This is a genomic window from Longispora sp. NPDC051575 (assembly GCF_040681875.1).
Taxonomy (GTDB): domain Bacteria; phylum Actinomycetota; class Actinomycetes; order Mycobacteriales; family Micromonosporaceae; genus Longispora.
In genome coordinates this window covers 1-113287 of sequence record NZ_JBFAZP010000010.1, presented here as the reverse complement: position 1 = coordinate 113287, position 113287 = coordinate 1, and the positions used below count along the sequence as shown (strand labels likewise).

Annotated in this window: 111 protein-coding genes, 4 tRNA genes and 2 pseudogenes (1 of these 117 cut by a window edge); 73 read left to right on the top strand and 44 right to left on the bottom strand. The window is 70.8% G+C overall.

Features of this window, described 5'->3' with window-relative positions; genetic code table 11:
* Together AB0M43_RS29630 and AB0M43_RS29625 are read left to right on the top strand one after the other, a co-directional pair.
* Positions 1-904: the 3' portion of a hypothetical protein gene (locus tag AB0M43_RS29630; protein ID WP_363729073.1), read on the top strand. The gene continues 617 nt to the left of window position 1, outside the view; only the last 904 of its 1521 coding nucleotides appear in the window; its start codon lies beyond the left edge, outside the window; the stop codon is at positions 902-904.
* Positions 897-3119 carry a hypothetical protein gene (locus AB0M43_RS29625; protein ID WP_363729072.1) on the top strand — a complete coding sequence of 741 codons (2223 nt, stop codon included), beginning with the start codon at positions 897-899 and terminating at the stop codon, positions 3117-3119. The genes AB0M43_RS29630 and AB0M43_RS29625 overlap by 8 nt, the downstream gene beginning before the upstream one ends.
* A gap of 204 nt (positions 3120-3323) precedes the next feature.
* On the opposite strand, the gene add is transcribed toward AB0M43_RS29625, so the two are convergent.
* Positions 3324-4259 carry an adenosine deaminase gene (add, locus tag AB0M43_RS29620; protein ID WP_363729071.1) on the bottom strand — a complete coding sequence of 312 codons (936 nt, stop codon included), beginning with the start codon at positions 4257-4259 and terminating at the stop codon, positions 3324-3326.
* Positions 4256-4738 (bottom strand): hypothetical protein, encoded by a 483-nt coding sequence (locus tag AB0M43_RS29615; RefSeq protein ID WP_363729070.1) that lies wholly within the window; start codon positions 4736-4738, stop codon positions 4256-4258. The genes add and AB0M43_RS29615 overlap by 4 nt, the downstream gene beginning before the upstream one ends.
* Before the next feature lie 101 nt (positions 4739-4839).
* Here AB0M43_RS29615 and AB0M43_RS29610 point away from each other — a divergent pair, with 101 nt between their 5' ends.
* Both AB0M43_RS29610 and AB0M43_RS29605 read left to right on the top strand, forming a co-directional pair.
* Complete coding sequence (locus tag AB0M43_RS29610) at positions 4840-5580, top strand: hypothetical protein (RefSeq protein WP_363729069.1); 741 nt, start codon at positions 4840-4842, stop codon at positions 5578-5580.
* Between the two features lie 371 nt (positions 5581-5951).
* Entirely contained in the window at positions 5952-6236 is a 285-nt protein-coding gene (locus AB0M43_RS29605) for a hypothetical protein (RefSeq protein WP_363729068.1), read from the top strand.
* A gap of 4 nt (positions 6237-6240) precedes the next feature.
* Here AB0M43_RS29605 and AB0M43_RS29600 read toward each other — a convergent pair whose 3' ends face one another.
* Positions 6241-6510: a GlsB/YeaQ/YmgE family stress response membrane protein gene (locus tag AB0M43_RS29600; RefSeq protein ID WP_363729067.1), complete on the bottom strand. Its 270-nt coding sequence runs from the start codon at positions 6508-6510 to the stop codon at positions 6241-6243.
* A gap of 175 nt (positions 6511-6685) precedes the next feature.
* Between AB0M43_RS29600 and AB0M43_RS29595 the strand changes: the two genes are divergently transcribed.
* The 4 genes from AB0M43_RS29595 to AB0M43_RS29580 all read left to right on the top strand — a co-directional run bounded on the left by AB0M43_RS29595 (position 6686) and on the right by AB0M43_RS29580 (position 10354).
* Complete coding sequence (locus AB0M43_RS29595; protein WP_363729066.1) at positions 6686-7504, top strand: hypothetical protein; 819 nt, start codon at positions 6686-6688, stop codon at positions 7502-7504.
* A gap of 68 nt (positions 7505-7572) precedes the next feature.
* A complete protein-coding gene (locus AB0M43_RS29590) occupies positions 7573-8487 on the top strand; it encodes a GNAT family N-acetyltransferase (protein WP_363729065.1) in 915 nt (304 codons plus the stop codon).
* Positions 8487-9401 carry a GNAT family N-acetyltransferase gene (locus AB0M43_RS29585; protein ID WP_363729064.1) on the top strand — a complete coding sequence of 305 codons (915 nt, stop codon included), beginning with the start codon at positions 8487-8489 and terminating at the stop codon, positions 9399-9401. Before AB0M43_RS29590 ends, AB0M43_RS29585 begins: the two co-directional genes overlap by 1 nt.
* Complete coding sequence (locus AB0M43_RS29580; RefSeq protein WP_363729063.1) at positions 9398-10354, top strand: GNAT family N-acetyltransferase; 957 nt, start codon at positions 9398-9400, stop codon at positions 10352-10354. Before AB0M43_RS29585 ends, AB0M43_RS29580 begins: the two co-directional genes overlap by 4 nt.
* A 186-nt stretch (positions 10355-10540) precedes the next feature.
* On the opposite strand, the gene AB0M43_RS29575 is transcribed toward AB0M43_RS29580, so the two are convergent.
* Positions 10541-12085 (bottom strand): AMP-binding protein, encoded by a 1545-nt coding sequence (locus tag AB0M43_RS29575; protein ID WP_363729062.1) that lies wholly within the window; start codon positions 12083-12085, stop codon positions 10541-10543.
* 61 nt (positions 12086-12146) lie between these two features.
* Between AB0M43_RS29575 and AB0M43_RS29570 the strand changes: the two genes are divergently transcribed.
* The 4 genes from AB0M43_RS29570 to AB0M43_RS29555 all read left to right on the top strand — a co-directional run bounded on the left by AB0M43_RS29570 (position 12147) and on the right by AB0M43_RS29555 (position 14628).
* A complete protein-coding gene (locus tag AB0M43_RS29570) occupies positions 12147-12905 on the top strand; it encodes a PaaX family transcriptional regulator C-terminal domain-containing protein (protein WP_363729061.1) in 759 nt (252 codons plus the stop codon).
* Between the two features lie 9 nt (positions 12906-12914).
* On the top strand, positions 12915-13889 hold the full coding sequence (gene moaA, locus AB0M43_RS29565) for a GTP 3',8-cyclase MoaA (protein WP_363729060.1): 975 nt from the start codon (positions 12915-12917) through the stop codon (positions 13887-13889).
* Positions 13890-13891: 2 nt separating this feature from the next.
* A complete protein-coding gene (locus AB0M43_RS29560; RefSeq protein ID WP_363729059.1) occupies positions 13892-14137 on the top strand; it encodes a MoaD/ThiS family protein in 246 nt (81 codons plus the stop codon).
* Positions 14138-14319: 182 nt separating this feature from the next.
* Positions 14320-14628, top strand: coding sequence for a putative quinol monooxygenase (locus AB0M43_RS29555; RefSeq protein WP_363729058.1), 309 nt, complete (start codon positions 14320-14322; stop codon positions 14626-14628).
* 77 nt (positions 14629-14705) lie between these two features.
* On the opposite strand, the gene AB0M43_RS29550 is transcribed toward AB0M43_RS29555, so the two are convergent.
* The 7 genes from AB0M43_RS29550 to AB0M43_RS29520 all read right to left on the bottom strand — a co-directional run bounded on the left by AB0M43_RS29550 (position 14706) and on the right by AB0M43_RS29520 (position 23365).
* Positions 14706-15149, bottom strand: a complete 444-nt coding sequence (locus AB0M43_RS29550; protein WP_363729057.1) for a PIN domain-containing protein — start codon at positions 15147-15149, stop codon at positions 14706-14708.
* The gene (locus AB0M43_RS29545) at positions 15146-15382 is read right to left on the bottom strand and encodes a type II toxin-antitoxin system VapB family antitoxin (protein WP_363729056.1); all 237 of its coding nucleotides are present in this window, start codon (positions 15380-15382) and stop codon (positions 15146-15148) included. Before AB0M43_RS29545 ends, AB0M43_RS29550 begins: the two co-directional genes overlap by 4 nt.
* 97 nt (positions 15383-15479) lie before the next feature.
* Positions 15480-17912 carry a discoidin domain-containing protein gene (locus AB0M43_RS29540; protein WP_363729307.1) on the bottom strand — a complete coding sequence of 811 codons (2433 nt, stop codon included), beginning with the start codon at positions 17910-17912 and terminating at the stop codon, positions 15480-15482.
* Between the two features lie 17 nt (positions 17913-17929).
* Positions 17930-18760 carry a carbohydrate ABC transporter permease gene (locus AB0M43_RS29535; RefSeq protein ID WP_363729055.1) on the bottom strand — a complete coding sequence of 277 codons (831 nt, stop codon included), beginning with the start codon at positions 18758-18760 and terminating at the stop codon, positions 17930-17932.
* The gene (locus AB0M43_RS29530) at positions 18757-19680 is read right to left on the bottom strand and encodes a sugar ABC transporter permease (protein WP_363729054.1); all 924 of its coding nucleotides are present in this window, start codon (positions 19678-19680) and stop codon (positions 18757-18759) included. Before AB0M43_RS29530 ends, AB0M43_RS29535 begins: the two co-directional genes overlap by 4 nt.
* Positions 19680-20987 (bottom strand): sugar ABC transporter substrate-binding protein, encoded by a 1308-nt coding sequence (locus AB0M43_RS29525; protein WP_363729053.1) that lies wholly within the window; start codon positions 20985-20987, stop codon positions 19680-19682. The genes AB0M43_RS29530 and AB0M43_RS29525 overlap by 1 nt, the downstream gene beginning before the upstream one ends.
* Positions 20988-21325: 338 nt before the next feature.
* Complete coding sequence (locus AB0M43_RS29520; protein ID WP_363729052.1) at positions 21326-23365, bottom strand: cellulase family glycosylhydrolase; 2040 nt, start codon at positions 23363-23365, stop codon at positions 21326-21328.
* 84 nt (positions 23366-23449) lie between these two features.
* Here AB0M43_RS29520 and AB0M43_RS29515 point away from each other — a divergent pair, with 84 nt between their 5' ends.
* The gene (locus AB0M43_RS29515) at positions 23450-24595 is read left to right on the top strand and encodes a LacI family DNA-binding transcriptional regulator (protein WP_363729051.1); all 1146 of its coding nucleotides are present in this window, start codon (positions 23450-23452) and stop codon (positions 24593-24595) included.
* 148 nt (positions 24596-24743) lie between these two features.
* On the opposite strand, the gene AB0M43_RS29510 is transcribed toward AB0M43_RS29515, so the two are convergent.
* The gene (locus tag AB0M43_RS29510) at positions 24744-25022 is read right to left on the bottom strand and encodes a hypothetical protein (RefSeq protein WP_363729050.1); all 279 of its coding nucleotides are present in this window, start codon (positions 25020-25022) and stop codon (positions 24744-24746) included.
* On the bottom strand, positions 25015-25548 hold the full coding sequence (locus AB0M43_RS29505; RefSeq protein WP_363729049.1) for a sigma-70 family RNA polymerase sigma factor: 534 nt from the start codon (positions 25546-25548) through the stop codon (positions 25015-25017). The genes AB0M43_RS29510 and AB0M43_RS29505 overlap by 8 nt, the downstream gene beginning before the upstream one ends.
* A gap of 274 nt (positions 25549-25822) precedes the next feature.
* Between AB0M43_RS29505 and AB0M43_RS29500 the strand changes: the two genes are divergently transcribed.
* The 4 genes from AB0M43_RS29500 (at position 25823) to AB0M43_RS29485 (ending at position 29634) form a co-directional block, all read left to right on the top strand.
* A complete protein-coding gene (locus AB0M43_RS29500; RefSeq protein WP_363729048.1) occupies positions 25823-26401 on the top strand; it encodes a GNAT family N-acetyltransferase in 579 nt (192 codons plus the stop codon).
* Positions 26402-26624: 223 nt separating this feature from the next.
* Entirely contained in the window at positions 26625-27290 is a 666-nt protein-coding gene (locus AB0M43_RS29495; protein ID WP_363729047.1) for a hypothetical protein, read from the top strand.
* Positions 27291-27347: 57 nt separating this feature from the next.
* Positions 27348-28109, top strand: a complete 762-nt coding sequence (locus tag AB0M43_RS29490; RefSeq protein WP_363729046.1) for a MerR family transcriptional regulator — start codon at positions 27348-27350, stop codon at positions 28107-28109.
* Positions 28110-28269: 160 nt separating this feature from the next.
* On the top strand, positions 28270-29634 hold the full coding sequence (locus tag AB0M43_RS29485; protein WP_363729045.1) for a DNRLRE domain-containing protein: 1365 nt from the start codon (positions 28270-28272) through the stop codon (positions 29632-29634).
* A gap of 164 nt (positions 29635-29798) precedes the next feature.
* Here AB0M43_RS29485 and AB0M43_RS29480 read toward each other — a convergent pair.
* Positions 29799-29884: transfer RNA gene (locus AB0M43_RS29480), tRNA-Leu, on the bottom strand.
* Positions 29885-30057: 173 nt separating this feature from the next.
* Here AB0M43_RS29480 and AB0M43_RS29475 point away from each other — a divergent pair.
* From AB0M43_RS29475 to pknB, 7 genes are all read left to right on the top strand, one after another.
* A complete protein-coding gene (locus AB0M43_RS29475; RefSeq protein ID WP_363729306.1) occupies positions 30058-30879 on the top strand; it encodes a DUF3662 and FHA domain-containing protein in 822 nt (273 codons plus the stop codon).
* Positions 30880-30884: 5 nt separating this feature from the next.
* A complete protein-coding gene (locus AB0M43_RS29470) occupies positions 30885-31370 on the top strand; it encodes an FHA domain-containing protein (protein WP_363729044.1) in 486 nt (161 codons plus the stop codon).
* Positions 31367-32785 (top strand): protein phosphatase 2C domain-containing protein, encoded by a 1419-nt coding sequence (locus tag AB0M43_RS29465; RefSeq protein WP_363729043.1) that lies wholly within the window; start codon positions 31367-31369, stop codon positions 32783-32785. Before AB0M43_RS29470 ends, AB0M43_RS29465 begins: the two co-directional genes overlap by 4 nt.
* Before the next feature lie 90 nt (positions 32786-32875).
* Positions 32876-34243, top strand: coding sequence for an FtsW/RodA/SpoVE family cell cycle protein (locus AB0M43_RS29460; RefSeq protein WP_363729042.1), 1368 nt, complete (start codon positions 32876-32878; stop codon positions 34241-34243).
* Positions 34240-35682 (top strand): penicillin-binding transpeptidase domain-containing protein, encoded by a 1443-nt coding sequence (locus AB0M43_RS29455; protein ID WP_363729041.1) that lies wholly within the window; start codon positions 34240-34242, stop codon positions 35680-35682. Before AB0M43_RS29460 ends, AB0M43_RS29455 begins: the two co-directional genes overlap by 4 nt.
* A gap of 15 nt (positions 35683-35697) precedes the next feature.
* Positions 35698-37242 carry a protein kinase gene (locus AB0M43_RS29450; RefSeq protein WP_363729040.1) on the top strand — a complete coding sequence of 515 codons (1545 nt, stop codon included), beginning with the start codon at positions 35698-35700 and terminating at the stop codon, positions 37240-37242.
* Positions 37239-38936: a Stk1 family PASTA domain-containing Ser/Thr kinase gene (gene pknB / locus AB0M43_RS29445; RefSeq protein WP_363729039.1), complete on the top strand. Its 1698-nt coding sequence runs from the start codon at positions 37239-37241 to the stop codon at positions 38934-38936. The genes AB0M43_RS29450 and pknB overlap by 4 nt, the downstream gene beginning before the upstream one ends.
* An 81-nt stretch (positions 38937-39017) precedes the next feature.
* Here pknB and AB0M43_RS29440 read toward each other — a convergent pair whose 3' ends face one another.
* From AB0M43_RS29440 to AB0M43_RS29425, 4 genes are read right to left on the bottom strand one after another with little or no spacing between them, the layout of a single operon-like run.
* Positions 39018-39662: an aminodeoxychorismate/anthranilate synthase component II gene (locus AB0M43_RS29440; protein ID WP_363729038.1), complete on the bottom strand. Its 645-nt coding sequence runs from the start codon at positions 39660-39662 to the stop codon at positions 39018-39020.
* Positions 39659-39817: a hypothetical protein gene (locus AB0M43_RS29435; protein WP_363729321.1), complete on the bottom strand. Its 159-nt coding sequence runs from the start codon at positions 39815-39817 to the stop codon at positions 39659-39661. The genes AB0M43_RS29440 and AB0M43_RS29435 overlap by 4 nt, the downstream gene beginning before the upstream one ends.
* 3 nt (positions 39818-39820) lie before the next feature.
* Positions 39821-40879: a class E sortase gene (locus AB0M43_RS29430; protein WP_363729037.1), complete on the bottom strand. Its 1059-nt coding sequence runs from the start codon at positions 40877-40879 to the stop codon at positions 39821-39823.
* Positions 40876-41712, bottom strand: coding sequence for a DUF881 domain-containing protein (locus tag AB0M43_RS29425; protein WP_363729036.1), 837 nt, complete (start codon positions 41710-41712; stop codon positions 40876-40878). Before AB0M43_RS29425 ends, AB0M43_RS29430 begins: the two co-directional genes overlap by 4 nt.
* A gap of 67 nt (positions 41713-41779) precedes the next feature.
* Between AB0M43_RS29425 and AB0M43_RS29420 the strand changes: the two genes are divergently transcribed.
* Together AB0M43_RS29420 and AB0M43_RS29415 are read left to right on the top strand one after the other, a co-directional pair.
* Positions 41780-42049: a cell division protein CrgA gene (locus AB0M43_RS29420; RefSeq protein ID WP_363729035.1), complete on the top strand. Its 270-nt coding sequence runs from the start codon at positions 41780-41782 to the stop codon at positions 42047-42049.
* A gap of 127 nt (positions 42050-42176) precedes the next feature.
* A complete protein-coding gene (locus AB0M43_RS29415; RefSeq protein WP_363729305.1) occupies positions 42177-42626 on the top strand; it encodes a PH domain-containing protein in 450 nt (149 codons plus the stop codon).
* Positions 42627-42651: 25 nt separating this feature from the next.
* Here AB0M43_RS29415 and AB0M43_RS29410 read toward each other — a convergent pair whose 3' ends face one another.
* Together AB0M43_RS29410 and AB0M43_RS29405 are read right to left on the bottom strand one after the other, a co-directional pair.
* A complete protein-coding gene (locus AB0M43_RS29410) occupies positions 42652-43584 on the bottom strand; it encodes a rhomboid family intramembrane serine protease (protein ID WP_363729034.1) in 933 nt (310 codons plus the stop codon).
* A gap of 20 nt (positions 43585-43604) precedes the next feature.
* Positions 43605-44120, bottom strand: a complete 516-nt coding sequence (locus AB0M43_RS29405) for a peptidylprolyl isomerase (RefSeq protein ID WP_363729304.1) — start codon at positions 44118-44120, stop codon at positions 43605-43607.
* Positions 44121-44284: 164 nt separating this feature from the next.
* On the opposite strand from AB0M43_RS29405, the gene AB0M43_RS29400 reads away from it, so the two are divergent.
* Positions 44285-44827, top strand: a complete 543-nt coding sequence (locus AB0M43_RS29400; protein WP_363729033.1) for a hypothetical protein — start codon at positions 44285-44287, stop codon at positions 44825-44827.
* Between the two features lie 148 nt (positions 44828-44975).
* On the opposite strand, the gene corA is transcribed toward AB0M43_RS29400, so the two are convergent.
* Together corA and AB0M43_RS29390 are read right to left on the bottom strand one after the other, a co-directional pair.
* Complete coding sequence (gene corA / locus AB0M43_RS29395) at positions 44976-46082, bottom strand: magnesium/cobalt transporter CorA (RefSeq protein ID WP_363729032.1); 1107 nt, start codon at positions 46080-46082, stop codon at positions 44976-44978.
* Positions 46083-46316: 234 nt separating this feature from the next.
* Positions 46317-47408 carry a PLP-dependent aminotransferase family protein gene (locus AB0M43_RS29390; protein WP_363729031.1) on the bottom strand — a complete coding sequence of 364 codons (1092 nt, stop codon included), beginning with the start codon at positions 47406-47408 and terminating at the stop codon, positions 46317-46319.
* 24 nt (positions 47409-47432) lie between these two features.
* Here AB0M43_RS29390 and AB0M43_RS29385 point away from each other — a divergent pair, with 24 nt between their 5' ends.
* On the top strand, positions 47433-48308 hold the full coding sequence (locus AB0M43_RS29385; RefSeq protein ID WP_363729030.1) for a serine hydrolase: 876 nt from the start codon (positions 47433-47435) through the stop codon (positions 48306-48308).
* Here AB0M43_RS29385 and AB0M43_RS29380 read toward each other — a convergent pair.
* Entirely contained in the window at positions 48274-48660 is a 387-nt protein-coding gene (locus tag AB0M43_RS29380) for a CBS domain-containing protein (RefSeq protein ID WP_363729029.1), read from the bottom strand. The genes AB0M43_RS29385 and AB0M43_RS29380 overlap by 35 nt on opposite strands.
* A 90-nt stretch (positions 48661-48750) precedes the next feature.
* On the opposite strand from AB0M43_RS29380, the gene AB0M43_RS29375 reads away from it, so the two are divergent.
* The 4 genes from AB0M43_RS29375 to AB0M43_RS29360 are packed head-to-tail and all read left to right on the top strand — an operon-like array spanning position 48751 to position 52940.
* Positions 48751-49440 carry a phosphocholine cytidylyltransferase family protein gene (locus AB0M43_RS29375; RefSeq protein ID WP_363729028.1) on the top strand — a complete coding sequence of 230 codons (690 nt, stop codon included), beginning with the start codon at positions 48751-48753 and terminating at the stop codon, positions 49438-49440.
* Positions 49437-50147, top strand: a complete 711-nt coding sequence (locus tag AB0M43_RS29370) for a CDP-alcohol phosphatidyltransferase family protein (RefSeq protein WP_363729027.1) — start codon at positions 49437-49439, stop codon at positions 50145-50147. The genes AB0M43_RS29375 and AB0M43_RS29370 overlap by 4 nt, the downstream gene beginning before the upstream one ends.
* Complete coding sequence (locus AB0M43_RS29365; RefSeq protein WP_363729026.1) at positions 50144-51514, top strand: hypothetical protein; 1371 nt, start codon at positions 50144-50146, stop codon at positions 51512-51514. Before AB0M43_RS29370 ends, AB0M43_RS29365 begins: the two co-directional genes overlap by 4 nt.
* 4 nt (positions 51515-51518) lie before the next feature.
* A complete protein-coding gene (locus AB0M43_RS29360; protein ID WP_363729025.1) occupies positions 51519-52940 on the top strand; it encodes an O-antigen ligase family protein in 1422 nt (473 codons plus the stop codon).
* 56 nt (positions 52941-52996) lie between these two features.
* Here AB0M43_RS29360 and AB0M43_RS29355 read toward each other — a convergent pair whose 3' ends face one another.
* Genes AB0M43_RS29355 through AB0M43_RS29345 form a run of 3 tightly spaced genes read right to left on the bottom strand, consistent with a single transcriptional unit; the run spans position 52997 to position 55526 of the window.
* Positions 52997-53470: an RICIN domain-containing protein gene (locus tag AB0M43_RS29355; RefSeq protein WP_363729024.1), complete on the bottom strand. Its 474-nt coding sequence runs from the start codon at positions 53468-53470 to the stop codon at positions 52997-52999.
* Between the two features lie 50 nt (positions 53471-53520).
* A complete protein-coding gene (locus AB0M43_RS29350) occupies positions 53521-54669 on the bottom strand; it encodes a glycosyltransferase family 4 protein (RefSeq protein WP_363729023.1) in 1149 nt (382 codons plus the stop codon).
* 5 nt (positions 54670-54674) lie between these two features.
* On the bottom strand, positions 54675-55526 hold the full coding sequence (locus AB0M43_RS29345; protein ID WP_363729022.1) for a DNA-formamidopyrimidine glycosylase family protein: 852 nt from the start codon (positions 55524-55526) through the stop codon (positions 54675-54677).
* 69 nt (positions 55527-55595) lie between these two features.
* Between AB0M43_RS29345 and AB0M43_RS29340 the strand changes: the two genes are divergently transcribed.
* Positions 55596-57065: a DUF2142 domain-containing protein gene (locus AB0M43_RS29340; RefSeq protein ID WP_363729021.1), complete on the top strand. Its 1470-nt coding sequence runs from the start codon at positions 55596-55598 to the stop codon at positions 57063-57065.
* A 138-nt stretch (positions 57066-57203) separates the two neighbouring features.
* Positions 57204-58673 (top strand): sugar transferase, encoded by a 1470-nt coding sequence (locus tag AB0M43_RS29335; protein ID WP_363729020.1) that lies wholly within the window; start codon positions 57204-57206, stop codon positions 58671-58673.
* A gap of 77 nt (positions 58674-58750) precedes the next feature.
* On the opposite strand, the gene AB0M43_RS29330 is transcribed toward AB0M43_RS29335, so the two are convergent.
* From AB0M43_RS29330 to AB0M43_RS29310, 5 genes are all read right to left on the bottom strand, one after another.
* Complete coding sequence (locus AB0M43_RS29330; RefSeq protein WP_363729019.1) at positions 58751-59197, bottom strand: DUF3761 domain-containing protein; 447 nt, start codon at positions 59195-59197, stop codon at positions 58751-58753.
* Between the two features lie 189 nt (positions 59198-59386).
* Positions 59387-60874 (bottom strand): cation acetate symporter, encoded by a 1488-nt coding sequence (locus AB0M43_RS29325; RefSeq protein ID WP_363729018.1) that lies wholly within the window; start codon positions 60872-60874, stop codon positions 59387-59389.
* Between the two features lie 10 nt (positions 60875-60884).
* The gene (locus AB0M43_RS29320) at positions 60885-61253 is read right to left on the bottom strand and encodes a hypothetical protein (protein WP_363729017.1); all 369 of its coding nucleotides are present in this window, start codon (positions 61251-61253) and stop codon (positions 60885-60887) included.
* Complete coding sequence (locus tag AB0M43_RS29315; RefSeq protein WP_363729016.1) at positions 61253-61990, bottom strand: LytTR family DNA-binding domain-containing protein; 738 nt, start codon at positions 61988-61990, stop codon at positions 61253-61255. Before AB0M43_RS29315 ends, AB0M43_RS29320 begins: the two co-directional genes overlap by 1 nt.
* Entirely contained in the window at positions 61987-63147 is a 1161-nt protein-coding gene (locus AB0M43_RS29310) for a histidine kinase (protein ID WP_363729015.1), read from the bottom strand. The genes AB0M43_RS29315 and AB0M43_RS29310 overlap by 4 nt, the downstream gene beginning before the upstream one ends.
* Positions 63148-63374: 227 nt before the next feature.
* Between AB0M43_RS29310 and AB0M43_RS29305 the strand changes: the two genes are divergently transcribed.
* The 5 genes from AB0M43_RS29305 to AB0M43_RS29285 all read left to right on the top strand — a co-directional run bounded on the left by AB0M43_RS29305 (position 63375) and on the right by AB0M43_RS29285 (position 68380).
* The gene (locus tag AB0M43_RS29305; protein WP_363729014.1) at positions 63375-64298 is read left to right on the top strand and encodes an RIO1 family regulatory kinase/ATPase; all 924 of its coding nucleotides are present in this window, start codon (positions 63375-63377) and stop codon (positions 64296-64298) included.
* Positions 64299-64373: 75 nt separating this feature from the next.
* Positions 64374-65381, top strand: a complete 1008-nt coding sequence (locus tag AB0M43_RS29300; RefSeq protein ID WP_363729013.1) for an FHA domain-containing protein — start codon at positions 64374-64376, stop codon at positions 65379-65381.
* A 106-nt stretch (positions 65382-65487) separates the two neighbouring features.
* Positions 65488-66243 carry an ABC transporter ATP-binding protein gene (locus AB0M43_RS29295; protein WP_363729012.1) on the top strand — a complete coding sequence of 252 codons (756 nt, stop codon included), beginning with the start codon at positions 65488-65490 and terminating at the stop codon, positions 66241-66243.
* The gene (locus tag AB0M43_RS29290; protein WP_363729011.1) at positions 66231-67856 is read left to right on the top strand and encodes an ABC transporter permease; all 1626 of its coding nucleotides are present in this window, start codon (positions 66231-66233) and stop codon (positions 67854-67856) included. Before AB0M43_RS29295 ends, AB0M43_RS29290 begins: the two co-directional genes overlap by 13 nt.
* Positions 67857-67864: 8 nt before the next feature.
* Positions 67865-68380, top strand: coding sequence for a flavin reductase family protein (locus AB0M43_RS29285; protein WP_363729010.1), 516 nt, complete (start codon positions 67865-67867; stop codon positions 68378-68380).
* Here the strand turns inward: AB0M43_RS29285 and AB0M43_RS29280 are convergent.
* Positions 68370-69281, bottom strand: a complete 912-nt coding sequence (locus tag AB0M43_RS29280) for a hypothetical protein (RefSeq protein WP_363729009.1) — start codon at positions 69279-69281, stop codon at positions 68370-68372. The genes AB0M43_RS29285 and AB0M43_RS29280 overlap by 11 nt on opposite strands.
* Positions 69282-69498: 217 nt before the next feature.
* Between AB0M43_RS29280 and AB0M43_RS29275 the strand changes: the two genes are divergently transcribed.
* The 8 genes and pseudogenes from AB0M43_RS29275 to AB0M43_RS29240 all read left to right on the top strand — a co-directional run bounded on the left by AB0M43_RS29275 (position 69499) and on the right by AB0M43_RS29240 (position 76847).
* Complete coding sequence (locus AB0M43_RS29275) at positions 69499-69822, top strand: DUF485 domain-containing protein (RefSeq protein WP_363729008.1); 324 nt, start codon at positions 69499-69501, stop codon at positions 69820-69822.
* Positions 69809-70981, top strand: a pseudogene (locus tag AB0M43_RS29270) (cation acetate symporter); the annotation flags it as partial. The gene AB0M43_RS29275 and the pseudogene AB0M43_RS29270, both read left to right, overlap by 14 nt.
* 210 nt (positions 70982-71191) lie before the next feature.
* Positions 71192-71719 (top strand): annotated as a pseudogene (locus AB0M43_RS29265) (cation acetate symporter); the annotation flags it as partial.
* Positions 71720-71775: 56 nt separating this feature from the next.
* Positions 71776-73017 (top strand): LCP family protein, encoded by a 1242-nt coding sequence (locus AB0M43_RS29260; protein ID WP_363729007.1) that lies wholly within the window; start codon positions 71776-71778, stop codon positions 73015-73017.
* 213 nt (positions 73018-73230) lie between these two features.
* Positions 73231-74229 carry an LCP family protein gene (locus AB0M43_RS29255; protein WP_363729006.1) on the top strand — a complete coding sequence of 333 codons (999 nt, stop codon included), beginning with the start codon at positions 73231-73233 and terminating at the stop codon, positions 74227-74229.
* A 4-nt stretch (positions 74230-74233) separates the two neighbouring features.
* Entirely contained in the window at positions 74234-75295 is a 1062-nt protein-coding gene (locus AB0M43_RS29250) for an LCP family protein (RefSeq protein WP_363729005.1), read from the top strand.
* A 39-nt stretch (positions 75296-75334) separates the two neighbouring features.
* Complete coding sequence (locus AB0M43_RS29245) at positions 75335-76360, top strand: LCP family protein (RefSeq protein WP_363729004.1); 1026 nt, start codon at positions 75335-75337, stop codon at positions 76358-76360.
* Positions 76361-76511: 151 nt separating this feature from the next.
* Positions 76512-76847 carry a rhodanese-like domain-containing protein gene (locus AB0M43_RS29240; RefSeq protein WP_363729003.1) on the top strand — a complete coding sequence of 112 codons (336 nt, stop codon included), beginning with the start codon at positions 76512-76514 and terminating at the stop codon, positions 76845-76847.
* Positions 76848-76891: 44 nt separating this feature from the next.
* Here AB0M43_RS29240 and AB0M43_RS29235 read toward each other — a convergent pair whose 3' ends face one another.
* Positions 76892-77518 (bottom strand): 2'-5' RNA ligase family protein, encoded by a 627-nt coding sequence (locus AB0M43_RS29235; RefSeq protein ID WP_363729002.1) that lies wholly within the window; start codon positions 77516-77518, stop codon positions 76892-76894.
* A 170-nt stretch (positions 77519-77688) separates the two neighbouring features.
* Between AB0M43_RS29235 and AB0M43_RS29230 the strand changes: the two genes are divergently transcribed.
* The 3 genes from AB0M43_RS29230 to AB0M43_RS29220 all read left to right on the top strand — a co-directional run bounded on the left by AB0M43_RS29230 (position 77689) and on the right by AB0M43_RS29220 (position 79706).
* Positions 77689-78057 carry an ATP-binding protein gene (locus AB0M43_RS29230; RefSeq protein ID WP_363729001.1) on the top strand — a complete coding sequence of 123 codons (369 nt, stop codon included), beginning with the start codon at positions 77689-77691 and terminating at the stop codon, positions 78055-78057.
* A 113-nt stretch (positions 78058-78170) separates the two neighbouring features.
* A complete protein-coding gene (locus AB0M43_RS29225) occupies positions 78171-79031 on the top strand; it encodes a DUF5926 family protein (RefSeq protein ID WP_363729000.1) in 861 nt (286 codons plus the stop codon).
* 93 nt (positions 79032-79124) lie between these two features.
* Positions 79125-79706: a nuclease-related domain-containing protein gene (locus AB0M43_RS29220; RefSeq protein WP_363728999.1), complete on the top strand. Its 582-nt coding sequence runs from the start codon at positions 79125-79127 to the stop codon at positions 79704-79706.
* A 15-nt stretch (positions 79707-79721) separates the two neighbouring features.
* Here the strand turns inward: AB0M43_RS29220 and AB0M43_RS29215 are convergent, their stop codons facing one another.
* A complete protein-coding gene (locus AB0M43_RS29215) occupies positions 79722-80309 on the bottom strand; it encodes a TMEM165/GDT1 family protein (RefSeq protein ID WP_363728998.1) in 588 nt (195 codons plus the stop codon).
* Positions 80310-80388: 79 nt separating this feature from the next.
* On the opposite strand from AB0M43_RS29215, the gene AB0M43_RS29210 reads away from it, so the two are divergent.
* The 6 genes from AB0M43_RS29210 (at position 80389) to AB0M43_RS29185 (ending at position 84494) form a co-directional block, all read left to right on the top strand.
* Positions 80389-80802, top strand: a complete 414-nt coding sequence (locus AB0M43_RS29210) for an ACT domain-containing protein (RefSeq protein ID WP_363728997.1) — start codon at positions 80389-80391, stop codon at positions 80800-80802.
* A gap of 4 nt (positions 80803-80806) precedes the next feature.
* Positions 80807-81613: a prephenate dehydratase gene (pheA, locus tag AB0M43_RS29205; RefSeq protein WP_363728996.1), complete on the top strand. Its 807-nt coding sequence runs from the start codon at positions 80807-80809 to the stop codon at positions 81611-81613.
* 4 nt (positions 81614-81617) lie between these two features.
* Entirely contained in the window at positions 81618-81971 is a 354-nt protein-coding gene (locus AB0M43_RS29200) for a metallopeptidase family protein (RefSeq protein WP_363728995.1), read from the top strand.
* Positions 81972-82060: 89 nt separating this feature from the next.
* Entirely contained in the window at positions 82061-82408 is a 348-nt protein-coding gene (locus AB0M43_RS29195; RefSeq protein WP_363728994.1) for a hypothetical protein, read from the top strand.
* An 11-nt stretch (positions 82409-82419) separates the two neighbouring features.
* The gene (gene serS / locus AB0M43_RS29190) at positions 82420-83658 is read left to right on the top strand and encodes a serine--tRNA ligase (RefSeq protein WP_363728993.1); all 1239 of its coding nucleotides are present in this window, start codon (positions 82420-82422) and stop codon (positions 83656-83658) included.
* On the top strand, positions 83655-84494 hold the full coding sequence (locus AB0M43_RS29185; RefSeq protein ID WP_363728992.1) for an HAD family hydrolase: 840 nt from the start codon (positions 83655-83657) through the stop codon (positions 84492-84494). The genes serS and AB0M43_RS29185 overlap by 4 nt, the downstream gene beginning before the upstream one ends.
* Here the strand turns inward: AB0M43_RS29185 and AB0M43_RS29180 are convergent.
* Entirely contained in the window at positions 84477-85271 is a 795-nt protein-coding gene (locus AB0M43_RS29180; protein WP_363728991.1) for an HAD family hydrolase, read from the bottom strand. The genes AB0M43_RS29185 and AB0M43_RS29180 overlap by 18 nt on opposite strands.
* Positions 85272-85380: 109 nt before the next feature.
* Here AB0M43_RS29180 and AB0M43_RS29175 point away from each other — a divergent pair, with 109 nt between their 5' ends.
* Positions 85381-85875, top strand: a complete 495-nt coding sequence (locus tag AB0M43_RS29175) for a bacterial proteasome activator family protein (RefSeq protein ID WP_363728990.1) — start codon at positions 85381-85383, stop codon at positions 85873-85875.
* Positions 85876-85938: 63 nt separating this feature from the next.
* Here AB0M43_RS29175 and AB0M43_RS29170 read toward each other — a convergent pair whose 3' ends face one another.
* On the bottom strand, positions 85939-86733 hold the full coding sequence (locus AB0M43_RS29170; protein ID WP_363728989.1) for an enoyl-CoA hydratase-related protein: 795 nt from the start codon (positions 86731-86733) through the stop codon (positions 85939-85941).
* Between the two features lie 16 nt (positions 86734-86749).
* On the opposite strand from AB0M43_RS29170, the gene AB0M43_RS29165 reads away from it, so the two are divergent.
* The 4 genes from AB0M43_RS29165 to AB0M43_RS29150 all read left to right on the top strand — a co-directional run bounded on the left by AB0M43_RS29165 (position 86750) and on the right by AB0M43_RS29150 (position 92796).
* Positions 86750-87457: an alpha/beta hydrolase gene (locus tag AB0M43_RS29165; RefSeq protein WP_363729303.1), complete on the top strand. Its 708-nt coding sequence runs from the start codon at positions 86750-86752 to the stop codon at positions 87455-87457.
* Positions 87458-87489: 32 nt separating this feature from the next.
* Positions 87490-89802, top strand: coding sequence for an acetate--CoA ligase family protein (locus AB0M43_RS29160; protein ID WP_363728988.1), 2313 nt, complete (start codon positions 87490-87492; stop codon positions 89800-89802).
* 1 nt (position 89803) lies between these two features.
* Positions 89804-91237, top strand: a complete 1434-nt coding sequence (locus AB0M43_RS29155; RefSeq protein WP_363728987.1) for an AMP-binding protein — start codon at positions 89804-89806, stop codon at positions 91235-91237.
* Between the two features lie 74 nt (positions 91238-91311).
* Positions 91312-92796 (top strand): methylmalonyl-CoA mutase family protein, encoded by a 1485-nt coding sequence (locus tag AB0M43_RS29150; RefSeq protein WP_363728986.1) that lies wholly within the window; start codon positions 91312-91314, stop codon positions 92794-92796.
* A 72-nt stretch (positions 92797-92868) separates the two neighbouring features.
* Here AB0M43_RS29150 and AB0M43_RS29145 read toward each other — a convergent pair whose 3' ends face one another.
* Complete coding sequence (locus AB0M43_RS29145) at positions 92869-93618, bottom strand: methyltransferase domain-containing protein (RefSeq protein ID WP_363728985.1); 750 nt, start codon at positions 93616-93618, stop codon at positions 92869-92871.
* A gap of 137 nt (positions 93619-93755) precedes the next feature.
* On the opposite strand from AB0M43_RS29145, the gene AB0M43_RS29140 reads away from it, so the two are divergent.
* Complete coding sequence (locus tag AB0M43_RS29140) at positions 93756-94451, top strand: glycosyltransferase family 2 protein (RefSeq protein WP_363728984.1); 696 nt, start codon at positions 93756-93758, stop codon at positions 94449-94451.
* A 98-nt stretch (positions 94452-94549) separates the two neighbouring features.
* Positions 94550-95479: a hypothetical protein gene (locus tag AB0M43_RS29135; protein WP_363728983.1), complete on the top strand. Its 930-nt coding sequence runs from the start codon at positions 94550-94552 to the stop codon at positions 95477-95479.
* Positions 95480-95519: 40 nt separating this feature from the next.
* On the opposite strand, the gene AB0M43_RS29130 is transcribed toward AB0M43_RS29135, so the two are convergent.
* Complete coding sequence (locus AB0M43_RS29130; protein WP_363728982.1) at positions 95520-96383, bottom strand: transketolase; 864 nt, start codon at positions 96381-96383, stop codon at positions 95520-95522.
* The gene (locus AB0M43_RS29125; protein WP_363729302.1) at positions 96376-96975 is read right to left on the bottom strand and encodes a transketolase; all 600 of its coding nucleotides are present in this window, start codon (positions 96973-96975) and stop codon (positions 96376-96378) included. Before AB0M43_RS29125 ends, AB0M43_RS29130 begins: the two co-directional genes overlap by 8 nt.
* A 116-nt stretch (positions 96976-97091) precedes the next feature.
* Here AB0M43_RS29125 and soxR point away from each other — a divergent pair, with 116 nt between their 5' ends.
* Entirely contained in the window at positions 97092-97529 is a 438-nt protein-coding gene (gene soxR, locus AB0M43_RS29120; RefSeq protein ID WP_363728981.1) for a redox-sensitive transcriptional activator SoxR, read from the top strand.
* 77 nt (positions 97530-97606) lie between these two features.
* On the opposite strand, the gene AB0M43_RS29115 is transcribed toward soxR, so the two are convergent.
* Positions 97607-98566, bottom strand: coding sequence for an NAD(P)H-quinone oxidoreductase (locus AB0M43_RS29115; protein ID WP_363728980.1), 960 nt, complete (start codon positions 98564-98566; stop codon positions 97607-97609).
* A 95-nt stretch (positions 98567-98661) separates the two neighbouring features.
* Here AB0M43_RS29115 and AB0M43_RS29110 point away from each other — a divergent pair.
* Positions 98662-98744: transfer RNA gene (locus tag AB0M43_RS29110), tRNA-Ser, on the top strand.
* A 30-nt stretch (positions 98745-98774) separates the two neighbouring features.
* On the opposite strand, the gene AB0M43_RS29105 is transcribed toward AB0M43_RS29110, so the two are convergent.
* Complete coding sequence (locus AB0M43_RS29105) at positions 98775-99584, bottom strand: ferric iron reductase (protein WP_363728979.1); 810 nt, start codon at positions 99582-99584, stop codon at positions 98775-98777.
* A 220-nt stretch (positions 99585-99804) separates the two neighbouring features.
* Here AB0M43_RS29105 and AB0M43_RS29100 point away from each other — a divergent pair, with 220 nt between their 5' ends.
* Positions 99805-100410 carry an NAD(P)-binding domain-containing protein gene (locus AB0M43_RS29100; protein WP_363728978.1) on the top strand — a complete coding sequence of 202 codons (606 nt, stop codon included), beginning with the start codon at positions 99805-99807 and terminating at the stop codon, positions 100408-100410.
* Between the two features lie 39 nt (positions 100411-100449).
* Here the strand turns inward: AB0M43_RS29100 and AB0M43_RS29095 are convergent, their stop codons facing one another.
* Complete coding sequence (locus AB0M43_RS29095) at positions 100450-101562, bottom strand: globin domain-containing protein (RefSeq protein WP_363728977.1); 1113 nt, start codon at positions 101560-101562, stop codon at positions 100450-100452.
* Positions 101563-101762: 200 nt separating this feature from the next.
* Between AB0M43_RS29095 and AB0M43_RS29090 the strand changes: the two genes are divergently transcribed.
* Positions 101763-104633, top strand: a complete 2871-nt coding sequence (locus tag AB0M43_RS29090) for a S8 family peptidase (protein WP_363728976.1) — start codon at positions 101763-101765, stop codon at positions 104631-104633.
* Between the two features lie 53 nt (positions 104634-104686).
* Here AB0M43_RS29090 and AB0M43_RS29085 read toward each other — a convergent pair whose 3' ends face one another.
* Both AB0M43_RS29085 and AB0M43_RS29080 read right to left on the bottom strand, forming a co-directional pair.
* Entirely contained in the window at positions 104687-105862 is a 1176-nt protein-coding gene (locus AB0M43_RS29085) for a hypothetical protein (RefSeq protein WP_363728975.1), read from the bottom strand.
* On the bottom strand, positions 105859-106362 hold the full coding sequence (locus AB0M43_RS29080; protein WP_363728974.1) for a SigE family RNA polymerase sigma factor: 504 nt from the start codon (positions 106360-106362) through the stop codon (positions 105859-105861). The genes AB0M43_RS29085 and AB0M43_RS29080 overlap by 4 nt, the downstream gene beginning before the upstream one ends.
* Before the next feature lie 70 nt (positions 106363-106432).
* Here AB0M43_RS29080 and AB0M43_RS29075 point away from each other — a divergent pair, with 70 nt between their 5' ends.
* From AB0M43_RS29075 to AB0M43_RS29050, 6 genes are all read left to right on the top strand, one after another.
* Positions 106433-107179, top strand: a complete 747-nt coding sequence (locus tag AB0M43_RS29075; RefSeq protein ID WP_363728973.1) for a CPBP family intramembrane glutamic endopeptidase — start codon at positions 106433-106435, stop codon at positions 107177-107179.
* Between the two features lie 164 nt (positions 107180-107343).
* Positions 107344-110370 carry a S8 family peptidase gene (locus tag AB0M43_RS29070; RefSeq protein ID WP_363728972.1) on the top strand — a complete coding sequence of 1009 codons (3027 nt, stop codon included), beginning with the start codon at positions 107344-107346 and terminating at the stop codon, positions 110368-110370.
* A gap of 482 nt (positions 110371-110852) precedes the next feature.
* A tRNA-Ser gene (locus tag AB0M43_RS29065) sits at positions 110853-110942 on the top strand.
* Between the two features lie 46 nt (positions 110943-110988).
* Positions 110989-111061 (top strand) — tRNA-Arg (locus tag AB0M43_RS29060).
* Positions 111062-111721: 660 nt separating this feature from the next.
* Complete coding sequence (locus AB0M43_RS29055) at positions 111722-112750, top strand: DUF4238 domain-containing protein (RefSeq protein WP_363728971.1); 1029 nt, start codon at positions 111722-111724, stop codon at positions 112748-112750.
* A 237-nt stretch (positions 112751-112987) separates the two neighbouring features.
* Positions 112988-113122, top strand: a complete 135-nt coding sequence (locus AB0M43_RS29050) for a hypothetical protein (RefSeq protein WP_363728970.1) — start codon at positions 112988-112990, stop codon at positions 113120-113122.
* Positions 113123-113287 lie beyond the last annotated feature (165 nt).

Below are 113287 nucleotides of genomic sequence, written 5' to 3'. Positions count from 1 at the left end.
CGCGCCCCGCGCCGTCCAGAAGCACGCGCTGTACCGCGACGGCCTGCTGCTGGAGGACGACGGCGCCGACCTGCTGCCCGAGTGGGCGTTCTTCGCCCGGTGCGTCCTCGACGCCGGCGCGCTGCCCGCCGACCGTGCCGAGGCGCGCACCCAGCTCGGCCAGACCCTGCGCAGCTGGCTGCTGCTGCTGTCCGCGCGCCAGCCGCGCCGGCTCACCCAGTTCGTGAACACCCACCACCTGGCGCTGAAGATCCACGCGGCCCAGGACCCCGAGCTGGCCAGGATCATCACCCGCTGGCTGCCGTTCGAGACCAGCGCGGGGCGGCTCACGCTCACCGAGCTGCTCGGCCGGACCCGGCACGTGCGGTACGCGACGACCCGGGACGTGTTCCGGCAGCTCGCCCCGATCGCCGGCCGCAACACGCCCTTCGTGAACGCCGGCCACCTGCACGACGTGAAACTCCTCGAACAGCTCCCGGAGCTCTACGACGACGTCACCGTGGAGCGGGTCGAGGTGTCCGACATCATGGCCGACCTCGACGACCCGCCGCTCTCGGACCGGGTCGCCCAGCTCAGGCTGCGTAAGGTGGCGGACTCGGCGCTGGCCGCCACGGGCTGCGCGACGGTGGTCAAGTCGTTCGAACCCGCCAGTCTGCCCGTGCTCTACCTGGGCGATCCCGCTACTTTGTGCCTAAATCATCGCAGCCCGATCATTCAGCATCTGGCGCGACTATCCGATCAGACCGTACTGTCACGTACTGTGCAGCTCCTTCACGCCCAGGCCCGTCTCCACGGCCACCTGCCGCTGCGCGGTGTCGACACCGAACTTCTGAGTGGCGCGTTGCTCGACCTCGTACAGCTCGCGGCACTCGAAGAAGACCTGAGTGGGCTGGACCATGGCTGACTGCCCCCGCTGCGCCGCCGCCGCCGAACTCGACGACGCGCAGCTCCTGGAGACCTACCTCGGCCAGGAGGACGAGCACGCCCTCGCGCTGCTCCTCCTGCCGTTCCTGCACGCCGGCCAGTTCGGCGAGGCGCGGCGCGCCCACCTGCGCGGGTACCGGATCCTGAAGGACCCCGCCGGGCACCCCGCGCTCGTCGCCCAGCACCTGCTGTTCTGCGCCCTGACCGGCAACCTCGACCGGGCCGTCGCGCTCGCCGAGAAGCACATCGGCGACCTGATGAGCGAGCTGGCCGCGCTCAACGTGGTCCTCGGCCGTGCCGTCGACGCCGGGCACGGCGCCGCCCCGCTCCGGGTCCCGATCGACGTCGCGTTCACCCTCGGCCTGTCCGGCCCGCCGACCATCGCCAGCGTGTCCGCCGCCATCGGGGAGACCCGCAGCGAGCTGCGCGCCGAGCACTACGACGTGGCGCTGTCCACTCTGCCCAGCGCCCGGCTGTCCGCCCCGCCGATGGACTTCGGCCTGCCCGCGACCGCCGAGGGCTGGCTGGACCGGTGCGACGAACTGGCCGAACTGCACGAGTACGAGTCGGCGTACCACGCGGCGGGCAACGCGCTCGCCCTCAACCCGGGCCCCGAGGTCCGCGCCGAGGTCCTCGGCTACCGGGTCCGGCTGCTGTCCGAGCTGGAGCGGCGCGAGGAGATCCCGCCGATCATCGCCGAGCGGGCCGCCCTGCTGCGCGGGCTCGGCGAGGACGCGCACGCCGGCTGGCTGGAGCGCTCCGCCGAGCTGGCCGTGCAGCCGCTGACCGGCGACGAGGTGGCGCTCGCGGAGACCCTGGTCAGCGAGTACGACCGGGAGGAGCTGCCGCTCCGGGTCCGCGCCATGCCGCGCCTGCTCCTCGGCCACGTCCTGCTGTACGCGCTGCGCGCCGAGGAGGCCGTCTCCGAACTCCAGACCGGCGTCGAGCACGCGCGGGCCGGCGGGGCGCACCGGATGGCCGACAGCGCCGTGTACGCCCTGGCGCACGCCCTGACCATCACCGGCGAGTACGCGGCGGCGGAGCACGTGCTGCGCGCCACCCTGTCCCGCCCCGAGCTGCGCCCGGCCACCCGGCCGCGCCTCCAGCTCCTGCTCTCCCAGATCCTCGCCGTGTCCGGCCAGCTCGCGAGCGCCGCGGAGACCGCCGCCGAGGCCACCGAGCACTTCGCCACCCTGCCCGGCTCCTCCGGCTGGGTGGGCCACGCGTCCACCCTGGAGGTCACCTACCTCGCGGAGATGGGCGACCCGGTGGCCGCCGCCGAGCGGCTGCGCTGGACCATCGAGCGCACCCAGCACGCCGAGTGGGACGCGACGGCCCGCTGGTCGCTGCGCTGCAAGCTCGGCTCGCTGCTGATCGCCGGGCACCGGATCGACGAGGCCGTCGAGGTGCTCCGCCGGATCACCGAGGAACTCGACGTGGCCGCCGACGGGGTCGCCGGCTCCGAGGACGATGTCGCCGACCTGGCCGAACTCGCCGGCGAGGTCTGGTACTGGCTGGGCGTCGCCATCCGGCAGCGCGGCGACAAGCGCGGCGCGCTGGCCTGCTGGAACAAGGCCCTCGAAGTGCTCAAGGACTCGCCGAACTCCCAGGCCGAGCCCGCGCGGATCCACTTCACCATCGCCGAGCTGTGGCACCAGGACGAGAAGTTCCCGCCGGCCATCGCCGCGTACCTCGAATCGCTCGTCCACATCGAGCAGACCCGGGATCCGATCGCGGTCGCCCAGGTCCGCCGGTCGCTCGGGCTGGCCCGGTGCGAGAGCGGCGACCCGTTGGGGCTCAACGACCTCGCCGAGGCCCGCGAGGAGGCCGAACGGCTGGGCGAGCCCATGCTGCTCGCCGAGCTGGCCGACGTCACGGCGCGCTCCCTGGCCGTGCTCAAGCGGTACTCGGAGGCCGTGGCCCCCGCGTTGCAGGCCGCCGACGCGTACCGGGAGGCCGGCGACGACGTACGCGCCGGGCTCGCCGAGCTGATGGCCGCGCGGATCGTCGCGAAGCAGGGCCAGACCGTCGAGGCGATCGCGCTGCTGCGGGCCGCGATCGAGGCGACCATCGCGTCCGGGGCCGGGGCGCACACGATCGACTCGTTCCTGCTGCTCGCGGAGCTGCTGGACGCGCAGGGCAACCATGCGGAGGCGGTCGAGGTGCGGCTCGAGGCCGAGGTCAGAGGGCTCTAGCTCGCAGCGTGCGGCGTGCCTGTGGGGCGTCGCCATCGAAGTGCCGATGCGCCTGGTGGAGTGGCGCGGCGTAACCAGATGATGCTCTCGCGGGTTTGATCTGGTCGGGTGGCCGGTGAGCGCCGAGCGCCGGCCGGGCGCGGTGTCGACCGGTTGCCGGGCTGGCCGGACGGCGACGGATCGCCGCCGCCCGGGGCCGGGCCGTCACACCGGCGTGAAGTCCAGCGCCCCCGCCACGCCCGCCGCGTAGGCCTGCTCCGCCGTGTAGCCCAGCGAGGCCGCCGCCGCGTAGTCGCGCGCCAGGTCCGTGTCGAACATCGCCGGGTCGTCGGTGCTGATCGAGCACTGGATGCCCGCCGCGACGAGCTGCGGCAACGGGTGCTCCTCCAGGTTCCGCACGACCTTGGTGCGCAGGTTCGAGATCGGGCACACGTCCAGCACGATGCCCCGGTCGGCGATCTCCTTGAGTACGGCCGGGTCCTCCACGGCGCGGATGCCGTGCCGGATCCGGTGCGGGTCGAGGGCCAGCGCCTCGATGATCGACTCCGGACCCGCGCCCTCCCCGGCGTGCGGCACGAAGCCCAGGCCGGCCTCCTGGACGATCTCGGCGGCGCGGCGGAACGGCAGCAGCGAATAGCCCTGCTCCTTGCCGCCGACGCCCATGCCGACGATGCCGTACTCGGCGTACCGGACGCACTGGCGCGCGCACTCCTCGGCCAGCTCGAAGTCGGTCATGCTCCGGTACAGGTCAGGCGTGAACCGGATCTCGATCCCGAAGCGCTCCCGCGCCTCGACCGCGCCCTCGGTGTACCCGATGAACATCTCCGACCAGCGGATCCCGCTGTTGACCCGCTCGGCGGGCGAGAAGATGCCCTCCATGTAGACGACGCCGTGCGACGCCGCCTCCTGCGCGTAGTCCACGACGATCTGGCGGAAGTCCTCCGCGCGGCGCAGGCAGTTGGTGGTCAGCATCCAGGTGCGGATGAAGTGTTCGAAGTCGGTGAACTCGTACAGCGAGGCCAGGCCCTCGACCGTGTCGGCCGGCAGCGGCTGGTCGTTGCGGCGGGCGATGTCCAGGAGCGTCTGCGCGCGGACGGTGCCCTCGAGGTGGACGTGCAGTTCGATCTTCGGGGTCGTCATGCTCCTATTTTGTACGACCCCTGGCTGTACAGCAGGTCCAGGATCGAGCGGGTCGCCTCGAACCACCGGTCGAGCCACTCGACGTTCGGCGGCTGGCCCCCGCGCGGCGGGAGTTCCTGGAGCAGGCCGCGCAGCAGCGGGTGGTCGGCGAGGTTCTCGGGGCCGAAGTGCAGCTCCGGGTCGAAGGTCGGTTCGGCGTAGACCGGCTCGATCAGCGGCGGCAGTTCGCGGGGGCCGGGCAGGTGGCCGACGGGTTCCGCCCCGTTGTGCTGCGCCATCTGGTGGGCCAGCTCGTGGCGCAGGCCGAGGGTGCGGTCGGGGCCGCGCTCGGGGCCCCGCTCGGGGGCTCTGTCCGCGGCGCGGTCGGACTCGGGCGGGCCGGGCTGCGGCCCCGGGGACTGGCGGACCTGGCCGCGGAACTGGGGCGGATCCTCGACCGTCCCGCGCGAGTTACCGAAGCTATCCGTGGGATGATTCATTATATTTAGCCTTACTTGTACGAATAGTTGGCGTCTGGTCTCCCGGGGTTCACCGGTACAACGAATGGCGCCCTCACCGGCGACGCCCATGAGAGGCCACCGTGCACGAGTTCGGAAACGCGACCGCCCCGCAGCTCACGACAAGTCCGCAGCTCACCCTGCTGCCCGGCGGGGCCGAGCCCGTGCCGCCGCCCGGGTCCGGCGCCGGCTCCGGGGGCGACGAACGGCTGCTCTGGCGGCAGGTCGCCACCGGCGAGAGCACCCGGGCGCTCGCCCCGCCCGCCCCGGACCCCGACCTGCTCGCCCGCGCCCGGCTCGCCGCCAACGAGGCCGCCGCCGCCGAGGAACGCCTCGCCCGGCACATCGAGTCCGTGACCGACCAGCTCGACTCCGCGTTCAGCTGGCTCCAGCCGACCCGCCGGCACGCGCTGGCCCGCCAGCTCCGGGTCGACCGGGGACACCACGCGATCCTGCGGGCCCGGGCCGGCAAGGCCGTCGCCGCGCGGGACGTGCTGGAGGAGCAGCTCAGCCGGCACCGGACGTACCTGGATGATCACCGGCCCGCGTTGGAGACCGCGAAGACGGCGCGCGCCGAGCTCGACCGCAGAATCGACGAACTCATCGGGTGGTACGCGGCCCAGCAGGCCCAACCGCCGTGGTTCAAGTACGGCCTGGGCTTCCCGCCCGAACCGTCGGGGTACGCGGTCTGGCTGGGCCGGGCCCGCGCGGCCGTCGGCTACCGGCTCCGGTTCCGGGTCGACCACCCGCTGGAGCCGCTGGGGTCCGAGCCCGGTGAGCGCAGCCGGCAGCATCCGCACTGGGTCGCGGCGCGCAACGCCTGACCGGCTCCGCACCGGCGGCCCGCAGCGCCGGAGGGCGGTCCCGCGCTGGCGGCCCGTCCATGCCTGGCGGGCATCGGCACCGGCGGCTCGAAACGCCTGATAAACGGGTCTCTGTGGACGTAACCTGAGGTGGAGCTGAAACCCGGTGGCATCGCCCCTTTGGAGGGGTCCAGATGGTGGCTGGACGGTACTCGGGTCGACTGGCGGTCAGCGTCGGCATTGCCGGCGCGGTTCTCTTCCTGGCCGCACCGGTCGCGGCGCAGCCAGCCCCTTCTCCGGTCGTCGTGAGCCCCGGCCCGAGCGCCACGCCGAGCCCCGTCCCGTCCGCCGCGCTCGCGCCCCAGCCGGCGGTGCCCTCACAATTCCCGAACATGATCGGGCAGCCGGCCCAGGTCCCGCAGCCTGCCCAGAGCCCCCAGGGCCAGGCCGGGCCGGAGCCGGACGCCGTCGAGCAGACCCCCGACTCCCGGGTGTACAGAGCAGAACCCGAGCCGCTCCCCGAACCGACCGCCGCACCGGACGGCGTCCCGGTCTCGGGTACGCAGCGTGACGCCCGGCTCCCCGACCCGAAGTTGCTGATCGTGGCCGGGGCGACCGGGCTCGCGTTCTCGACGGTGGGTGTCGCCGTCGTCTGGTACCGCAGAAGAAGCTTCTAGCTCGTCAGGCCTTCTTGCCACCGGCCGCCACGATGCCCACGCCGATGACGCCCAGTGCGATCTGGATCGCCCACTGCCACCAGTCGATGCCCGAGGTGGAGTCCACCTTGAAGAGCAGCGCGATCACGCCGCCGATGAACGCGGCCGCGATGCCGACGCCGATGGTCTTGAGGACGGTGATGTTCTGCCGGCCGGGAATCAGCAGCCGGGCGATCACCCCGATGATCGGCCCAATGATGATCGAGGCCAGCAGCATGCCGAAAATGCGTCCCATCGTGCTCTCCTTTTGTCCACAGCCTGTACGGGCATCATCACTGATCTCTGCCCCTGAAAGTCCCGTTTAAGAAGATCAACGTAAAAAGCCTGTCGGATACCTACCGCAACCATGGACGAGAGCCGACTGCGAGCACAGGATCTTCTGGTACCAACGACAGAACGGGAGGACTGCGTTGCCCGATCTGGCGCCCGACAGGGAGCGCACCGTCTCGCTCACCCACACGGAAGCCTGCTCGCTCCTGGAGCTGGGCAGAATCTCCGAGGCCGTGGCGATCGGCAGACAACTACGGGACTGGGGCTGGCGCAGCCGCTACCCGGCCGGCCGTGGCTACGGCCTACATATCGAGGCGCTCGCCGCTTCCGCCCAGGGCAGGACCCGCCGCGCCGCCGAGCTGCTCGAAGCCGCCGTGGCGCTGACCCGTGGGCAGGACCCGTGCGGGATGCTGCCCTGGCAGCTCGCCGAGCTGGCCGCTGCGAAGGCCACCATGGGCGCGCTGTCCGTCGACCGGCTGCTCGCCGAGGCGGAGGACGCCGAGGACCCGGTCCGGCACCCGCGCAGGGCGTCCCGGCTGCTCGCCGAGGCGTACGCGCTGGCGTGCCTCGGGCGGGTCGAGGAGGCCCGGGTCCGGCTCGTGGCCCTCGCCGACGAGTGCCTCGCCAACGACGCGCCGGCCCGCCGGATCGACGCGCTGACCATGCTCGCCCGGCTCGGCGTGTGCCACGACGTGACCGGGCACGGCTGGGACTCGCCTGTCACCGCCGTCCGGGTCGCGCACATCCGCGCCCTCGTGGAGCCCGATCCCAGCGAACTCCTGGTCGTCAGCGACGGGTACGCGCAGCTCCAGCACTGGCACCTGGCCGCCGAGCTGGCCGACGCCGCCGTGAAGGCCAGTTTCCGGCGCGGCGACACCGGCGGGCAGCGGGCGACCGCGCGGCGGGACGAGCTGCTGGTGGAGTGCGAGGCCGGGCCGCTGCCCTGGTGGTCGGGCTGACGGGTCCCCGGATCCTCCTCGGGCCTGATGCCCGGAAAATGACTGGCGCCTGCTGCTAGACAGGAGGCATGTCAGGCGAAGTGATCATCCGGCCGACGACGGTCGAGGACCTGCCCGCGATCGCGGCGCTCCGCCTCGCGGAGTACCCGTATCTGGTGCGCAGCGTCGAGGCGTACCGGCGGAACCTCGCCACCGTGCCCGCCCGGGCCCGCAAACGGGACCTGGTGGCCGTCGCCGACGGCGCCGTGGTCGGCAGGGTCACCGCCGAGCTGGACATCTTCACCGCGGAGCCGGGCGCGGCGGCCGTGGACCTCCTCGTCCGCCCCGACCACCGGGGCCAGGGCGTCGGCACGGCGCTGTTCGGCGAGGCGGAGCTGCACCTGGGCGAGATCGGCGCCCGCCGGGTGCGCGCCTGGGTCCCCGGCGAACCGGCCCTGCTCGACTGGGCCCGCCGGTTCGACTTCGAGCCGAGCCGCCCGGTGTCCTACTCCGTGGCAGACCCGAAGGTCCTGCCGCCGATGCCGGACCTCCCGCCCGGCGTCACCCTCCGCTCGGCGGCGGAGATCGGCCCCGAGGCGATGTACGAACTGGACCGGGTCACCGTCACCGACGAGCCCGGCGACATCGCGATCGAGATGGTGCCCTACGACGAGTGGCTGACCCTCGACTGGGACGACCCCGACCGGCAGCACGAGCTGAGCGTGCTCGCCGTCGTGGACGGGAAGCCCGTGGCGCACACCAACGTGCAGGCCGACCTGTCCACGGGTCGCAGCTGGTCGGGCGGCACGGGCGTCCTGCGGGAGTACCGGGGGCGGGGCCTGGCGAAGCTGGTCAAGTCCGAGTCGCTGCGCCGGGTGGCGGCGGCCGGGATCACGGCGGCGTACACCGCGAACGACGAACAGAACACGCCCATGCTGGCGGTCAACAACTGGCTCGGCTACCGGGTCACCGCGACCCAGTGGTCCTGTATGAGGACACTGTGATGACGGAATTCACCATCCGGCCGGCGACGGTCGACGATGTCGAACACTTCGCCCGGATCCGCGCCGTGGTCACGCCGTGGCTGGGCGCGAGCATCGCCGCCCAGCGCAGCTGGTACCTGAGCGCCCCGGCGAGGGCGCGGGGCATCCGGCTGTGCGCGGAGGTGGAAGGGCAGGTCGTCGGCTTCGCCACCGGCGGGCTCAACGTCACGACCAGCCAGGTCGGCGCCTCCGCCCTGACGCTGCTCGTGCACCCCGGGTTCCGGGAGCGCGGGATCGGCACGGCGCTGCTGACCGCCGCCGAGGAGCACCTGCGCTCGGTCGGCGCCACCCAGCTCCAGTGTGGGACGAACGACGACCCGAAGACCCTGGCCTGGGCGGAGCGGCACGGCTTCCGGCAGGGGGCCAGCGAACGGTACTCGGTGATCGACCCCCGGGTGCTGCCCCCGCAGCCGCCCACGCCGGACGGCGTCACGGTGGTCAGCCTGGCCGAGGTGACCCCGGAGGCCGTGCACGAACTCGACACGATCGCGTTCGCCGACGAACCCGGGGACGTGCCCTACGACGGCATCCCGTTCGAGGAGTTCGTGGTCAAGTTCTGGGACGCCCCCGACCTCGACAGGTACTCGAGTGTCGTGGCTATCGTGGACGGCGTGGCTGTCTCCTCGGTACTCCTCGACGTCAACTCCGAGACCGGCTGGGCGATGTCCGGCGGCACGTGCACCCTGCCCGCCTACCGTGGCCGGGGCCTGGCGAAGCTGCTCAAGTCCGTGTCGCTGCGCAGGGCCGCCGAGGTCGGGGTGACCGCCGCGTACACGAGCAACGACTACACGAACCTGCCGATGCTCGCGGTGAACGACTGGCTCGGCTACCGGGTGACCGACCGGCAGTGGTCGTACCTGAAGGACCTGACGTGAGCCGCGACGAGGCCGCCGGGGGCCGTGACGTACCCACCGGTGCCCACCTGGTCCGCGACGTCGCCGACGGTGACATCGCCGAGATCAACCTCCTGCGGGCCGAGGTGATCCCGTTCATCGTGTCGAGCGTCGAGGGCACCCGGGCCGCCCTCGCCGCCACGCCCGAGTGGGTGAAGCTGCGCTGGCAGGTGGCGGAGGTCGATGGCCGGATCGTCGGGTGGACCCGCGCGGGCCTGAGCATGTTCACCTCAGAGCCCGGCGCGGCCGACATCGGGGTCGTCGTGCGGCCGGAGTACCGGCGGCGCGGCATCGGCACCGACCTGCTCACCCGGGGTCTGGCGCACCTGGCCGACATCGGCGCGGTGACGGCGCGCGGCCGGGTGTTCGACGAGCCCGAGGTCCTCGCGTGGACCATCCGGCACGGTTTCGGGTCCGGCCCTGGCCACTCGGCCCAGATCTCGATCGTCGACCCGCGCGAGGTGACCCGGGTGGCGGCGTGCCCCGGGCACATCCGGCTGGTGTCGTTCGACGACGTCGACCCCCGCGCGGTGTACGACCTGGAGGCCGCCACCGGCCCGGACATCCCGACCAACGTGCAGATCGCCCCGATCCCGTACGAGGACTGGCTGCGCGTCGTGTGGGGCAACCCGGACCTGTTCCGGGCGGGCAGCGTGGTCGCGCTCGACGGGGAGCGGGCGGTGGCGTACACGCTGACGATCGCGGACCCGGAGACCGGCCGGTCCTGGACGAACATGACCGGCACGCTGCGGTCGCACCGGGGGCTGGGGCTGGCGAAGATCGTGAAGGTGGAGGCGTTGCGGCGGGCGGCGGCGGCCGGGATCAGCCGGGCGTACACCGGGAACGACAGCACCAACGGGCCGATGCTCGCGGTCAACGACTGGTTGGGGTACCGGAAGGCGATGGCGCAGGTGACGGTGGTCAGGAAGCTCTGAACCTCCGGCCCCGGGTCGCACCGGCCTCCCAGCCAGGCCCGGGCCCGAAGCCGAGCCCCGGGCCCGAAGCCGAGCCCCGGGCCCGAAGCCGAGCCCCGGGCCCGAAGCCGAGCCCCGGTCCCGAGCTGAGCGGCTCCCGGCAGGCCTCTCCGGTTCCCCGGCGGGGCCCGCCGGGGAACCGGAAGCTCAGGCGTCCCGCAGCCGGTACCTCTGCACCTTGCCCGTGGACGTCCGCGGCAGCGCGGCGAGGAACTCGACCACCCGCGGCATCTTGTACGGCGCGATCTCCCGCCGGCAGTGTTCCCGCAGCTCATCGGCCTTCGCCGCGTCCCCGGTCACCCCGGGCGCCAGCACCACGTAGGCCGCGACGACCATCGTGCGCTCGTCGTCGGGCAGCCCGACCACCGCGCATTCGAGCACGTCCGGGTGGCTGAGCAGCGCCCACTCCACCTCGGGCGGGGCGATGTTGATGCCCGCCGAGATGATCATGTCGTCGCTGCGCGCCTGGTACCAGAAATAGCCGTGTTCGTCGCGCAGGTAGGTGTCGCCGGTGAGGTTCCAGCCGTTCTGCACGTAGACGGCCTGCCGGTCGTCGGCCAGGTAACGGCACCCGGTCGGGCCCTTCACCGCGAGCCGGCCGACCACGTCGGGCCCGACCTCGTTGCCGTCCTCGTCCAGCACCGTCGCCACGAAACCCGGCACCGGCTTCCCGGTCGAGCCCGGCCGGATGTCGTCGCCGGTCGCCGAGATGAAGATGTGCAGCAGTTCGGTGGCCCCGATGCCGTCGATCATCTTGATCCCGGTCGCGTCGTGCCAGGCTTCCCAGGTCGCCTTGGGCAGCGGTTCACCAGCGGAAACACACTTCTTCAGGTACGGGAGCTCGGGCAGTGCGGCCAGCATCGCCCGGTACGCCGTCGGCGCCGTGCACAGGATCGTCACCCTGTGCTCGACGACGGCCGGCAGCAGCACGTCGGGCGTGCCCTTCTCCAGCAGCACCGTCGAGGCCCCGGCCCGCATCGGGAAGATCACGAGTGAGCCGAGCCCGAAGGTGAAGCCGAGCGGGGGCGAGCCGGCGAACACGTCGTCGGCGTCGGGCCGCAGTACCTGTGTCGAGAAGGTGTCCGCGATGGCGAGCACGTCGCGGTGGAAGTGCATGGTGGCCTTGGGCCGGCCGGTGGTGCCCGAGGTGAACGCGAGCAGGGCCACGTCGTCGGCGGCCGTCGCCACGTTCGCGAACTGTTCGGGCTTCTTGGTGGCCGCCGCGATCAGGTCGCCGAACAGCACGACGTTGTCCAGCCCGCACGGGAACCGGTCGTCCACGAGGGACAGGTTCACCGCCGCGATCTCCTCGATCACCTCCAGCTCGTGGTCGCGGAGCAGCGCCATGGTGGTGACCGCGATGCCGCCGGCCTTGAGCACGGCGAACCAGCAGGCCACCAGCCAGGCGTTGTTCGGCGCGCGGAGCAGCACCCGGTTGCCGGGCACCAGGCCGAGGTCGTCGACCAGCACGTGGGCGACCTGGTTGGCGCGGGCGAGCAGTTCCGCGTAGGTCCAGGTCTCCGACGGGGTGATCAGGCACGGTCGACCGAGGTCGGGTGCCATGTCGAGCAGCTCGACGGCGCAGTTGAGCCGGTCGGGGTAGTCGAGGAGCAGAAGTTCGGGCCACTGTTCCACCGGCGGTAGGTGGTCGCGGGCGAACGTGTCGACGTGGGCGGTCGGCGACAGATCCATATCTCGAAGTATTCCGTTCTTGTGACGGGAGTCAAGGCCACACGACATATATCGTGGGTCCGTGAGCCCCCGCGCCTTGATCGTGACCGTCTATGGCCTCTACGCCCGGGAAACCGGCGGTTGGCTCTCGATTGCCGCCCTGATCCGGATCCTCGCCGAACTCGGGGTGGACGAACCCGCCGTCCGCTCGGCGATCTCCCGGCTCAAGCGGCGCGGCCTGCTGGAGCCCCGCAAGGTCGCCGGCGCCGCCGGGTACGCGCTGACCCCCGAGGCCGGCCAGCTCCTCCGCGAGGGCGACGAGCGGATCTTCCACCCGCGCCCGGCGAAACTCGACGACGGCTGGGTGCTGGTCATCTTCTCCGTGCCCGAGACCGAGCGGCAGCGCCGGCACACCCTGCGCTCCCAGCTCACCCGGCTCGGGTTCGGCACCGCCGCGCCGGGGGTGTGGGTCGCGCCGGCCCACCGGTACGCGACCGTGCGCGAGATGCTCGACCGGATGGATCTGTCACAGTATGTAACGCTTTTCGTGGGCAGTACCCCGATGGAACCGGACATCCAGACCTGGTGGGACCTCCCGGAACTCCGGGCCCTCTACGAGGACTTCCTCGGCGTCTACGGCACGGTCGGCGGCGACAATCCCCTGGCCGACTGGGTCCGCGCGCTCACCGCCTGGCGCCGCCTGCCGTACCTCGATCCCGGACTTCCGGTCGAACTCCTCCCCGCCGACTGGCCCGGCACGGCCGCCGCCGAGCTGCTGCACGACCTGGAGGCCAAGCTGGCCCGGCCCGCGCATGAGCAGGCGGCGCGGCTGGTGAGCTAGCTTTAGGGCATGCTCCAGGACCAGTACGGTCGGGTCGCCACGGACCTGCGCGTCTCTCTCACGGACCGCTGCAGCCTCCGGTGCACCTACTGCATGCCCCCCGAGGGCCTGCCGTGGCTGCCGTCCGCCGACATCCTGACCGACGCCGAGATCATCCGGCTGGTGGGCATCGCGTCCTCCCTGCTGGGAATCACCGAGGTGCGCTACACCGGCGGCGAGCCCCTGCTCCGCCCCGGCCTGGTCGAGATCGTCCGCAACACCCCGGTGCACACCTCCCTGACCACGAACGCGATCGGCCTGACCCGCCTGGCGGCCCCGCTCGTCGAGGCCGGCCTGAACCGGGTGAACGTCTCCCTCGACACCCTCGACCGCGAGACCTTCAAGAAGCTCGCCTTCCGCGACCGGCTCGCCGACACCCTCGACGGGATCGCCGCCGCTGCCGCCGCCGGCCTGCGCCCCGTGAAGATCAATACGGTGCTGCTCCGCGACCAGAACGCCCACGAGGCCCCCGACCTGCTGGCGTTTGCCCTGGAGCACGGCTACGAGCTGCGCTTCATCGAACAGATGCCCCTCGACGCCCAGCACGGCTGGCACCGCGAGAACATGATCACCGGCGACGAGATCCTGGCGTCCCTCGCGACCCGGTTCACGCTCACCCCCGACCTGGCCACCGTCCGGGGCTCCAACCCGGCCGAGACCTGGCTGGTCGACGGCGGCCCCGCGAAGGTCGGCGTCATCGCGAGCGTCACCCGCCCCTTCTGCGGCGACTGCGACCGGACCCGGCTCACCGCCGACGGCCAGGTCCGCAACTGCCTGTTCGCCCGGGGCGAGACGGACCTGCGCGGGCCGCTGCGGGCCGGGGCGGCCGACGAGGACATCGCGGAGCTGTGGCGCAAGGCGATGTGGGGAAAGCTGCCGGGGCACGGGATCGACGATCCGACGTTCCTGCAACCGGACCGGCCGATGTCGGCGATCGGAGGATAAGGGTGCCGAGTGTGACCGTGCGCTACTTCGCCGGGGCGCGTGCCGCCTCGGGGACGACGGCCGAACCCGCCGTGGCCGACAGCCTGGGCGAGCTGCTGGAGCTGCTGGGCCGCCGGCACGGTGAGCCGTTGACGAAGGTGCTGACCTCGGCGTCGTACCTGGTCAACGAGGTGTCCTGCCGCGACCGCGCCGCCCCGCTCCCGGCCGACGCGACCATCGACGTCCTGCCCCCGTTCGCGGGCGGCTGACCAGCCCAAGAACACTTTCCGGGTACGCCACGCGAGCCCGCCTCCCATCCAGCCTGAAGCCCGGCGGGCACCACGCGCGACCGATTCGTTCGGCGGCACCACGCGTTCGTTCAGCCGGCATCGGGCGCGACCCCACTCGTCCAGGCGGCACACTGGTCGGACGCGCCCGAGGAGGTACCCATATGTTCGCGTTGGTGGTCCGGTTCGACTGTCGGGATGAGGCGGCAGCGGCGGAGTTCGACGAGCTGACCACCGGGGCGGTCGCCGAGATCACGGCGAAGGAGCCGGGAACGCTGGTCTACGCCACCCACCGCGTCGAGGGCGAACCCCTGGCCCGCGTCTTCTACGAGGCATACCGAGACCGAGAGGCGTTCCAGGCCCACGAGGACGCCCCACACGTCCGGGAGTTCCACGCGCGGAAGAACCCCCTGCTGGTCGGCGAGCCCCGGGTGGAGTTCCTGACCCCGGCGGACGCAAAGGGCCTCGGCTAGCGGGTCGGTTCAAGGGGCCCCAGCGAGGCGGCGGCGAAGCGTCTCGACAACTGGGGCGATTGACTCCGGTCGGAACCTCAGCGCGCGTCCACCCCGTGCCCCGTGCCACGGGGCAGGATCCAGCGGTGGGGCTGGCCGGTGATGTCAGCGATGCGCGCGAAGTCGTTGTCGTAGTGCAGCAGGGTGTGCGCTTCGAGTTCCGCCACCGCCGCCACGACGAGGTCGATCGGTCCGGCGACCCGGTGCATGCCCTGTTCGGCGAGTTCGAGCTGGCGTTGGAGGGCGAGGGCCAGGGCCTGTTCGGTGGCCCGGACCGGGATGAGCTGCTCGGTCACCCACTCCTCAAGCTCGCGGTAGGCTTTGCTGTCGCGGGCGGAGTAGAGGATCTCCAGGTGGGTCAGTTCCGTGATGCCGAGCAGGCCACGTAGGGCGAGGCCCTCGATCTCGGCGGCGGCACGGCGGGAGTACGTCGCCTGAGCCCAGGCGGAGGTGTCGAGCAGGTACAGCCGAGGTGGGTTCACGCCGCCGAGTCCGTGTCGCTGACCGGTGTCTCCCAGTCTTCGGGGTGCTGGTCGGAGGCTTCGGTGTAGGTGATGTCGCCGGCGGCGATGGCCTCGAAGACCCGCCGGGTCTTGTCACGGCCGGCGATGATCCGCAGCGCCTCGTTCACCGTGTCGACCTTGGTCTTGGTGCCGAGCTCGGCCATGGCCTTGCGGAGCAGTTCGTCGTCCAGGTCGATGATCGTTCTCGCCATCCCGGCCTCCTTGATACCTCAGTAGCGCCGCCAGTATATCTCCGCCGGGCGGCGCGCAGGAGGGTTGCCGCAACGGGGCAACCCTCCCAGGTGCCAACTACGTGCCCCAGGCCTCGAACTCGTAGATCCGGGCCGCCGGATCGGTGTTCTGGGTAGGCGTGGTCACATTGAGCCGGACGTACCGCGCGCTCACCGTCACCGGATGCGTCGAGGTACTGGCCGTGTTGGCCGACACCGTCACCGCCGTGGACCACGGATCACTCGCGGAGGCCCGGGTCTGGATCGTGAACGCCTTCGTGTTCCACGACGTCGACTCCCCACCGGCCCCCGCGTGCTTCACCACGAACTGGGTCAAAGCCCGCGAGGACCCCAGATCCACCTCCAACCACTTCGTCCCCGAGGCGAGCGCACACCACTTGTCGGTGTTGCCCCCGTTCACGGTTCCGTTGACGGCCTTCGCGGGCCCCTCGTTGGCGTTGCAGGAGCTGGAGGCGGTGGCGGGCCGGTTCAGTGCCAGGTTCGACGAGGTGGGGGTCCCGGTCCACGACACGGTGGTGGTCGCGGCGACGGACCGGCCGAGGGTCGCCGACACCGCCTCCACCTCGATGGTCGTGGCGGTCTCGGTGCCGACCCGGTCCAGGCGGGGCACGTAGTACACGTCGTTGCCCGTGCCGCCCAGGTAGGTGCGGGTGCTGTCCGGGTTGCGGCGGTAGACGTTGTAGCGGGGGGCCGTGCCCGACCAGGACAGGCGCAGGGCCTTGGTGGTCGAGGACACGTCGGTCGTCCCGGTCACCGACAGCGAGACCGGGGCGGAGGGGGTGGCGGCGGAGTCGTACACCGAAAGTTGGCCGACCCGGATCGAGTAGTTGGTGACGGAGCCGCCGACCGAGAGGCCGAGCTGCGCGATGGTCCTGCCGGCGTAGCCGGACAGGTCCAGTTCCCGGGTCTCCCAGCCGGTGCCCGACGTCGAGCCGAGCGGCAGGGTGACGAAGGAGGTCGGCGCGTCGGTGAACGCCACGGCGGCGGACAGGTTCGTCGCCCCGGCCGCGGGGGTCTTCACGGTGAGCGCCAGTTTGGTGGACGCCGACACGGGGAGTTGTGCCTGGTAGAGCCGGATGGTGTTGGTGGCGTTCAGGGTGCCGGAGATCAGGAGCGAGGAGCCTCCGTTGTACGCGTCCGCGAAGTCCAGCGCCGGCGTCAGCTTCGCCCCGGTGGAGGACACGAGCCACCGGTAGGTCGGCAGCACGTCCTGGAGCGCGAGGTTGTTCCAGCCGCCGGTGGCGAGCCGGGTCCCGTCGACGGCGTAGCTGGTGCCCTGTCCGGTGTTGAAGCTGGTCGTGAACGGCAGCGAGGTGACAGGGGTGGACTCGGCGACATAGTTGGCGAGGCCCTTCCACGCCGAGCTGGTGGTGGTGTTGGACGGGTCGTTGTTGGCCCCGATCCAGTACCGGGCGTCGCGGGTCATGAAGTCGGCCCGGCCGGTCGAGGACTTCCAGGTCCACTCCGGACGGTAGATGCCCAGGGAGGTGGTGTGCGCGGCCCCGGCCGGGAACAGGTTGCCCCAGCCGACCGAGCTGTTGTAGCCGTTGGCCTCGGTGTCGATGCCGGCGTAGAGGTCGTACCTGCTGCGACCGAGGGTGCCGGCGTAGGAGCCGGAGGTCGGCAGGGTCGAGCCCCAGTTGAAGTTGAGGAACATCGAGTCGGAGACCCGGGTCGAGCCCTCCTGGAGGAAGGAGTCGTTGGACGAGTTCAGCGCGTCCTGCCAGGAGATGGAGCCCGATTCGACCATCGAGTCGTACCACATGAACTGGGTCGGGAAGGTCCGGCCGTACTTCATGAAGGACCGGATCGACGTGGCCAGCGCGGCGTCGCCCCCGCCGGTCTCCTGGTTGATGAACCAGCCGTCGAAGCCGTAGTACTGGGCGACCTGGTTGAGCTTGTCGGCCACGGGATACGTCGAGCCGGACTTGACCACGAAGTCGCGGACCCACTGGAGCTGGCCGCCGTACGCGGTCGGGGGGAAGAACACGGTGCCGTACACCTTGACGCCGTTGCGGTGCGCGGCGTCGATGACGGTCGGGTTCGGGGCGAGGATCAGGCCCTCGCCGGCCGAGCCGCCCCAGAAGACCAGGGTGTCGATGTACTGCCAGTACCCGAAGGCGTAGTAGTTCTCGTCCAGGGCCCCGGCCGACGGGTTGCCGGACGTGGGCGCGAACGCCGCGAGGGAGGCGATCCGGCCCTCCCCGGCGCGGGCGTTGGCGTTGGCCTTGAGCGCGGCGTTCTGCGTCCTCGGCTTGAGCGGGACCTTCGAGCGGTTGAACTTCGCGTCCGGGTCGGTGGCGGGGTCCCAGTTCAGGATGGTGCTGGGGTGCCAGTAGGAAGCGTAGGGCTGGACGGCGGCAGCCACGGCCGGAGCCACGGCCCCGGGCCCAGCCGTCGCCGGCGGTGCGGCCCCGACAAGAGCGGGCGGTGCGGCCCCGACCAGGGCCGCCCCGGCGACGGTGACCACAGCCACCATCAGTCTCGACAGTTTCATGCAGCGAACTCCTATCCCTTGAGAGCGCCCTCCCCAAGGCCACGGAAGAAGTACTTCTGGAGCGAGAAGAACAGGGCCAGCAACGGCAGGACGGAGATCATCGTCCCGGCGGCCACGAGCCTTTGGTCGTTGGAGAACGTCCCCGACAGGTACTGCAACCCGACCGTCAGTGTGTACTTGTCCGGGTCCGAAAGGATGATCAGCGGCCAGAGGAAGTCGTCCCACGCGGCCATGAAACTGAGCAGCGCCACCACCGCGAGGGTCCCCTTCACGCTGGGCAGCGCGATCCGCCGGAACCGTTGCCACGCGTTGGCCCCGTCCATCACCCCGGCCTCCTCGACCTCCCGGGGCAGCGCCAGGAACGCGTTGCGCAGCAGGAGCACGTTGATCGCGCCCGCGCAGCCGGGCAGCCACACCCCGGCGAGCGTGTCGGCGAGCCCCATGCCGCGCACGGTGAGGAACACCGAGATGAGCACGGCCTCGCCGGGAATGAGCAGCGTGGACAGGAACAGCAGGGTCGCGAGCCGCCGGCCACGGAACCGGAACCGGGCCAGCGCGTAGCCGCCCATGCCCGCGAACAGGCAGTTGCTGACCACGGAGGCGATCCCGACCATGAGCGAGTTGAGCGCGTACCGCCAGACGGGGATGACCTCGCCGACCTTCGCGTAGTTCTCCAGCGTCGGGTCGGAGGGCAGGAAGTGCGGCGGGTAGGTGTAGATGTCCTCGGTGGGCGCCTTGAGCGAGGTGGACAGCTGCCAGAGGAAGGGCCCGATCGAGAGCAGGAAAACCAGGACCAGCAGGGTGTACCGGAGCGCCAGCTCGCCCTTCGACGTCTTGTTCACGCCCGGTCCTCCGCCCGGTTGACGCGCATCAGCGCGATGGCGAAGCCGAGGGTGATCACGAACAGGACCAGCGACAACGCGCTCGCGTACCCGACGCTGCCGTCGAGGCCCCGGCCGACCATCTGGATCAGGAACACGATCGTGATGGACTGTTGCCCGGGGCCGCCGGAGCCGTTGGACATCACGTAGATCTCGGTGAAGACCCGGAACGCCGAGATCGCCGACAGGGTGCCGATCAGCACCATCGTGGGGCGCAGCATGGGGATGGTGATGCTCCGGAACCGGCGGAGCGCGCCCGCGCCGTCCAGGGCGGCGGCCTCGTGCAGTTCGGTGGGGGAGTTCGCGAGGGCGGCCAGGTAGATGACCATGTAGTAGCCGAGGCCCTTCCACACGGTCACGGCCATCGTGGAGAACAGCAGCAGCTGGCTGTCGGTGAGGAACCCGATCGGCGCGTTGATCCACTCCAGGCCCTCCAGGACCCCGTTGACCAGGCCCTGGGTGCCCAGCGCCCAGCTCCACACCAGTCCGACGACGACGCCGGAGGCCACGACCGGGGTGTAGAACGCCGCCCGGAACGCCGCGATGCCCGGGATCTGCTTCACCACCAGCATCGCGAGGAAGAGCGGCAGGACCACCATGAGGGGTACGACGACGACCATGAACAGGGTGCTGTTCTGCAACGCGATCCAGAACTGGCCGTCCCCGACCATCTCGCGGTAGTTGTCCGCGCCGACGAACCGGCCGCCACCGAGCGGGGTCGCGTCGGTGAAGGACAGCACGATCGTGTTCAGGAACGGGAACAGCGAGAACATGACCGTGGTGAAGAGCGGGACCGCGAGGAACACCCACGGGGTGAACCAGAGGTTGCGGCGGACGCCGGGCCGGGCGGCCCGACGTCCGACGGTGGTCTGTGCGGCCACTAGGAGCCTGCGGTCAGCAACTGGTTGCAGTCGGCCACGGCGGTGTCGAGGGCGTCCTTGGCGGACTTGGTACCCATCATCGCCAGTCCGACCTCGCGCTCGAACACCTTGCTCATCCGGTCGGAGAACTGCGCCGGCGTGTAGGCCACCGCGTCCTTGATCTGCTTGCCCATCTCGATCCGGTACTTCTCCTCGTCCGCGTTCTTGTCGGCGCGCGGGGTGGAGAAGAACGGGTCGTCGTACGACTTCGGGCTGCTCGGGAAGATGGTGACGATCTTCGCGAACTTCGTCTGGTTCTCGGGGTTGGTCACGAAGTGCGCGAGCTCCAGGGCGGTGCGCTTGTTCTTGGACTTCGCGGACACCGACAGCCCGAGGATGTACATGTTGCTGTGCCCGGTGTTGGTGAGCTGCGGCGCGATGGCCACGTTCGGGTACAGCGTCGGCGCGTTCTGCTTGATCTCGGTCAGGAAGCTCGCCGAGCCGGGGACCAGCGCGATCTTGCCGGCGAGGAAGTCGGTGTTGGACTTCGCGCCGTCGCGGGTGAGCGCGTCCGGCGGCATGGCCCCGGCCTTGAACAGGTCCACGTAGTCCTGGAGGGCCTGCACGCCCTCGGGGGTGTTGAAGGTGAACTTCGTGCCGTCGGCGTTCATCACCTGCACCCCGTGCAGCGCGAGGTCGACGAGCCCGGGCTTGGCGGACAGCGCCCACACCTTGCCGTCGCTGGCCTTGGCGATCTTCATCCCGAAGTCCTTGAACTCGCCGAAGGTCTTCGGGGTCTGGTTCGGGTCGACGCCGGCCTGCTGGAGGAGCGACCGGTTGATGAAGTTCCCGCCGGTGGTCAGGTACCAGGGGAAGCCGTAGTTGCCGCCCTTGCCCGGGATCTCGTAGGCCTTCCAGGAGCCGGGGGTGTAGTCGTTCTTCGCGCCGGGCAGCGCCGTCTCGTTGTTGAGTAGCAGGCCCTGCTTGCTCATGGGGAGCGCGTTGTCGGCGCCGATGTTGACGACGTCGGGCATGGTGCCGGCGGCGGCGTCGGCGAGGATCTTCTGCTGGTAGCCGTCCGGCGGCAGGTCGATCCACTTGACCGTCGTCCCGGGGTACTTCTTCTGGAAGTCGTCGATCATTCCCTGGATGTAGTCGGTGAACTTCGGCTTGAGCGACAGGGTGAGGAAGCTGACCTCGCCCTTGACCTCGCCGGTCACCGCCCCGTCCGTGGCGCCCTTGTCGTCGCTGCCGCCGAGGCCGCACCCGGTCGCGGCGAGTGCCACGGCGGCGAGGGCCGCGACGAGGCGGATCTGAACCCGGAACATGTCTCTCCCCACTCTGGACTGGTCGTGGGCGGAACCGTATTCCTCGAATGACAACGATGTCAAGACCGCGACGCGAGGTTGTCACCCCTAAGAAACTTCGATGGGTACGCGCCCGCGCAGGCTCGCTGGTCAGCGAATTTGTGGGGATTCGCCGCTGCTAGGTGGCCGGAATGTCACGGCTTGCGCGGCTGAGGAATCACGGGTCACGGTGGACGCCGGGGCGGCGCGGAAAACGTGCTGGCCCGGCCCCGTGGTAGACACCGCTACCACTGGACCGGGCCACATATCCCCCTGAAAAATCCCCACGGCCCCGCCGCCGTGAAGACCCCTCCGTGGACTCAGAGCCTGACCACTCCGACTCCACATGAAGGAAGAGTCACTTCACCCCCGATGGGTTCCCCACTGAGAGTGACGCTGGACACAGTCCCCCGGAACCGGGCCGTAACGGACTCCCGGCCGGGATTCACCAGCCACGCGTACCGGGCGCCCGACGAGTGCTCGATCGTGTCCACCAGGACGCGCGGATCGTCCACCGACACCTCCACGGTGACCCCGGCGACGGCGGCCAGCGCGCGGTACAGACGCCAGGTCGGGTCGGGGTTCGCGTTCGGCCGGTACGCCGCGAACGCCTCCACCGGGATCGTCGACAACACCATCCGGCCGGCGCCGACCTCGGTGACCAGCAGCGCCGGGTGCCCGTCGGAGTCCCGGGCGACGACGGTGGCCAGGCCGGGGCTGACCGGCAGCCGGGACCTGGTGTGCTCGGAACCGCCGACCGGGAACGCCAGCGTGCTGCCGGCGGGGATGTCCCCGAAGTCCCGCTCGAACGTCCACAGCACCACGGGCGTGCCCTCGGCCGGCTCGGCGGCTCCGGCGAGGGGCGGCCGGACCGGATCCGTCCCGGAAGCGCCGGCTGAACCCGCGACGTCCACGCCCGAGCCGGTCGCCGCACCCGGGGCCGGGACCGTCACCACCGGGTCGATCTGCCCGTAGAACAGCTCCGACTCCACGCCGAACACCTCGTCCGGCCGCCACCACGGCCCGCGCTGGTGGATGTCCACCCCGGCGAAGTAGCTGGCGTACACGGTCGCCCCGGCCTCGGCGCGGGCCCGCAACGCCCCCCACGTGGGCAGCTGCAACGCCTTGGCGCACGGCACGAGCCACAGCTTCGCCGACTGGTCCCCCAGCTCCCGCTCCCGGACCACGGCCGGCGAAAGGTCGGCGGCCCGCGCGGAGATCCAGGACTGGAAACCACACTCCCCGACGGGTACGGAGTCCTCCTGCACCGTCATCGGCAGGTCCTCGTCGAGGTACGAGCTGATCAGCAGCCCGACCTCCGACGGCACCCGGGAGCACCCGGCGAAGTCCACCGCGTCGAGCAGCTCCCGGAACCGCTTCAGCTCGCCGAGGGCCGGTTTGGGCACACCGTCGGGGGTGGTGAGGCCGAAGCCCACCTCGTACCCCCTGAAGGTGTACGGCCTTTGATCCGGCAACGCGAAGTCGGTGTTGTTCCAGGCGATCCAGCCGGACGCGCCGGCGAGCAGGGAGGTGGCGAGCACGACCCGGTACACGTCGGCGACGTGCTTGTCCGCGCTGAACGTGGACGTCGCGCCGAACTCCTCCAGGATCACGGGCAGCCCAGCCGTCTGGGAGAGCTCGCAGGCCCACGCGTGTCGGAGCAGGAGGCGGGTGACGTCGTCGCCCATCGGGTACACGTGCGGGCCGGCGAAGTCGATGGTCTCGCGCAGTTCCCGGAGCCGGTAGCCGTTGTCGCGGCCGGACACCTCCAGGCCCCAGGCGCCGTCGCCGAGGCTGACCGGCTGGGTCGCGCCGGCCGCGCGGACGGCCTGGGTGCAGATCCGGGCCCAGGCGAGCACGTCGGCGTGGTCGGGCGGCCCGACCCGGAACTCGTCGGCGTACTGCGGCATCTCGTTGGAGATCAGCCAGCCGACGATGTTGGGCTCGTCCTTGAGCGCCTTGGTGACGGTGTTGATGTAGTACGCCTGCTGGCCGAGCATCCAGCCATCGGTGTACAGATCGCGACCATTACGCCACGGTACGTCATAATTCTGGCCGGACATGTGGCCCACGAGGAAGGTCGGCACCACCCCGATGTCGTACTCGGCCGCGATCCCGGCGAACCGGACCTGGAGGGCGAGCCCGTCGGGGTCGACGAAGTCCGGCCGGGGCATCAGATCCGGCCAGAAGCAGAAGTTGCGCACCGTGTCGAGGCCGTGATCAGCCAGAACGGCGAGTTCGCGGCGCACGGTGGCCTCGTCGAACGCGCGCCACATGAACGGGCCCCCGGCGGCGGACCAGTAGTTCGCGCCGAGCCACACGCGGTCGCCGGGCAGCCGGAGTAAGGATCGTTTCAGCACTCTGTGATCAGACAACGTTGTCTCTGGCGCTGTCAACTACGCTTAGCACTCATGACAGCCGTCACTCCTCCCAGGCGCCCCACCATGAAAGACGTGGCGGCGCAGGCCGGCGTCGCCCTGAAGACCGTCTCCCGCGTCGTCAACGGCGAACCGGGGGTCGGTCCGGGCACCCTGGCCCGCGTCGAACAGGCGATCGTCGAGCTCGGATACCGCCGCAACGAGAGCGCCCGCCAGCTCCGCAGCGGCCGGGCCGGCACCCTCGCCATGGTCGTCCGGGACATCGCCGACCCGTTCTTCGCCGCCATCGGCCGCGCCGTCGAGATGACCGCGCACCGCGACGGCCAGGTCGTCATGATCGGGTCGACCCACGAGGACCCCAAGCGCGAACGCGAGGTCGCCCTGGCCTTCTGCGCCCGCCGCCCCGACGCCCTGATCCTCGCCCCGATCGCCGACTCCCAGGACTACCTGCACCCCGAGGTCGAGGCCGGCCTGCCCGTCGTCGCCATCGACCGCCCGGCGCACGGCATCCTCGCCGACACCGTGCTGTCCGACAACGTCGGCGGGATCCGGGCGGCCGTCGACCACCTGGTCGGCCACGGCCACCGCGTGATCGGGTACCTGGGCGACGACCCCGTCGTGTACACCGCCCGCGAGCGGGTCGACGCGTTCCGGGCGGCGCTCGCCCGGCACGGGATCGTCCCCGACGAGTCCCTGATCCGGCTCGCGGCGCCTACGCCGGAGGGGATCGCGCGGTCGTTGGGGGAGCTGCTGGGCGCGGGACCCGGAGCGGCCGGCGCGGTGCCGGGCGCGGGACCCGGCGTGCCGGGCGCGCTGCACGGAACCGGCCACGGGTCTGCCGCGCTGTCCGGTGCGGGTCTCGCGTCAGGTGAGCCGACCGGCCCCATGTCGGGAGCCGGAACCGAGGCGCCGGCCGGAGTCGCCCCGGTGCCCGCCGGCCCCGTCACCGCCCTGCTCACCGCCAACAACCGGATCACCGCCGAGGTGCTCCGCCAGCTCCCGGGCATGCCGCACCGCCCGGCCCTGATCGGCTTCGACGACCTGGAACTCGCGGACCTGATCACCCCGGGCCTGACCGTCATCGCCCAGGACGCGGAGGGCATCGGCCGCGCCGCGATGGAACTCCTCGACACCCGGCTGGCGGATCCGCGGCTCCCGGCCCGCGAGGTCCGGATTCCGACCCGCCTGATCGTCCGGGGCTCGGCCGAGTAACCCGAGGCCGGACAACCCCGGGCCGCACCACCGGGGACAACCCCGGGCCGCACCACCGGGACCGGGGCGCGACCGAGCACAGCAGCGGCCGCGCCCAAGCCCGGTCCTCACCTGCCCGGCACCCTCCAGGGCCGGACAATGCTGGTGATCACCCCGGACCCGGGCGCCCTCCCCGGTCGGGCACGTGCAGTTCGCAGCGGCCGGCCACGCACCGGCGTTCCAGGCGACCCTTCGAGATCGTCTGGACCAGCCCGATGGTCCAACACGTCGGACACCCCCGCAGCGCGACCAGCCCGACCGGCGCGAGCAGCAGGCTGACCGGCCCCACCGCCGGCATGAGCGCGATCGCCCCGACGAGGGCGCCGAACCCGACCGTCCCCCGGGCGAGGTGCCGCAGCACCGAGGTACTCGCGAAACCGCTATCCATCGGCCGGTTCCAGGTTCTGCCGGACCAGCAGCCGCGCCCGGTGCAGCCGGGACTTCATCGCGGCCGTGCTCAGCCCGAGCGCGTCCGCGACCGTCCGGCCCGGGTGGCCCTGGATGTCCCGCATGATCAGCACCTGGCGGAGCTCGCCCGGCAGCGCGGCCACCGCCGCCGCCACGCGTTCGGCCTCCAGGCGGCGGAGGATGTCGTCCTCCAGGTGCTCCGTGGCGCTCTCGGCGGGCTCGCGGAACCGGAACGCCGTCCGCGTCCGCCGCAGGCACTCGTTGCGCACGATCCGGAACATCCACGAGCCGAGCGCGGCGGTCGCCCGCAGCATGCCGATCTTGCGGTACAGGATGATCAGCGCCTCCTGCGCGGCGTCCTCCGCGTCGTGCGGCGACGCGCACAGCGAATGGGCGAAACGCATCACATGGGGGTACGACCCGGACACGAGCGCCGCGATCGAGTCGACGTCGCCGCGCTGGGCGGCCAGGACCAGGTGCTCGCCGGGCCAGCGGGTCTCAGCCACGACGCCGCTTCCGGATCAGGACGACGGTGCACACGCACACGAGGATCGCACCGCAGGCGATGAGGGCGGTAGTCATGCCAACCTCCAGGTCAGGGCCGACGGGGCTGTCGGCGTACCCATAAGAGGTGTCCGGTCCCGGAAAGGATTCGCCGCCGGGCCGTTACCAGTCAAGATCAAGAGCTGGTGATGGTTACGCCGCGTTTCCGGACCGGCGCGCGGCGGCACGTCGGAGGCGAGGCCCCGGGAACCCGGTACCGGTCAGACAATGGTTTCCATGCCGCTCCTCACCGATCCCGTCCTCGCCTCCGGCACCCTCGCCAACCTGCCGCACCCGGTCCTGACCGGCGACGGCCTCACCCTCCGCCCCTGGCTGCCCGCCGACGCCCCCGCCGTCCGCGCGGCCTACGCCGACCCGGGCATCCAGCGCTGGCACGCCCGCTCGATGACCGCCCCCGAGGCCAGGGCCTGGATCACCTCCTGGCCGGCGCGGTGGGCGCAGGAGAGCGGGGCGGGCTGGGCGGTCACGGACGACTCGGGCCTCCTGGGCCAGATCAGCCTCCGCCGCCTGCACCTCGCCGAGGCCTTCGCGGAGATCTCCTACTGGGTACTCCCCGCCGCGCGCGGTCGCCGGGTCGCCACCCGCGCGCTGGCCACCCTCACCGCGTGGTGCTTCGACGAACTCGGCATGCACCGGCTGGAGATCGAGCACTCGACCCTGAACGCGGCGTCCTGCGGGGTGGCCGTGGCCGCCGGGTTCCCGGTCGAGGGCACCAAGCGCGGCGGGGCGCTGCACGCGGACGGCTGGCACGACATGCACCTGCACGCCCGCCTGGCCGGCGACGTCCCGAAGTAGCCGGAGAAACCTGCCCACCCGGCACCGGCACCGTCCACGCGCCGGGGCGAGCCGACACCGACCCGGCGCGGTGACCACCCACACCTGCCCAGGGCCCGCTCCCGCGCCTTGCGACCCCGGTCCACGCGCCGAGGGCTGCTCCCGCGCCTTGCGAGCCACCCCCAACCCACCCGAATCCGCCGCCCGCCCATCCCCACCCGACCGCGCGCCTAGAATTCCGCAAATGGAGCAGAACGAGTGGGTCTTTGGCGACGGCGGAAAGATTGTCAGCAAGGAGGAGATGATCGCGGCGCTCGGTCCGGGCGCGCAGCCGCCGACGTTCACCGCGTTCGGCGGACCGCAGGCCGAGTGGTGCGCGGAGACCTGGCAGAGCGCGAAGGAGCCGTACGCCTACGGGGTGTACGCCGACGGCCCGGTCCCCTTCGCGGTACTCCTGGAGGACTGCCCCGACCTGGAGTCCGCGCAGGTGGCGAGCAGCGAGGTGCTGGCCCGGATCATCCTGACCTGCGTCGGCGAGGGCAACGCCAAGCCGGCCCTGCACTGGCGGCGGGACACGGGTGACGAGGTGGCCGTGGTGCCCACCGCGGACACCGAGAACGGCGAGATCGAGTGGTACGGGGTGACGTGCCTCGGCGGGCAGCACTGGCAGTACAACAGCGGGAACGACCTGAACGGCGCGCGCCGCACGGTCGCCGAGGCGGTGCTGTCCTACGGCCTGATCGACGAGGAGGACGAGGACATGCTGCCCCAGGACCGGCGCGACCTGAAGAGCATCCTCGCCCTGGAGGCGTGGGCCACCCACGTGCTCGCCGAGGACACCCGGCAGCGCGCCCAGGGCGTGCACGGCTTCCTGATCGGGGCCGAGGAGGTCCGCGAGATCCTGAAATAGCCGCTTGACCCTCACGCCACGGGAGGCCGCAGGCTGGTTCTCGACAGAGGGGGAACGATGGGTTACTCGGTGGGTCAGGTGGCGAAGTTCGCCGGCGTGACGGTGCGGACGCTGCACCACTACGACGAGATCGGGCTGCTGTCGCCGAGCGGGCGCACGCGGGCCGGCTACCGGCGGTACGACGACGCGGACCTCGAACGGCTGCAGAGCCTGCTGTTCTACCGGGAACTCGGGTTCCCCCTGGAGGAGATCGCCGCCATCCTCGGCGATCCGGACGTCGACGCGACCGCGCACCTGCGGCGTCAGCGGGAGCTGCTGCTCCACCGGATCGGCCGGCTACAGGACATGGTGGCGGCGGTCGAGTTCGCGATGGAGGCGAGACAGGTGGGTGTCCAGATGACCCCGGAGGAGCGGTTCGAGGTGTTCGGGGAGCACGACCCGGCCCGGTACGAGGACGAGGTGCGCGAGCGGTGGGGCGACACCGACGCGTACAGGGAGAGTGAGCGGCGGACGAGGTCGTACACCAAGGAGGACTGGCTGGTCATCAAGGGCCAGGCCGCCAGCATCAACCAGCGGCTGGCCCTGGCGATGACCAGCGGGATCCCGGCCGGGGACCCGCAGGCGATGGACCTCGCGGAGGAGCACCGCCAGCACATCACGCGGTGGTACTACGACTGCACCTACGAGATCCACCGTGGACTGGCCGAGATGTACGTCGCCGACCCCCGCTTCACGGCCACCATCGACGCGGACGGCGCGGGCCTGTCGGTCTACGTGCGCGCGGCGATCCTGGCCAACGCGGAGCGCGCCGAGCGGTAGTACCGCGTCGGTTGTACACCCCGGGCGGAGTACCACCCGGGGTGTACTGCTTGTTCAACTCCGTGCTGGATGCCCCGACACCAGGCGATCCGTAACCTTCGACGCGCCCCGGACTGACCGGTCCACCGTTCGGTCAGCTCCGGACGCGAAGGGAGCCTCGATGTCGGAAGACGGTCGGCCGTGTCCGGAGAATCCGGGTACGCCCGAGGAGTTCGTCGACGCGCTGCGCCGGCTCAAGGACTGGCACGGGCTGTCGTTCCGCGAGTTGGAGAAACGGGCCGCCGCGCGGGGGGACGTCCTGCCCAGGGCGACCCTGACGACGGCGTTGGGCCGCAGCACCCTGCCGCGCGAGGAGCTGGTCGCGGCGTTCGTGCGGGCGTGCTGCGCGGACGAGGAGCAGGTCCAGCGGTGGGCGGGGGCCCGGCGCCGGCTCGCGGCCGGGGAACCGACGGAGCCCGCCGTGCGGGTGGCCCCGGTGCCGCACGGCCTGACCGGTGCGGTCTCGGCCGGTTCCGCCGGGGACGACGACGCCGAGCGGCCGGCCGCCGGTCCCGCAGGGCCTGACGCTGTCGAGCCCGCCGCAGGGCGCACGGCCACCCAGCCCGCCGTCGCGGTCGTCCCGCCGGAGCTCGCCGCCGGGGTGCTGACCGTGGCCTGGCGCCGCACCAGCTTCCCGGTCCGGGTGCTGACCGCCCTCGTCCTCCTTCTTGTGGCAACTGTCACAACCGCCGCCGTGGTCCGGGCGGTCCGGGACTTCGGCGGCGGCAACCAGGCCATGTCCCAGGACGACGACACCCCGGACGAGACGGGTACGCCGGGCGACGAGCCCTCCGCGTCCCCGCAGAGTTCCCCCACCCCGGGCGAGGACTCCGGAACCGGCCCGGACGGCGGAGACGGAGGCACCGGCGGCCCGGGAGGCACCGGAGGCTCCGGCGGCCCGGGCGGCATCGGCGGAGCCGCAGGTGGCGAGCCCACCGCCGGCCCCTCCCCGGCCAGCCCCGGCCAGGCCACCACCCCCGCCAACCCCCCGGTCACCGCCACCTACGCCGCCACCGACGACACCACCATCTGGCGCGGCGCCCCCGACGCGACCGGCTTCGGCACCCAGGACGACGCGTCCACCTGCGGCGAGCCGTGCGCGAACTCCTCCACCCCGGGCTTCCAACGTCAGGTTCTGGTCAAGTTCGACGCGCACGACCTGCCGGCGGACCGGTGCGCCTCGGCCGTGCACCTGCGGCTGTGGGCGAAGAACGCGCCCGGGGCGGTCCGGGTGCACAAGCTCGGCACGAACTGGTCGGAGAGCTCCGCGACCTGGAACAAGCGCCCGGCGCGCGGGCCGGAACTGACCAGGTCCCGCAGCGGCGGCAGTACCGGCTGGATCGTCTACAGCCTGCCGTCGGGCCAGCTCGCCCCCGGCGCCTACGCCTACGAGCTGGAGGGGCTGGACAGCCAGACGGCGGGCTTCGGGACCCGGGAGAGCGGCCAGGCCGCGCAGTTGGTGATCACGCACAAGAGGTGCGGGTAGAACTCGCCGAAATTGTCTGCGAGACCGGGATTGTGGTGTCCGTCATCCGTCACCCCCGTGTTTCCACGACCGTCCCGGCGGGCGTTTGTCGGAGTTGGTGAGGGGTAACTCTCGACAAACGCGATCAGGCCCGATCGCAAGACCGGGCCTGATCACATAACCGCTGGTGGGGATGGAGGGAGTTGAACCCTCACACCCTTTCGAGTACACGGACCTGAACCGTGCGCGTCTGCCATTCCGCCACATCCCCGCTGCGCGTAGGGGATCTTACTAGTGAGCCCCAAACGTGCGACACTTCGGCGGCAAACTCCGAAGCGACCTGAGGAGCCTACCCCATACCGGGGTTTCTCCTGCATGCGGTGGGAACTCTAGCATGTCTCTGGGAGACGACCCGTCCTCAGGTAGCCCCGTCCGGATACCATCATCACGTCGGGACCCAAGGAGGAGCCGGTGAGCGTTCTGCAACGCTTCGAGAAGAGGTTGGAAGGCCTGGTGGAAGGGGCCTTCGCGAAGGTCTTCAAGGGGGTAGTACACCCCGTGGAGATCCTCAACGCCATGCAACGCGAGGCGGAGGCACACAAGGCCATACTCGCGGGAGGCCGCACTCTCGTACCGAACAGGTATGTGATCGATCTCTCGCAGTACGACCATGGGCGACTCGCCCCCTATGCCGCCGCTCTGGCCCAGGAGCTGGCCCAGTCGCAGGCCGAGTTCATCGGCGAGCAGGGCTGGACGGTGTACGGCGACGTGATCGTCGAGGTCGAGCGTGGCGAAGGTCTGGACACGGGCATGTTCCGGGTCACGGCCGAGGTCTACACGGGTGGTGAGGTCGCGCCGCAACCGGCGTACAGCGCCCCCCAGCCCGGGTACGACCAGGGTGGTGGCTACCCGCCGCCCCCCGCGCCCGGCGGCTTCGACCAGGGTGGTGGCTATCAGCCCCCGCCGCCCGCCGGTGGAGGGGCACGCACGCCGCGCCTGGTCTCCAACGACGGCCGGCAGTACTCGGTGGCGATCGGTTCCACGATCATCGGCCGGGGCGAGCAGGCGCAGCTCCGGCTGCCCGACGTCGGGATCTCCCGCCGGCACGCCCGGCTGGACTTCGACGGCGCCCAGGTGGTGCTCACCGATCTGGGGTCCACGAACGGCACGCTGGTCAACAGCCAGCGGGTGTCGGCGGTGGCCCTCAACCCGGGTGACGTCATCCAGATCGGTACGACCTCACTGACGCTCCGCGTGGACGGTTAGCCACCTTGCCGGACCTCGTCCTCGCCGTAGCACGTTTCGGCTTCCTCGTCCTGCTGTGGATCTTCGTGTTCGCCGTGGTCGGGGTCGTCCGTCGTGATCTGTTCATCGGGGCACGCGCCGGCCGGCTCGTGGCCGCCCCACGGGGGGTGGGCGCGGGTGCGGTCGGCCTTCCGCGTCCGCCGAAGGGCAAGAAGGGCAGGGCGGCCCACCTGCTGGTGGTGACCGAGGGGTCGCTGGCGGGCACCAGGATCACGCTCGCCGAGTCACCGATCACGATCGGCCGGGCGGAGGACTCGACGTTGGTCATCACCGACGACTTCGCGTCCGCCCGGCACGCCCGGCTCGTGCCGCGCGGTGGTCAGTGGTTCGTGGAGGATCTCGGTTCCACTAACGGCACGTACCTCGATCGCGCTAAAGTCTCCGGACTGACCCCCGTCCCCCTGGGCGTGCCGATTCGTATCGGCCGCACGTCACTAGAGCTACGGCCATGACATTGACATTGCGCTTCGCGGCTCGCAGTGACCGCGGTCTGATTCGCAGCGGGAACGAAGACTCCGTCTACGCTGGACCGCGCCTGCTGGCTGTCTCCGACGGCATGGGCGGCATGGCCGCTGGTGACGTGGCGAGCAACATCGTGATCGGCACCCTGGCGCCGCTCGACGAGGACGTGCCCGGCATCGACGTGGTCGAGCCGCTACGCCGCGCCGTGGACCTGGCCAACCAGCGGCTGCGCGGCATCGTGGACGCCAATCCCCAGTTCGAGGGGATGGGCGCGACCCTGACGGGGATGCTGTTCTCCGGCAGTCGGTTCGGCATGGTCCACGTCGGCGACTCGCGGGCCTATCTCCTGCGCGGCGGCGAGTTCGCCCAGATCACCAAGGACGACACGTACGTCCAGATGCTGGTGGACGAGGGTCGGATCACGCTCGAGGAGGCCAGTAGCCACCCGCAGCGGTCGCTGATCACCCAGGCGATGGGCACGCTCGACGTCCACCCGGAGTACTCGATCCTGGAGGCCCGTTCCGGCGACCGTCTCCTGCTGTGCAGCGACGGGCTGTCCGCCGTGGTCAGCTTCGAGACCATCGGCGAGACGCTGCGGACCCTCGCGGATCCGGGCCAGTGCGTGGAGCGGCTGATCCAGCTCGCCCTGCGCGGCGGCGGCCCGGACAACATCACCGTGATCATCGCGGACGTCACCGACGGCGACATCGTCGAGGGCACGCCGATCGTGGACGGCGCGGCCGCGCAGAACCGCGACAACAACCGGCCCGTCGACCTGACCAGCTCGGCCGGCCGGGCGGCCGCTCTCCAGCCGCCGCGTCCCGCCGCGCCCGAGGGGCCGGTCGTCAACATCGAGGACGAGGACCGCCCGAAGGGGCACCCGGTCCGCAACTCGCTGCTGGTCGTCGTGATCCTGCTGGTGCTGGCCGGCGCGGGTGCCGGCGCGTGGTTCTACACCCAGACGCAGTACTACGTGGGTGCCACCGACAACGGCGAGGTGGCCATCTTCAAGGGCGTACCGGGCTCGGTGGCCGGCATCGACCTGTCCAAGGTGGACGTCGTGAGCCCCCGGCAGGTCTCGGACCTGACCCCGGTGGCCCAGGAGAAGGTCCGCAAGGGCATCCAGGTCGGCGACCTCGCGAAGGCGCAGGCGCTGCTGGCGACCCTGACCGACGACCGGGTCGACAACGACAACCTGCTCCCGCTGTGTGCCAGCCCGAGTCCGAGCGCGTCGCCGTCGCCCAGCCCGCAGGGCAGCCTGGTGCCGAGCCCCACCCCGAGTTCCTCGGCCTCCGCGACCCCGACGACGACGCCGTCGCCGACCCCGGGCGCCACGCCCAGCGCGAGCCCGAGCGCCTCGTCCCCCACCCCCGAGCCCTCGACGGCCTGTCGAACCCGAAAGTAGTCGGCCTTGACCGCGCCCGTCGCAGCACCAGTCCCCTCCTCTCCGGCGGGGACCGCTTCGCGTGTTCCGACCCGGCGCAACGCGGAGCTGATGCTGCTGTTGGCGGCGATCGGCATCGTGTTCGCGTTCAGCGCGGCGGCCGAGGCGGGGGCGGTCCAGAAGATCACCGGCGATTTCTGGGTACTGCCGGCGATGATCAGCGCCGTGCTCCTCCTGGCGCACGTGGTGGTCCGGTTCGTCGCGCCGTACGCGGACCCGGCGATCCTGCCGTGCGTCGCCCTGCTCAACGGGCTCGGCGTGGTGTTCATCCGCCGGCTCGACCTGGGCGAGGTCAAGCTCCGGCAGCGGCCCGACTTTCCCGTGTTCTCGGGGCAGAGCGTCCGCCAGGTGGTCTGGACCCTCGTCGCGGTGGGACTGTTCACGGCGCTGCTGATCCTGGTGCGCGACCACAAGGCGATCTCGCGGTACGCGTACACCCTGGGGCTCGTGGGTCTGGTGCTCGTGGCCCTTCCGGCCGTGCTGCCGGCGAGCATCTCCGAGGTCAACGGCGCGAAGCTGTGGATCAAGCTGGGGCCGGTGTCGTTCCAACCCGGCGAGTTCGCGAAGGTGGCCCTGCTGGTCTTCTTCGCCTACTACCTGGTCCGCAAGCGCGAGGTGCTGTCCCTGGCCAGCCGCCGGTTCGTCGGCATCGACTTCCCCCGGGGCCGCGACCTCGGGCCGGTGCTCACCGTCTGGCTGTTCAGCATGCTGCTGCTCGTGTTCGAGCAGGACCTCGGCACCGCCCTGATGTACTTCGGCATGTTCGTGGTGATGCTCTACATCGCCACCGAACGGGTCAGCTGGATCGTGATCGGCCTCGCCACGTTCATCGGCGGCGCGGTCCTGGCGCACACGTTCATCAGCCGGCTCCAGCTCCGGGTGGAGATCTGGCTCGACCCGTTCTCCGACGCGCGCGGCAAGGGCTACCAGCTCGTGCAGTCGCTGCTCGGCTTCGGCACGGGCGGCCTGTTCGGCACGGGGCCGGGCGCGGGCCAGCCGGGCATCATCCCCGAGTCGCACAACGACTTCATCACCGCCGGGTTCGGTGAGGAGATCGGGCTGTTCGGCGTGACCGCCATGCTCTGCCTGTACCTGACGATCGTGATCCGAGGCCTGCGTACGGCGGTCGGGGTGCGCGACTCGTTCGGCAAGCTCCTCGCCGGCGGGCTCTCGTTCACCCTGGGCTTGCAGGTGTTCGTCATTGTGGGTGGCGTGACGAAGCTGATTCCGCTGACCGGGCAGACCACGCCCTTCCTGTCCGCCGGCGGCTCGTCGCTGATGGCCAACTGGATCCTGATCGCCCTGCTGATCCGGATCTCCGACGCGGCCCGCCGTCCGGAGACCGGCCAGCCGTCGAAGCAGCCCGCCATGCTGCACGACGCGCACACCGAGATCATCCGACCCGGGAGCAAGCCGTGAACGCGCCACTGAGCCGGGTGGGGATCGTCGTTCTGGTCCTGTTCGGCCTGATCTTCGTGAACCTCAACTACATCCAGGTCTTCCAGGCCGACAAGTACCGCAACAGCCCGTACAACGGCCGGGTGCAGCTGGACGAGTACAACAAGGAGCGCGGCCAGATCCTGCTCGCGGGCGGGGTCAGCATCGCCAAGAGCGTGGACACCGGCGGCGACCTGCGCTACCAGCGCACCTACCCGTTCGGCCCGGCGTACGCGTTCGTGACCGGCTACAAGGCCGTCTACCTGGGCAGCGCCGGCATCGAGTACGCGAACAACGACCTGCTCTCCGGCAAGTCCAGCGAGCTGTTCGTCAACCGGCTGACCGGCATGCTCACCGGCAACAACACCGGTGGCGGCAGCGTGCAGCTGACGATCAACCAGAAGGCGCAGGAGGCGGCGTTCTCCGGGCTGGGCAACCGCAAGGGTGCCGTCGTGGCGATCGACGCGACCACCGGGGCGCTGCTCACCGTGGCCTCGACCCCGAGCTTCGACCCGTCGCCGTTGAGCGGCAACAACACGGTCGCCGCGAACGACGTCTGGCAGAACTACAACAAGGATCCGGCGCAGCCCATGCTGAACCGGGCCTTCCTGAACAACTACCCGCCGGGTTCGACGTTCAAGGTGGTCGTCTCGGCCGCCGCGCTGGCCAAGGGCCTGACCCCGGACACGAGCATCCCGGCCGGCCCCGGCTACCAGCCGCCGCAGACCGAGCACGTGATCCGCAACGACAACAGCTCGATCTGTCCGCAGGACCAGGTCACGATGAAGTCGGCGCTGACCCAGTCGTGCAACACCGGTTTCGCCCGGCTCGCGGTCGACCAGATCGGGGCCGAGAAGCTCAAGGAGCAGGCGCGGGCGTTCGGCTTCGAGTCGGAGTACGAGACCCCGCTGAAGGCCGTGAAGAGCGAGACCGGCCCGATGGGCGACCCGGCCGTGCTCGCCGGGTCCGCGATCGGCCAGCAGTCGGTGAAGATGACCCCGCTGCAGGGTGCGATGATCGCGGCCGGGGTGGTGAACGGCGGCACGCTGATGAAGCCGTACCTTGTCGCCCAGACCCAGGCTCCGGACCTCAGCGTGCTGGACAAGGCCGACCCGAGCGTGTTCAACCGGCCGATGACCCCGGCGAACGCGAACGGGCTCGCGGACATGATGGTCAGCGTGGTCGAGAACGGCACGGGCACCAAGGCCAAGATCAGGAACGTTCGGGTGGGCGGGAAGACCGGCACGGCAGAGGCCGGCGCGGGTAACCCCGAACACGGCTGGTTCATCGGATTCGCGACGCAGGGCAACCAGAAGATCGCCGTGGCCGTCTTTCTGGAGAACGCCGGCGAGGGCGGAAGCGGCGAGGCCACCAAGCTCGCCGGCAATGTGCTGGCCGCTGCGCTCGGCGTAGGAAGATAAGGGAGTATCAAGGACATGTTGACGCCAGGCAGCACGCTGGGCGGCCGCTACCAGCTGACGGAGCGGATCGCCAGCGGCGGCATGGGTGACGTCTGGAAGGCCGAGGACGGCGTTCTGGGCCGGGTCGTCGCGGTCAAGGTTCTCCTGCCCGCGCTGCTCGAGGAGCCCGGCTTCGTCGAGCGGTTCCGCGACGAGGCCCGCACCATGGCGACCATCAACCACCCCGGCGTCGTGAAGGTCTACGACTTCGGGGAGAGCGAGCTGCCCGGCGGCGGCCGCGCGTCGTTCCTCGTGATGGAGTACGTGGAGTGCGAGCCGCTCAACGTCGTGCTCACCCGGGTCGGCCGGCTCACCCCGCAGCGCGCCATGGACCTGATCGCCCAGGGCGCCGACGCGTTGCAGGCCGCCCACGAGAAGGGCATCATCCACCGGGACGTGAAGCCGGGCAACCTGCTGATCCGCCCGAACGGCACTCTCGTCCTCACCGACTTCGGCATCTCCCGCTCCGGCGCCGGCAGCAACCTGACCGCCGTCGGCTCGACGCTGGGCACCGCCGCGTACATGTCGCCGGAGCAGGCGTCCGGCCAGGTCGCCGGCCCGCTCTCCGATGTCTACTCGCTCGGCATCGTCGCCTTCCAGGCCGTCTCCGGACACCGCCCCTTCGAGGGCGAGAACCCGCTCGCGGTCGCGATGATGCACATCCGCGAGACCCCGCCGCCGATCCCGGGCGACGTGCCGGCCCCGATCCGGCAGTTCATCGAGGTCGCGATGGCCAAGGACGGCGCGACCCGGTGGCCGAGCGCGGCGGCGATGGCGCACGCGGCGCGCACCGTCGGCGCCGGCGGTCCGATGCCCCCGCCGCCCGGCCGCACGGGGTACACCCACGCCCCGGCCTCGCCGAGCACGACCCGCACGAGTGTCATGCCGCCCGTGGTGCCGCCGGTGATCCAGCCGGGCAACACGGGAGAGCTCCGCCATGGCGGGTACCAGAAGGGCGCCGCCTCCGTACCGGTCTCCGCCCCGCCCCGCCCCCAGCAGGCGTACTACCCGCCGGAGCAGCCCAAGAAGGGCAACGGCCTCATCATCGCGATGATCGCCGGTGGCGTGGTCCTGCTGCTGATCCTGGCCGGGATCGCCTACGCGATCGCCAACAGCGGCAGCGACGGCGACAAGGGCAACGACCCCGGGTCCGTGGTGACCAGCGCGCCGCAGCCGACGGCCGGCCCGAAGACCTCGGCGGCGCCCGCCATGGTCACGATCCCGTGCGAGGAACTGAAGGGCAAGCAGCTCGACCAGGTCGAGAAGAAGCTGCGCGAACTGGGCCTGAAGACCAGTGTGAACCCGGTCGACTCCGACACCGTCAAGGAGGGCCGGGTCGTCGACCTGCCCTGCGAGGCCGCCAAGGGCTCCACGGTGCCCGTGCAGGTGTCCAAGGGCGGCGGGAACACCTTCCCGACCGGCTTCCCGACGTTCGGCAACCCGAGCCCGACCGCGTCCCCGAAGCCGACGAAGACCCCGACGGCGCAGCCCACAAACCGAACGAACGGGGACTCGCAATGACCTCCCGCCTCCTCGGCGGCCGGTACCAGGTCGGCGAGCTGCTCGGCTACGGCGGCATGGCTGAGGTGCACCGGGGCCGTGACCTGCGCCTGGGTCGCGACGTGGCGATCAAGATGCTCCGTACGGACCTGGCCCGGGACGAGACGTTCCAGGCCCGGTTCCGCCGGGAGGCCCAGAACGCCGCGTCCCTGAACCACCCGGCGATCGTCGCCGTGTACGACACGGGCGACGAGCGCGGCACCAGCGGCGAGAGCCTGCCGTTCATCGTGATGGAGTTCGTCAACGGCCGCACCCTCAAGGAGCTGCTGACCGCCGAGGGCCGGTTGCAGCCGCGCCGCGCGCTGGAGATCACCGCCGACATCTGCGCGGCGCTGGAGTTCAGCCACCGGCACCAGATCATCCACCGGGACATCAAGCCCGGCAACGTGATGCTGAACCTGGCCGGCCAGGTCAAGGTGATGGACTTCGGCATCGCCCGCGCGCTGTCGGGGCACACCTCGACGATGACGCAGACGAGCGCCGTGATCGGTACCGCGCAGTACCTGTCGCCGGAGCAGGCGCGCGGCGAGACCGTGGACGCCCGCTCGGACGTGTACGCCACCGGTTGCGTCCTCTACGAGCTGATCACCGGGCACCCGCCGTTCACCGGAGACAACCCGGTCAGCGTCGCCTACCAGCATGTCCGGGAGGCCCCGAAGCCGCCGAGCACGCTGTGCCCGGACGTGCCGCCGGACGTGGACGCCGTGGTGCTCAAGGCGCTGGCGAAGAACGCGGCGAACCGGTACCAGTCGGCCGGTGAGATGCGTGCCGACCTGCTCCGGGCCGCGTCGGGTCGGGCCGTGCTCGCCACCCCCGTGCTGGCCGAGGACGAGCGGACCGCCGTGTTCACCCCGGTCGGCGGCCGGGGCGTGCCGGCGACCGTGGCCGACCCGGGCAAGCGCAAGGCCTCCACCTGGATGATCGTGCTGCTCATCGTGCTGGGCATGGTGGCCGCGGGCGCACTGGGTACCGGGGTGTGGCTGGCGAACCGCAAGACCACGATCGTCGCGCCGAACATGGTCGGCAAGAAGGAAGCCGACGCGCGGACCGAGCTGGAGAAGCAGGGTCTGCGGATGGAACTCGGCGCACCGGTGCAGGACGAGACCTGCACGGTCGGCAATGTCGTGGCCCAGGCGCCGGCCCCGCCGGACAAGGTCGACAAGGTCGGCGGCGTGGTCCGGGTGCAGATCTGCAGCGGACGCAACCAGGTGCCCGTCCCCCAGCTGATCAACCTGAGCCGGGAGGACGCGCAGAAGCAGCTGACCGCCAGCAAGCTGGTCCCGAAGTTCGTCGAGGTCGACAGCGAGAAGCAGAAGGACATCGTGATCGACGCGGACCCGAAGCCGGGCACGATGGTCGCCTCGGGCAGCGAGGTCACGGTGTCGGTGTCGCGAGGGAACAAGGTCCAGGTGCCGGACCTGATCGGCCAGACCGAGTCGGGTGCCCGGCAGCAGCTGGAGAGCCAGGGCTTCACGAACTTCGAGTTCCTGTCGGGCAACCCGGTGACGGGCAAGACGCCCGGGACGGTCACGGGCACGAGCCCGAAGCCGGGGACGCTCGTGAAGAAGAGCGACCACATCAACGTGTACCTGCAGCCGGCGGCGACCACCCCGCCGGCCACGCCCACGGCGACCCCGACGGCCACCCCGACCTGAAGGTTTCCGTTTCCGGGGCTCGCCTGACTGGCTGGGCCCCGGAAAGGCCGGCAGGACAGGTGGGCTGATGCCCCGACCGGTCTAGACGAACGCGGCGAGCCGGCGTTCCTCGACCTCGGCGGCCAGCTCCGGCACCAGCGCCAGCGCCTGCGGGTGACCACAGGTCACCAGCCAGTTCGCCAGCATCCGGTGCCCGCCCTGGGTGAGCACCGACTCCGGGTGGAACTGCACGCCCTCGATCGGCAGCTCCCGGTGCCGCAGCGCCATGATGACCCCCGAGTCGGTCCGGCCGGTCACCTCGATCTCGGCGGGCAGGGTGCCCTCGCGGACGGCCAGCGAGTGGTACCGGGTCGCGGTGAACGGGTCGGGCAGGCCGGCGAGCACCCCGGTGTCGGAGTGGTGCACGAGGCTCGTCTTGCCGTGCAGCAGCTCGGGGGCGCGTTCGACGATGCCGCCGAAGGCCTCCGCGATGGCCTGGTGCCCGAGGCAGACGCCGAAGATCGGGAGCTTCCCCCCGTACTCCCTGATCAGCGGGATGCAGATCCCGGCCCGGTCGGGGGTACCCGGCCCGGGGGACAGCAGCACGCCGCCGATGTCGAGCGCGCCGACCTCGTCGAGGGTGATCTCGTTGTTCCGCCGCACGACGCACTCGACGCCCAACTGGCCCAGGTACTGGACGATGTTGTAGACGAACGAGTCGTAGTTGTCGACGACCAGGATCTTCACTGCGTTATCTGCCCGTCGTTGAAGGGGAGCAAGGGATCGATGGCGGGATACACCACGTACCACAGTAGTGCCGCTATCCCGCCGATGAGCAGCAGCGACCCGATCAGCTTGCCGGGCACCCCGAAGGGCAGTTTCCGCCAGATCCACCCGTACATGCGCTACCCCAGCTCCGCCGGCTTGCCGGCTGTCTTCGGCTGGGTGCGGCTCAGTTCGGCGTGCACGACCATCCGCTCGTAGTTGTCCAGTTTCGGGTTGCAGGTCGTCAGGGTCAGCACCGCCTTCGTCGGCTTCGCGCCGGGCTGGCCGGGCACCGGGGCGACGACCTCGACGGCGTTCGGCTTGACGATCACGTTCTGGTAGACCGTGTAGACGTACCAGCTGTCCCTGGTCTCGACCACGATGACGTCCCCGGGCTGGACCTTCTCCATGTCCCACCAGATGCCGGGGCTGCGGTGGCCGGCGACGGAGAAGTTGCCGACCTTGCCGGGGCCGGCGGACTCGGGGTAGTGCCCGGGCGCGTACTCGATGTCCTTCGGCTTCACGCCCTCGACCACGACCCACGGGTCCTTGCGCATCTTCTGCACGTACAACCGGGCCAGGGCGGTGCCCGGGTACGGCGCGGACGTCGGGCCGGCCGAAGGGGTGGGCACGACCGGCGCGGCCCAGGCCTGGTCGATGCCCTGGCTGAGGGTGTCCTGCCGGTCGTTGATCGCGGCGGTCTTGCCCCACACCTCGTACGCGGCGAAGAAGAGGACGACGAGGCCGCACGTGATGAGCAGCTCGCCGAAGGTCCGGATGCCGGCGCGGATGATGGTGCTGGCGCTGGGGCGGGTCAGTTCCGCGTACACGCTCCGGTAGCCCTCGTCGGTGCGGACCGCCCGCAGTTTGACGACGTTCGCGCCGGCCGCGTGCCGGGCCTGGACCCGGGTGCCCTCGGGGGCGGTGTCCACGATCGGGAGCATCGTGGTCATCTGCTCGGGGTGGTGGTCCGGAGAGGTCGTCCGGGCCGGGGGCGAGGCGGGCGCGGGGGCCACGGAGCGGATCGGGGCGGCGGACGACCGCGCCTCACCCGTACCCGTCGGGTCCTGGTCCTTCGGGGTGTCCGACCTCCCGGACGGGCCCGGCCCGGACCGCGCTGCCGGCGTGCCCGACCCGACCGGACCGGTCGGCACCATCGGGAGCATCGCCGTGTCGTCGTCGGGGTGTTCCCGGGTCACGGAATGACCTTGGCCTGGGTGAGCCCGGTGGACCCCGTGAATGCCGGCACGTTCAGCTCCCCGCTGGTCTTCGCGTCGTAGCCGAGACCGTAGGACCGCGCCGCCTCGCGGAACGCCTGCACACCGGGTGCGGCGTCCAGGGCGGCGAGCATCCGGGCCTGGTCACCGATCGCCACGATCTTGAACGGCGGGGAGTAGACCCGGCCGTGCAACAGGAGGGTGTTGCCGACGCAGCGTACCGCGCTGGTGGAGATCACCCGGACATCCATGATGCTCATCGCCTCGGCCCCGCCGGCCCACAGCGCGTTGACCACGGCCTGCACGTCGCCCTGGTGCACGACCACGTCGTCGGGGCGGGCGCCGTTGGGCAGGATGCCGTCGGGGTGCCGGGGCGCGTCGTCCAGCCGGATCGTGAGGCCGGGGCCGCGCATCGGGGTCATCGCGGCGGCCTCGCGCAGCCCGTTGGCCCGGGCCTGCTGCTCGGCGATCCGGCTGTCGGAGCCGGAGAACGCCTCGGTGCCGCTGTCGACCTCGCGTCGGAGCCGGCTCGCCTCCTTTTCGGCCTCGTCAACCGATTTGCGTCGTTGATCCAACAGTTGGGCGAGTTCGACGGACCGATCGTTACGAAGGTCCGTTCCGTTGGCCGTCGTGGCGCTGGCGGCGAACATCACACCGGCGCCCAACATGATGACCGGAACCAGGTATGACCAGGGCCCACGCCACTTGCCGGGCCGTCGCCGGAGGGCGACCCGGACCCGGTGGAGCGTCCGTCGCCACGGCAGCGCCCGGGCGGGGCTGATGCTCTGGGGCGGACGTTCTGTGGACTTGGACACTCCCACTCCTTGTGCTGCGCGTCTTCTTGACTACGCTAACTGGTGACGTCCGGATCAGGAGAGCACCGTGCCCAAGTCACAGATTCGCAAGAAGAAGGTCTACACCGCCCCGGCAGACCTGAACCCGGCCACCATCGCCGCGGCCAAGGCCAACCGGCCGAGCCCACCATGGGTGCCGGCGCTCGCCGTCGCGCTCATCGTGCTCGGGATCGCCTGGTTGGTGGTGTTCTACCTGACCGCAGGGGAATGGCCCGTGGCCTCCCTCCGCTACTGGAACCTCGGTATCGGGTTCGGGGCGCTGGTCGGATCGCTGCTGGTGTTCTCACGCTGGCGGTAGGTTCGACGGCCCGCCCTGGGGATCACAGCCGTGTAGTTTTCCCCAGGGGTTATCCACAGCCTGTGGATAACTGTGTCGCACGCCATCTCTGTGACACGCTGGTCCAGTGACCGACTCCCAGCCCGAGTTGCGGCCCGCCACACCCGGCGCGCAGGCCCCTCAGCAGCTCACCACGCGCGAATGGCGGGTCCGCCCTGCCCTGTTCGCCGGCAAGGCCGCTCTGGCCGCCCTGTTCCTCCTGGTGGCCCTGGTGAACACCGCGGACCCGACCAGGCTCGCCGTGTCCGTGCTGGCGGCTCTCCTCGTCGCGGCCTGGGCCGCCCGGGACGCGATCCTGAAGGTCCGGGTCGCCGCCGACGCCGCGGGTGTCACCGTCGTGTCCGGGATCTCCCGTCGACAGCTGCCGTGGGGCGAGATCGAGCGGATCAAGCTCGACGTGCGCAGCCGGCTCGGCCTGCGGTCGGAGCTGATGGAGATCGACACGGGCGAGCAGATCTACCTGTTCAGCCAGAACGAGCTGAGTGCCCCGGTCGCCGAGGTCGTCGAGGACCTGCGCCGGATCAGGACCGGCCGCTAACCCGCACCGGGCCGCGAGCGCCCGGTCAGGTCCGGCCTGCGGCCGTCACGAGCGTGATCACAACCATGAGCAGGGTGTACGCGGACAGCGCGGCCACCTGGATGGCCGTCCGGTTCTTCTGCGGCGCGTAGGCGAGCGCGGCGGCGACCACGCCGCCGGCGATGAAGCCGCCCACGTGCCCGGCGATCGAGATGCTGCTGACCGTGAAGGTGAAGATCGCGTTGATCACCAGCACGGGCAGGATCGGGGCCAGGCTCCGACCGAGTTTGCGGAGCACGATGACCAGCGCCGCGAACATGCCGAAGATCGCGGTCGACGCGCCGGCCGACAGCCCGTTGGGCGAGAAAAGGTAGACGGCGACGTTGCCGCCGATCCCGGCGAGCAGGTAGAGCGCCGCGAACCGCGCCGGGCCGAAGACGGTCTCCAGGTTGCGGCCGAGCACCCACAGGGCCCACATGTTCATGAGCAGGTGGATGGGGCCGAAGTGCAGGAACATGGCGGTGAAGAGGCGGTAGTACGCGCCGTCGTCGACGCCGGGGGCGTAGGTGCCGTCGCCGCAGAGGTAGCCCGGGTTGTCCACGCACGGGGTGGCGTTCAGCGGATACCTCGGGCCGGAGACGGCGAACCAGTCGTGCAGCACGGTCGAGCCGCCGAACAGGCTGCCGCCGCCCAGGGCGCCGCCCTTGCTGATCACCAGACTGATGACGAAGACCAGCACGTTCAGGCCGATCAGGGTCATGGTGACGTAGCCGAGTTGGCCGGCGTGGCTGCCGCCGAACCAGGTGCGCGCCGCCGGCTGGCTGGCCCGGCCCTCCGCGACGCACGACGGGCACTGGAAGCCCACCGAGGCCTCGGTCATGCAGTCGGGGCAGATGGGGCGGTCACAGCGGGTGCACCTGACGTACGTCTCCCGCCCCGGGTGCCGGTAGCAGGTGGGGACGGGAGACGCGTCAGTCATGCCAGAGACTGTATCCGGCTCTAGCGCTCGATCGTGACGCTCTCGATCCGCAGCTCGCTCAGCGGCTTGTCGCCCGCCGCGGTCGGAGCGGTGGCGATCGCGTCGACGACCTTCTTCGAGTCGTCGTCGGCGACCTTGCCGAAGATGGTGTGCTTGCCGTTCAGCCAGTTCGGCGCGCTGACGGTGATGAAGAACTGCGAGCCGTTGGTGCCCGGGCCGGCGTTGGCCATCGCGAGCTGGTACGACTCGGTGAACTGCAGGTCGGGGTGGATCTCGTCCTTGAAGTTGAAGCCCGGCCCGCCCCGGCCGGTACCCGTCGGGTCGCCGGTCTGGATCATGAAGCCGGAGATGACGCGGTGGAAGATGGTGCCGTCGTAGTACGGGCCCTTGCCCGGCTGGCCGGTCTTCGGGTCGGTGTATTCCTTGGTGCCCTCGGCCAGCTCGACGAAGTTGGCGACCGTCTTCGGTGCGTGGTTCGGGAAGAGCTCCAGCTTGATGTTGCCGGCGTTCGTGTGCAGGGTCGCGAACACGAGAATCTCCTAGATCGTCGGGCCAATTCACCTCCCATCCTGTCATGTGGGCCGGCGGCGCCGTTTGCGACCGCGACGAACCGGGTACGTCGAGGTACGCCGTTTTGCTGGCAGTGGCCAGGCGGAGAGGGCAGGATAAAGACATATTGACATCGAAGGAGGCGGGGCAGGTGCTGGGACTAGGACGGAAGACTCTGAGTCGTGGAGAGCAGATCTCCAGCGAGCTCGGGGAGTGCCGTGACCACCTGCGGGGGGTTGCCTCCCTGATCGCCGAGGGCGCCGCGGAGAAGCTGGCCCCGAGGGTCGACCAGGCGCGCGATCTGGTCAGTCCGCGGGTCGAGCGGGCCCGGGAGGCCGCGCTGCACGGCCTGGAGTCCGCCACCGCGCGACTCGGCGGCAAGCGCCGTTCCCGGTGGCCGCTGCTGGTCGGGGTGCTCGGCGTGGGCGTCGTCGCCGGTGCCGCCGCCGCTCTGGTGATGGCGCGCCGCAACGCCCGCTGGGACGAGTACGAGCCGGTGCACGTGCTGGAGTTCGACGACGAGAACCCGGTCGCCGAGAAGGTGCGCACCGTCGCCGACAACCTGCGCGACACCGCCGGGGACGTCAAGGACAAGGCGGTCGACGCCGCGGGTGACCTGAAGGACAAGGCCAGGGACACCCTCAACCACGTCGCGGACTCGGTCGAGTCGGGCGCGCGGAAGCTGAAGAGCTAGGACCTCGACGGGTACGGGTGGCGGCGCGCGGTAACTCGCGCGCCGCTCTCGTGTGTCCGGACAGAGGCCCCGTGGGTGCGGCCGGCGGGTGCGGCGAGGTTGCCGGCTGGAGCGCCCGCGTGCCCGGTCGGAGCGCCCGCGCGTGCGGCTAGAGCCAGCCCGACCGGCGGAAGAACCGGTACAGCCCCGCGCAGGCGGCCACGATCACGGCCCAGATGAACGCGTACCCGAACTTCCACTTGAGTTCCGGCATGACGTCGAAGTTCATCCCGTAGATGCCGGCGATCGCGGTCGGTACCGCCGCGATCGCCGCCCAGGCCGCGATCTTGCGCATGTCGTTGTTCTGGTCGACGGTCACCTGGGCCAGCCGGGCCTGGAGCACGGAGTTGATCAGGTCGTCGTACGCGGCGATCTGCTCGACCACGCGTTGCAGGTGGTCGTTGACGTCGCGGATGTAGCGCCGGGGCTCCTTGGGCAGGCTGGAGATCTGCCCGGAGACGAGGACCTGCAACGGGCGCTGCAACGGGAACACGGCCCGCTTGAACTCCACCAGCTCGCGCTTGAGCTGGTAGATCTCCTGGATGTTGGACTTGCGGTCCCGGCTGAAGACGCTGGCCTCCAGCTCGTCGAGGTCGGTCTCCACGGCGGCGGACACGTCGAGGTAGACGTCCACCACCCGGTCGACGACGGCGTGGAACACGGCCCACGGCCCCTGGGCGAGCAGTTCGCGCCGGTTCTCCAGCTCCTCGCGGACCGGCTTGAGCCGGACGGCCGCGCCGTGCCGCACCGTGATCACGAAGTGTTCGCCGATGAAGAGCATCACGGCGCCGGTCTCGATGACCTCGCTGGTCTCGGTGAGCTCGTCGTGCGGCATGTACCGGGCGGTGCGCACGACGGCGAACGTCATGTCCTCGTACTGTTCCAGCTTCGGCCGCTGGAACGACTTCACCGCGTCCTCGACGGCCAGCTCGTGCAGGTCGAACGCCTCGGCGATGCCGGCGAACTCGTCGGGGGTCGGCTCGTGCAGCCCGATCCAGACGAAGGCCTTGCCCTGCTCGCGGGCCGCCGCGTACGCCTCCTTGTAGCTCCACTCGCCTTCCTGGCGGACGCCGCCGACGTACAGCGCGAAGTCGACGAGGCCGGTGCCGTGCGGGGTCTGTCTGGCGGGCGAGGGAGTCGTCGGCCGGAGAATCTGGCTGACCGCGCGCACGGGCGCACTCAGCGCCCGGCTCAAACCCCGCTCCTGCTCTGCCATACGTGAAAGCTTCCCACGTGGTCTGGTTCCACGTGAAACAACACCGAGCAGGTTCGGCCGCTACGGGGGGATGCGGCCGAACCTGCTCGGTGCCCTTGGGGGCATGGTGCCCTTGCGCACCGCACTGTCCTGGGGAGGGCTTTTTTGCGGTGCTGGGAGGCATTCTTTCCCGGCCCGATGCCGAAAAGAAACACCCTCGTGATGGCGACATTGCGCCATCGGGAAATGACGTAATTACGACACGGTACGAATGGCCTCGGCGATCCGGCGGACACCCTCGTCGATCTGGTCGTCGGTGACGGCGGAGAACGCCAGCCGCAGCGAGCTCTTGCCGCCCTCCAGCAGGAAGTCGCTGCCCTTGACGACGGCCACGCCCAGCGCGGTCGCGGCCGGCAGCAGCTTGTCCACGTCGACGGTGGCCGGCAGCTCGACCCAGAGGAAGTAGCCGCCGTCCGGGGCCACGAAGGTCGCATCCGGGATGTGCTTGTTCAGGGCCTCGCCGAGCAGCCGGGCGCGCTCGCCGAGGGCGGTGCACACGGTGGAGATCGACTTCTCGATGTCGCCGGACACGCAGAACTGGTACACCGTCGCCTGGGAGAGCATGCTCGGCGAGATGTAGAGGTTCGTCGCCGTGGCCGCGATCGCCGAGATCAGCGTGGTCGGACCGACGAGGTAGCCGACCCGGACGCCGGGGCAGACCGTCTTCGTGAACGACGAGGCGTGCACCACGACGTCGCTGGTGTCCAGGGACAGCATCGACGGCAGGGCCTCGCCCCGGAACCGGATGTCGACGTACGGGTCGTCCTCGAAGATCGTGAAGCCGTACTCCGCCGCGAGGGCGAGCAGCGCGTGCCGACGCTCCAGGGACAGCGTGACGCCGGCCGGGTTCTGGTAGTTCGGAATGATGTGCGCGAGCTTCGGGCGGACCCCGGACTCCAGCAGGGCGCGCAGCTCGTCGGTGTCGATCCCGTCCGCGTCGACGGTGATCGCCCGGACGTCGGCGCCCCGGTTCTTCAGGTTCAGCAGGGTGCGGTCGTACGTCGGCTTCTCGACGATGATCACATCGCCCGGCGTGACGAACTGCTCGAACAGGAAGGCGTCGGCCTGCAGCGACCCGTTGGTCACCAGCACGTGGGCCGGGGTCGTGCCGTGCTTGTCGGCGATCCACTGCCGGAGCGGCAGGTAGCCCACGGACGTGCCGTAGGCGGTCACTCCGGCCGGGTCCGCGTCGAACGCGCGCACGGCGGCGGCCTTGAGGCCCTCGATGTCGATGATGTCCAGGGACGGCGCGCCCCGGGCGAAGGAGATGAGCTGCTCGGCGGTCATGCACCGAAGTTTAGGCTCCGGGTTGTGGATCTCTACAGCGTGTTGACGGGTGCGGTCCCCCACACCGTTCCGGGGGCGGCGGCCGTCCATCTGGTGGACGGGGTGGTGGCCGACAGCGCGGTCGCCGGGGAACTGGTGCGGTACGCGGATCCGGCGGGCACCCTCGCCGCGGAGCGCCCCGGGGTCACCCCGGACACGCTGTGGGACCTGGCCTCGGTGACGAAGCTGTACACGACGGCGGTGGTGCTGCGGCTCGGGCTGGACCTGGACTCGGAGCGGCCCGGCGGGTACACCCTGCGGCAGTTGATCACCCACACGGCCGGGCTGCCGGCCTCGGTGCCGGAGGAGTTGCGGACCTGGCCCGGGATCCTGGCGCAGCGGGCGGGCGGCCCGGACGTCTACTCCGACGTCGGGCTGCTGCACGCCGGGCGGATCGCCGAACAGGAGGCCGGCGCGCCCCTCGACCGGCTGGTCCGCGAGCTGGTCACCGAGCCGCTCGGGCTCGGGGAGACCAGCTACGCGCCGGACCCCGCACGCACCGCCGCGACCGAGTTCAAACCCGGTCGCGGCCTGGTGCGCGGGAAAGTGCACGACGGGACGGCGTTCGCGCTCGGCGGGCCGTGCGGGCACGCCGGACTGTTCGCGCCGGTCGGGGAGGTCGCGGCGTTCGGGGAGGCGCTCCGCACCGGGTTCTGCCCGGCGCTCGTCGACCTGCCCAACCTGCGCCTCGCGGGCGGTGGATTCGGACACACGGGATTCACGGGTACGGGTCTGTTCGTGCGGGGCCGGTCCGTGGTCGCGCTGCTGACCAACGCGGTGCACCCCGTACGCGGCCGGAACGCGGTCGACCCGCTCCGCGCGGCGGTCAGGCGTCTACTGGATGCTCCACCCGGGCCCTGACGATGTCGCGTACCGAGATCATGCCCGCGACCTGGTCGTTCTCGATGACGATCAGGTGCCGGAAGCCACCCCTGATCATGGTCCGGGCGGCCTCGGCGAGGTCCATGTCGGGGCCGGCGCAGATCGCGTCCGGGGTGTAGTGCTCACCCGCCTCCGCCACGTCCGGGTCGAGACCCGAGGCGATCGCGTTGAGAATGTCGCGTTCGGTGATGATGCCGAAACCGGACGCGTCGGCATCATCGACGATGGCGGCACCGAACCGGCGGGCCGACATCTGCTGGGCTACCTGGCGGAGCTTGTGTGCGGGGCCGACGGAGAGGATCTCGGTACTCATAGCTTCGCGTACACGCATGACTACCTCCTGTGCTCACTTTACGGATATCTTGACGCACAGTGCGCCCGCGACCAAAGAAATTGGCGCGTCGCCGGTTATCCTTCGGCGGTGCGCAACGTCGTGATCCTGGCCGCTGGCATGGGGACCAGACTCGGTCGTCCCCACCCAAAGCCCCTTACCCCGCTCGCTGACGGTCGTAGCATCCTGCGGCAGCAACTCGACCACATCCGGGCGACCTACGGGCCCTCAGCCCACGTCGCCATCGTGGTCGGGTTCAAGAAAGACCTGGTCATGGAGGCGGCAGCCGAGGACGCGGCCTTCGTCTACAACGAGTTCTACGACCAGACCAACACCTCCAAGAGCCTGCTCAAGGCGCTGCGGCTCGGCCCGCCCGGCGGGGTGCTCTGGCTCAACGGCGACGTGGTGTTCCAGCCCGGTCTGCTGGAGCTGTTCGCCGAGTGCCTCGCCGCCGAGCAGAGCTTCGTCGCGGTGAACACGGCCAGCGTCGCCGAGGAGGAGGTCAAGTACACCCTCGACGACGCCGGCTTCATCAAGGAGCTGTCGAAGAAGGTGGTCGGCGGGCTCGGCGAGGCCGTCGGGATCAACTACGTCTCCGCCGCCGACCGGCCCGCCCTGGTCGAGCACCTGGCCCGCGTCGACGAGCAGGAGTACTTCGAGCGCGGCATCGAGAACGCCATCGCCGCCGAGGGGCTGCGGTTCCGCGCCGTCGACATCTCCAAGTTCGGCTGCGTCGAGGTCGACTTCGACGAGGACCTCGCCCGGGCGAACACCCTGTGAAGCTCCGGGACTACTACGCCCTGAACCGGGGCGGCGGCCTGGCCACCGAGAGCGTCAGCCAGTGGATCGGCGCGGTCAGCGCCATGGCCTTCCGCCGGCTCGGGCTGTCCCCGACCGTGATGAGCGGCGCCAACCTGCTGCTGGGCCTCGCCGGCTCGGTCTGGGTGATCGCCGCCGCGCAGACCGGGAACTACCACGGCTGGATCGGCCTGGTCGCGCTCCTGCTCTGGCACCTCGCGTACGGGATCGACTGCGGGGACGGGCAGCTCGCCCGGGCCACGAAGACCGGCAGCCCGGCCGGGGCGCGGATCGACGTGCTGTGCGACGTGGCCCTCCAGATCGCCCTGGTGGCGGCGGTGAGCGCCGTGGCGGCCGAGTACACCCCGGACGCGCCCGGGTGGGTCTACGCGCTGTTCGCGGGTACCTGGATGGTCAACCTGGTCACCTCCGTCATGCAGCAGGGCGACGCGCCGGTCAGCATGGTCACCTCGCGCTCGCTGGCCGTCCGGCTCGTCAAGCTGATCCGGGACTACGCGTTCGTGGTCACCGTGCTCGGCGCCGCGATCTGGCTCGTACCCGGATGGACGATCTGGGTCCTGGTCGGTTTCACCGCCGTCAACGGGCTGTTCCTGCTGGCCAGCATCCTGTTCACGGCCCGCGCCGCCCAGCGGTCGTGGGCGGAGAAGACGGCGGCGCAGGGCTCATGACCTCCCGACCGGGGAACGGTCCGGCAGCCGCCCCGGACGGCGCGCGGGCCGTGCCGGAGGACGCGCGGGTGCCGGACGACGCGTCGGAAGCCGTCTCCGTCGACGACCAGCCCGACGAGCCGCTGCCCGCGATCCCGCCCGGCTCCGGTCGGCGGCGGATCCTGCTCGGCCTCACCGACCAGGTGGTCATCGCGCTGGCCAGCGCCGGCAACGCGCTGCTCGCCACCGTCGTGCTCGACCGGCCGCGCGCCGGTTCGGTGCTGATCGCGATCACCACGCTGTACTTCGCGATGGGCGTCAGCCGGGCCTTCATCGGCGAGGCGGTGCTCGCGCACGTGTCCCGGTTCGACGGGGCCGACCGGCGCCGTCGCGAGTCAGACGCGCTCGCCTCCGCGCTGATCATCGGTTCGCTGTGCGCGGTGGTGCTGTTCGGCCTGTGGCTGTTCGGGCCGGCCGACTGGTTCGGGGACCTGATCTGGGCGGTGCCGTTCCTGCCGTTGCTGCTGCTGCACGACACGGGGCGGCACACGTTCCTCGCCGCCCGCGAGCAGCTCAACGCGTTGACGATCGACCTGACCTGGGTGCTCACCCAGGCCGCCGCCGTGACGGTCGCGCTGCTCGCCGGCTGGAAGAGCGGCGGGGCGCTGCTGTTCGCCTGGGGGATCGGGGCTTCCGCCGGAGCGGCGTTGTATCTCGTCCGGACCCGGCTGAACCCGTTCCGGGGCCGGCTGGGCGCGTGGTTCCGCGAGACCCGGCACCTGTCGGGCTGGTTCAGCGCGAGCGCCCTGGTCGGGCAGAGCCAGACGATGCTGGTGGCGACGCTCGTGGCGAAGTTCCTCAACGAGGCCAGCTACGCCGGGCTGCGGCTCGCCCAGCTCACGGTTCTCCAGCCGGTCCAGAACCTGGTCACGGCCATGAACGCCCTGATGGTGCCCCGGTTCTCCCGGCTCGCCGCCGCCGGGGACCTGCCCGCGCTGCGCCGGCTGACGCTGAAGGTGGCGCTGCTCGGCGCGGGGATCGGCGCGGCGGCCATCGCGGTCGTGGTGCCGCTGGCCGAGCCGGTGCTCGTCTGGTACCACAACGGCGACTACCACGATGTCGCCCCGATCGCGCTGCCCGTCGCGTTGCAGGCCGCCATCTACCTGCTCCAGATCCCGTTCACGGCCGCCCTGCGGGGGCTGCAAAGGGCGAAACTGCTGTTCGGCCAGTACGTGGTGTTCACGGCCACCAGCCTCACCGGCGTGCTGTTCGGCGCGCTCGACGGTTCGCTGCTCCGGACTGCCTGGGGGCTCACGATCGGCGCGGCCGTGGGCCTGCTCGCCATGATCACCGTGTACCTGTGGGCTCTGCGCCGCCCCGTAGGCTGATCCGATGCCTCTGCTGACCCCGCCGCGCTACCAGCGGTTCGCGCTCCTCGGACTCCTCGTCGCCGGTGCCGCCGGCCTCGTGGAGGCCACCCAGGAGTCCTCGGCCAACGGCCTGCGCGCCTTCCTGGCCGCCGCCCTGGGCTGGGCGGTGGTCGGCCTGGCCCTGAGCCTGCCGGGGCTGACCGTGCGCGGCCTGCTGCTCGGCGGGTTCTTCGTCGGGGCCGGCATCCTGAGCTGGTCGTTCAGCGAGAGCCCGGGCGTGGTGTGGGGCTTCCTGGTCGTCGAGGGCGCCGTGTTCGCGACGTGGACGTTCCCGTGGCTGCGGGACCTGGCGAAGCTGCCGAAGCTGGGCGGTGCCTGGCTCGGCCTGGCGTACTGGTTCCTCGGCACGCTCGGCGCCCTCCTGAACCACCCCCTGGTGAGCGTCCAGCGGATCGTCTACGGCGGGCTGTTCACCCTGGGCGCCCTGGCCGTCCTCTCGGTGATCCGGAGGACCCGCACGGACCCGACCCCGGCCATCGCGGCGGCGTTCCTGCTCGCCCTGGGCGTCCTGCTCCTGGTCGGCTCGGGCAACGCGCTGGACGACGTGCACGCGGTACCGGGCACGGCGTGGGGCAACAACATGGCCCAGCGGTTCTGGGGCGGCCCGTTCTTCCTGTACCACCCGAACTCGATCGCGCTGATCTCCGTACTCGTCGCGCTGCGGATCGCCCCGGACCGCGCGTTCGCGGTGTGGCAGCGCGCCGGCGTACTCGGAACCTCGTTCCTGATGTTGCTGCTCGTGACCTCGCGGACGGCGTGGGGCTTCGCGGTCGCCGCCGCCCTGGTGCACGCGTGGCTGGTGTTCCGGAAGAGGGTCGACCACGCGGGCTCCGGGCGTCGCGCGGTCGTCACCGTGCTGGTGCCCTTCGTGCTGCTGGTGGCGCTGATGATCGGCTCGGGTGGGCCGCAGTGGCTGGTCTACAACCGGTACCCGAACTCCAGCGCGGGATCCGACCTGACCTCGGGGCGCACCCAGACCTGGAAGAAGGTCATCGAGGACTTCAAGGGCGACACGATCGCCGAGAAGCTGTTCGGCAACGGCGACGACGCACGGGGCACGGTCACCCGGGCGGACTCCGTGGAGGACCCCAACACCACGCCGCCGAAGCTGACCACCGACAACGCGTTCTTCGGCGCGCTCCGCCGGGGCGGGATGGCCGGGGTGGCGGCGTTCCTGCTGGGGCTGGTTCTGGTGCTCCGCCGGGCGCTGTCCCGGGACGCCGCGCCGTGGTTCACGATCACCGCCGTGGCGGCGCTGCCCACGATCGCGACCTCGGACTGGGTGCTGGGCGGCACGGGTGGCACGTTGTGGATCCTGCTGCTGGCCGCCGAGGCCTGGCAGGTCTACCGGCCCACCGACGAAGACGCACCTGTCACCGGATAGCGTCCGGGCAGGCGTCCGGCCCGCCGCCAGCTGGCGACGGGCCGGTTGGAAGTGGACTACTTGCTGGCCGAGGTGAGCTCCCAGTGCGTGCTGTCGCTGTCCCCGCACGGGGCGGCGATCAGCGAGCCGCCGTTGTTGCTGAGGCAGGAGCCGGTCTTCGTGTTGGTGAAGGTGCTGAAGCCGTCGCCGTCAGCGGCCTGCCAGATCTGGCTGGTCCGGCTGTCGTCGCACTTGCGCAGGACGACATCGCTGACGTCGCTCATCGTGGTCAGGCACTTCTGGCCCCGCGCGATGGCGATCTTCTTGCCGTCGTCGCTGCGGGCCGGGAACTGCCAGAGCTGACGGCGGCTGCCGGCGTCGCACTGCACGAACGTCGTGGTCCGCTGGCCCTTGGGCTGCTCGAGGCACTGGCTCTGGTCGAGGCTGCGCATGGTGAAGGACTGCTCCGGCGTGGCCGCCTGGCTCACGCTCGGGATGAGGACAAAAAGGGCACCAGTGGCAGCAATGGTGAAAATACGGCGAATGATCATGCGCAGAAGATAGCAAAAGGGACAGAGGTTATGCGTTGGGGGTGTCACATTCATGACGCGGCGCTCCGGCGGACCTTTTCGTACACCCCGATCAGGCGGTCGAGCACCACGGCGGGGGTGAAGTTCTCCAGGTAGCGGGCGCGCGCCTCGGGGCGCAGGCCGCCGGCCGCCGCGCGCGGGATCGCCGCCGACATGGCGTCCACGGTCGGCTCGACCAGCCAGCCGGCGTCGCCGACCAGGTACGGGATGCCGCCCAGGTTGGTGCCCAGCACCGGGGTGCCGTTGGACAGCGCCTCGATGATCACCGTGGGCAGGGGTTCGAGCCAGGTGGACGCGATCACGAGGGCGTTGGCGGAGCGCATCGCGGCGCGGACCCCGTCGGCGTTCTGCGGGCCCAGATAGTCGATGTCCTCGCGGTCGGCGGCGGCCTTCTCGACGAGTTCGCGCAGGGGGCCGTCGCCGATGATGCGGAGCCGGCCGGTTGCCGAGCGGGCCCACGAGTCCAGCAGCAGCCGGACCCCCTTCTCCTCCGACAGCCGCCCCACGAACAGCAGGCCCTCGCCCGGCTCCCGCGAGTACCCGTGGTCGGGGATCGAGTTGGGTTTGACCGTGATCTGGTCCTCGCGGATCCCCAGCGTCAGCAGGTGCTCGGCGATCGCCGGGGTCAGCGCGATGAACTGGTCCAGCGACCGCCACGTGCCCCGGTGCGCCGCCAGCGTCGTCGCCATGATGAGGCTCTGCGCCTTCGAGCCCCGGTAGCAGGAGTGCTGCACCGCCGGGTACGGGAACGGCTTGCCCAGGCAGTCCCTGCAGATCCTCCCGTCGCGGAAGTACAGGCCGTTGGCGCAGCTCTGCCGGTAGTTGTGCACCGTCTGCACCACCGGCACGCCCAGCTTGTGCGCGGTCTTCACCACCCAGGGCGACAGCAACGGGTACGGGTTGTGCAGGTGCACCACGTCCGGCCGCTCCCGGGTGATCAGCTCGGTCAGCTCCCGCTGGGCGCGCGGCGCGTACACCGGGGACACGGGCAGCAGCAGCTTCTCGGACAACGGCTGGTCACCGATCTCGTCGGAGCTGCGCTGAAAGGGGACCACCTCGACGCCCGCCTCGGTGAGCTGGCGGATCTCCGTGTCCACGATCGTGTTCTCGCCGGACGGCTGGGCGGAGGAGTACCGGTTGTGCGCGATGACGACCTTCACGCGCCCTAGCGTACGAGCTTGGACAGCCGGCGGTCCGCGAGCGGCTTCCCCTTCGTCTGGCATGTCGGGCAGTACTGCAGATTCGACGTCGCGAACGACACCTCGCGGATCGTGTCCCCGCACACCGGACACGGCAGCCCGGTCCGGCCGTGCACCCGCAACCCGGCCCGCTTCTCCGACTTCAGGGTGGCCGCCTGCTGGCCCTCGGTGCGCGCGATCGCCTCGTGCAGGGTGCCGCGCACCGCGTCGTAGAGGGCGCTGACCTGGCCGGCCGTCAGTTTCGAGCCCATCGCGAACGGGGACAGCTTCGCCAGGTGCAGGATCTCGTCGGAGTACGCGTTGCCGATGCCGGAGAGGGCGCGCTGGTCCGTCAGTACCCCCTTGATCTGCGCGTTTCTCTTGATCTGGGTGGCGAACTCCTCCAGGGACACCTCCAGCGCGGAGGGCCCGAGGGTCGCGACCCGCTCGATCAGCCTCGGGTTCGTCACGACATGCACCGCGAGCCGTTTCTGGGTGCCGGCCTCGGTCAGGTCGAAGCCCGACCCGTCGTCGAACCGCACCCGGACCGCGATCGGCCCCTTGCCCGGCCGCAGCGGACCCGGCGTGATGTGCTCGCGGTAGTGCAGCCAACCGGCCCTCGACAGGTGGGTGACCAGGTGCAGGCCGCCGAAATCGACATCCAGGTACTTTCCGATGTACCCGGCTCCGGTCAACTGCCGCCCCACCAGCGCCGACAGCGGCGGGTCGTACGTCTTCAGCGCGCTCAGGGCCACCACGTCCACCCCGGTGACCGTCAGCCCGACGGCCCGCCCGCGCAGGTACGCGGCGAGCGCCGCCACCTCCGGCAACTCCGGCACGCGACCACCTCCGTGACCCCGGCGTCGCTCGGCTCGGGGCCTCCTGAGCCTTCACTCTAAGCTGGCGGGATGCGTCGGGTCTGGTTGCTGGCATTCCTCGGGTACCTCCTCCTCGGCGCGGGCTGGGCGCTCGGCGTCCCGGTCAACGGCACGTACGACGAGGTGCAGCACATCCCGCGCGCGTACGGCGTCGTCACCGGCCAGGTCTACGCCCAGGGCTACTACTTCGACGGCCCGGCCAGCCTGCTGCCCGGCGAGCTCACCTGCTTCGACAAGGACAAGCTCGCCGCGGGCTGCCAGACCCCGGCCCCCGCGGCGGGTACGGCCGAGGGCGACCGCACCGTGCGCTGGCCGAGCGCCGCCGCCCGCTACAGCCCGCTCTACTACGCGGCCGTCGGCGTTCCGCTGGCCGTCAGCCCCGACCTCGGCGGGATCATCGGCGCCCGGGTGCTGTCCGCCGCCCTGTGCGCGCTGCTGCTCGCCGCCGCCGTGGCCATCGCGTACGGGCTGCGGAACAAGCTGCTGGTCGGGGCGGTGCTGCTCGTCAGTACCCCCATGGCCCTGAATCTCAACGGCTCCGTCAACCCGAACGGGATGGAGATCAGTGCCGGCATCCTCGCCTGGGTGGCGCTGCTCGCCCTGGTGCGGAGCACGGGGAACGAACGCCGGCACCTGGTCGCGTTCGCGGTCGGCGGCGCGCTGCTGCTCACCCTGCGGCACATGGGACCGGTACTGCTCGCGGTCGTGGTGCTCGCGGCCCTCGTGTTCGCCAAACGCGGCCGGATCCGGGAACTGCTCCGCCGGGCCGACACCCGGTGGGCGCTCGGCGCGATCGTCGCCGCCGGGATCCTCGGGCTCGGCTGGATGCTCACGTCCGCCGTGAACGACATTCCGGCGATCCCCGACCGTGCCGTACATCTCAGTTTCGCTAAGACTTTGGAGGAGATAGTCCGGATCCGGACGCCGTTCTATCTGAACCAGGTCGTCGGCCAGTTCAGCTACGGCGAACTCACGATGCCCGGCTGGGTCATCCTCGGCTGGTACGCGCTCGTCGCCGCGCTCGCCGTCCCCGCCTGGCTCGCCGCCGGCCGGCGCTACCGGATCGCGGTGCTCGGCACGGCCCTGGCCAGCTACGGAAGCCTCGTCGCGCTGGAACTGTGGTTCGTCCCCAAGCTGGGCTGGTACTCCCACGGCCGGTACGCGATGCCCGCCGGGGTCGGCCTCGTACTCCTCGCCGCGTTCGTCGCGAAGGGTTTCACGCCCGAGTTCCCGCGCAAGTTTGTCAGGGTCGTGGTCGTTGTCACAGGGGTCCTACACGTCTACGCTCTTGCGGAAGTGACCCTCCGTTATCGGGACCAGGTTACGTCGATGCCTTCACCGGCGTACGCTTTGTCAGCCGGGCTAGCGGGAGTGGCGCTACTCGGCGTAATGGGCTGGTTTTTCGCAAGTACGCAACCGACCCCGACTCGACACGACCCGGACACACCGAATAATGTCGGCCGGTCGTCAGAGGACGAGGCGGGGGCCGTGGCACACTAGGGGAGCCGTGAGCAGCACACTGCCGGAGGGCCTGTTGAGGTGACGACCAGCCTCCAGCGTCCGGCCCCGAAGAAGAGCCGGCCGGCCGGCACAGCCGGCGACAGACAGGCGGTAGGCCATGAGCCAGAGGCGGCGCCGGTGACCAACGGTGTTCCTCGCTCGGCTTTCTTCCGCAGCTACCGAACGTCAACCTGGGCCTGGTGGTACTCGGCCTGCCTTGTCGTCCTCGACTTCCTCTCCGTCGCGCTCGCCAGCTTCGCCGTCATCTCCTGGTTCCCCAAGGCCGTCGCCGGCTTCGTCGAGCGCAGCAACCAGCCGGTGCCGCTCTGGTTCTACCTCGTCGCGTACCTGATCCTCCCCGCCGGCTGGGTGCTCGTCCTCTGGGGCCACGGCGCGTACGACCGCCGGTACCTCGGGGTGGGCTCCGACGAGAGCAAGCGGGTCCTGCGCGCCTTCTGGACCGCCGTCGCCGTCGTGTCCTTCACGGTCATGAGCACCAAGACCGACGCGTCCCGGATGTCCGTCGGCGCGGTCCTGATCCTCGCGCTCCTGCTGCTCCTGATCAGCCGGGCCATGGTCCGCCGGGTGCTCTACACCCTGCGCAAGCGCGGCCGGTGCGTCCAGCGGATGCTCCTCGTCGGGGCGCTGCCCGAGACGCTCGAGGTGCACACCGTCGTCACCCGCAACCCGGAGGCCGGCCTGTCGCCGGTCGGGCTGTACCTGACCGAGGGCTACGGCGCGGCGCGCGGCGTCGAGACCCCCGTCCCGGTGTACGCGAACCGCGACCTCGTCGAACTCGTCCGCGAACTCGGCGCCGACACCATCGCCGTCTGCGGCTCCGCCGGCTCCGACTCCGCCGACCTGCGCCGGCTCGCCTGGCAGCTGGAGGGCACCGGCATCGACCTGGTCGTCGCCCCGCAGCTCACCGACATCGCCGGCCCCCGGGTGCACATCCGCCCGGTCGAGGGCCTGCCGCTCCTGCACGTCGAGGAGCCCACGCTGTCCGGGGTCGGCTGGGTCGCCAAGAACCTGATGGACCGGATCGCCGCGTTCCTGGGCCTGCTGATCCTGGCCCCGCTGTTCGGCGTCATCGCGCTCTGCATCAAGATCAAGGAGCCCGGCGGCCCCGTCTTCTTCCGGCAGCGTCGCCTCGGCCACCAGTCGCGGATGTTCGGCATGTGGAAGTTCCGCACGATGTACGTCGACTCCGAGAACCGGCTCGCCACCCTCGTGGACCAGAACGAGACCGACGGCCTGCTCTTCAAGATCAAGGACGACCCCCGGGTCACCCCGGTCGGCCGCTGGCTACGCAAGACGTCCATGGACGAACTGCCCCAGCTGATCAACATCCTGGTCGGCGAGATGTCCCTCGTGGGGCCGCGCCCGCTGCCCGCCGAGGATGGCGACTTCCTCGGCGACGTGCGGCGGCGGCTGCTGGTCCGGCCCGGGCTCACCGGGCTGTGGCAGGTGTCGGGGCGGTCGGACATGTCGTGGGACGACGCGGTGCGCCTCGACCTGTACTACGTCGACAACTGGTCGCTGCTCCTCGATCTGCGGACGTTGTGGCGGACGATCGGCGTGGTGCTGGCCCGCCGGGGCGCGTACTAGCTCTTCTCGCAAAAGTTGCCGTTGTCCGACCAGGGACAACGGCAACTTCCTTTTCCGGGTACGAGGGGGTCCGTCCGTCAGGCCGGCAGGTCCTTCAGCCAGCGCTTCACGCCACCGTGGCTCGAACAGGTGCCCCGCCGGTGCGCGCTGAAGCTGTAGGTTCCGTCATTGCACTCGGCGCTCGCACCGGCGGGCGGCTGCGGGGCCTGCACCGGCCGCTGGACGCACTTGCCGTCGGAGTTGAGGTAGTAGCCCGCCCCGCAGGTGACCGGCTTGGGCGGTGCCGGTGGGGCCGCGGGCGGCGCGACGGCTGCCTCGGGGGCCTTGGTCGGCTGGGCCGCCGCGGTGGTGGGGGCCACGGTGGGGGCCGCGGTGGTCGGCGCGACGTAGGGGGCCGCTTCCTGCGTCGTGGCGGCCGGTGCGGGTGACTGCTCCGGCGTGTTCGCGGCCGGACCGCAGGCGGTGAGTACGGCCAGCAGCAGGGTGGGGAGGACGGCCAGATTCCAGGGACTTCGTGCGCGCATCGGTCGAGCAACTCCTTGAGTCAACGAGTGGTGACGACCTGATCACTCTTTGCTCGTGGCTACGGAACGTCAACGGATCGCGCTCGAATGTGCCGGTTCGACGGTCCGATGAGGATGATCGGCACGGAAGGCTGCCGGAAGGGCGGCGGAGTCCAGAATGGACAGTGGTGGATGTGGCGCACTGGGTGGTCAGAGCCGGAGGGCGTCCGGGGCGTGGAGGCGGAGGAGGGTGCGGCCGACGGTGGTCGGGATGCGCCGCCGGGTCGCCAGCGAGACCGTGATCATCACGAAGAACGCCAACGGCACCGTCCACGCCGCCGGCTGCGTGATCAGCACCGCCCACCAGCCGTGCCCGGCGTACCCCAGCACGGTCAGGATCACCGCCCCGGCTGCCGCCCCGCCCCCGCTGAGCATCCCGGCGGCGGCCCCGATGTCGGTGAGCCCGCGCCACCAGATCCCCAGCAGCAGCAACGGACAGAAGGTCGCCGCCGCGACCGCGAACGCCAGCCCCACCACCCGGGACACGTCGAGGTCGGCCACGGCGAGGGCCAGTCCGCACGGGATCAGGCCGCCGACCAGCGCGGACAGCCGGAAGTCGCGGACGGAGCCCCGGCCGAGGACGTCGGTGGACAGCACGCCGGCCACCGAGGTCAGCAGGCCGGAGGAGGTGGACAGGAACGCGGCGAACGCGCCCGCCGCGACCAGCGCGCCGAGGAACTGGCCGAGCCCGCTGTTGCCGACGACCGCCCCGGGCAGGACGAGCACGACACTGTCGGGCTTGGCGAGGCCCGGGGTGTAGATCCGGCCGAGGAGGCCGTAGATGGTGGGGAAGAGATAGAAGACACCGACCAGAGCCAGAACTCCCAGGGTGGTACGGCGCGCCGCCCGGCCGTCCGGGTTCGTGTAGAACCGGACGAGGACGTGCGGGAGTCCCATGGTGCCGAGGAACGTGGCGATCAGCAGCGAGTACGTGCCGAACAGGCCCTGGCCGGAGTGGTCGCCGCCGCCGGGGAGCAGCCAGTCCGCGCCGACCGGGGACTTGGGCTCGACCAGGGCCGGGGCGCCGTCGGCCCGCCAGTGCAGGAGCAGGAACGCGACGGGCAGCGCCAGCGCGGTCAGCTTCAGCCAGTACTGGAACGCCTGCACGAATGTGATCGACCGCATCCCGCCGAGCGCCACCCCGCCGGTCACGACGGCGCTGACCAGCAGCACGCCGACCCAGTAGGGCGCGCCCGTGACGGTGCGCAGGGTGAGGCCGGCCCCCTGGAGCTGGGGGAGCAGGTACAGCCAGCCGATGAACACCACGAACGCGGTCACCAGCCGGCGCAGTCGCCGGGAGCCGAGCCGCAGTTCGCAGAAGTCGGGCAGGGTGAAGGCCCCGGACCTGCGCAGGGGCCCGGCGACGAACAGCAGCAGGGCCAGGTAGCCGGCGGCGAACCCGATCGGGTACCACAGGACGTCGAGGCCGTAGCTGAGTACCAGCCCGGCGACGCCCAGGAACGAGGCCGCGCTGAGGTACTCGCCGCCGATCGCCGCCGCGTTCCAGGTCGGGCTGACCGAGCGGGAGGCGACGAGGAAGTCGCTGGTGGTGCGGGCGAACCGGAGGCCGTACACGCCGATCACGAGCGTGACCAGGGTGACGAGGACGATCGCCGGCAGTGCCCACGGGTTGCTCACCGGGGCTCTCTCACTTCTCGACCAGGTCGGTGAACTCGCGTTCGTTGCGCTCGCTCATCCGGACGTAGATCCACCCCACGGCCACCAGGAACGGGTACGGCAGCACCCCGAGCAGCACCCACGGCAGCGACACCCCGACCACCTTCACCCCGCCCAGCGCCGGCGCGACGGTGAACAGCAGCGGCAGCGTCCCGAGCCCGAGCCCGACCAGCAGCGCCAGCCGCAGCGCCAACGCCAGCTGCGCCCGGACCAGCCCCTTGATCAGCGCGTCGCCGATCTCGGTCTGCTCGGCCAGTTCGCGCCGGGTGCGGTTGACCCGGCGGGCGCGGGCCACCTCGCCGAGCACGATCCGGGTCCGCCGGCCCTTCGCGGGGGTCATCACCGGATGCCGTCCTGCTTGGCGGCGCGCAGCAGGAGGTCCTTGAGTTCGCGGGTATGGCGGCGCGCGACGGGGAGCGTGCGGCCGTCGATGACGACGACGTAGCCGGAGCTGGTGAGGCGCAGCTCGGAGATCTGGCTCAGGCGTACCAGATAGGAGCGGTGGATCCTCGCGAAGCCGGCATCCGACCAGCGCTCGGCCAGCGTCGCCAGGGCCACCCGGACCAGGTGCGAGCCGCCGGCGGTGTGCAGCCGCGCGTAGTCGCCCTGGGCCTCCACGTAGTGCACGGCGGCGCGGGGCAGCAGCTTGATCGTGCCGGCGAGCTCGACGGGGATCACGGCCGTCTCGGGGCCGGCGGCGGTCTTGATACCGAGCGCGGACACGATCCGGCGCAGGGACTCCGCCAGCCGCTCCGGCTCGACCGGCTTGCGGATGTAGTCGAGGACGCCCAGGTCGAAGGCGTCGGCGGCCCGGTCGTCGTAGGCGGTCACGAACACCACGGCGGGCGGCGCGGCGAACCGGTGCAGCACCCGGGCCAGCTCCATGCCGTCGAGGCCGGGCATCCGGATGTCGAGGAACGCGGCGTCGATGTCGGCCCCGCGCAGCACCCGCAACGCCTCGGTGGCGTCGGAGGCGGTGACGACCTCGCCGACCCGGGGGTCGGAGCGCAGCAGGTAGGCCAGCTCGTCGAGGGCCGGCGGCTCGTCGTCCACGGCCAGGATGCGCAGCGCCCTCACGACCGCACCGCCGGGTGGAACTTCGGAATTCTGACCAAAATCTTGGTACCGGCCCCGGGGCCCGTCTCCACCACCAGTCCGTACTCCTCTCCGAACACCGACCGCAGCCGCTCGTCCACGTTCGACAGCCCGACGTGCTGGCCGTCCCCGCTCTCCTCCGCGTCGAGCAGCGCCTGCGGTTCCATGCCCACCCCGTCGTCCTCGACCGTGATGTGGCACTCGGCGCCCGAGTCGATGGCGACGATGCTGATCGTGCCGACCCCGGGCTTGCGGGACAGCCCGTGCCGGACGGCGTTCTCGACCAGCGGTTGCAGGCACAGGAAGGGCAGCGACACCGGGAGTACCTCGGGGGCCACCTGCAACCTGACCTGCAACCGCTCCCCGAACCGGGCCCGCTCGATCGTCAGGTACCGGTCGATGGACCGCAGCTCCTCCGCCAACGTCGTGTACTCCCCGTGCGCCCGCAGGCTGTACCGGGTGAACTCCGCGAACTCCAGGATCAGTTCCCGCGCGCGCTTCGGGTCGGTCCGCACGAACGAGGCGATCGCCGACAGCGCGTTGTAGATGAAGTGCGGGCTGATCTGGGCCCGCAGCGCGCGCAGCTCGGCCCGGGCGAGCCGGTCGCGGGAGGAGTCCAGTTCGGCGAGCGCGAGCTGGGTGGCCGCCCACCGGCCGGTCTCCACGGCCGCCTGGACCAGGCCGGGCGCGGGCGGCTCGTCGGACAGCGCGATCAGGGTGCCGACCCGGCCGGAGTCGGTCTGCAACGGGACGAGGACGGCGCCCCGGATCAGGCAGTCCAGCCGGTCGCAGCTCAGGTCCGAGGCGTCGAGTACGGCCTTGCCGGAGCTGAGGATCTGGTCGCGGTGGTGCTCGCCGGTGCCGTCCCACGCCAGTACCCCGCTCGGGGCGGCCAGGGCGAGCCCGCTGGCCCCGATCAGCCGGCGCAGGTGCCGGACGGACTTGGTCGCCGCCGCCTCGGTGAGCCCCGCGCGGAGCGGCTCGGCGGCCAGCCCGGCGGTCCGGAGCACCTCGTAGGTGGCGCGCTGCACGCTGGTGGCGATGCCCCGGCGGGCACGCAGCCGGAGCAGCGCGATCACCCCGGCGGCGAACGCGACCACCGCGGCCGTGACGGCCAGAACTGTGCTCACCTGGCACATACTGCGCTGTACCGGGTACCAATTAAAAGGGTTGCGCGCCGGTGTAGAGGACCGATAGTTTCACCCGGACGTGCTCGGCGACGCCGGAGTGCCCGGAACGGAGAGGGGTGAGACCCGTGGACATTGCCGTGATGCGGTCTGCGCTCATCTGCCCGACCGTTCCCAGCCCCGCCGTCTAGCGCCGATTCCGCGCCGGTGGGGCGCCTCCCGAGGAGCTCACCACCACCATGCGCGACACCTTCAGCAGCGGCGGTTTCATCAACCGCACCCGTGGCAAGAACCGCTTCGACGCCGACGACATCGTCTACGAGAAGCACTACAAAGCAGACACCGAATGGGACCTTTCCGACGCATCCGACGGCCTGCCCGAGGGTGACCGCTGGTCCACCTGGGACTCCGCCGCCCCGTTGGAGCGCGGTCCCCTGCCGCATCCCTCCTGGGTCGTGACCGACCTGGGCGCGGTCGACACCGAGCTGGGCATCCTCAAGACCGGCAAGGAGGGCGACGTCTTCCTGATCCGGCGGTCCGTGCCCGGGACCGACACCGCGACCCTGCTCGCCGCCAAGCGGTACCGGTCGTCCGAGCACAAGATGTTCCACCGCGACGCCGGGTACACCGAGGGCCGGCAGGTCGCCGAGTCCCGGATGCAGCGCGCCGTCGCCAACCGGTCCGAGTTCGGGCGGAAGGTCATCGCCGGCCAGTGGGCGATGTCCGAGTTCAACGCGCTGCGGACCTGCTACCAGTGGGGCCTGCCCGTGCCCTACCCGGTGCAGATCAGCGACACCGAGATCCTGATGGAGTTCATCGGGGATGCCGACGGCGCTGCCGCGCCCCGGCTGGCCAACGCCCGGCCCGAGGGCGCGGAACTCCTCAGCGTCTGGGAGCAGCTCGTCGAGGCGCTCGTGACCCTCGCCCAGCGCGGGTTCGCGCACGGCGACCTGTCGCCCTACAACCTCCTCGTGCACCAGGGGCGGCTCGTCATCATCGACCTGCCGCAGATCGTGGACGTGGTGGTCAACCCGCAGGGCGGGGAGTACCTGGCCCGGGACGCCCGCAACGTGGGTACCTGGTTCGCGGCCCGGGGGCTGACTGGCGGATCGGTGACACCTGATGACCTTCCCGAGCTGCTGCGTCGGGAGGCCGGGCGCTAACAGGTAGCATTCGAGCGACGTGAAGCCCGGTGACCTGCATCGATGTGCGGCGTTTCGGGCAGGGGAGGGGCAATCATGCGGTTCGAGATCAGCAAGGTGCTGGACGCCATCGAGCGCCGGCTCAGCACCGACCCGGCCCTCGTCGGCGCCCTGGTGGACGTCGGCGAGGTGCTGCGGGCGGTCGACCTCGACGGCGGCCGGCCGACGTACCTCCCCCGGCTCGGCGCCGTCGTGGACGCCCTCGCGGTGAAGCTCGACGACGCCGCCGTCCCGGTGTACGCCATCGCGGACAAGGCCCTGCTGTCGAGCCTGGAGCTGACCTCCAACGAGAAGATGGTGCTCCGGCGCTGGGCCGACGACGGGCTGATCGAGGTGATCGCCGCCGAACCGGCCGCCCGGCTCGTGGAGCTGGCCTCGATCACCGGCCTGCCCGTCCTGACCCGGCACCCGCTGCCCGTCGCGATGACGATGGCCCCGGTACCCGGCCTCGGCGGGGTGGCCCTGATCGACCGGCCCGGCACCCCCGGCCCCTCGCAGGCCGCCGTGCTGTCCCGCCGGTGGCGCTGCCCGGACGGCGAGCCCGTCGGCATCCCGACCCTGGCCACCGGCCGGCCGACCTGCCCCCGGCACGGGGTTCCGCTCGGCGACGAGGGCCCCCGGGCGGTGTCCCAGGCGGTCACCGTGTGGGTCGGCGGCACGGCCAGGACCCGGTTCGCGGTCGACGCGCTCCGGCCGGTCGTGGTCGGCCGGTCCCCCGCGCAGGGCGTCATGCTCGGCCCGTGGCTGGACGACGAGAGCCTGCAGTGGATCAGCCGGGCGCACGTGGAGCTGACCCTGGCGGGTACCAGCCTCACCGTCACCGACAAGAGCACCAACGGCACGGTCGTCGTCCGGGCGAACGGGCCCCGGGTCGAGCTCGGCCGGGACCAGAGCGAACTGGTGGGCGAGGCGGACACCGTCGAGCTGTACCAGGGCGTGGAGCTGACCTATGCCGGGCGGCGGCCGAGCCGGGCCGTGTCGGCGGCCGCGGGGATCATGGCCGAGGCGCCGACCATCGCGCTCCGGCTGCCGATCCGGGAGTAACCGGCCGGCCCGGGTCGGCAGCCGCCCCCGCCTCCCCATCCGGGACTAACCCCCGATCCTCCTCGAGGAGGATGGTCGCCCCGAAACGCCCACTACGCTGGGCAACGTGAGCGAAAACGCCTTTGAGCTGCGTGGTCTGGTCAAGAGGTTCGGGGAGAAGGTCGCCGTCGCGGGCGTCGACCTGGCCGTCCCGACGGGGTCCTTCTTCGGCCTGCTCGGTCCGAACGGGGCCGGCAAGACGACTTCCCTGTCGATGGCCGTCGGGCTGTTGCGGCCGGACGCGGGGACGGCGTACGTGCTGGGGCACGACGTCTGGCAGGACCCGATCGGGGCGAAGCGGCTGCTCGGCGTACTCCCCGACGCTGTTCGGATGTTCGACCGGCTGACGGGGCTGGAGCTGCTCACGTACACCGGAATGCTCCGTGGCATGCCCGCCGAGCAGATCGCGACCCGCGCGGGCGAGCTGCTGGACGTGCTGGGCCTGTCCGACTCGGGCAGCACCCTGGTGGTCGACTACTCGGCCGGCATGAAGAAGAAGATCGGGCTGGCCTGCGCGCTGCTGCACGGCCCCCGGCTCCTGGTGCTCGACGAGCCGTTCGAGGCCGTCGACCCGGTGTCGGCCGCCACGATCCGCGACATCCTGCACCGCTTCGTCGGCTCCGGCGGCACCGTGATCTTCTCCTCGCACGTGATGGAGGTCGTCGAGCGGCTGTGCAGCCACGTCGCGATCCTCGCCGACGGCGTGATCAAGGTGGTCGGCACCCTGGACGAGGTCCGGGGCGACCGCCCGCTGGAGGAGATCTTCGTCGAGCAGGCCGGCGGCCGGACCTCCCTGGGCGAGGAGCTGGCGTGGCTCAAGTGACCACGGCCGCACCGGTCGACGTCGCCCCGGACGGTCCCGGGATCGGCGTGTTCGTGCGCCTCAAGCTGCGGATCCTCCGCAACGGGTTCCAGGGCAAGCCCGGCCGGGTGGTCGCGCTGGTCTTCTCGCTGTTCTTCGGTGTCCTGCTCGCGGCGGGCGGTTTCGCGCTGTTCGCGAGCATGGGGGCCATCCCGGAGGAGTACGGCTACGGGATCGTCGCCCTGCTCGGCTCGTTCCTGGTGATCGGTTGGATCGTGATGCCGGTCGCGATGTTCGGCGTCGACGAGACCCTGGACCCGGCCCGGTTCGCGCTGCTGCCGATCCCGAAGCGCCGGCTGATGGCGGGCCTGCTGGCCTCGGCCTTCCTCGGGGTGCCGGCCATCGCCACCCTGATCGCCACCGCCGGCCTCGTGGTCGCGGGCTTCGTCAAGGGCGGCCCGGTCGCCGGGGTCGCCGCCGCGGTGGGCGTCGTGCTCGGCGTCGGCACCTGCGTGGTGGGCAGCCGCGCCGTGACCAGCGGGTTCGCGGCGGCGCTCCGGTCGCGCCGGTCCCGGGACCTGGCCCTGATCGGCATCACGCTCAGCCTGACCCTGATCGGCCCGATGATCTCGCTCAGCACCAGCGCGATGGCTCAGGGCGACGCGGAGTCGGTCAAGAACGGCATGCGGATCATCGGGTACTCGCCCCTGGCCGCCCCCTTCACCGCCTGGTACGACCTCGCCACCGGCAGCGCCCTCCTCGGCCTCGCCAAGCTCGCCGGCACCGCAATCGTCCTCGCCCTGCTGGCCCGCTGGTGGTCGAACTCCCTGGAGTCGGCCATGGTCGGCGCGGCCAGCGGCGGCGCCCAGGCCCGCAAGGACACCGGCCTGCCGCTGCGGGTCCTCGGCCGCGCCCCGCAGGGCGTGTTCGGCGCGATCGTGGCCGCCGAGATGCGCGGCTGGTGGCGGGACCCGCGCCGCCGCGCGACCCTGCTGTCCATGCTCGCCGCGAGCCTCGCGATGCCGATCGGCATGAGCGCCGGGCAGACGACGCTCGCCCTCGGCGTGACCGTCGTCTGGATCGGGGTGTTCCTGGCGCTGGCCGCCGGCAACCAGTTCGGCTTCGGCGGGTCGGCGTACGCGTTCCACCTCATGATCGGCGTGCCCGGCCGGCTGGAGCTGCGGGCCCGGAGCACGGCGCTGGCCCTGCTCGCCGTGCCGGCCCTGACCGTGGTCGTGCCCGTACTCGGCATTCTGATCGGCAAGCCCGCGCAGATCGTCGGGGCGCTCGGCTCGGGATACGCCGCCTTCGGGGTCGCGATCGCCATCATGTCGGTGCTGTCGGTCCGCGCCCCGTACGCGCTGCCGGACTCCAGCAACCCGTTCGCGATGAACAGCGGCGGCGGGTGCATGAAGGGCGTGATCAGCCTCGGTTCGATGTTCGTCACCCTGGTGCTGGCGTCCCCGATGGCGGTCGGCTCGTGGCTGCTCGGCGACTCGCTGTGGAGCGTGCTGCTGCTGCCCGTCGGCATCGCCTACGGGGTCGGCGCGGCGGTGCTCGGCGCGCGGGTCGGCGGCGACATGCTGCAACGACGTGGCCCGGAAGTCCTCGCGGCCGTCACGCCGGGGAGATAATCGAGATCATGAGCGGAATCCACGTCGAGCACCCGTTCGCGACCCCCGAGGGCGAACGCGGCCCCGTCCGCCGCCTCCGGGGCCGGTTCGGCCAGACGGTCACCCTGTGGACCGCCGGGGTGGGCGCGGCCCGGGCGGGGCTCCCGGTGGCCTCCACGATGGTCGCGGACGGCGAACCGGGCCGGATCCTGGGCCTGCTCGACCCGGAGTCCGAGGTGTACGACTCCCTGACCGCCACCGGCCGGTTCGCGGTGCACGTGCTCGCGCCCGGCCAGGAGCGGATCTCCGACGAGTTCGCCGGGCTGGTGCCGGTGCCGGGCGGCGCGTTCCGCAACCACGGCTGGCAGGAGACCGAGTGGGGCCCGGTGCTCGCCGAGGCGACGACCTGGGCGGGCTGCCGGCTCGACGACGCCCGCCCGTTCGGGTACGGACACCTGGTGGAGGCCACGATCGAGTTCGTCGAGCTCGGCGACTCCGGACCGCTGGTCTACCACCGGGGCCGGTACACCCGCGTCACCTCTTAGCGAACTCCTTCAGCTCGTCGGTGACCTTCTTGGCCGCCTCCTTGGCCCCGTCCGCTGTCTTCTTCGTGACCAGGTCGGTCACCCACGCCTCGTTGAACCCGGCGAAGAAGCCGAGCCCGCCCCAGTAGAACCACTGGGCCAGCGGCGCGGCCGGCACCTTGAACAGGGTGAACAGCTCGCCCTTGGCCATGAACAGGATCGTCGCGGCGAAGAACCAGCCGAGCATGATCCGGATCGCCGCCGCGCGGAACCCGGACGCGTGGTGGTCCTCGATCTCCTGCTTGCGGAGCCGGATCAGCGAGCTGAGCGTCGCGCCGCCCGCCCCGCCGGCCACCGCCACCAGGGCGTGTTCCACGAGGGTCTTCTTGTCGCCGTGCAGTCCGTCGGAGAAGAGCACGAGACAACCCTTGATCACGAGGTACAGCACGACGAGCAGCACGATGCTCGCGAACACCCCGATGATCGTGCCCTTGAAGTACTCCCGCTGGACTCTGCGTTGGGCCCTGGTCTTGATCTCAGACGCCACCTCCAGGGCCCGGCCGGCGAGGAACGTCTCCACCGGGTCGGGCTTGTCGCCGGTCGGCCGGGACATCTCGTCGGCCAGCGCGCTGGCGGTCCGGATGCCCTCCTCGATCCGTTCCCGGCAGACCCGCCAGTCGTCGGGCACCAGATACCGCTGACCTTCGAGGTACTGGTCCTTCAGCGCGGCCAACGGCATCAGCACCCGGGACTGGAACCGGGGGTCGAAGGGACCGAGCACACTGTCCAGTGAGACGACGGGACGGCCCTCGATGCGCTGGGCGCGCTTGTAGAGCCACTTCTCCCGGACCCGGCGGCGGATCCGGCCGAACCAGTTGGTGGGGGTCTCCTCGAGTGGGGGCACAACGTCGGGATCCGTCATCACGACCTCCGGGGGGGTGGAGTCGATTGAGTGTGGTCAGTATCCGTGACCGGCCGCCTCCCGCCAATCCTCCGCGGGGTCCGGCGCCGTCCACGGGGGACCACTGGGCGCACGGAATGTGCCGTTCGTCGTGCCGGGCGGAGAGGGAACCCGTCGCGGGCGGTACTCGTCCATAGCGTGTTCCAGGTCACTCCCCCGACCTGAGAAGGCGGTGACGATGTCACCCGACAAATACGAGACCGTCCAGGCCAGCGACGAGTTCGCGAGTCTGCGCAAGGCGTTGCGGAGCTTCGTGTTCCCGATGACGGTCGCATTCCTGGCCTGGTACGCGCTCTACGTTCTCCTCTCGGCCTACGCCCGGGGCTTCATGGCGCACAAGGTGTTCGGCGACGTGAACGTGGCCCTGGTGTTCGGGCTGCTCCAGTTCGTGTCGACGTTCGTGATCGCGTGGGTCTACGCGCGCTACGCCGGCCGGAAGCTCGACCCGGTCGCCGAGAAGATCAAGGCGGAGATGGAGGAGGACGACAGTGCTCGCGCGTAACCTCACCCTGGTCCTGTTCGTCGTGCTCGTCGCCGTGACGCTGGGCATCACGATCTGGGCCAGCCGGCAGAACCGCACCGCCGCCGACTTCTACGACGGCGGCCGGTCGTTCTCCGGCTTCCAGAACGGCATGGCGATCGGCGGCGACTACATGTCCGCCGCGTCCTTCCTCGGCATCGCGGGCATCATCGCGCTGTCCGGCTACGACGGCTTCCTCTACTCCATCGGCTTCCTGGTCGCGTGGCTGGTCGCGCTGCTGCTGGTCGCGGAGCTGATGCGCAACTCCGGCAAGTACACGATGGGCGATGTCCTGGCCTTCCGGATGCGGCAGCGGCCGGTGCGGACGGCGGCCTCGCTGTCCACCCTCGTCGTGTCGGTGTTCTACCTGCTGGCCCAGATGGTCGGCGCGGGCTCGCTCGTCGCGCTGCTGCTCGGGATCAAGGAGGGCGGCACCTTCCTGGGGATGGGCCCGGAGACCGCCAAGATCGTCACGATCGTGCTGATCGGCGTGCTCATGATCGTGTACGTCGTGATCGGCGGCATGAAGGGCACCACCTACGTCCAGATCGTCAAGGCGTTCATGCTGATGCTCGGCGCGCTCCTGATGACGCTGCTCGTGTTCGCCGCGTTCCGGTTCAACCTGTCGGACCTGTTGGAGTCGGCGGCCACGAAGTCCGGCAAGGGCGACGCGTTCCTGCAACCCGGCCTGAAGTACGGCAAGGAACTGTCCACGCCGCTCATGACCGCCGTGAGCAAGCTGGACCTGATCTCCCTGGGCCTCGCGCTCGTCCTGGGCACGGCCGGCCTGCCGCACATCCTGATCCGGTTCTACACCGTGCCCAACGCGAAGGCGGCCCGGAAGAGCGTGGTCTGGGCGATCGGCATCATCGGCACCTTCTACCTGATGACCCTGGCCCTCGGCTTCGGGGCGGCCGCCCTGGTCGGCGCGAGCGAGATCGTCAAGCAGGACCCGAGCGGGAACACGGCCGCGCCGCAGTTGGCGAAGGCGCTCGGTGAGAAGTACCTCGGCGGGGAGGTCGGCGGGGCGCTGATGCTGGCGGTGATCGCGGCGGTGGCGTTCGCGACGATCCTGGCGGTGGTGGCGGGGCTGACGTTGGCCTCTTCCTCCTCGTTGGCGCACGACCTGTATGCGAACGTGTTCCGGCGGGGGCGGGTGGAGGCCGCGGCGGCTGCGGCCGCTGCTGGCTCGACGGGCCCGGGCTCCGACGGGGTCAAGCAGGAAGACGGCGTGAAGCAGGAGGACGGTGTCAAGCGCGAGGATGGCGTCTCGGCCGACGGCGTGAAGCGCGAGGACGGTGCCACCGACGGGGTCAAGCGCGAGAACGCCGCCCCCCAGCTCGACGCCGTCCGCCAGGAGGTCCGGGTCGCCCGGTACTCCGCCTTCGGCATCGGCGCCCTCGCCATCGTCCTGGCGGTCTTCGCCCGGAGCCTGAACGTCGCGTTTCTGGTGGCCCTCGCGTTCGCCATCGCGGCGTCGGCGAACCTGCCCGCGATCCTGTTCTCCCTGTTCTGGAAGAACTTCAACACCCGGGGCGCGCTCTGGGGCATCTACGGCGGCCTGCTGTCCGCCGTGCTCCTGGTCCTGCTCAGCCCGATCATGTGGGGCGGGGCGTCGGACACCCAGCCGGCGGCGAAGCTCTCCGCGAAGCAGGCGGCGACCTGCGGGGTACCGGCGGACTCGAAGTTGGTGTCGAATGCGACCGCTTTGTGGAGCTGCACGGCCAAGGCCCCGGTTCCGCTGTCCAATCCCGGACTGATCTCGATCCCGCTGGGCTTCCTGTTCGCGGCCGTGGGTGCGCTCACGTCCCGGGAGCGGGATGCCAAGAAGTACGCCGAGCTGGAGGTTCGCGCCCTCACGGGTGCCGGCTCTCACTGACGGTGAGGTGTGGGTCACATCACGCGGGTGGTGTGACCCGCACGTACCCTTGGGGCATGAATGAGTCACGACCGACGGGCCGCGCGTCAGTACCGTCCGGCCGCGCCCGCGTTCCCCAGCCCCAGGAGGACCCCTGGGCTGACGTCGCCCCGGTCCCCGGCCGCGCCCAGGTGCCGCCGCGCGGGGCGTCCGGCTCGGCGAAGGTCGCCAGCGGTCGGGCCCAGGTCGGGGGCGGTCCCGGTGGCCCGGGCGGCCGTGGCCCCGGCGGACCCACCGGTCCCGGCGGCCCGCCGAAGGGCGTCGTCCGGTCGGGCAAGCGCCGCCCGCGCTGGGGCCGGATCATCCTGGTCGTGTCGGGCCTGCTGGTCGTGGTCCTGATCGCCGGCGGCCTCGGCTTCTGGACGTATCTGAAGTCGGCCGCCGACGACGTGAAGCGCACCGACGCGTTCGCGGGGCTCACCGACGGCCGGCCGCCGAAGACGGTGGACGGCGCGTTCAACATCCTGATGCTGGGCAGTGACTCCCGGAACCCGGACAACATCGAGGCCGATGCCCGGACCGACACGATCATGCTGCTGCACGTGAACGCGAAGCACGACCAGGCGAACCTGATCTCCCTGCCCCGCGACCTGTACGTGCACGTGCCGAAGAACCCGAACGGCCAGGGCGGCAACACCAACGCGAAGATCAACGCCGCGTTCGCCTGGGGCGGGGCCCCGCTGATGGTGAAGACGGTCGAGGAGTACACCGGGGTCCTGATCGACCACGTGGCCATGATCGACTTCGACGGGCTGCGGGCCGTGACCGACGCGCTCGGCGGCGTCGACATGATGGTCGACCAGGACGTGACCTCGATCCACGGCAACCACCGGTCCTGGACCAAGGGCGTGCACCACTTCAGCGGCGACGCGGCGCTGGACTACATCCGGCAGCGCAAGCAGTTCCCGGACGGCGACTTCGCCCGGATGCGGCACCAGCAGACCTTCCTGAAGGCGATGCTCGACAAGGCTGCCGACGGGGGCACGCTTGCCAACCCGCTCAAGCTGAAGGCGTTCCTCGACTCGGTGACGAAGGTCGTCGTGGTCGACAACAACTTCGACCTGGTGGATCTCGCGATCCAGTTCCGCGGGCTGCGGTCGTCCAATCTCACATTCCTGACCAGCCCAAACTCCGGGTCTGACGATATCGACGGCGAGAGCGTCATCGTTTCGGACAAACCCCGGGCCAAGGCTCTGTACGAAGCGGTCAATAAGGACCAGGTGGCCGAGTGGATCAAGGCCAACCCGCCGCAAAAGTAAGGGCATTGTGAGGAAAGTCCACTTCGTGTGGGTGGCGGGTCGGGTCGGCTTGGAATAGGGTCCGAAGCCGGGCCGACTCCGGTCCGTCACCACCACCCGCCCGAGCGGCGGCCGACCGAGGAGGCTGTCACGTCCGGCAAGCCAGCCAAGTTTGGCGCGCACCGCGTCCGGCGTAGCCCCCTCTGGGCCCGAATCTGTCTCACGTTCGGCGCGGTGATCGTGGTCGCCGCGGGCGGCACGCTCGTCGCCGGCCAGCTCCTCCTGAACAAGGTCGACAGCGCGATCGGCTCCAGTTCCCTGCTGCCTCCGGGCAGCGGCAACCAGCCGCGCGGCGACATCAAGGGCCCCATCAACATCCTGTTGGCCGGGCTCGACTACCGCAAGGGCGACCCCGACAGCGAGTCCAACCAGCGCGCCGACTCGGTCATGTGGGTGCACATCCCCCGCGAGCACGACCGGGCCTACATCCTGTCCCTGCCCCGCGACCTGGTCGTGGACATCCCGGCGTTCCCCGCCGCGAAGTTCCCCGGTGAGCGCGGCGGCCGGCTCAACGCCTCGTTCGGCGCGGGGATGCAGAACAACCAGGGCCGCCCCGGCGGCATGCAGCTGCTGACGAAGACCGTCGAGCAGCTCACCGGCGCGAAGTTCGACATGGCCGGCGTCATCGACTGGTACGGGTTCACGGGCATCACCCGCGAGCTGGGCGGCGTCGACATGTGCCTGGACAAGGGGTTCACCTCCAGCCAGGAGGGCTTCAAGGGCTACAGCTTCGCGGCCGGTTGCAACCACTACGACGAGCACACCGCCCTGGCCCTGGTCCGCCAGCGGCACGACGTCATCGGCGACGACTACGGCCGGCAGAAGCTCCAGCAGCAGTTCGTCAAGCAGATCCTGAAGCAGGCGATGAGCAAGGACGTGCTCAGCAACCCGCTCAAGCTCAACTCGCTGATCACGTCGGTCGGCTCCTCCCTGAAGATCGACTTCGGGGGGTACGACTTCGCGGACCTGCTCTGGGCCCTCAAGAACATCAAGCCGGACGGCCTGGTGACCATGCGGGTGCCGAGCGGTTCGCTCCAGGACAACAACGGGAACTACGCGGGCGAGGGCCTCAACAAGGAACTCGGCCCGACGATGTTCAAGGCGATGACCGACGAGCGGATCGACATCTTCCTCGCCCAGCACACCGAGTTCGCCTCCAGGCTCCCGGCCTGACCCGATGACGACCCTCGACAAGCCAGGCGTCCACCGTAGGCGGAGAAGTCCACTGTGGGCCCGGCTGTGTCTGATCTTCGGGTGCGTCCTCACCCTGGTCAGCGGGATCGCGCTGATCGGCGGCCAGGCGCTCGTCAGCCGCTACACCAGTTCCATCCCGCAGATCAGCGTGCTCGGCAAGGATCAGGCCCGCCGCGACGTCAAGGGTCCGATCAACATCCTGCTGGTCGGGATCGACAAGCGGCGCAACGACGAGCCGGGCAGCCTGGTCCGGGCGGACACCGTGATGTGGGCGCACATCCCGGCGGCCCACGACCGGGCGTACCTGCTGTCGCTGCCGCGTGACCTCGACGTGCCGATCCCGGCGCACAAGCCGTCGGGGTACCAGGGCACGACCGGGGACAAGCTGAACGCCGCGTTCGCGTTCGGGGCGGGCGAGAAGCAGGACCTGGCGAGCGGGCTCCAGCTGCTGATGAAGACGGTGCAGGGCTTCACCGGGGTGAAGTTCGACCTCGTGGGCATGATCGACTGGTACGGGTTCACGGGCATCACCCACGAGCTCGGCGGCGTGACGATGTGCCTGGACAAGGGCTTCAAGTCCACCCAGCCCGGGTTCACAGGCTACTCCTTCCCGGCCGGCTGCAACCACTACAACGAGCACACGGCCCTCGCCCTGGTCCGGCAGCGCTACGACCTGCCCGGCGGCGACTACGACCGGCAGAAGCTCCAGCAGCAGTTCGTCATGCAGATCCTGAAGCAGGCGCTGAGCAAGGACGTCGTCAGCAACCCGGTGAAGCTCGACAAGATCATCCGCTCGGTCGGCGCGTCCCTCCAGCTCGACCTCGGCGGGTACGACTTCCTCGACCTTGTGTTCGCGCTGCGCAACATCAAGCCGACGGACATCATCACCATGCAGATCCCGCACGCCACCAAGAAGAAGAACGGCGCCGACTACGAGGAGCTGGTCCAGCCCCTCGGCACGGAGCTGTTCCAGGGGTTGATCAAGGGCCAGGTCGACGACGTGCTGATCAAGCACCCCGAGCTCGCAACAAAGGTCCAAACCTGACATTTTCGCCGTACCCTGGAGGTCATGGGGAGGGCGCGGGTGCCGCGGCTGCGAACGGGCCGGCGCGCACCCCTGTGGACCCGGCTGTGCATCGGCCTCGGGGCCTTCCTGCTGCTGCTCAGTAGCGGGGCGCTCGTCACCGGCCGGGTGCTCCTGGACCGCTACGAGGGCGCGGTGCGCCGGGCCGACCTGTTGCCCGACGGCACCGCCCGCACCGTCAGCCCCGGCTCCGTCGCCGGCCCGCTGAACCTGCTCCTCGTCGGCTCCGACCTGCGCCAGGGGCTGGAGCACGAGGTCTGGCGGTCCGACACGATCATGGTCGTGCACGTCAACGAGCGGCTCGACCGGGCGTACGTGCTGTCCATCCCGCGTGACCTCCAGGTCAGGATCCCGCGCTGCCTGGACGCGGTGGACGGCTGCATCGACAAGATCAACGCGGCGTTCGCGTACGGCGGCATCGGCCCGCCCTTCGACCCCGTCCGGGGGTACCAGCTCCTCGCCGAGACCGTGCGCGACCTGACCGGGCTGCGCTTCGACGCGGCCGGCATCATCGACTTCACCGGCTTCACCCGGCTGGTCGGCGCGCTCGGCGGCGTACGGCTGTGCGTGGACGTCGAGACCACCTCGATCCACAGCGGCATGACCTGGGAACCCGGCTGCCACGACTTCAACGAGCACTCGGTCCTCGACTACATCCGCCAGCGCGAGTACCCGGACGGGGACGTCACCCGCCAGCGCCACCAGCAGCAGTTCATCAAGGCGGTGCTCCAGCAGGCCCTCGCCCGGGGCATCCTGGCCGACCCGGCCCGGCTGGACAGGCTGATCCGGGCGGCCGGCGAGTCCCTGACCATCGCCAGCCCGCACCCGACTACCGCCCTGTTCCTGGCGCTCCGGGGCATCCGGCCGGAGAACATCACCCTCCTCCAACTGCCGGCCGCCGCCGAGTGGATCGACGGGGTCGCGTACGCCGAACCGGTCGAACGCACCGAACCGATGTTCGCCGCGCTCCGCGAGGACCGGCTCGACGAGTTCGTCCTCGCCAACCCGGACGTCGTGAACCGGTAGCGCCGCCCGGACCACCGCCCGTCGCCACGCCGTTGCGGGCACCGTGACCGGATCGGCCGTCTCGTCCCGGGCGCCGCGCACCGACGGGCACGCCCCGGACCGCCCTGCTCGCCGGGCCGTTTCGGGCACCGTGAACCGATAGGATCGCGGCATGTTTGGCGAGCAGCTTCCCAGTGTCAGCGCTTCCGACGTGCCCGCAGGGGCCTTCCTCCTCGACGTGCGCGAGCACGACGAGTGGGCGGCCGGGCACGCGCCGGACGCCGTGCACGTGCCGATGTCCGAGATCCCGGCCCGCCTCGCGGAGGTGCCCCAGGACGGCGACGTGGTGGTCGTCTGCCGGGTCGGCGGCCGCTCGGCCCGCGTCGTGGCGTACCTGAAGGGCAACGGCTACGCGAACGTGTTCAACCTCGACGGCGGGATGCAGGCCTGGGACGCCGTGGGCAAGCCGGTCGTCTCGACGTCCGACGCCCCCGGCATCGTGATCTAGAGGCCGCCAGGCCGCCCCGGCGCCCCGTGGCCCAGGTGCTCCCGTCAGCCGCCGAGCGGCAGTCGGACCTCGTTCGTCCAGGACCACTTGTGGTCGTCCTTGGTCAGCGCGAGCATCGACGCGTGCGTGATCGTCAGCTCCACCGGCGGCACGCTCAGCGCGGCGAGCCGGTCCTTGTACGGCTGCGCGGGCCCGTCGGCGTTCACGTACGCGACGCTGACGTGCGGCTCGAACTCGCCGGACTCCTGCCCGGGCAGCGCGTACAGCCGGGACTCGTCGATCACCGAGAACACGCCCGCGCGGACGGCGTCGCGGATCGCGGCCAGCGACCCGACCGGCCCGACCGGGATGTAGACGGAGTCGGTGGCCAGCACCTCGGGCTCGGTGTGCACGACGGCGGGCGGCACGGAAACGAGCTGCTCACGTACCGCAGCAGTGATGCTCGTCATCTCCTCGGTGGTGAGTTCATCGGTGAACGTCACCCCCTGGATGGTCATGTGCCGCCACTGCGGAAGTATCAGGTCCAGGTTCGGGATGTCCCGGAGAGCGGTCTGGTAGGTGTCAATGACCTGGTGTAACCGGCGATCATCGGCGAAGGTGATATAGCACGAGAACAGCGCCCGGCGCGGCGACCAGTGGGGCAGCTCGGTCCAGTGGTTGACGACAGTCATAAGGCGCAGGCTAGTGGACCGGCGGAAGTACGGGCAGAACTTCCGGCCACCGTTGGCCATCAGCCGTATGTACGGGGTATTTTGTCTGAAGGTTGCTAGATAGCACCCAAAAGGATGGGGGACGCGTGAGCGGCTGTCTGGAGGTTTCAGAGCGCGCTTCCTGCGTAGTCGTGCCCCACCATGCGCAGGCCGCGGGTCTCGCCCGGCGCCGGGTAGCCGTGGAGCTGTCGCCACGGCTGGGCGCCGAGACCCTGGCCGATGTCACCGCGATCGTCTCCGAGCTGGTCGGCAACGCGGTGCTGCACGCCCGCCCGCTGCCCGACGGCGGGGTCCGGGTCGCCTGGCAGGTCGGGCCGAACTCGATCGAGCTGCGGGTCACCGACGGCGGGGCCATCGAGCTGCCGCACGTGCGCCGGGTCGGCCCCGACTCGCTGAACGGGCGCGGCCTGAGCATCGTCGCCGCCCTGTCGGACCGGTGGGGCGTGATCCGCGACGGGCTCGGACAGTGCGTCTGGGCCGAGCTCCGCCACGCCAACTGAAACCCCTTTCCCGGGGTGCCGGGGGTCGGCTCGCCCCGGCCGTGTTCCCACCTCGCAGCCTGTTCGACCAGCCCCGTTAGGACAACTCGGGCACCAAGGACTACCCTGCCAGGGTGAGTAAGCGTGCAAAGAAGTCCGGCGAGAAGCGCCCCAAGGTCCGCGACATCTTCGTCCCCCGGCCGTTCGCCGGGCTGAAGAGTGAGGTCGAGTGGGTCGCGCTGCGGGAGCTCGTTCCCGCCGCGAGCGCTCCGCTGAAGTTGAAGCCGGAGTTCGCGGTCGAGGGCCGCGACGTCATCCTCGCCACGGTGCTGCCGATGGCCTGGCCCGCGATGACGAAGCCGGACGGCCGGGTGTTCGTCGCCCTCCAGCGGCACGTGCAGTCCGGGGACATCAGCCGGGACATCGCCGTGGCGATCCTGCGCGGCCTCGAGACCGCCCCGGGTCAGCCCGTGGCCGTGCCGGCGCTGCCGGGCGAGGGTCCGAGGCTCCAGGACATCCTGGCCGACGAGCCGCTCGACGTGACGGTGCACGCCGGCTTCGAGTTCTGGCTGGACTCCGACGTGAACGACCCGTCGGTCACCGCCGGGGTCGAGCGCGCCAACGAGGCGATCTACCCGACGACGGCGCTCGACGCCGCCGAGGGCGCCTACTGGTGCCAGGTCGTCGAGAAGTCGCACGTCCGCTGGGTGCTCGGCGACGACGAGGACCGCGCCCTGGACGCGCTGTCCCGCCTGTCGGCCGGCCAGCAGCTCCTGTTGGGCGAGGGCACCAAGTTCGCGGGCATGTTCCGCGCGCACGGCACCCTGGTGCCCGTGTGGGACGTGCCGCTGGACCCGCCGGCCTCCGAGTGGGAGCAGCCGCTGGCCGAGTTCGCGAAGCGCTACGCCGAGGCGTACGCGGTCGCGGCCGATCTCACCACCGCCGAACGTCAGGCGAAGCAGGGTCTGCAGGCGCGTCAGTTGACGCTCAGATAGGTTCCCATTCACTCATGTACCAAACCTCGCATTGTAAGGCTTGGATCACCTAACGTAGTGGAAAGTCTACTGGCGAGGTGTGTGATGAGTGCGATGTCGTTGAACGATGCCTCTAACCTGCCTCCGGCGCCGTCTGCCGGATGGCTGGAGCGCCGCCGTGCCGCGAAGGCGGAACGCGGCTCCAACGCGGCCCGCCAGAAGGTCGTGGACAGGATCTCCCGGCTGGGCCCGGACTGGCGTCTGCTGGACGCGCATTCCTTCGGCCTGCCGGGGAGCCTGGACTTCCTCCTCTTCGGACCGGGCGGGATCTTCACGATCCAGGTGAAGTCCCACGGGCGTACCGCGGTGCAGCTCGCCGGGGACGTGATCCAGATCAGCGGGAAGCGGCCGCCGTACATCCCCTCGGCCCGCCGGGACGCCAAGTTGGCCTCCGGCGCGCTGACCCGGGCGACCGGCCGCACCATCCCGGTGACCCCGGTCATCGTCTTCGTGGGCTCCGGTCAGCTGTCGATGCAGGGGTTGCCGAAGGGCTGCCTCGTCGCGCACAACCGTGAGCTGGAGCGGATCCTGGCGACCCGGGGCTCGTTCCTGTCCGCCCGCAGCGTCGACACGCTGTACGAGGTGGCGGCCCGACCGTCCACCTGGGTGCCCGTCGAGCGGTCGCGGGCCGCCTGACCGCCCCCGGGTGGTCTAGAGCAGCCTGAGCAGTTCGTAGAGGGCGTAGAGGGCGAAGCCCGCGAAGAGTACGGCCGCGCCGCGCTGGATCCAGCGCAGCGGCACGTACCGGAGCACGGCCCGCCCGAGCAGTACCGCCACGGCGGCGACCCCGACGAGCGCGACGAACGCTCCGAGGAACACCTCCACCGGCGCGTGGTAGCGCGCGGCCATCGCGGCCGTGGCCAGTTGCGAGGCGTCGCCCCACTCCGCCGCGAACAGCACCCCGAAGCTGGTCAACGCGATCCGCCACCAGGGCGCCTCGACGTGCCGGGCGTTCTCGGCCTCGTCGACGGGTTGGCGGCTCTCCCGGTACAGCAGGAGGGCGCCGACCGCGAAGAGCACGAGGACGGCGCCGAGTACGACGGCCTCGGGCAGCAGGGTCAGTACCGAACCGGCGGCGACCGCGATGGCGGACTGCACGGCGAAGGCGGCCGACACGCCGGCGAGTACGGGCCACGGGCGGTAGCGGCTCGCCAGGACCAGGGTCGCCATCAGCGTCTTGTCCGGCAGCTCGACCAGGAAGATCAGTAGCAGGGTGGCGCCTAGCGCGGTGAACTCCACGTACCGAGCCTAGGGGTGCGACCTGGGTCACCTGGGACGCATCGCCACTGTGCGACTCCGAACCCGTACGCTTCGTTGCGTGTTGGACTTGGACCTCTTCCCCGGTGAGTACGCCATCTGCCGTCTGCCGGCCGGTTCCGCCGTGCCGCCCGCACTGGTGGAGGCGGCCACGTCCGGGAAACCGGGCCAGGCCGTGTCGGTGACGTGGACGCCGTTCGAGACGAGCGTGATGTGCCCGGCCGAGTTCGCGCCGGCCGCCGCGACGGTGGAACCCGGGTGGCGCTGCTTCCGGGTGAACGGCCCGGTGAACCTCGCGCTGACCGGGATAGTGGCCGCCTTCTCGGTGCCGCTGGCCGACGCGCGGGTCAACATCTTCTGCTTCTCGACGTACGACACCGACTACCTTCTGGTGAACTCGGTGCGGCTCGGCGAGGCGATCGCCGCGCTGACCGAGGCCGGTCACAGGCTGACGGGTGACCTTCCGCAAGAATGACCGGGTGAAGTACGCGTATCTCGGCCCCGCCGGCACGTTCACCGAAGCCGCCCTGCGCACGTTCGCGGGGCCCGCGGACGAGTTGGTGGCGTGCCGGAGCGTCCCGGAGGCCCTCGACGCCGCCCGGGACGGCCAGGTGGACGCCGCGCTGGTCCCGCTGGAGAACTCGGTGGGCGGCGGGGTGGACATCACCCTGGACGAGCTGCTCGCCGGCCACCTGGTGATCACCCGCGAGGTGCTGCTGCCCGTCGAGTTCGTCCTCGTCGGCGCGCCGGATCCGGACCGGGTCGGGGCGCACCCGCAGGCCTCCGCGCAGTGCCGGGGCTGGCTGCGCGACCACCTGCCGGACGCGACCGTGGTGGACATGCTGTCCAACGCCGCCGCCGCGATCGCGGTCCGGGACGGCGAACTGCCCGCCGCGGTCACCTCCCCGTTGGCCGCCGAGCAGAACGGCCTGGCCCCGTTGGCGGAGAACATCGGGGACCATCCGGCGACCACCCGCTTCGTGCTGGTGGCCCCGCCGGGGGCCCCGGGCGCGCCCACGGGGCACGATCTGACCACGCTGGTCGTCCACATCGCACACGACCAGGTGGGCGCGCTGCTGCGGGTACTCACCGAACTGGCGATCCGGGGGGTGAACCTGACCCGGATCGAGTCCCGCCCGACGGGGGAGGCCCTGGGCCGGTACGCGTTCTTCCTCGACTGCCAGGGGCACATCGCCGACAAGCCGCTCACCGAGACGATGCGGGCGCTGGAGATGTTCTGCGCCAAGGTGACGTTCCTCGGCAGCTACCCGAGTGGTGGACGATAGACCCATGCCTGTCGAGATGAGCCGTGCACGGTTCGAGGAACTGGTCGCCGACGCCCTGGACGAGGTCCCGGACGAGCTGATGAGGTTGCTGGACAACGTGGTGGTGCTCGTCGAGGACAAGGGGCCGGCCGACGACCCGGACCTCCTCGGCCTGTACGAGGGCTTCGCGCTCACCGAACGCGGCTGGGACTACTCGGGCGCGCTCCCGGACCGGATCACCATCTACCGGCTGCCCACGCTGGCGATCTGTGAGACCGAAGAGGACGTGATCGAGGAGGTGTCGGTGACGGTGGTGCACGAGATCGCCCACCACTTCGGCATCGACGACGCTCGGTTGCACGAACTCGGTTGGGATTAAACGGCCGTTCGGCCGTTGTCATCAAGTCATCGCTCAGCGTCAATAGACGTATGTGGCGGACGGGGCTCCTGTGCATCGCTGTCGGCACCGTGGCCGAGGTGGTGGGCCTCCTGCTGCCCTGGAACGAGGGCATGTCCCTGGCGACGGTGCTGACCTGGCCGAGCGTCGAGGCGAACCGGCTCCCGCTGGGGCTGGTGGGCGGGGTGGCCTCGTTCGGGGTGGCGCTCTGGGTGCTGGCCGGCAGCGGGGCGCTCGGCATGCGGCGCGTCCTGTTATTGATCACCGGATTGGTACAGTTCTGCGGGCTTGTTTCGCTTTTGACAGTGAGTGATGCGGTCGGGGTGTGGGCCTTCGCCGCCGGGGCCGCCGTGGTGCTGGTCGGCGGGTTGATCGCATACCGCACGAACCCGAGTGCGGAGGAATTGGCCGCCCGGTAGCCTTGGTCAACATGATTGACCTGCGCCTGCTGCGCGAGAACCCGGAGACCGTCCGAGCGAGCCAACGAGCCCGGGGCGAGTCGGAATCGGCCGTCGACGTCCTACTTGCCGCCGACGAGTCCCGGCGGCACGCGGTGGCCCACTTCGAGGGGCTGCGCGCCGAGCAGAAGGTGCTCGGCAAGCAGGTCGCGACCGCCAAGGGCGACGAGAAGGCGGCCCTGCTCGCCCGGACCAAGGACCTGTCGAACGAGGTCAAGGCGGCCGACGCGGCGGTCAACGAGGCCGAGGTGGCGCTGCGGGCGGCCCAGTTCGCGATCCCGAACATCGTGCAGGGCGCGCCGCCCGGGGGCGAGGACGACTACCTCGTGATCCGCGAGGTCGGCGAGAAGCAGCCGGAGGGCCTCGACCACCTGGCGCTCGGCGAGAAGCTCGGCGCGATCGACATGGAACGCGGCGCGAAGGTCTCGGGCTCGCGGTTCTACTTCCTCACCGGCCCCGGCGCGCTGCTCCAGCTCGCGCTGCTCCAGCTCGGCATGAACCAGGCCGTGGAGTACGGATTCACGGCCATGATCACGCCCTCGCTGGTCAAGCCGGAGTCGATGGAGGGCACCGGGTTCCTCGGCGCGCACGCCAGCGAGATCTACCACCTGCCCGCCGACGACCTGTACCTGGTCGGGACGAGCGAGGTGGCCCTGGCCGCGTACCACAAGGACGAGATCCTCGACGTGACCGAGCCGAAGCGGTACGCCGGCTGGTCGTCGTGCTACCGCCGCGAGGCCGGCAGCTACGGCAAGGACACCCGGGGCATCATCCGGGTGCACCAGTTCGACAAGGTGGAGATGTTCTCCTACGTCGCCCAGGAGCACGCCGCCGAGGAGCACCTGCGGCTGCTCGCCTGGGAGGAGGAGCTGCTCGGCAAGCTGGAGCTGTCGTACCGGGTGATCGACGTGGCCTCGGGCGACCTGGGTTCGAGCGCGGTGCGCAAGTTCGACTGCGAGGCGTGGGTGCCGTCGCAGCAGCAGTACCGCGAGGTCACCAGCACGTCGAACTGCACGACGTTCCAGGCGCGCCGGCTCAACATCCGGCACCGCGACGCCGAGGGCAAAACCCAGCCGGTCGCCACCCTCAACGGCACCCTGGCCACCACCCGGATGCTCGTGCCGCTCCTGGAGCAGCACCAGCAGCCCGACGGCACGGTCCGGGTCCCCAAGGCGTTGCAGCCGTTCCTGGGCGGTCGGGAAACACTGTGACAGCCCGGGCTCCTCGGCTGGTCGTGCTCGACCTGGACGGCACCGTCGTGCCGTACTCGGGGAAGTTCCTCGAGCCCAGTCCTCGGGTCCGCAAGGCCATCGCCCGCGCGATCGAGGCCGGCGCGACGGTCACCGTCGCGACCGGCCGGGCCGTGTGGACCACGCTGCCCACGGTCCGGATGCTCGGCCTGTCCGGGATCGAACTGGTCTGCTCCGACGGGGCGGTCGGCTACGACCTGGACAGCGACCAGGTCATCTTCCGGGAGCTGATCGACCCGGGCCCGGCCGTCGCGGCGCTCGCGGCCCGCGCGCCCGACGCCGGGTTCGCGGTCGAGCACGGCACCGACGGGTACCTGTACACTGCGGAGTTCCCCCTGGAGCACGCCATCGGGTACCTGCGCGAGGTCTCCCTCGACGAGCTGGTCGCCCAGCCCACGGCCCGGCTGATCTGCCGGGTCGCGGGCGACCTGCACACCGAGCACACCACGCTGGAGGACCTGCGGGCGCGCCGCCGGGAGGCGGAGGTGCTGCTGGGCCGCGCGGGGCTGTCCGCCGACGAGTACCACGTGGAGCTGGGCTATTCGGGGTGGATGGACATCACCCGGGTGGGCGTGAACAAGGGCAGCGGGGTCGCCCGGATCGCGGCCAATCTGGGCGTCACCGCCGAGGAGACCCTGGTGATCGGGGACGCGGGCAACGACCTGGCCATGTTCGCGTGGGCCGGGCACGCGGTCGCGATGGGCCAGGCCGCCGACCCGATCAAGGCCGCCGCCGACGAGGTAACCGCTTCCGTCGAGGAGGACGGGGTCGCGCTGGTCCTAGAGAAGCTTTTCTAGGTACGCGGCCACGCCGTCCTCGTCGTTGCTCAAGGTGACCTCGTCCGCGAGGGCCAGCACCTCGCGGTGCGCGTTGGCCACGGCGACCCGCCGGCCGGCCCAGCCCAGCATGGGCACGTCGTTCGGCGCGTCCCCGAAGACCAGCACGTCCGCCGGGTCGATGCCGAGCGCGGTGGTGATCACGGCCAGGCCGGTGGCCTTGGTGACCCCGGGCGGGGTCAGTTCCAGGTAGCCGGTGCCGGCCTCGGTCACCTCGCACAGCGACGGCGGCACCGCGCCCCGGGCCACGGCCAGCAACTCGTCCGGGGTCAGGCCCTCGGCGCGGACGAACACCTTCAGCACCGGCCCGGACAGCGCGTCGGTCCGCGACATCGGCCGCCAGGAGGTGTCGGTGAACGGCCAGCTGGGCCCCGGGTCCCCCCACAGCGGACCCTCGGGGGAGATGTCGGCCTCCACAGTGACGTGCACCGGACCGACCTCGGCCTCGATCAGGTCGATGGCCTTGGCGAACACGGTGCCGTCGAGGGAGGTCTCGCGCAGCCACCGGTTGGTGGCGTTGTCCAGCACGTACCCGCCCTGGGCCAGGGCGAGGAAGCTGGCTGCCGGGATGTCCTGCCGGCACAGCTCGATGAGTCGCGGGCCGCGCCCGGTCACCCCGACGATGGGGATTCCGGCGGCCCGCACCCGGTCGAGAACCCTGCGGGTGCGCAGGCTGACCGTGCCATCGGTACGAACGAGAGTTCCGTCGAGGTCCGTTGCGATGAGCAGTGGCGTCATTTTCCGACGTTAGCTCACTTGGTCACCCTACGTAGTGACCTCTTCTGGTGAATTTTCGCGGTCCGCCCGGTGGTCCCCGGCGGTCCGGACGCTGAGGCAGGATAGGTACATGACAGAGCAGCCGCGTGAGCAGCAGATCATCCTGGTCGGGAGCGACGAACACGACGACCCTTCGCGTCTGGTCGAGCAGCCGGCGAAGGTCATGCGGATCGGCAGCATGATCAAACAGCTTCTCGAAGAGGTCCGGGTGGCGCCGCTGGACGAGGCGGGTCGCCGGCGCCTCAAGGAGATTCACCACCGGTCCATCGCCGAGCTGGAGGACGGGCTGGCCCCGGAGCTGCGCGACGAGTTGGAGCGGTTGTCCCTGCCGTTCACCGAGGACGAGGTGCCCTCGGAGGCGGAGCTGCGGATCGCCCAGGCGCAGCTCGTCGGATGGCTGGAGGGGTTGTTCCACGGCATCCAGGCGGCGTTGATGGCGCAGCAGATGGCGGCCCGGATGCAGCTGGAGCAGATCCGGCGCGGGCCGGCCGCGTTGCCGCCCGGGCCGGGTGGGGGCGGCGGGCAGGAAGGGCCGGGGCAGAGCCGGACCGGGCAGTACCTGTAGCGGCGTTCTTCGTCGTCGAGCGGCCCCGGGCACCAGGTGTCGGGGGCCGCTCGACGGTACGGGTCAGCGGTACGGGTCGAAGTCCGGCTTGCGCTTCTCGGCGAACGCGTTCGCGCCCTCGGCGGCCTCGTCCGTGTGGCCGAACAGCTCCAGCCCGTCGAAGGCCAGGTGCGACAGGCCGGCCAGGTGGTCGGAGTCCGCGTTGAACGAGTGTTTGAGGAAGCGCAACGCGGTCGGCGAGTAGCTGGCGATCTGCCGGCCCCACGCCATCGCGGCCTCGTGCAACTCGGCGCCGGGCACGATCTTGTTGACGAGTCCCCAGCTCAGGGCCGTGTCGGCGTCGATCAGCTCCAGGAGGAACCACAGCTGCCGGGCCCGCTTCTCGCCGATCACCCGCGCCAGGTACGCCGAGCCGAAGCCCGCGTCGAACGACCCCACCCGGGGCCCGGACTGCCCGAACCGGGCGTGGCTCGCCGCGATCGTCAGGTCGCACAGCACGTGCAGGACGTGCCCGCCGCCGACCGCGACCCCGTTCACGGCGGCGATCACCGGCTTGGGGATGTCGCGGATCATCCGGTGCAGCCGCTCGATCTCGAACGTGCCCCACTCGGTCGGCCCGTAGCCGCCCGTCTCGGCGCGTTCCTTCACGTCGCCGCCCGCGCAGAAGGCCCGCTCGCCCGCGCCGGTCAGGATCACGACGGCCACGTCCCGGGCCGCCCAGGCGGTCTTGAACGCGTGGATCAGCTCGTCGACGGTGCGGCCCCGGAAGGAGTTCATCCGGTCGGGGCGGTCGATGGTGATGGTCGCGACCCGGTCGGCGACCGCGTAGCGGATATCGGTGTACTCAACGGTCGTCACGCGCACACGATAACCTCTGGCCGTGGATCCTCGAGAGGTGTTGACCCGCCCCGCGCCGGCCCCCGACTTCACCGGGGCGTACGGCGACCATCCTGACCAGGTGTTCGACGTCCGGGGCGCCGGGCCGCTGCTGGTGTTCGTGCACGGCGGCTTCTGGCGGGCGGAGTACGACCGGGCGCATGTCGGGCCGCTGTCCGCCGGGTTCGCGGCCGAGGGCTTCCGGGTGGCGACCATCGAGTTCCGCCGGACCGGTCAGCCCGGCGGCGGCTGGCCCGGCACCTTCGACGACATCCAGCTCGCGCTCGCCGAGGTGCCCCGGATCCTGGGTCAGGAGTTGGCGCTGGTCTCCGGGCACTCGGCCGGCGGGCACCTGGCGCTGTGGGCCTCCGTCGACTGTCCGGTGCTCGCCCTCGCGCCGGTGACCGGGCTGGCCGGGGCGCACGACCTCGACGACCGGGCCGCGCACCTGCTGCTGGGCGGCGGGCCGGAGGAGGTGCCGGAGCGGTACGCGTTCGCCGAGCCCTCGCGGGTGGGCACGCTGGTGCACGGGACGGAGGACCGGCAGGTGCCGGTGGACCTGTCGCTGGCGTACGCGGCCCGGACTGGCTCGCGGCTCGTGGAGCTGCCGGGCGTGGAGCACTTCGGGCTGATCGACCCGTTGTCGACGGCGTGGCCGACGGTACTCGCCGAGGCCCGTGCCCTTGTCGGTATGTTGGGTTCTTGACGGCCGCAACGAAAGCGTGACACGCTTCGGGCGTGGCTGGACTGTCGATGTTGTGGTCGGCGCGCTCCATCGCGGTCGTCGGGGCCTCGGGCCGCGCGGGCTCGCTGGGGCGGCTCCCGGTGGAGTACCTCCTCCGATTCGGATTCGCCGGTCGAATTCTCCCGATCAACCCGACGGCCACCGAGATCTGCGGCCTGCCCGCCTACCCGAACCTCGCCGCCGCCGGCCCCGTCGACCTGGCCCTGATCATGGTCGGGGCCGACAAGGCCGTCGCGGCGGTCGCCGAGTGCGCCGCGCACGGGGTGCCGGTGGCGATCGTGGGCGCGTCCGGGTTCGCCGAGGCCGGGGACGCCGAGCTCCAGGAGGCCCTGCTGGCCGCCCGGGGGGACACCCGGATCCTCGGCCCGAACTGCATCGGGGCGGCGGCGCTGGGCACCGGCCTGGTGGCGAGCTTCAGCCCGTGGTTCGGCGGCGAGGCGACCACCCTGGGCTCCGCCGCCGGTGCCCCGGGCGTGCGCGGCCCGGGTTCCGAACCCGGCGTCCCGGGCGTGCGCGGCCCAGGTTCCGAACCCGGTGTCCCGGGCGGCGCGGGCCCGGCGCTCGCCCTCCTGCCCACCGGAGACCCGGGGCCGCGTGGCGGATCGACCCTCCAGGGCACGCACACGGACACACGTGGCGGCGCGCGGCGGACCCCTGCCGCCGGGATCGCGCTCGTCAGTCAGAGCGGCGCGCTCGGCTTCGGCGCGGCCAGCCTCGCCGTCGAGCGCGGACTCCCCCTCGGCTGGGTCGTCACCACCGGCAACGAGGCCGACGTCACCGCCCTGGAAGTGCTCACGGAACTCGCCGCCGAACCCGACTGCGCGGGCCTGCTCGGCTACGTCGAGTCCCTGCACGACGGCCCGGCCCTCCGCCGGCTCGCGGCCACGGGCAAGCCGGTGGCGCTGCTGGTCGCGGGCCGGTCGGCGGCCGGTCGCCGGGCCGCCGCCTCGCACACCGGGGCGCTGGCCGGGGACGACCGGGTGGTCGACGCGGCCCTGCGCCAGCTCGGCATCACCCGGGTCGCGGACGTGGACGACCTGCTGGACGCGGGCGAGGCGTTCGCCGCCACCGCCGGCCGGACCACCGGGGGGACCGTGCACCCCGGCCGGGCCCGGGTCGCCGACTACGCCGAGCCCCGCCGCTCGGGACCGCCCCGGATCGCCGTGGTCACCACGTCCGGCGGGTCCGGCATCCTCGCCGCCGACGCGATCGAGTCCGCCGGCCTCACCCTCGCGGACCTCACCCCCGGCACCCGGGCGGCGTTGGACGAGATCGTGCCCGCCTTCGGGAGTACCGAGAACCCGATCGACGTCACCGCGACCGTGATGCGCGACCGCACCCTGGTGGAACGCTGCCTGCGCGCGGTCGACCGCGACCCGGGGGTCGACGCGGTCGCGTTGTGCTTCTGCGTCCTGACCGGCGACGACGTCACCGGCATCGTCGAAGCCCTCACGCACGTCACCAAGCCGGTGGTGGTGGCCCGCACGGGTGCCGAGCACCTGGCCCCGACGGCCACCGCCATGCTCCGCCGCCTGGGCGTGGCCTCCTTCCCGACCCCGGCCCGAGCGATCCGGGCCCTCGCGGCCACCCTCACGACGGCGGAGCCCGAGCCCGCCGACCCCGGAACCGGCACGCCTGCGCCCGCCGAGCACGGGGCCGGCACGCCCGCGCTCACCGGCTCCGAGGCCACAGCGAACCAGTCCCCCGACGCATCGGCCCCCCTCACCGACGAGTGGCAGCTCAAGGCCGCCCTCGCCGAGGCCGGCGTCCCCGTCCCCCGTGGCCACTTCCTCGACTCCCCCGCCGACTTCGACTTCGAGCGCGCCGTCCTCAAGGCCGTCGCCCCGGGCCTCGTGCACAAGACCGAGGCGGGCGGCGTGATCCTGAACGTCACGCAGGAGTCCGTGGCGGAGGCGTACCGGAAGATCGCGAAGATCGGTCGGGTCTGGGCCGAGGAGCAGGTCGACGGCGGGGTGGAGATCCTGGTCGGGATCGCGCCGAGTCCGCTGGGCCGGGTGCTGACGATCGGCGCGGGCGGCACCCTCGCCGAACTGCTCGACGACGTGGCGATCCGGCTGCTGCCCGCCGACCCGGCGAGCTTGCTGGCGGAGCTGAAGATCAGAAAACTGCTCGACGGGTACCGGGGGAAGCCGCCCCTCGACACCCCCGCGCTGCTCGACGTCGTACGCCGGCTGGTGCGCCTCACCGCGCACTGGCCCGGGGACGTGGCCGTCGAGCTGAACCCCGTTCTCGTCCGTGAACACGGTGCGGTCGTCCTCGACGCCGTAGCCGTCAGGGAGGTCTGAAGTGGATGTCGGCACTCTGGTGACCCGGGCGGCCCGGCGGTACGCCGACCGGATCGCGCTCGACGGCCCGCAGGGCACCCAGACCTTCGCGGAACTCGGGGACCGGGTGCACCGCCTGGCGCGCGGCCTGCTCGACCTGGGCCTGCGGCCGGGGGACCGGGTGCTGGACCTGCAGCCGAACCAGAACACGTACGTGGAGACGGATCTGGCGTTGGCGACGGCCGGGCTGGTCCGGGTGGCGCTGAACTACCGGCTGCACCCGGACGACTGGGCCCGGATCGCGGAGGACTCGGGTGCGGTGGGCATCATCCGCGACCCCCGGTACGACCCGGGCTTCGACCTGCCCTACCAGGTGGTGATCGGCGAGAACTACGACCGGATCCTGGCCCCGGGTGCCGTCGACGCGCACCACGACCTGGTGAGCCTGAACTACACGTCGGGTACGACGGGCCGGCCGAAGGGCGTCCGCCGCACGCACCGCAACCGGTACGCGAGCCTGATGAACATGACCTACGACGTCCTGGGCGGTTCGCCCGGCCCGGACGACGTGTACCTGCACGCCGGCCCGATCACGCACACGTCCGGGCTGTTCCTGCTGCCGTTCCTCGCGGCGGGCGCGACCCAGGTGATCCTGCCGCAGTTCGACGCGGCGTCGGTGGTGGACGCGGTGCGCAGGAAGGGGGTCACGCACACGGCGCTGGTGCCGACGATGGTGGCCCGGCTGCTGGCCACGGGCGAGGCGCTGCCGGAGCTGCGGATGCTCGCGTACGCGGGCGCGCCGATGCCCCCGGAGCAGATCCGGCGGGCGATGGCGCACCTGACCCCGAACCTGGTGCAGTACTACGGCCTGGTCGAGGCCATCCCGCCGGTGACGATCCTGGACGCGGCCGACCACGCGCGCGACGACCTGCTGAGCAGCGCGGGCCGACCGGGGATCGGGGTGGACCTGCGGATCGTCGACGAGGAGGGCCGGCCGGTCGCCGACGGCGAGATCGGCGAGGTGGTGACGCGCGGCGAGCACGTGATGGGCGGGTACTGGGGCGAGGCCGGCGACACGCACCGGGTCGTCCGGGACGGCTGGCTGCACACCGGTGACCTGGGCCGGATCGAGCAGGACCGGTTGTGGCTGGTCGACCGCAAGGGCGACATGATCATCACGGGCGGGTACAACGTGTACCCGAGCGAGGTCGAGGCCGTGATCGCCGAGGTGCACGGCGTGCGCGAGGTGGCCGTGATCGGCGTGCCGGACCCGGACTGGGGGCAGCGGATCGTCGCGCTCTACACCGGCACCGCGACGCCGGAGGACGTGGACAGGCACTGCCGGAGCCGGCTGGCCAGCTTCAAGAAGCCGAAGGAGATCCACGCCCGGGCCGACTTCCCGCTCAACTCCACGGGCAAGATCGCGAAGAACGTGCTGCGGGGCGAGTATGTCTGAGCGCGCGGCACTCCCGGGCCGACAGCGGTCCCGCCCCGGGCACCCGCACCGGCCCACGACGCGGGGGCCGGCACATGTCTGAGCAGCCCGGGCAGTTCCCCTACACCCGGGGGATCAGCGACACCGCCAAACCCTGGATCATGGGCCAGTACGCGGGGTTCGGCTCGCCGGCCCAGTCCAACGCGCGGTTCCGGAGCCTGCTCGACCAGGGGGTCACCGGGTTCTCCGTCGCGCTGGACCTGCCCACCCAGCTCGGGCTCGACTCCGACGACCCGAAGGCGCTCGGCGAGGTCGGCCGGGTCGGGGTCGCCATCGACTCGCTGGCCGACATCGAGATCCTGATGGCCGGCATCCCGCTGGAGAAGATCAGCCAGGTCAGGACAACCGCCAACTCCATCGGGTACCTGTGGACGGCGTTGTTCACGGCTCTGGCGGAGACCCGTGGCGTACACCCCAATGATTTCGGGTTGTTCATCCAGAACGACGTCCTGAAGGAGTTCGTCGCCCGGGGCACGCAGATCTTCCCGCCCGCGCCCTCGCTGCGGCTGGCCGTGGACACGATCGAGCACTGCGTGCGGCACACCCCGCGCTGGGTGCCGCTGGCCATGTCCGGCTACCACATCCGCGAGGCCGGCTCCAACGCCGCGCAGGAGATCGGCTACACCTTCGCCAACGCCATCGCCTACCTGGACGAGTGCGTGCGCCGGGGCCTGTCCGTGGACGCCGTGGCCCCGACCCTGTTCACGTTCCTGTCGGTGAACATGGACGTGCTCGCCGAGATCGCCAAGCTCCGCGCGGCCCGCCGGGTCTGGGCGAACCTGGTCCGGAACCGCTACGGCACGAAGGACCCGCGCAGCGAGCAGCTCCGGATCTTCGCGTTCACCGCCGGCAGCTCCCTGACCGCGCAGCAGCCGCTGAACAACGTCGTGCGGGCCACCGCCGAGATGATCGCCGCCGCGCTGGGCGGGATCCAGACCATGCACGTGTCCGCGTACGACGAGGCGCTCGGCGTGCCCACCGAGGCGGCGGCGACCCTCGCGCTGCGTACCCAGCAGATCGTGGCCTTCGAGACCGGCCTCAACGGCGTCGTCGACCCGCTCGGCGGCGCCCCCTACGTCGAGGCGCTCACCGACGCCGTCGAACGCGACATCCTCGACGTGATGGACGCCGTGGCCCGGCGGGGCGGCGCGCTCGCCTGCATAGAGTCCGGCTACCTCGTCAGCGAGCTGTCCGACGCGGCGTACCAGTACTCCCAGGAGGTCGAGTCCGGGGCGCGCACCGTCGTCGGCGTCAACGTGTACCAGGAGCCCAAGGGGCCGCTGGACGTGTTCACCGTGGACCCGGCCATGGAGGCCGCCCAGGTGGCCGCGGTGCGCGCCGTGCGGGCCGCCCGGGGGCCGGTGGCCGGCGTGCTCGCGGACGTCGCCGACGCGGCCAGGGGGCAGGACAACGTCATCCCGGCGTGTACGGCGGCCGTGCGGGCCCGGGCGACGATCGGGGAGGTCGTGGCGGTGCTGCGGGGGGTCTACGGGTCCTGGCAGCCTTCTGGGACGTTCTAGGCCGTATTCAGCCCGCGCGAGGCCGGCACCGGTGGCTGATGCCGGTGCCCGGGGGCCTTCGCGCGGGGCAGGCTACCGGGGCTTCGGGACCCCGCGCCGCTTCCCCGAGCTCTTCGGCACCCGGGCCACCACGAACACCGACTGCCCGAACGGCGCCCAGATCCGGTCCACGAACCGGGCCACCGGGATGACGGCCGCGTCGTAGAGCCGCAGGCCCAGGCCGTTGTGCGGGGTCATGCCCAGGGCGGTGGCGCTCACGTACCAGGTCAGCAGGCCGAGCGGGTTCACGTACCGCGCGATCTCCACGGTCAGCCCGGCCGCCTCGAACGCGGCGGTCACCGTCTTGCGGGTGTACCGCCGCTGGTGCCCGATCGCCCGGTCGAACCTGCTCATCGCCGACGGGAACGCCGGGGCCACGGCCACCACGGTCCCGCCGGGCCGCACGAACCCCTTCATGGAGCGCAGCGCGCCCACGTCGTCGGGGATGTGCTCCAGCACGTTGAGGGAGACCACCGAGCTGTACCTCGGCTCCCGGTCCGGCTCGCTCGGCAGCCCGAGCTGGCGGACGGCGATGGTCGGGTGCTCGTGGTAGCGGGCCTTGAGCTGCGCGAACCGGTCCGGCTCGGCCTCGCTGGCTGTCATCGCGGTGAGGTGCGGGATCCACTCCTCGGCGTAGTCGCCGAGCCCGCTGCCGATCTCCAGCGGGTGGTTCCCGAGGTGCGGGAGGACGAGCTCGGCCAACCAGCGCCGGTATTTCCGGGCATCGCCCAGATCCTCCAGTACTGAGGTCTGGAGTCCGGAGTCACCGGCAATGATGGTCACCGTAGAAAATCTGGCCTGAACGGGGGCCCATGTCAAGGAAACGGGAGCGCCACTCACACAGCGGGGGCAGTTCGTCACACCTCACCAGTGGCAGTAGTCTGTGCATGTCCTGCCGCCGATTCGCCTCGGAGCTCTCCGTGAAGCTCTCGATCCTCATGCCGGTCTACAACGAGGAAGTCCGCGTTGCCGACGCCGTCAAGCAGGCGCTCAACGTCGACTACCCGTGCGAGATCGAGCTGGTCATCGTCGATGACGGCAGCAGGGATCGCACGGTCGAGATCCTGGCGGAGGTCGACGACCCCCGGGTGAAGGTGTTCAAACACCAGCGCAACCAGGGCAAGGGCGCCGCCATCCTGACCGCCGTGCACAGCGCCTCCGGCGAGTTCATGGTCATCCTGGACGCGGACCTGGAGTACGACCCGAACGACATCCCCAAGCTGCTCCAGCCGGTCCTCGACGGGCACGGCGAGGTCGTCTACGGCAACCGCAGCTTCGGCGGCCACAGCTCGTACTCGTTCTGGTACGTCATGGGCAACAAGGGCGTCACCCTCGCCGCGAACGTGCTGTTCAACTCGTACATCGGCGACCTGGAGACCTGCTTCAAGCTGATGCCGGTCGCGCTGTACAAGTCGCTGAACATCAAGTCCCGCGGCTTCGGCATGGAGGCCGAGGTGACCGGCAAGCTGCTCCGCCGGGGCGTCCGGCCGTTCGAGGTGCCGATCTCCTACCGGGCCCGGTCCCGCGAGGAGGGCAAGAAGATCACGTGGAAGGACGGCGTCGAGGCGCTCTGGATCCTGACCCGTGAGCGGGCCCGCCGCAAACCCCGCAAGTAAAGATCAGATCACGGGGTCAACCTGACCCCTGGTCATGCGCGTCATTCTGGGTAGACGCACCGCCACCACCCCGACCGGGTGCGTCCGGAGGTCGACCCATGAAGACCGCCCTCATCCTCGGGCTCGCACTGGTCCTGACGCTCGCCGGCTGCTCGACCGTCCGGCCGGGCGCCGCCGCCGACGCCGCGCCGACCTCCGCTCCCGCCACCACCCCGGCCCCGCTGCCCGCGCCGTCCTCACGCGTCCCGGAGGCCGCTCCCGCGTGTGGCGCGTGGCCCTGTGACTGGGCCGCCCGGTTCGAGCAGGTCAGCGCCCGGATCAAGCGCAGCCCCGGCCAGCTGGGTCTGGTGCTCCGCGACCGGGTGACCGGGGCGACCTGGTCGGCCGGGGCCGCCGACCAGACGAGCTGGACCGGCTCCACGATCAAACTCGCCATGGTGGTGTACGTGCTGGAGCAGTCCCGGGCCGGCGCCGCCACCGTGAGCGCGGCCGACCGCGAGGACCTCGCCGACATGCTGTCCGTGTCCGACGACGAGGCGGCCGACCGGATCTGGGCCGACTTCGGCGAGCACGACATGCTGCCGGTGTTCCAGGGCCGCTACGGCATGGCGGGGCTGGCCATGGAGGGCGAGAACGACGACTGGGGCGCGCTCGTCTGCCGGCCGGACGACCTGGCGAACCTGATGGCGTACGTGCTGGGCTCGCTGAACGGTGAGGACCGGGCGTACGTGGTCGGGGCCATGCAGCACGTCGCCGACATCCAGCACTGGGGCGTGTGGTCCGTCGGGGCGCAGCTGGAGCCGGGGGTGAAGAACGGCTGGCTGGAGGACGAGTACGACGACGAGAGCCACTGGGACACCAGCACGGTCGGGTTCGTGGGGACGGGGCAGCGGTACATCGTGGCGATCATGTACCAGATGTCGAGCGGGGAGGACTCGCTCGAACGGGGGGTACGGACGCTCAGTGACCTGTCGGCGGCACTGTTCGGGCGGGCCACGCCCGCGCCTGCGGTGGTACGGCCGTCCTGAGGCCCTCCGGGTGGCACCGGGGCCGGCGGCGGCGGCCGGATCAGATCCCCAGGAACCCGCCGATCGACGCCCGCAGCCCCGCCGGGTCGAGCCCGTGCAGCCGGTCGTGGTCGTCCGGAGTGCCGTAGACCCGGTGCTCCTCCCGCCCGACCCCGAGCGACAGCAGCCGGTGCGGCCGGTCGTTGAGCGCCGCCCCGACCAGGTGCGCCGACGTCCCCGCGAGATACGGCTCCACGACCACCACCTCCGGCCCGTCGACCAGCGCCCGCAGCCCGGCCACGTCCAACGGCCGGGGCGTCGCCGTGTACGCCACGGTCACGGCCAGCCCCTCGGTCGCGGCGAGCACGTTGTCGAGCGTCGGCCCGACGGCCAGCACCAGGGGCCCGCCGTCGCCGCGGACCCGGTGCAGCTCCGGCGGGTGCGCCTCCCGGTTCGCCCGGGTGGACAGCCGGATGTAGACGCCCTCGTCGCTGGCCACGGCGTCCCGGAGCAGCCCGGCGACCTCGCCGCCGTGGCCGGGTACGTGCACCCGCCAACCCGGCATCGTGTCCAGCAGGGCCACATCCCGGGGCGACATGTGGGTGTAGCCGCCCTCCGTCCAGTCGTACGACGCTCCGACGCTCACCAGGACCCCCGTGACGCCCTGGTGACCGAAGTCGAGCTTGACCTGCTCGAAGGCCCGCTCCACGAGGAACGGCGCGTACGTGTGCACGATGGGACGCAGCCCCGCCAGGGCGAGCCCGCCGGCCACCCCGACCATCAGCTGCTCGCGGATGCCGACGTTGATCAGGCGCTCGCTCGTCACGCCGGCGAACGCGGCCGTGGAGATGTCGGCGAGCACGAGGGCGACCCGGGGGTCCTCGTCCAGCAGCGCCGTGGTGGTCGAGATGAAGGCTTCACGCATCCTTGGGCTCCACGAGTGCGACGACCGCGTGCGGCCGGCCGGGCAGGGGGGTGGTGAGCGCGGTCTCCAGCGCGTCGTGGTCGCGGCCGTCGACGGTGGCCGTGGACCAGCCGTTCACGGCGAACCGGGACGCGATCCCGCCGGGCCAGCCGTGGCTCGCCGAGGAGTTGTCGACCACCACGACGACCAGGTTGTCGAGGCCGACGGCCCCGGCGTACGCGATGGCCTCGTGGTTGGAGCCCTCGTCGAGCTCGGCGTCACCGAGAAGGACGTACACCCTGGGCAGGGTGAGGCCCTGGAGGCGCAGGCCCAGCGCGGTACCCGTCGCGAGGGGGAGGCCGTGGCCCAGGGAGCCGGCGGACATCTCCACGCCCGGGACCAGCATCCGGTCCGGGTGGTGGCCGAGCGGGCTGGTCACCGAGGCGGCGTCGTCCAGCCACGCGGCGGGAAAGAAGCCCTTCTCGGCGAGTACCGCGTAGTAGAGCGCCGGTCCGTGCCCCTTGGAGAGGAAGAACCGGTCCCGGTCGTCGGCGTCGGGCTTGGCCGGGTCGACCCGCAGCACCCGGTCGTACAGGGTCCACAGCACGTCCATCGTGGACGTGGCGCTCGGCAGGTGCTTGTCGTCCCCGGTGAAGCGCCGCCGCAGGGCGAGGAGTTGTTCCATGCCGCTAGACTGCAAGTTAAAGTCAAGTTGAACTCAAGGGGCATGTGACGGTGGACACACTCACCATCGGCGAACTCGCGCACCGCAGCGGCGTCGCCCAGTCGGCGCTCCGGTTCTACGAGGACAAGGGCCTGATCCACTCGACCCGGACGAGCGGCAACCAGCGCCGGTACTCACGCGCCGAACTCCGCCGGGTCTCCTTCATCCGGATCGCCCAGCAGGTCGGCCTGTCCCTCGACGAGATCGCCGCCGCGCTCGCCTCGCTGCCGGAGAACCGCACCCCGACCAAGGCGGACTGGGAGCGGCTGTCCCGGACGTGGCAGTCCCGGCTGGACGACCAGATCGCGCTCATCGAGCGGCTGCGGGACCGGCTCGCCGGGTGCATCGGGTGCGGGTGCCTGTCGCTGCGGAACTGCGCGCTGTCGAACCCGCAGGACGAGTACGGGGCGCAGGGGCCCGGGCCGCGGTTCCTGGTCCGGTAGCGGACGTCGGGCCCGCTGCCGCCCGGCCCGGGCGGCTCCGGGCGGCCCGGCTCCGGCCGGCCCGCCCCGCCCCGTTGTCAGGCCTCGGTCGTCAGCAGCACCTTGCCCACGTGCTCGTTGGCCTCCACCACCCGGTGCGCCTCGGCCGCCGCCGTCATCGGCAACCGCCGGTCCACGACGGGCCGGACCTTCCCGGCCTCGATCAGCGGCCACACGTGCTCGCGTACCTCCGCGATGATCTCTCTCTTGTTCTCCAGCGGCCGGGCCCGCAGCGTCGTGCCCGCGATCCACGCCCGCTTCGCCATCAGCCGCCGCAGGTCGAACTCCATCTTCACCCCGCCCTGGGTGCCGATCATCGTCATCCGCCCGCCCGGGGCCAGCGCCTCGATGTTGCGCTCCAGGTACGCCGCGCCCATGATGTCCAGGATCACGTCCGCGCTGACCAGCTTCTCGAACTCCTCGGACCGGTAGTCGATCGTCAGGTCCGCGCCCAGCGCCCGGAGCGCCCCGTGCTTGCCGGCGCTCGCCGTCGCCGCGACCTTCGCCCCCCACGCCTTGGCCAGCTGCACCGCGAACGTGCCGATCCCGCTCGCCCCGCCGTGCACCAGGAACTGCTCGCCGGCCTTCAACCCGGCCAGGGCGAACACGTTCGACCAGACCGTCGCGGCCACCTCGGGCAGCGCGGCGGCGTCCTCCAGGGCGACAGTGGCGGGTACCGGCAGCACCAGGCCCGCGTCCACGACGACCCGTTCGGCGTACCCGCCGCCGCCGAGCAGCGCGCACACCTCGTCGTCGGCGTGCCAGCCGGTGACGCCCGCGCCCAGCCCGATGATCCGGCCCGAGCACTCCAGGCCGGGCCACGCGGGCGAGCCGGCCGGCGCCGGGTACTTGCCCTGGCGCTGGAGCAGGTCCGCGCGGTTCACGGCGGAGGCCGCCACCTCGATCAGGACCTCGCCGGGGCCGGGTACGGGATCGGGGACCTCGGCCCAGGTGAGGACGTCGGGGTCGCCGAAGGTGGGGAGCGTCATCGCATGCATGCCTCGAACCTAACGCGTGTCCTCCGGACCCCGCCGGGGGTCGCGGAGGCGGGTGAACCGGGTTGCCGGGATCTGGCACACTGGGATGGCTCGTTGGAGGGCTCGCCTAGTGGCCGATGGCGCTGGTCTTGAAAACCGGTAAGGGAAACCTTCGTGGGTTCGAATCCCACGCCCTCCGCTCCCACCCCTGATCCGGTCCGTCGCCCCGTCAGGCGGCGTGGCCCTGCGCGGAGGCCGGGTGGCCGTCCGCCGGCAGGCAGCACGAGGCGCACGTCTTCAGGCACTCCACCGTGAACGCCAGGCAGCACGTCCGGCGCTGGACCCGCAGGTCCCCGTCCGGTTCGCGCCGCACGTCCACCAGGTCCGCCACGTCCAGGATGTCGAGCAGCCGGCCCGCCGTGGCCAGCGCGTCGCAGGGCAGGGCCGGGGCGGCCTGGGCGACCGCGTGCGCGACCCCGGAGGCGAGCGAGCCCCACAGGGTGCGCCGGCCGACCCGGGCGTGGTAGCGCAGCTGGGTGAGCAGGGGCGCGAGGTGCTGGTCGACGAGGGTGGTGCGGAAGAGCTGGAGCAGGGCGTCCTCATCGGGTACGACCCGGACGCCGCGCTGCCCGGCCACCGGGTCGTTGGGCAGTACGGCGACGGCGAGCCGGCGCATGCCCACGGTCACGAACGGCTTGTCCGGGGACATCCGGACCAGGACGTTGCCGGCGTGCAGCAGCGGTACCCGGCGGACCGCCGCGTAGCCGAGCACGGCGGGCAGGGTGAGCCAGTAGGTGTAGGCCTTCCAGGCGAGCGCGCCGGCCGCGTGCGGGGCCGCGCCCCACGAGTCGCGGGGGCCGGCGAGCAGCTCGGTCACCGCGGTGCCGTCGGTGAAGCAGGTCGCCGGGGACCAGCCGGTCGGGTCGGCCACCACCAGGGAGTCCGCCACGCCGAGCCGGCCACCGCGCACCGCGCGGACCGCCGCGAGGGTGGTGAGGATCGGCTGGACGGGCGACGGGAGCGCCAGGGACGTCGTCATCTGACCACGAACAGTGATGGACCGGTGCCGGTTCGGAGCGCTCCAGCGGGTGCGTCGCGGCGCATGCCCACGTACTGACCTCCGACTCGACAGATTAGGGTCGCCTAACCTTAGCCGTACTCCTAGGTGATCTGCCAGTATCAACTGTCACTCGGAGTGTTTATCAGGGGCGTCGGCGTGTTGTCCTGAAAAGGATAGATTTTTACTAGATCATGTCACCATGCGTATTGGGCTTATCGGCACCGGTCGGGTCGGGGCGACGCTCGCCGGGCACCTGGTCGGCGTCGGCCACCAGGTGATCCTCGCCAACTCCCGCGGCCCCCAGTCCCTGGCGAGCTGGCTCCGGGTGCTCGGTCCGCTGACGTCGGCCGACACCGTCAACGGCGCGGCCGCGACGGCGGAGCTGGTCATCCTCGCCGCCCCGTGGTGCGAGCGGACCGCCCTGCCCACCCCGTCCGCCGTCACCGGCAAGGTCGTGGTCGACGTGATGAACGCCGAACCCGAGGACGACCTCGGCGGCCGGACGTCGAGCGCCTGGACCGCCGAGCGGCTGCCCGGCGCGCGGGTCGTGAAGGCCTTCAACGCCCTGTACTGGGAACACCTCCGCGACCAGGCCGGCCGCCCCGACCGCCGGATGATCCCGTTGTGCGGGGACGACGCCGAGGCCAAGGGCGTCGTCTCGGCCATCGTCGTGCAGCTCGGCTTCGCGCCGGTCGACACGGGTGACCTGCTGACCGGCTCGCTGCTCCAGGAGCCGGGCGGGTCGCTGTTCCAGCGGGACCTGACCGCTTCGGCGGCCCGTTCGGTCCTGCTGCCGGCGGCCTGAGCCGGCGCTCCGAGGCTGGCGCCCGGCCGTCGCCCGTGGCTAGTCCACGTCCCCGAACGCGTCGTACCGGACCCGGAAGTCCGGGACGTTGAGGTCCCGGATCCCGCGCAGGGTCGCCTTCACCATCGAGGGCGACCCCGAGACGAAGAAGTCGTGCTCCTGCCAGGGGCCGTACCGGGCCATCACCTCGAAGGCCGTGCCCTGCTCGCCCTCGTAGTCCGGCTCGTCACTGACGGTGGGCACCACGGACAGCCACGGGTACCGGGCCGCGAGCTGTTCCAGCGCGCCCAGGTCGTACAGCTCCTCGCGGGTGCGGACCCCGAAGAAGAGGTGTACCCAGCGGGTCCGGTTGTACGTCGCCAGCTCCTCGACGAGCGCCCGCAGCGGGGCCAGCCCGGTGCCGCCGGCCACGCAGACCACGTCCCGGGTGGAGGTGCGGTCCAGGCTCATCGTGCCCATCGGCGCGCCGATCCGGAGCATGTCTCCCGCCCGCGCCTTCCAGACCAGCGCGCTGGACACCCAGCCGGCCCCGACCGCCCGGACGTGGAACTCCAGCAGCCCGTCCGCGCGGGGCGCGTTGGCGATGGAGAAGGCCCGCCAGAGCCGGGGCTGGTGCCGGCTCTCGACGCTGACGTACTGGCCGGCGCGGTAGGGCAGCGGTTGCAGCGGGCGCACGACGAGGACCGCGATGTCGGAAGCCCGACGCTCGTGGCTGACCACCTCGGCGTGCCAGTACGGCGGGTTGTCCTGGTCCGCGCGGGCCCCGGCGATCATGATCGTGGAGATGGCGGCGTACGCGTCGCGCCACGCCTGCTCGTGCTCATGGGTCCACTGGTCCCCGCAGTACTCCCGGAGCGCCTCGATCAGGCACCGCCCCACCACCTCGTACTGCTCCGGCAGCACGTGGAACTTGCGGTGGTCCCTACCCAGCGCTGCGAGAAACTCGGCGAAAGAGTCCGGATCGTCCACGCTTTGCACGGCGTGGACGATAGCTCCGAGTAACCGGCTCCGTTGTACGTTCATGGTGACCGGAAATAGATCGCGCAGTCGTGGTTCGGCCAGAAACATGCGTGCGTAGAAGTTACCGGCGAGCACGTCCGGTTGTTCTACAAAGGACCAGCTCTCCTTGAGTAACACCGACAATGTACTCACCTAACAGAGCATCACACCGTCACTTGTCTATATGTCGCACAGGGAGTGCGACGCGAACTGTCCATTGCGGGGATTGCCCTGACTACCATGCGGTGGAATAGAGTCGCGTCGGCATGTGTCGTCATCGATCGACAGGTGGTTCCGCAGTGCGTGCGTACCGCAGAAAAATCTTGATTTCCCTCACGCTCGGAGCCACCGCGGTGGCTCTGACCTCTATTCCGTCGATTTCCGAGGCCGTGGCCGCCGGCCCGGCGGGCACCTACATCGTGCAGCTGGCCGGGGAACCGGTCGCCGCGGCGAAGCCCGACCAGGACACCCGGCTGGACACCCGCAGCTCTGCCGCGAAGCAGCGCAGCGGGCTCCTCGCCCAGAGCCGGTCGCAGGCCCTCAAGTCCGTACCCGGTGTGAAGAAGCTGTACGACTACCAGTACACCTTCAACGGGTTCGCCGCCCGGATGACCCCGGCCCAGGCAGCCAAGATGGCCGCCACCCCCGGCGTCAAGGCCGTCGTGAAGGACGAGGTCCGCACCCTCGACACCGTCTCCACCCCGAGGTTCCTCGGGCTCGACGGCGCGACCGGCACGTGGGCCAAGCAGTTCGGCAACGTGGGCAAGGCCGGTGAGGGCGTCATCGTCGGCATCGTCGACAGCGGCATCCGGGTCGAGAACCCGAGCTTCGCGGCGCTCCCCGAGCCCCGCCCGGACCAGGCCATCATCGACAGCAAGTGGCGCGGCACGTGCGACCCGGGCATCACCTGCAACAACAAGGTGATCGGCGCACACTGGTACCTGTCGGGCATGGCCATTCCGGCGGAGCACCGTTCTCCGTTGGACTACGACGGCCACGGCTCGCACACCGCCAGCACCGCCGCCGGCAACAACAACGTGACCGCCGTCGTCAACGGCGTGCCGGTCGGCCAGATCTCCGGCATGGCCCCGGCCGCCCGGATCGCCGCCTACAAGGTCTGCTGGGAGGTCGACAACGCGGGCAACGCCAGCTGCTCCACCGCCGACTCCGTGGCGGCCATCGACCAGGCGACCGCCGACGGCGTCGACGTCATCAACTACTCGATCAGCGGCTCGCTGACCACCAACGTCGACCCGGTGGCCATCGCGTTCTACAACGCGGCCAAGGCGGGCGTGTTCATCGCCACCTCGGCGGGCAACTCCGGCGACCAGGGCGCCAGCACCAACGCGCACAACGCCCCGTGGAACATGACGGTCGCCGCGAGCACCCACGACCGGAACTGGTCCGCCAAGACCACCCTCGGCAACGGCGCCTCCTACACCGGCGTCGGCCTCGGCCCGGTCGTCCCGTCCGCCCCGCTGGTCCCCGCCTCGGCGGTCGGCAAGGACGGCGCGAACGCCAACGAGGTCCGGCTCTGCTTCGTCGGCACCCTCGACCCGGCCAAGGCGGCCGGCAAGATCGTGGTCTGCGACCGTGGCACCAACGGCCGTACCGACAAGAGCCAGGCCGTGAAGGACGCGGGCGGTGTCGGCATGCTCCTGCTGAACACCAGCGCGAACTCGCTGAACGCCGACTTCCACTTCGTCCCCACCATCCACCTCGACAACGTGGCCGGCGCGGCGGTGCGGGCGTACCTGGCCGGCGCCTCCCCGACCGCCTCGTTCGCGGCCGGCACCCCGGTCCCGGGCCGCGCGCCGTCGATGGCCGCGTTCTCCTCGCGGGGACCGGGCCGGGTCTCCAACGGTGACCTGCTCAAGCCGGACATCACCGCCCCCGGCGTGGACGTCCTCGCCGTGGTGTCCCCGGACAGCAGCAACGGCAACGGCTTCGGCACCCTGTCCGGCACGTCCATGTCCAGCCCGCACATCGCCGGCCTGGGCGCGCTGCTGAAGAGCAAGCACCAGGACTGGGGCCCGATGGCCATCAAGTCCGCGCTGATGACCACGGCCAGCCAGAAGGACAACGCGGGCCAGCCGATCCAGCGCGACGGCGTGAACGCCACCCCGTTCGACTTCGGTGCCGGGCACGTCGTGCCGGGCAGCGCGTTCGACCCGGGCCTGGTGTACCTGTCGACGTACAACGACTGGGACCGGTTCCTCTGCGCCACCGAGGACGCGCTCAAGCTGGACTGCGACGGCGTGCCGAAGCGTGACGCCAGCAGCCTGAACTACCCGTCGATCGCGATCGGCGACCTGCCCGGCGTGCAGACCGTCACCCGGCGGGTCACCAACGTGACCAGCACCAACGCGATCTACCACCTCGACGTCGAGGCCCCGCCCGGCTTCACCGTGGAGGTCACGCCGACCAAGCTGGTCGTTCCGGCCGGCGGGTACGACGACTACAAGGTGAAGTTCACCCGGACGACGGCGCCGTTCAACGTGTTCCAGTTCGGCTCGCTGACCTGGCACGACAAGCCCGGCCACAAGGTCCGCAGCCCCATCGCGGTCCGGCCGACCCCGGTCACCGTCGCCAAGGAGATCTGGGGCACGTCGGCCGCGGGCAGCCGTGACCTGGGCGTGGACACCGCGTTCGCCGGCACCGTGACCGCCTCGGTCAACGGCCTGGCCGCCGCGAACGTCACCCCGATGCTGCTGAAGAACCCGACCAGCGGGTCCTTCGACAACGCGAACCCGACGACGAGCGACCACACCGGCAAGGTCGTGGTCAACGTGGCGGCGGGCGCGGACCTGATGAAGTTCGCGACGTTCGCGGGCGAGTACCCCGAGGGCACGGACGTGGACCTGTTCGCGTACCTGCAGACCCCGGGCGGGCTCGTCCAGGTCGGCAACAGCGGCGGGCCGGACGCGGAGGAGTCGATCTCGCTGGTGGCCCCGGCCGCCGGCACGTACGAGATCTACGTCGACCTGTTCAGCCTCGGCATGGGCCACTCGGACGTGACCATCAACGGGTACGACTGGGTGCTCGCCGGCAGCGCCGGCAACGCCACGGTCAGCCCGACCGGCCAGCGCGCGCGGGTCGGTGGCTTCGTCACCTTCACGCTGAACTGGTCCGGCCTGGAGCCGGGCAAGCACTACCTGGGATTCGTGACCTACGGCGACGGCACCAGCGCCGTCGGCGGCACGACGGTCCGGGTCGACCCGTAACCAGCACCGACAGGTGAGAACGGCCCCCGGTCACCCGGGGGCCGTTCGTCGTTTCAGCGCAGCGGCGCGGCTCCGGGATCCGGATTCAGCCCGGGCACCCTCAACGGGGTGACCCCGCCGGTCGAGGGCTGGATCCGGAACAGCTCGCGGCCCTGCGTACCGATCAGACTGTCCTCGGTCTCCCAGCCGAACCCGGCGAACGTCACCCCGAAGGACACCACCGCCGGCTTCGGGACGGTGAACAGGGCGTCCAGGTCGAGCACGGTCAGGTGCGCCGGGCCGGTGGGCCGCTCGTTGAGGTCGAGGGCGAGGCGGCGGCCCGAGGGGGACAGGCTGCCCGCGAACCCGTAACCGTCCAGGTCGCAGGAGCGGCGCAGGACCCGCATGCCCGACGAGAACTCCAGCTCCGCGAGGCACTGCGAGCCGTCGGGGTTCTCGACGATCCCGACGAGGCGGCCGGAGTCGGGGCGGCGACCGAAGACCCGCACCACGTGGTCGTTGGCCGCCGCCGTTCTGACGTAGTTGCCGTCGGCGGGCGTCCAGAAGTCGTGTTCATCGTCCTTGCCCCGGTTGAGGGCGCCACCGAGCAGGACGATCTTTCCGGTGTACAGCACCGGGCCGGTCTCCGGGTTGGCCGGCGCGACCGTGGACCGCTCGGTGACCAGCAGACCGTCCGACGTGACCGTGCCGACGGACATCACGGAGTCGGTGCGCCACGCGAGCGACCGGGTGCCCGGCGCCACCGCGACCTGCCGCACCCCGGGGAACAGGACCCTGGGCTGCTGGTCCAGCCGGAGCAGCACCAGATTCCACTCGTTGTCCACGGCCAGCCAGGCGTCGTCGAGACGGACCACGGTCGTCGAGGGCCGGCCGTACAGCGCGGCCTCCTTGCCGTCGGCGGCGCGCCAGATCCGGACCCCGTCGCGGACCGACGCGGACAGGATGTCCACCACCGGCGGCGCGTCGGGGGTGACCTGGGCGGGCGTCGTCACCCCGACCGTGGGCCGGTCGGCCGGTGGGGCGGGCAGTCCCCGGGGCTCGCCGTGCCCGCCGAGCGCCGCCGCCGTGCCCGCGAGCAGCACCAGGGCCGCCAGCGCGCCGGTGACGAGCCGGCGCCGCCGGATCACGCCCGCTCCCCGGATCGCCCGGTCGGCCTGGTCGGCGACGGCGGGCAGTACGGCGACCTGGCCGTCCATGCTGCGGCGGAGCGCGTCTTCGAGGGCGGTCACCGGGTCATCACCCCTTCCAGAGTGTGGTCGCCGAGGCGGGTGCGCAGGGTGCCGAGCGCGCGGGAGGTCTGACTCTTCACGGTCCCGACACTCACACCGAGTAGTCGGGCGGTTTCGGCTTCGGTCTGGTCCTCGTAGTACCGGAGCACGAGGACCGCGCGCTGCCGGGTCGGCAGCAGCCTGACCTGCTGCCAGAGCGCGTCGCGGGCCAGCAGGGCGTCGGCCCCGTCGGGCCCGGCGGCCTCGGGCAGGACCTCGGTGGGCCGCTCGCCGTGCCACCGTCGCCGCCACCAGCTGGTCGCGGTGTTGACCAGCACCTTTCGGGTGTACGGCTCCACCGCCTCGATCTCCCCCAGCCGCCGCCACGCCAGGTACGTCCTGGTCAGCGCCGTCTGGAGCAGGTCCTCCGCCCGGTGCCAGTCGCCGACCAGCAGATAGGCGGTACGGAGCAGGGCGGGCGACCGCGCGGCCACGAACTCGCGGAAGTCCTGTTCGTTCATCGGACCCTCTCTGGTGGTTGTCCCCGGACGAGACGCGCTGGGCCGGCCCGATGGTTGGCATACTTCCCGGGTGGAGACGACGACACCAGCACGCCCGGGGATCCGTACCGAGATCATCCTGGTCCTCGGCCTGTCCCTCGGGGCCTCCGCCGTCTACTCGGTCGTGAGTCTGGTGGCCAAGCTCACCGCGGGCAAGGCGCTGGCCGACCAGAGCGCCACCCTGAACGCCTCCCAGGCCCCGGGCCGGCCGTGGCTCGACCTCACCTACCAGCTGCTCGGGATCGGGTTCGCCGTCCTGCCGGCGTTCTTCGCGGTGCACCTGCTCCGCCGCGACGACCCCGACGCGCTGCGCACCACCCGCCGGCCGGTGTTCGACCTGGTCACGGGCGCGGGGCTCGCCGCCCTGATCGGCATCCCGGGCCTCGCGCTGTACATCGGCGCCCGGGCCCTGGGGCTCAACGCGAGCGTGGTGCCCGCCGCGCTGCCCGAGGTGTGGTGGGCGGTGCCCGTGCTCATCCTCGCGGCCGTCCAGAACGCGGTACTCGAAGAGGTGGTCGTCGTCGGCTACCTGATGACCCGGCTGCGCGAACTGCGCATGCGGCTGCCCCTCGTGATCGCTACGAGCGCGTTACTGCGCGGTTCGTATCACCTGTACCAAGGGTTCGGCGCATTCGTCGGTAACGCGATCATGGGCCTGGTCTTCGGTTATCTCTATTCCCGGACCCGTCGCGTGTGGCCACTGATCATTGCGCACGCGCTGCTCGATATCGTCGCGTTCGTGGGCTGGACGCTCGGAGGTAACAAACTTGTTCATTAGCTTGGCCAAACCTCAATAGAGACTTAACTGGATAACGGCTCTATCACGACATTGTCCGGGCTCTCCCCTGGTCACGGGCCGCACCCATAGGCTCCGCCCAGCGTGGACACCCCTACCCCTGCGGGTGTCCTGAGTACGGAGGCCCTGTGTCAAAGAAGAAGACAGTGGCACTCGCGCTCCCGTTGGCGGCGTTTACCGCGCTGGCCCTGGGATCCCCGAGTATTGCCCTGGCCGATCCCGTATCGGCGGACAAGTACGAACCCGGAATGTACATCGTCCAGCTCGACGCCAAGCCGCTCGCGGCCTACGACGGCAGTGTCGCGGGCCTGCAGGCGACCAAGCCCGCCGAGGGCCAGAAGCTCGACGCGCGCAGTGCTGTCAGCGACAAGTACCGGCAGTACCTGAGCAAGAAGCGTGACGCCGTCGCCCAGAGCGCCGGGGTCAAGCAGGAGGTCACGTACGACACGACCTACAACGGCTTCGCCGCCCACCTCACCCCGGCCCAGGCTGCCAAGCTCGAGTCGACCCCGGGCGTCAAGAACATCGTCAAGTCCGAGATCCACCAGGTCGACACCTTCTCCACGCCCGCGTTCCTCGGCCTCTCGGGTCCCGCCGGCACCTGGCAGAAGCAGTTCGGCGGCCAGAGCCACGCGGGCGAGGGCGTCATCGTCGGCGTCATCGACTCCGGCTTCTCCCCGGACAACCCGAGCTTCGCCCCGCTGTCGGAGCCCCGCCCCGACGCGGCCCAGATCGCGGCGAAGTGGAAGGCCGGCTCGGTCGTCGGCAACAAGGACACCCGCGACAACACGGATGTCTGTGAGGCCGGCACCGACGCCCCGACCAAGGCGGCCCCGGTCACCTGCAACAACAAGGTGCTCGGCGCCCGCTGGTACCGCAAGGGCCTGGACAAGTGGTACGTGGGTGAGTTCGACTCGCCGCGCGACTTCACCAGCCACGGCAGCCACACGGCCAGCACCGCGGCCGGCAACGCCAACGTCGCCGCCAGCGCGCCGAACGGCTACCAGTACGGCAACATCTCCGGCATGGCCCCCGCGGCCCGCCTCGCGATCTACAAGGTCTGCTGGGCGCTCGACAACGCCGGCGCCAACTCCTGCTCGAACATCGACTCGGTCAAGGCGATCGACGATGCCGTCTTCGACGGCGTCGACGTCATCAACTACTCGATCTCCGGCTCGACCACCTCGGTCGTCGACCCGGTCGAGATCGCGTTCCTCAACGCCGCCCAGGCCGGCGTCTTCGTCGCCGCCTCGGCCGGCAACTCCGGCGACACCGTCGGCGTCAGCTCCGTCGCGCACAACAGCCCGTGGCTGACCACGGTCGCCGCCAGCACCCACGACCGGGCGTTCAAGAAGAGCGTCACCCTGGGCAACGGCGCCACCTACACCGGCCAGGGCCTCGGCGACGCCGTCCCGCTGAAGGACCTCGTCGACTCCGTCGACGTCGGCCTCGCCGGCAAGCCGGCCAACGAGGTCGAACTCTGCTTCCTCGGCTCGCTCGACCCGGCCAAGGTCGCCGGCAAGACCGTCCTGTGCAAGCGGGGCACCAACGACCGGACCGCCAAGAGCCAGGCCGTGAAGGACGCGGGCGGCGTGGGCATGGTCCTCTACAACCCCACCCCGAACTCGCTCGCCGCCGACCTGCACGCCGTACCCAGCGTGCACGTCAACAACGTCGAGGGCGCGGCCATCAAGGCGTACATCGCGGCCGGCAACGCCAAGGCCTCGTTGAGCGCGGCCGAGCAGTACTCCGCGCGCTCCCCGGAGATGGCGGCCTTCTCCTCCTACGGCCCCGCCCTCGCCGGCGGCGGCAGCCTGCTGAAGCCGGACATCACCGCCCCCGGCGTCGACATCGTCGCCGCGGTCAAGTCCAACGGCACCACCCCGCAGTGGGGCTCGATGCAGGGCACCTCGATGTCCAGCCCGCACATCGCGGGTATCGCCGCCCTGATCAAGTCCGCGCACCAGGACTGGTCCCCGATGGCCATCAAGTCGGCCATCATGACCACGGCCACGCAGAAGGACAACAGCGGCCTGCCGATCCAGAACCTCGGCAAGGACGCGACCCCGCTGAACTTCGGCGCGGGCCACGTCCAGCCGGGCAAGGCGTTCGACCCGGGCCTGGTCTACGAGTCGAACCTGGAAAACTGGTTCAGCTACATCTGCGCGCTCGGCCAGCGGCCCAACCCCGACACGATGGACCTCAACTGCGACGACTTCCCGAAGATCGACGCCAGTGACCTCAACACCCCGTCCATCGCGCTCGGTGGCCTCGCCGGCACCCAGGTCGTCACCCGGACCGTGAAGAACATCACGAACAAGACGGCCCTCTACACCGCCAGGGTCGAGGCCCCGGCGGGTACGACCGCGACCGTCAGCCCGGCCCGCCTGGCCGTCGCGCCCGGCAAGACTGCGACCTACAAGGTCACGTTCACCTGGAACGGCGCGCCGCTCGGCAAGTACACCTTCGGCGCCCTGACCTGGAACGACGCCAACGGCCACTCGGTCCGCAGCCCCATCGCGGTCCGCCCCCTCGGCGTCGTCGCCCCGCAGGAGACCCCGGTCTCCGGCACCTCCGGCTCCACGACGTTCAACGTCAAGGCCGGCTTCACGGGCACGCTGTCCACGACCGCCGTGGGCCTCGTCCCGTCGACGATCAGCACGCTCAACCTGAAGCCGAGCACCCACGAGTTCGTGCCGGCGACCCCGGCCACGAACGACTCCGTGGGGTCGATCGAGATCACGGTGCCGGCGGGCAGCTCACTGGTGCGGTTCGCGACCTACGACACGGACTATCCGATGGGTACTGACATCGACCTGCACGTCTACCGCAAGGTCGGCACCACCCTCACCCGGGTCGGCGCCAGCTCCGGTGGCACGGCGGCCGAGACGGTCACCCTGACCGCCGCAGCCACCTACGTCGTGTTCATCGACCTGTTCGGCGTCCCGGCGGGCACCACCTCCGTGGACGTCAAGCACCACAACTGGATCGTCGGCGGCTCCGCCGGCAACCTGACGGTGACCCCGACCTCCCAGGCCGTGGTCCTGGCGAAGTCCTACTCGATGACGGCCACCTGGGCCGGCCTGGAGTCGGGCAAGCGCTACCTCGGCAGGCTGGTCTACAGCGACGGCACCACGGTGGCGGGCGCCACGATCGTGGCCGTCAACGCCTGACCTCCCGTCGATCGGGGCCCCGCCGGTACGCTGGCGGGGCCCTTTTCTGTCTGATTCTTGCCAGTTTCCCAATTTGAGCCAGGATTGTTGTACTTCATGAGGGGCGCTCGGGTGCCCCTCATGCCCAACCCGGATTGGCCGCCGCGGGTGGGCTGCGGGACGTCGTCGACCTGAGCCCGGCCCCCCGGTCCGGTCGGCGGTGTTCCGGGTGGTCGGGTCCGCCCAGGGTGGGTGGGCCCGGCCAACTCGGGGTTGGGTGGTTTCGTCTGGCTGCTTCCTTGGTGGGTGGGCCGCTTCCTGAGGATTGCTTCCGGGGCGGGCTGCTGGGTTGGCTTCGTAGGGGTTTGTGTGGGTTGAGCTGGGGTGGCTGGTGTCTGGGTGGGAGGTCGGCCCGGGGAGGTCGGTCGGCTCAGGTACCGCTTTGCGCCACCTGAGCTGGACCCTGTATCCTCAACCGGCGGCTCGGTGTACCGAATCGTTTGGGAGGCTTCGCCTAGTCCGGTCTATGGCGCCGCACTGCTAATGCGGTTTGGGCTTAACGCCCATCCGGGGTTCAAATCCCCGAGCCTCCGCCCAAGTTTGGGGCACACACTTCGGTGTGTACACTAAACGAGGTTTGCGCCCGTAGCTCAATGGATAGAGCATCTGACTACGGATCAGAAGGTTAGGGGTTCGAGTCCCTTCGGGCGCACATAGGTTGACCTGGGCCACTTCCCCCGAACGGGGGAGGTGGCCTTTGTCGTTTCCGTTCTCGCCGTGGGATTTCCGTGGGATTTTGTGCACGGGGCGGTGTGTCGGCGCCCAGGGGTTCAATCGACCAATTTCGATTAATGGCCCTAGTGTCAATCGATACCTAGCGATGGATGGTCAGTATGTCCGCGTATGCCTGAATAATAAGGGCATTCTGGCCGGATGTGAAGCCCGTCACACTCCATGATGTGCGCATGGCATTACGAAATGTTGCTGAAGGATTTCCGTGGGGGCTTTGGCTGTGCTCGATAGCGCAACGCCGCTCACCGGAGCGGGTACATCGGATTGGGACTCAAATGCGGCCTCGTCTAGCTCCCCGTCAAGTCCCGTCAAAGTCACGAGCGTTGAAGCTCGGAGCGGAACTCGGGTAGCTCTGACAGTATCGCGGCCCGCTTCGCCTGTCGACGCCCGGCACCGCTCGGGAGCGTCAAGTTGTGTTGGGTGTTTTCACCGCTGGCTGCCGGTCGCAGATGTCGTCGACCTGTGCGGGCCGTTGGAGTTGCCCGGCGCTCAGATGACGTGAGCGGTGGAAACTGTTGGGTGCGCCGAAGTGGCGGCCTCTACGCTCTTGGGGCAGTGACTTCGTGTGATGGGAGGTTCGGTGACCTCGGAAGAGGAGTGGCCACTGGCGGGTGACCCCGACGACAAGGTCGGTAGCCGCCACCACATCGTGCCGAAGTTCTACCTGGAGCGGTGGGCGGACGCCCGCCACAAGATCGTGGTGGTGCAGAAGTCATCGGGGAAGCGGCACCAGACCGCCGCGAAGGACGCTGGCGCCGAGCGTGACTTCTACACGCACGTCGCCCACGACGGTGAGTTCCATGCGCACACCGAGCAGTTGTTGGGCAAGATCGAAGACGGCGCGGCTCCGGTGATCGGGAACATTCTGAGTGCGTTCCAGGTGTTCCCTCCCCTTGGTGGGGATCGCGAGCAACTGGCGATGCTGATCGCGTTTCAGATGACTCGCGGTAAGCGCGTGCGGCGCAGCATGGAATTGCAGGCGGATCTCATCACCCGGCTGCAGTTGTCGATGTTGAGGCCGGAACACCATGAGGCATACGTCGCCGACAAAGAGGGTGTCGGCCGGCCCGAGGACGTGGAGGCACTGCGTGGCCTCATCGACGACCTTGACAACTATGAGTTCGGCACCGACCCGAACGAGCACATCGTACTGCTGAGCAAGCACGCCGTGACGATCTTCCCGTATCTGATGGGCCTGTCCTGGTACCTGGTCGACTACGGGGGCCCGGTGCTGTTGACCTGCGACGAGCCAGTCGTCCTCTACCAGCACAACCCCTCCCCGCACGGCGGGGTGGGGTTGATGACTGCCGACGAGATCTGGTTTCCACTCAGCCCCCGCTACCTGCTGGTGCTCACCCCCATCGCGGTCGGCCCCGAGCGTGTCCTTTCCGACTCCCCTGAGAACGCGGCGATGGTGAACAACAGACTCGTTCACAACGCCTACGAGCTGGTCTACCTTCACCCCGACCACGACATGCTGCCCGCGCAGATGCCGCCGGCAAGCCCGCTGTTCCTCGTTTCGGGTGGACCGCGTCCCGACATCTTCGATCGATACAACCAGCCGCTCACCGACCGGAGGACTGCCCGGCGCGGAAAGAGGCCGCGATAGCCGACGGGGTCCGCCCAATCGTGTTCTGTGGCAGTCGCGGGAGTCAGGTGTCATGACGAGCTTCAGGACCGAGAGCTGGCCGGCGATCACCCCGATCGAGCCGTCCACAGCTTGGAGCCGGCCGCGCCCGAGGGAAGACCTGCTCCGGGGGCGCCGCCAAGGTGGGGGCGCCCCCGGCCGTCACCGTCGCCCTGACCGCCCACGGCCTGACCCTCCGGGTCCTCGAGAACTGCTGGGGTGACGCACATCGAGGTGCGGGCGCTGACGGCCGCCGTGCGTCGCTCTGCCGTCAACAACGTCCAGCGGGCGCTTGGGCCGCTGGAGGCCAGTGACTTCTTGCTGGCCAACAGCCTGCTGCGCCCGGTTGGCTGATGGCGTACGTGGTGGTCGTCCGCGACCCGGGCCCCAAGTAGCAGGAGTTCGACGACCTCGGCTGGATGGAGTGGGACTGCACCCGGTTTGGTTGACTCCTTGATCTGTGAGGATCTTGGTCCTCCTGGAAGGATGTCTTCGTGCCGAAAGCTTTCCCGCCCGAGT

What these genes read in the sequence shown, in the direction of transcription:
- AB0M43_RS29625 (WP_363729072.1), top strand. Translation starts at nt 897, where the DNA reads ATGGCTGACTGCCCCCGCTGCGCCGCCGCCGCCGAACTCGACGACGCG.
- add (WP_363729071.1), bottom strand. Translation starts at nt 4,259, where the DNA reads ATGACGACCCCGAAGATCGAACTGCACGTCCACCTCGAGGGCACCGTC.
- AB0M43_RS29615 (WP_363729070.1), bottom strand. Translation starts at nt 4,738, where the DNA reads ATGAATCATCCCACGGATAGCTTCGGTAACTCGCGCGGGACGGTCGAG.
- AB0M43_RS29605 (WP_363729068.1), top strand. Translation starts at nt 5,952, where the DNA reads ATGATCGGGCAGCCGGCCCAGGTCCCGCAGCCTGCCCAGAGCCCCCAG.
- AB0M43_RS29600 (WP_363729067.1), bottom strand. Translation starts at nt 6,510, where the DNA reads ATGGGACGCATTTTCGGCATGCTGCTGGCCTCGATCATCATTGGGCCG.
- AB0M43_RS29590 (WP_363729065.1), top strand. Translation starts at nt 7,573, where the DNA reads ATGTCAGGCGAAGTGATCATCCGGCCGACGACGGTCGAGGACCTGCCC.
- AB0M43_RS29585 (WP_363729064.1), top strand. Translation starts at nt 8,487, where the DNA reads ATGACGGAATTCACCATCCGGCCGGCGACGGTCGACGATGTCGAACAC.
- AB0M43_RS29575 (WP_363729062.1), bottom strand. Translation starts at nt 12,085, where the DNA reads ATGGATCTGTCGCCGACCGCCCACGTCGACACGTTCGCCCGCGACCAC.
- moaA (WP_363729060.1), top strand. Translation starts at nt 12,915, where the DNA reads ATGCTCCAGGACCAGTACGGTCGGGTCGCCACGGACCTGCGCGTCTCT.
- AB0M43_RS29555 (WP_363729058.1), top strand. Translation starts at nt 14,320, where the DNA reads ATGTTCGCGTTGGTGGTCCGGTTCGACTGTCGGGATGAGGCGGCAGCG.
- AB0M43_RS29545 (WP_363729056.1), bottom strand. Translation starts at nt 15,382, where the DNA reads ATGGCGAGAACGATCATCGACCTGGACGACGAACTGCTCCGCAAGGCC.
- AB0M43_RS29525 (WP_363729053.1), bottom strand. Translation starts at nt 20,987, where the DNA reads ATGTTCCGGGTTCAGATCCGCCTCGTCGCGGCCCTCGCCGCCGTGGCA.
- AB0M43_RS29515 (WP_363729051.1), top strand. Translation starts at nt 23,450, where the DNA reads ATGAAAGACGTGGCGGCGCAGGCCGGCGTCGCCCTGAAGACCGTCTCC.
- AB0M43_RS29510 (WP_363729050.1), bottom strand. Translation starts at nt 25,022, where the DNA reads ATGGATAGCGGTTTCGCGAGTACCTCGGTGCTGCGGCACCTCGCCCGG.
- AB0M43_RS29500 (WP_363729048.1), top strand. Translation starts at nt 25,823, where the DNA reads ATGCCGCTCCTCACCGATCCCGTCCTCGCCTCCGGCACCCTCGCCAAC.
- AB0M43_RS29495 (WP_363729047.1), top strand. Translation starts at nt 26,625, where the DNA reads ATGGAGCAGAACGAGTGGGTCTTTGGCGACGGCGGAAAGATTGTCAGC.
- AB0M43_RS29490 (WP_363729046.1), top strand. Translation starts at nt 27,348, where the DNA reads ATGGGTTACTCGGTGGGTCAGGTGGCGAAGTTCGCCGGCGTGACGGTG.
- AB0M43_RS29485 (WP_363729045.1), top strand. Translation starts at nt 28,270, where the DNA reads ATGTCGGAAGACGGTCGGCCGTGTCCGGAGAATCCGGGTACGCCCGAG.
- AB0M43_RS29465 (WP_363729043.1), top strand. Translation starts at nt 31,367, where the DNA reads ATGACATTGACATTGCGCTTCGCGGCTCGCAGTGACCGCGGTCTGATT.
- AB0M43_RS29460 (WP_363729042.1), top strand. Translation starts at nt 32,876, where the DNA reads ATGCTGCTGTTGGCGGCGATCGGCATCGTGTTCGCGTTCAGCGCGGCG.
- AB0M43_RS29450 (WP_363729040.1), top strand. Translation starts at nt 35,698, where the DNA reads ATGTTGACGCCAGGCAGCACGCTGGGCGGCCGCTACCAGCTGACGGAG.
- pknB (WP_363729039.1), top strand. Translation starts at nt 37,239, where the DNA reads ATGACCTCCCGCCTCCTCGGCGGCCGGTACCAGGTCGGCGAGCTGCTC.
- AB0M43_RS29435 (WP_363729321.1), bottom strand. Translation starts at nt 39,817, where the DNA reads ATGTACGGGTGGATCTGGCGGAAACTGCCCTTCGGGGTGCCCGGCAAG.
- AB0M43_RS29410 (WP_363729034.1), bottom strand. Translation starts at nt 43,584, where the DNA reads ATGACTGACGCGTCTCCCGTCCCCACCTGCTACCGGCACCCGGGGCGG.
- corA (WP_363729032.1), bottom strand. Translation starts at nt 46,082, where the DNA reads ATGGCAGAGCAGGAGCGGGGTTTGAGCCGGGCGCTGAGTGCGCCCGTG.
- AB0M43_RS29390 (WP_363729031.1), bottom strand. Translation starts at nt 47,408, where the DNA reads ATGACCGCCGAGCAGCTCATCTCCTTCGCCCGGGGCGCGCCGTCCCTG.
- AB0M43_RS29380 (WP_363729029.1), bottom strand. Translation starts at nt 48,660, where the DNA reads ATGCGTGTACGCGAAGCTATGAGTACCGAGATCCTCTCCGTCGGCCCC.
- AB0M43_RS29365 (WP_363729026.1), top strand. Translation starts at nt 50,144, where the DNA reads ATGACCTCCCGACCGGGGAACGGTCCGGCAGCCGCCCCGGACGGCGCG.
- AB0M43_RS29360 (WP_363729025.1), top strand. Translation starts at nt 51,519, where the DNA reads ATGCCTCTGCTGACCCCGCCGCGCTACCAGCGGTTCGCGCTCCTCGGA.
- AB0M43_RS29355 (WP_363729024.1), bottom strand. Translation starts at nt 53,470, where the DNA reads ATGATCATTCGCCGTATTTTCACCATTGCTGCCACTGGTGCCCTTTTT.
- AB0M43_RS29340 (WP_363729021.1), top strand. Translation starts at nt 55,596, where the DNA reads ATGCGTCGGGTCTGGTTGCTGGCATTCCTCGGGTACCTCCTCCTCGGC.
- AB0M43_RS29330 (WP_363729019.1), bottom strand. Translation starts at nt 59,197, where the DNA reads ATGCGCGCACGAAGTCCCTGGAATCTGGCCGTCCTCCCCACCCTGCTG.
- AB0M43_RS29320 (WP_363729017.1), bottom strand. Translation starts at nt 61,253, where the DNA reads ATGACCCCCGCGAAGGGCCGGCGGACCCGGATCGTGCTCGGCGAGGTG.
- AB0M43_RS29310 (WP_363729015.1), bottom strand. Translation starts at nt 63,147, where the DNA reads ATGTGCCAGGTGAGCACAGTTCTGGCCGTCACGGCCGCGGTGGTCGCG.
- AB0M43_RS29305 (WP_363729014.1), top strand. Translation starts at nt 63,375, where the DNA reads ATGCGCGACACCTTCAGCAGCGGCGGTTTCATCAACCGCACCCGTGGC.
- AB0M43_RS29300 (WP_363729013.1), top strand. Translation starts at nt 64,374, where the DNA reads ATGCGGTTCGAGATCAGCAAGGTGCTGGACGCCATCGAGCGCCGGCTC.
- AB0M43_RS29285 (WP_363729010.1), top strand. Translation starts at nt 67,865, where the DNA reads ATGAGCGGAATCCACGTCGAGCACCCGTTCGCGACCCCCGAGGGCGAA.
- AB0M43_RS29280 (WP_363729009.1), bottom strand. Translation starts at nt 69,281, where the DNA reads ATGACGGATCCCGACGTTGTGCCCCCACTCGAGGAGACCCCCACCAAC.
- AB0M43_RS29275 (WP_363729008.1), top strand. Translation starts at nt 69,499, where the DNA reads ATGTCACCCGACAAATACGAGACCGTCCAGGCCAGCGACGAGTTCGCG.
- AB0M43_RS29260 (WP_363729007.1), top strand. Translation starts at nt 71,776, where the DNA reads ATGAATGAGTCACGACCGACGGGCCGCGCGTCAGTACCGTCCGGCCGC.
- AB0M43_RS29250 (WP_363729005.1), top strand. Translation starts at nt 74,234, where the DNA reads ATGACGACCCTCGACAAGCCAGGCGTCCACCGTAGGCGGAGAAGTCCA.
- AB0M43_RS29240 (WP_363729003.1), top strand. Translation starts at nt 76,512, where the DNA reads ATGTTTGGCGAGCAGCTTCCCAGTGTCAGCGCTTCCGACGTGCCCGCA.
- AB0M43_RS29235 (WP_363729002.1), bottom strand. Translation starts at nt 77,518, where the DNA reads ATGACTGTCGTCAACCACTGGACCGAGCTGCCCCACTGGTCGCCGCGC.
- AB0M43_RS29220 (WP_363728999.1), top strand. Translation starts at nt 79,125, where the DNA reads ATGTCGTTGAACGATGCCTCTAACCTGCCTCCGGCGCCGTCTGCCGGA.
- AB0M43_RS29200 (WP_363728995.1), top strand. Translation starts at nt 81,618, where the DNA reads ATGCCTGTCGAGATGAGCCGTGCACGGTTCGAGGAACTGGTCGCCGAC.
- serS (WP_363728993.1), top strand. Translation starts at nt 82,420, where the DNA reads ATGATTGACCTGCGCCTGCTGCGCGAGAACCCGGAGACCGTCCGAGCG.
- AB0M43_RS29180 (WP_363728991.1), bottom strand. Translation starts at nt 85,271, where the DNA reads ATGACGCCACTGCTCATCGCAACGGACCTCGACGGAACTCTCGTTCGT.
- AB0M43_RS29175 (WP_363728990.1), top strand. Translation starts at nt 85,381, where the DNA reads ATGACAGAGCAGCCGCGTGAGCAGCAGATCATCCTGGTCGGGAGCGAC.
- AB0M43_RS29150 (WP_363728986.1), top strand. Translation starts at nt 91,312, where the DNA reads ATGTCTGAGCAGCCCGGGCAGTTCCCCTACACCCGGGGGATCAGCGAC.
- AB0M43_RS29135 (WP_363728983.1), top strand. Translation starts at nt 94,550, where the DNA reads ATGAAGACCGCCCTCATCCTCGGGCTCGCACTGGTCCTGACGCTCGCC.
- AB0M43_RS29130 (WP_363728982.1), bottom strand. Translation starts at nt 96,383, where the DNA reads ATGCGTGAAGCCTTCATCTCGACCACCACGGCGCTGCTGGACGAGGAC.
- AB0M43_RS29125 (WP_363729302.1), bottom strand. Translation starts at nt 96,975, where the DNA reads ATGGACGTGCTGTGGACCCTGTACGACCGGGTGCTGCGGGTCGACCCG.
- AB0M43_RS29115 (WP_363728980.1), bottom strand. Translation starts at nt 98,566, where the DNA reads ATGCATGCGATGACGCTCCCCACCTTCGGCGACCCCGACGTCCTCACC.
- AB0M43_RS29105 (WP_363728979.1), bottom strand. Translation starts at nt 99,584, where the DNA reads ATGACGACGTCCCTGGCGCTCCCGTCGCCCGTCCAGCCGATCCTCACC.
- AB0M43_RS29100 (WP_363728978.1), top strand. Translation starts at nt 99,805, where the DNA reads ATGCGTATTGGGCTTATCGGCACCGGTCGGGTCGGGGCGACGCTCGCC.
- AB0M43_RS29080 (WP_363728974.1), bottom strand. Translation starts at nt 106,362, where the DNA reads ATGAACGAACAGGACTTCCGCGAGTTCGTGGCCGCGCGGTCGCCCGCC.